A 114,031-nucleotide genomic window follows, 5' to 3' on the forward strand; every position below is an offset into this window, starting at 1 on the left:
ACTTCTGGATTGACGATGATGGCGGCATTTTTCCAGAGTTTACGGCCTATGAAGAGGGTGGCTGTTTGACTCACCGCTATTGGTTCCACACTATCGGCCAGGCTATTGATGCCACGGTAGGCCGACTTAAAGCCGGAGTGTTTCTGTCCGATGACGGTGGTCTGAAAATGAAGAGACCAACCACTTATTTTTTTTGTAGTGTCCTTGATTGTTTGGGCATTTCCTGGCTGAATAGAAATGAGTAATAAAAGAAAAATTGCTAAAATCCTGCTGTGAATGCTCATAACACATGGTTTGTAATGCTTTGGGGAAACCCAAGCATTCCGTCCTTAAATTACATGTTTTTGATCTAATAACGTGAACGTATATATCATCTTACTATACAAAAAAATGGACCCGGATAATTCCGGGTCCCTGCTGCAGGTTGTTGTGAATCCCTGCATTAGATCACAGCTTTTGTTGTTTAAGACATCGATTTATAGTACTGGTTAAAGAAAGTGATGCGTATGATGTCGTTATTTATGTTGATTTAGTTTTTGCAGCAGGATGGCATGTTGCCGATCAGCCATCTGGAATGTGCGTACATAGTTTCTGAGTTTACTATTGCCATAATTTAATGGGTCTGGCAAACGAACAGGTTTATCTACTGTGTCGCAAAGGAAGGAGCCATCGGTGCCGAGGCGTACCTGTGCTGCGCCGTGGCAGCCCTGGCATCCGCCAATGCTGAGTAGTTTATTGTGTGCCAGGATATTATTTCCTTTATTAAAAGGTGAATCAATACTACTGCCATGAAAGCTGGCTAGTGTGGTATCTGATTCTACTACATAGTTTGCCAGATAGAAATTAGGAGAAGTAGTATCTGTATTGGGTTTTCCTTGCACACCTACCAGGCGGTAATATTGCCATACAGAATTGGGATTCAGTTTTTTTAATTGCTGATGCACATACTCTGTAGAAGCGTCTGAAATAGGGGCAATCGTGTGCTGGCGCTTGTAGTCTCTAATCAATGGGCCTACTTCAATGCCATTAGTATCCAGTTCCACATAACCCATATGACTATTTTTTACATCCACCTGCTCAAAGGTGGCAAATACGAAGTTTGGATAGTCCACAGTTTTATGGATAATATGCATCGCAATTAATGCATAGGTTTTATTCACAGCCCTGCGCTTGCCGTTAGCGGTGGTTTCATAAGTTAAAACTGTTCGGGTTAAGTATCTTACAGAACTTTCCTGAGGTGTTAATTGCCGCCATGCGGTTTTTACTTCTATGGCGCCTTCAATACTGGAGGTTTTATTATCACCACATGGCAGACAGAAGACACCGGAATCTGGCAAGAGGTTGCAATTACCTTTAGCACCTTTGTAGTAGGCGGTATCAGTGGCTATATTATTGCTCGTTCTATTGGTGGCTTTATACAGTGAATCTTTTTTGGGATAGTATTTCTTAATATACTCAAATTCGTCCCTGTTGGCTTTAGCCTGGTAGAGCACCTGGTATTGTTTGTTATACATATCTACTTGCGCATATACGTTACAGGAGCCTATTTCATTATTTTCATCGAGGTTGTCAAAGAGATTTGTCTGGGTGCCGGGGGCGGCTTCAATTGGCTCGCTATATTGATAATAAGGTACAGTATCAAATTTATTCATAATATCGTTCCAGCGTCTCAGTTCTACACGGTGGGCGTAGGTTTCCCATACCAGCAGGCTTGGTGCGGGAGAGGAGTCCAGATGGTAATCCCAGCTACGGTCTGGAATACCACGTTTATAGCCAGGAACGGAGTAATTGGATTTCCAGTTAAGTGCAAAGAATTCATTCCAGGCAAAGCTGATCAGCTCTTCTTCGCTGGCATTAGGGCCGGAGAGGTCTTTGGGGGGGTAAGGTAAAAAGGTGATGTTGAAATTATAGGCAGCTTTAGCAGTGGGCTTGGCAGCTGCCGCATTAGCTTTGGTATTGATCCACCTGATACCAAAAAAGGTTGCTCCCAGTACCAGTAGGAAAATAATGGACGTGAGGATTTTTTTCATTTTTCTTAGTGATTATGGTGAGGAAATAAAGACAGAGTCCCGGTTATTTTAGGTCAGAATTTTGGCCCGGATGCGGCTTAAGGTTTCCATATTAATACAGAGGTAAGAGGCGATGAGGCTCAATGGTACCCGTTGAATAATTTCCGGATGAAATTGTAAAAGGAATTTATATCTATCTGTAGCTTCCCGCTTTCGGAGGTTAAAGGCTCTCTCTTCACTAAGCATGTAATAATGTTCCAATAGCCTGGTATAGACATGTAGAAAACAGGGGTGTTTTGCCAGTAATGCGTTTAGGTGGCTATGAGATAAGGCGACGCCTACACAGTTTTCGATGGCGGTAATGGATTCTTTAGAGGGTATTTGCCGGAAGAAGCTTTCTACAGCTATCACAAATTCATTTTCTTTCATGAACCACGTGGTAGCGGTGTATCTGGATTCTTCATAGCTACTGTACAGCAGTCCTTCATGCAGGAACAATGCCTTTTTACATATGGTGCCAGCGGCAAGCCATGGTGTTTTTTTAGGAACGTGAACGGGCTCCAGGTATCCTGATAGGTCGGCAAAGAAATCTTCTGTCATCGGATGGATGGTAGAAAATATAGCCATCATTTTACGGGGTAACTCCATAAGCAAATAGACAGGTGTATCCGGGTAATGTCTACGCCGGCTGTTAACAATAGTTGATGATCAGCTGATTACTGGTCAGGAGCTTTATGCATGGCGAAATGCTGTTTTATTGGCCGATTTTGAGTGTGTAGTTAGGATTGCTTCCTGTTTGGTTATTCGAAACAAATAAACGATAGATATACGAAAATGGTTTTGACTTAAGTCAAATAATTATCTAGTAGAAATGATTTTAAAGAAATATTGGAGGTTGGGGTTGCTTTGATTTATTAATATAAAAATATAGGCTTGCCCGTTATAATATGATGAGAGGGGTTATGAAAAATGATCGGTAGTATTAATATCTTCTATTCAAAACAAAATTACATCAGATGAGATAACGGCAACGGCTATATGTATTTAAATGTTGTAAATAATGGCTGACAACAAATAAGACTTTTCATAAACACATTGAATGAAAGTCCGGGCCAGGTTCCGGACTTTTCTTTTCCTGGTTACTTCAACTCGAAGGCCTTTTCGAAGGCGGTTACATTTTTACCATCTTCACTTCTATCTAATACGGCGAATACTACCGATTTAAAGCAGCGGCCATACTTGGCGCCAGGCTTCAGGAAGGACGCAAAATAAGCAGCGACATCGTTAGGGTCGTTGCGGAATACGCCGCACCCCCAGGCTCCCAACAGCAGATGTTCCATACCATGATGCAGCATTAATCCCAATACTTTATCTGTTCGGGCCATCATCACGGCTGGGGCATCTTCCAGTTCATAAGGACGGTTGTTACGGATAGCACCAGCATTTACCGCCGGACTTGTAACAATAGACATGTTGTAGGGCTTTGCCAACAGGTTACCATTGTCGTCGCGGAACATCACTACTTCCGGGCTCCAGATCATCATGTCGGAATAAAGCAGGGTAGGCTGACTCCTGTTGTGCTCATACATGGCAAAGTTGGCCGTGAGCGAGCCATACAGGCTAGAGGAAAGTGCCAGACTTTCTTCCTGTGCCACTGCACCACCCAAGAAGCCACCACCAGGGTTTTTAGCGGATGCAAAATTGAGGCAACCAATTTTTTCGTTTTTCAAAGCCAGTCGGCTGCCGGCTTCCAGCACCGTATTGTTTACTACAGCAATCGTAGTGTCATAGTCCAACGTAGCAATTTTTGCTTCAAGATTTATGAGCAGCTCGTCTAATGTTGCAGGCTTGTAGAGATAACTGTTTTGAATAGAATAGGTAATCTGTTTTTTCACATCAACGGTGGTATCGCTTACCTGGTAAGTACCTTGCTCGATGATCTTCAACGTTTCCTTCGCTTTTTCAACTCTTGTTGACTTTTTCATAAGAGGATTAATTGGGTTAATAAACTAATTTTTCGGGCGCAAAGATATAAGAATATTTTTAATAGTGAATTAAGTCTACACAAACTTTTCTAAGTCGGAATCAAATGTATAGGTATTCATACCTGAATAATACCAGGTTTGATTAGCCTAAAAATTAATTCTCTGCAAACCCTTGTGATATGACCTGCCATGAAGTTATACCGCTGTACCCTGCGATAAATTTGTGAAGAACCCTCATCGGATTAACCTGACTGTATCATCTCTCTAACAAATAATATACTATGACAAAACTTTACTATCTCCCTAAATTATTTTTATTGCTGTTATTACTAATGCCGGCCATGGCTAAGGCGCAGGTGTATGCCACCACGCAAACCAATGGGGTTACTGGCTTATGTCTGCTTTGTGGCGTCAGTAATCCAAATAATGCTGTCAATAACAGTAACCTTACCGATTATTCAACACTCAACATCACCGCAGGTTTGCTAGGGGTAAGCGTTTACCAAACGCTCATCTTTCCAACAGCAGGAGGCCCCTGCGATTCACTGGTATTAACACTAGGTAGCAGCGATGCCGTATTATCCGCAAATATATTTGGTGGTGTAACGGTACAAACCTTTAATGGCAATACGCCCAATAACGATGCGCATGTGGTTGACAGTAGCAGTATCAGGCTACTGCAAAATAATACCCTGGCACAGGTGGTCCTGCATCCGGGTCAGAACTTTGACAGGGTGAAGGTTACTTTAAGTAGCGGTATATTGGGGCTATTAAATTCATTGAATATCTATTATGCTTACCGTAATGCCGGACAGCCAGCGGCGCCTGTATTTAATACTCCTTCAGGATTTGTATGCGGTCAGCAAACGCTGTCGATTCAGAACTATGCCGCTAATACGCGTTATGATGTGCATACTGTTTACAAGGATCTTTTCGGTAATCCGTTAAAGGATACAGCATTTTCATTAATGAATACACCGTATGTTCCGGTACAACCATATTTTAATTTCTCTTATACCCAAACAGATATTTATATCACTGCTGTGAATCCTTTCACCGGCTGCAAATCTGATAGTATACACGGTATTCTCTTTTTTGGGGGTGCGGGTGCAAAAGCACAAACAGATGCAGATACTGTTGTTACCTGCAAAGGGCAGCCAGTAACATTACATGGTTATCTTGCTAATAATACCCAGGCTAATATCAGGTGGTACAATGCTGCTACTGGCGGTAGTTTGTTATACACTGGCAACTATTATACAGTGAGTCCGGATACAACGACCACCTATTATGTAACCACAGGTTTTGTGTGCGAATATCCTGTACGTGTGCCCGTTACCGTTATTGTAAATAAATTACCTGCACCGGTCTTCTCGTTGCCCACTAGTGTCCTGTGCGGCGATATCCTGGTGCCTGTACAAAACTATCAGGCTGGTATTAGCTACAAGGTCAGGGTAATATATAATGAAGATTTTGGCCCCGTAACGGATACCAGTTATGTCATCAGTAACAGCGCTAATGTTCCGGTAAAAGATCTGATTGGATACAGGATTACCAATGCTATCATTACATTACAGGCTACCAATGCAGCAGGGTGCTTGTCTGACAGTGTATCCGGGTCATTGTATTTTGGCGGTCATGCAGCCTATCCATCTACAGATACTGATAGTGTGGCTGTTTGCCTGGGAGATAGTACCACCCTACATGCCTTTATTCCTGGAACGACGACTCCGCAGGTACGTTGGTATGATGCCGCTACTGGCGGCAATTTGCTGGCTACTGGCAACTATTATACTGTGTCGCCTGCAGCAACCAGGATCTACTATGTTACTTCCGCTTTTGCTTGTGAATACCCGCTTAGAAGGCCTGTGCGGGTGCAGGTAAATAATTGTATTGCTAAAACAATGGGTACAGCAACGAATGTGCGTGACGGTCGGACCATGCAAATAGAGGAACTCCAATTGTATCCTAATCCAAGCGCAGGTATGGTGCGTGTCAATAACCTGAAAGATCCTGCCGGCGCGCAGCTCAGTATATTTGATGGAGGCGGCAACCTGTTACGGACATTCAACCTGAGGAATAGTACATTCACGCTGACAGAGCGGCCGGGCATCTATCTGATCAAAATTCAGACAAGAGATGGCGTTGTATATACCGGAAAAATAATATTGCAATAAAACTGTAGAAGTCCGTTGCTACTATGTAGTGGCGGACTTTTATATTAAACAGTCAAGGCTGCACGAAATCCTCTGGCGCTATAATAAGAGCTGGCGCCATTGTGGTAGATGAATACATGATTGTAACGCCGATCGCAGAAGAGTGCGCCGCCAAGCTTTCTGATTGCCGCCGGTGTCTGTATCCAGCTGGAGGTTTTCTGATCGTAAATGCCGGTTTCCTGCAGGAGTTTATATTGTTCTTCGGTCAGTAATGATACATTCATTTCAGCTGCCATAGCTATGGCGCTGGAGTTGGGGCGAGCGGTTTTCCTCGCCATGCGGGCTTCTTCATCGAAGCAGGTATTTCTGCGTCCATCCGGACTTTCAGGGGAACAGTCCATAAACGTGTATGTATCATTTTTTTTATCGTAACTAATCACATCAGGTTCGCCGCCGCTTTGCTCCATTTGATGCAGCGACCAGCATTTCTCTGGCGCAGCTTTCAGCTTTTTTTCTATCGCTTCCCAACTTAATCCCTGATGCCGAGACATATGCTTCTCAAACCGATGCTGCAATGTTTGCATCAAAGCTTTTTCTTCTGTGGGGGTAAGTAGGTGCTTATTGCCAGTAGTATTTTTCATGAACTATATTTAATGACGATGATTTACAGGTCGCGTATTGCCACCTGGATATAGTAAAGGTAAAAATAAGAAGCAATAGAAGGTTAAGTATGTTTTTGTAGCGCATCCGTTACTGCTGCCAGTAATACGGATTTAGAAACTGGTTTTTTTAGAAAGCAGGAAGCGCCCAGGCCTAGCCCTTTTTCTTCTTCCAACTTGCTTTCATACCCGGTGAGTAAAATGACAGGGATATTGAATTGATTGCTGGATAAGTATCCCAGCAGTTGATATCCGTCGAAGTTAGGCATGGAGATATCTGATACGATGAGATCGAAGTGCGTCTGACCGATTTTCATGAGTGCAACGATGCCGTCAGCCGCGACCTCAACTTCGTAGCCATCATCTTTTAAAATGCGTGTAATAAGATGTTGCTGTAATGCTTCATCTTCCACCAGTAATATTTTTGCTTTTGATGGAGTGGTCGTCTGTGCATTTTTTTCGTTGGTGGGTTGCAGTTGCCGTAGCAATTCATCTAAGGACACGGTAGCATAAGTAGAAGCGGTATCAGACATGGCATAGGGTATCACCAGTTCGTTGCCATTCACTATTGCGCCACAGGAATATACGACGTTAGGAACGTAGCCTTCCCGCTCACTTTCATTAGGAATGATGAGCGGTTCACTCAAAGCGCCGATTACAATAGTAGGATCGTTGATATCCAGCAGGAGTGCACCCAGGCAATATCGCCGCATGGTACCTACGCCGTGCGTGATTACCAACCATCCTTGCGGTGTTTCTATTGGAGAGCCGCAATTGCCTATCTGTATGAATTCCCAGGGATATACCGGTTGCTGGATCATTTGCGCATTACCAAAAACATTCAGGTGATCGGAGTACATAATGTAGTTGTTGACACCATCCACGCGGGCCAGCATTGCATAGCGGCCATTGATCTTTCGGGGGAAGAGGGCCATACCCTTATTCTGCACATTTTTTCCGTGAATAGGAATAATACTGAAGCGATAGAAATCCCGGGTTTGTATGAGTCGGGGTGAAATATCTCTGCCATCATAAGCCGTATAGGTCGCATAATAATTTACCAGTCCATCATCTCCCGTAAATCTTACAAATCGCGCATCTTCAATACCATTGCGTTCTTCCGCGGTTATGGGGAAGATAACGCGATCGGATATACTGGTATCTAAAGAAAAATGAATTTCATAATAAGTATCACCAAAGGAGCGCGCTTCTTCCAGCATTTTCTTGTCTTCAGCCTCTAAGCCTTCACCAGTAAGGCTTTCCGTAATAGCAGTGTTTAATTCATAATAGTCGAATTCATTGTTGAGTTTTCTGACCATATGATCTATGACATGCTGATTCAGATTTCTTTCCTGCAATTGCATAACCAGGTCATTCTTTTCATATACATAATGTTTGATGATCTCTGCTTCTTCTACCAGGCGGGTGGCTTGCAGGATTTCGAGGTTATTATCTTCATCAAGGATACCGCCTCTGAATACGATGGAAGAAACGTGTCCTTCACCGGTGGCGCGGAAGCTGATGATAACGCGCTTCTGGCCTAACCGTAGGCCTGATTGGTCAGGGTCTTCCATAATAGAAGGGTTGAAAAACGCAGCAGATTCGATAGAGTATTCAGAAGTGAAATAAGCGCCTATCAGTAGCTGTTTGTTTTCAGAAAGGGCCAGCATATCAATGATCCTGTTGCTGAGTAGCTGGCTTGCCCGTTCAAAATGTTTTTTATAAATCTTAGAGATGTTGCGATGACGGCCGGCAAAATCGCGAAGCGTTTGATTGAGTACAAGTGAGGCAGCCTGTTCCGGCATAGCTTTCACTTTCTCGAGGATGGAAATGATCCTGGATTCCGGTGATGGATAAAAAAAGCGTGTGATAACACGTTTGGGGTCGCTTACAAATAGGATGGACTTCCTGTTGACTTTTATGCTCATATCCTTCAATGTTAAATGAGTAACAATGCAGCGCTTTTAAAGGTTTAAGCAATGCTACAAGGATAGAATGCGTATATTTAATGAGAAATAATCAATTTCGGCTAATGGACCACAATGCACGTATAGCCGCTTCCTGGGAAGCCAATGCTGATAACTGGATTGCCACTATTGATCATGCAGAAATAGACAGCAGGAACCTTGTTACCAATGAGGCGATCCTACAGGCCGTTATAGCGGCGGGGCTGAAGTCTGTCATTGATATCGGCTGCGGCGAAGGGTGGCTTACACGTGCCATGCAGGAAGCGGGGATGAATGCCTATGGCGTGGATGCCGTGCCGGCTTTGATTGACAATGCTATTCATAAAGGAGGAGCGCATTATGCTGTTGCTACTTTTAGGGAACTGGGTGAAGGCAAATTATACCTGCCCGTCAAAACGGCTGCAGCGGTGATCAACTTTGCTTTGTTGGATGAAATGGACAGCGCTTTTTTGCTGCAACGCATACACTTGTTATTACAGCCTAATGCTAAAATATTTATTCAAACCTTGCATCCGCTGACGATGGCAATGCAGGGGGACTATACCAGCGGCTGGAAAGAAGGTAGCTGGGATGGACTTAAGAGAGAGTTTAAATTGCCTTATGAATGGTATTTCCGTACATTGGCAGATTGGACAAATTTATTTCATGCCTCCGGATTGAGGCTCAATAAGGTTTTGGAACCATTGCATCCGGTCACTAAAGTACCAGCCTCTATTATTTTTCAGTTGGAATGTTGATCTGCTCCAAAAAAGTATATCCGTATACGTTATAATTATTTCTGGACAATTTTGCTGACATGACTGGCATCTGTTAACCCAAACTCCAGTGCAATCTGTTTTAGGCTGTATCTGCCGGCAGACAATCTTTGTTTGATAAGGATATTCCTGTATTGTTGGATATACTGGCTAAGTGTTGTGCCGGTATTTCTTTTAAAGTAGGGGCCAATATATTCTGCGGACATATTAAACTGATTGGCAAGTGCCGTAGCTTTTAAGAGATCCGGGTCGTAGATGTTTTTATGAAGATAACAGTAAATCGCCTGCATATCGCGGCTGCGATTACCAGTGGCTTTCAGTTCCGGCATATTTCTCTTCAACAGTTGAGCGAGGGAAAGTATTTGCATGCGTAATAATTCCTGATTGGCCAGCAGCGAAGTTTTCATACTACTAATTACATCGAATAGGAGCTCGGTGGTTTTACCATCGGTGGCAGATAGCAGAAATCCTGCCTGATGGGTTTCGCGGCTTTTCAGCAGGTATTCAAGGTCTTGTATGGGTAGGCTGGCGCCTTCATACATATAAGCGTCTGTGAATTTCAGGTAGATGAAGCGTGTAGGCGTGGTGATATTGAAATAGTGGGCATCTTCAGGACCGAGGAGATAGATATTGCCGGATTGATATGGCGCTGTGATATCGTTGATAGTATGTGTTCCTGTGCCATGCTTGATAAATATCAGCTCGTAATGATTGTGGTTATGGACTGGATGTTTCCATACTGCCATCTCAAAATCGCTCACTTTAACCGGTTCAAACTGTTTATATCGTTCCATATCGGAAATTTACAACATTTTATCAGAATTATACAATAGTGCTGGTTGCAGGTGGCTGATCTTTGTGTTACAAAATCGATAAAAAATGGACACAAAGAGAAATACAGCATTGGTAGTAGGCGCTAATGGCGTAATAGGCACAAATCTGATCAATTATCTGGAGCAGCTGGGCAACTGGGATATCATTGGCTTATCGAGGCGTGGGGGGCCTGATAATGGGCAAACCCGTTATGTAGGAGTGGATTTGCTGGACGCTGAAGATACCCGTAAGCAGTTGGCTGCTTTAACAACGGTAACGCATGTATTTTATGCAGCTTATCAGGATAGGGGCAGTTGGGCGGAACTGGTAGCGCCTAATGTGGCTATGTTGGTGAATGTGGTGAATGCCATAGAGCCTGTGGCGCCCAACTTACAACATGTGAGTCTGATGCAGGGATACAAAGTATATGGTGCGCACCTGGGGCCATTTAAAACGCCTGCCAGAGAAACAGATGGAGGGATGCATATGCCACCGGAGTTTAATGTAGACCAGCAAAAGTTCCTGGAAGAAAAGCAGCGTGGCAAGCAATGGACCTGGTCTGCGATACGCCCTTCGGTGGTAGGAGGTACGGCGGTAGGCAACCCAATGAACCTTGCCATGGTGATAGCGGTATATGCTACTATTTCTAAAAAATTGGGTATTCCTTTACGTTTTCCTGGCAAGCCTGGTGCATATGATAAGCTGATGGAAATGACAGATGCAGGGTTGCTGGCTAAGGCCACGGTATGGGCGGCTACTAGTCCGCAGGGGGCCAATCAGGCTTTTAATATTAATAACGGAGATTTATTCAGGTGGAATGATATGTGGCCTAAGATCGCCAGGTATTTTGATATGGAGGTAGCGGCGCCGTTACCGATGCCATTGCAAACTGTGATGGCAGACAAGGAGGAGCTGTGGAAGGCGATACAGGAAGAGAAAGGCTTAGACCCGTATAGTTATAGGGAGTTGTCTTCATGGGGCTTTGGTGATTTCGTATTCTCCTGGGATTATGACTTTTTTGCAGATGGTAGTAAAGCGCGACGAATGGGCTTTCATGAGTATGTGGATACGGAGCAGATGTTTTATGATTTATTTGATGAGTTACGTAAGAAGAAGATTATTCCTTGAGTTGCGTAAATATAGCAGGGTGGCTAGTCTCACGCTTTTCCGTGATTTCTTTCAATGGTAATTATTGTATGGCAGATATCAGGTAATTTCGGTGACAGACATTCAATTTTCACCCTAAAAATTATGAATTATGAAACCTGCAAAATCAAAAAAAATGCAACTTGGTGTGATTAAAATTGCGCCACTTAATCAAAATGGCGCTGTTGCGCAGGCATTAAGCAATTCTAGCTGCAGTCGTGTTTGTATGACTATCTGTTCTTTCCACTGCACTGATACTTTATAATCATTAGCAGAAAAAAATATAACGCGTCTCTACTAAGTGGAGACGCGTTATATTTTTTGTGTGCAGGCGAATTTCTCAGAAGCTCAGATCCGTCAGTAACCGGTGAGCAAAGGCGCATTTAATCAGCATGGCTGTATTTCTTGCGTTTAGCTTACCCATGAGGTTACGCCGATGACTATCGACAGTATCGGAGCTGATAAACAGTTTAGCTGCGATTTCGAGGTTTGTGTGACCATCAGCGATCAGTGACAATACTTCTTTTTCCCTTTTGGTGATGTGCAGCGAAGATTTCAGGTTTTTCGCGTGAGCTTCCAGCTCTGGGGAGAGAAATATTTTCCCTTGCAAAACTGTGCGTACGGCGATGATGAGTTCCTGTTTATCGGCGTTTTTGATCAGGCAGCCGCTGGCGCTGTTTTCCATCATTCGTTCAATGTTGTTGTCATGCTTGCTGTAACTAAGTGCAAGGATGCAAACGGAAGGGTACAACTGTTTAATGCGATGGCATAATTCAGCAGCATCCATATCGGGTAATGCTGTATCAAGCATGACCAGGTCTACGGAGTTGCGGGCAAGAAAGTCCAGGCATGATCTGGCGGTTCTTGCTTCTCCACTGATGTCTATACCGGCTTCCAGGTGCAACAATGCTCTCAGTCCTTCCAGGATCATTGGATGATCATCTACGATAAAAAGACGAGCCATGGTTTTTCTTGTTTGCTGTGAAGGCGGGCTTGCGAATTTGTGGCATAGCCTTGTCGGGTTATCTTAAAATAGGTTTCATGTGCCAATATCTAAGATAGAGAAAAAATATTTTAGCGCAATAACATTACACCATGAGCATTGCTTCCGCCCATCCTGGCCTTATTTCCGGGTTTACGAAACTGATGAGTGACAGTCCTATGCCGCTGATACCTTCCAGCATATTGTAACTGGCCTGAAACTCAGGGTGCTGATAATATTTATATCCGGCAGCGCCATCGCTCCATTTGCTATGGCCGATGGTATGCTGATGCCAGGTATCAGCGTTGGCCAGCAATACGGGATCTTTTTGCAGTATGGCGGCTTGCTGTAGAATTATTGCAATACCTGCGCTGCCATGGCATAAGCAGGCGTCGTGAACGATTCCATTTTCTTGGTTACGATGGGCAGCAATATTATTAAAGATCTCATAAGCGTATGTTGTCCATTCGGGTTTTTGCATTCGGGCGCCGGCATCTTTTAGGCTTACCGCGATGCCCAGATCGCCGTAGCACCAGCCCAGGCGGCTGTTTACATCTCCTGCGGTGATAGCCTGATCATCCACCAATACGGGGAATAGTGAATGGCCGGCTTCCCTGTCTTTATTCCGGGCACTCATCAGCCAGTTGATGGCGTTGGTGACCATAGGCGCGATCATATCGCGGGCAATGCCATTTTCGTATATCCTTGCCAGTATGGAGATAATGGCGGGGTTGCCATGTGCCAGGCCGAGGTTATATAAATTACGATGCTGATTATCTTCTGAGGTGGCAGTGGTGGAAAAGAAATCTTTCCAGGCGATGCCTTGTGGCAGCTGATGCGCTTGTGTGTGGAGCGATAGCACCAGTTTTTCCAGCTGGCGTTTTGCGTTGGGGTCAGGCAATCTTTTGAGGAAATATAACGCTGCTCCGAGTCCTTGGTGCAGGAAATCAATATGTTGCTGATTCATGTCGGCATCCATGAATTCGGAGAGGGCAATATCTATTTCGGCGAAGGTTTCGTCGAGGTCTGCCTGTTCAATATAGCCGCATTCGGCCAGGTGAAGGAGCTGCCAGGAGATGCCAGAGAGGCCGTTGCAATGGGAGCCGTCCAGCGACATGCTGCTGATTGCCTCCAGGCTGCGTTGGATGATGTCGTAGGTTTTATCCAGGTAAGCTTCCTGCCCGGTGAGCTGATAATAGTAGGCATAGAACAAGGCAGCGCCACTATATCCGCCCAGAAGTCCGGGATACTCCGCTGTGGAGGAAAATTCATCCAGTTCTTTACTGATACGTTCCAATATCTCTGCTGCCATTCTTTTATTCTCCATATAAAAATATTTTCGAGGAAACAAAAAGGCAAAACATGTACCTGTTTTGTACATGTTTTGCCAACAGATTAGTAATGAATATAGATGGCAAAGCCATTAGCTGCAATTGGTCCGGTTAGAACCTGCAGGAGTCAATGCTGCAAATAGGAGCACCCATACTGGTGTTGGCTGCCCTACAAACGGTAGAACAAAGGATAGTACAAGTACCAGCAGTTGCTTTTGCATCAGCATTGGTGGCATTCATGCTTGCTACCTTAATTCTTCCGAGTTGCATTTTTTTCTGAGACTGTTTTTTCATAAAACGCGATTGATTATATGAAAGAAAAGAAGATCTCTGCTTAGTGTCTGCAAGAATCAACGCTACAGATAGGCGCACCTTGACTCAGGCAAGCGATTTTCCAGGAAGCAGACAGTAAATTTTCACCTGCATCTACCGCAGGTCTTTTACCCATTTCTGCTACTTTGATTTTACCTAAGTTCAATTTTTTAACTACAGCTTTTTTCATAAAACAGGTCTGTTTTTTGTGTGATCAGAAATTAGAAATTGCAGGTTGCTTTAGTGTTTGCTGGTGTACATTTTGCAAAAAGGCTGCAACCAGTGTAGGTAGGAGCTTTTGCATCGCCAGAAAGGCTGTTGTCCAGTTTAGCAACTTTGATTTTGTTCAGCGTCAGCTTTTTTTCTGTTGTTTTTCTCATAACCGATTTTTGTGAAGATTAATAAATGAATATCGTGGATAGGTTTATTTCAAGTTTATTTCGAGGATAATTTTTAAAGTTGTGCTTACAGGTTTTTTTATCGTTGTTTCATAAAAGTAGTAACAAACTGAATTGCAGTTTATCACGGAAAAACGTGATTTTTTGATAGATGTTTAAACGTATAATATCACGGTTTTACGTGATGTTCCGCTAGTACATTAACATTTAACTTCAATTACTTTCAAAAAATAACCATGATCTGTGCAGAAAATTTTTTCGCGGTACGTACACCATTACTACCGGCCGACTTTATCCTTCGTTTAGAACATCTTACTCCGGAAACATTACCTGCCGCCATGAAGGAAATATTCCAGGACCCGCTCATGCAGGATGCCATCTATATCGCATCCCCAGAGCTTTTTCAGGAAATGCAACGCTGGCTGAACGGAGAAGTTTTTGCTGAAAAAGAAGAAGCCAAACTTAGTACCGCCTTATATCGATACATATTGCGAATGAGTTCGCGATGTACGCCATATGGATTGTTTGCAGGCTGTGCCACTGGTATCGCTAACGACTATACGAAAATCAGCTTGTCGGCCCCACAGCAACACCGCCGTCATTGCCGGCTGGATATGAACTATGTCGCCGAACTCGCTGCCAGCATAGTAGCGATCCCGGAAGTCAAAGAGCAATTATTATTCTATCCTAACAACTCCTTATATAAGTCGGGCAACAGGTACCGCTACGCGGCCTATTCCATCAAGAATAAATTCAGGAACTATTTCCTGACGGCGGTCAACAGCAGCGATTACCTCGAAGCCATGCTGGAACTAGCAGCCAACGGCGCTACCCTCGAGGCCATACGACAATCGGTAGTCAGTGAAGAAAATGATATCACCTGGTACGATGCCGCCGCATTTACGGATGAACTCATCGCCAACCAGCTGCTGGTGAGTGAATTGGAAGCCACCGTTACAGGAGAAGAATTTTTCCACAGACTGCTGCGCAGACTGGAACATATTCCTGCTGCTGCAGGCATATTACCGCAATTGCATGCGATCGCATCGCAGTTACAAACTCCAGGCCTGCCTGCCTATCTTGAAATCAGCAGACTGGTAAAAGAATTATTGCCAGGTACCAGTAGCAAAGACCTTTTACAAACCGATTTATTCCTACATACAGAACAGGCGCAGCTCTCCGCTACAGTACTCTCTGAACTGAGCAGGCAGTCGGCCGAACTATTACAACTCGCTAAACCTGGTGTCAGCGAAGACCTGGAGAAATTCATCACGGCCTTTTCTTCCAGGTATGAGGAGCAAGAGGTGCCACTCAACCTTGCACTGGACACCGAAGCAGGTATTGGTTATGGTGCACAGGGTAACGGTGCCGATCATACGCCGTTGCTGGACGACCTGGTACTGCCTGGAGGAGCCAGCGGAGGAGAGACTATACAACGCTCTAAAATGCTGGAGTTTCAGATCCGGCAACTGCGGGAAAGTGCCAGCCATGGCTGGCAGGAAATAAAGCTGACTGCAGAAGACCTGGCAACACTGACGGAGAAAAGCGATACGCCTTTTCCTGGTAGTTTATACCTGATGGGGAAAGTGATGGCAGCCAGCAGTGAAGCCATTGACGCTGGCGATTATACATTTGATATGAGCGGTATCAGCGGTCCTTCGGCTGCTAATCTGCTGGGGCGCTTCTGCCATGGCGATACAGACCTGGCTATGAAAGTACAGGCCGCCCTGCGCAGAGAAGAAGCGCTGGAACCTGATGCAATCTATGCGGAGATTGTACATCTGCCGGAATCACGTACTGGAAATATCCTTATGCGACCGAGACTTCGTGACTATGAAATCGTTTACCTCGCTGCCAGCGAGGCGCCTAAGGAAATGCAAATCCATATTGATGACCTGATGGTAAGCATCAGAGGTGGAAAAGTAAGATTACGCTCCAAACGCCTTAATAAATGGATCATTCCCCGCTTAAGCACTGCGCATAATTACCGTAACGGCCTTGGTATTTATAAGTTCCTCTGTGAGCTGCAACACCAGGACTACCGACCAGGATTCTCCTGGCAGTGGCTGGTGCCGGATGATTGGACAAGGCTGCCAAGAGTAAGCTATGGCAAAATCATTCTTAATAAGAACACCTGGAGCTGGCGCAAGGATAAATCTACGTTTAACCGCGACCGTTATATGGATGAAATTAAAGCATTCCGCGAGCGCTGGGAGCTGCCGCGCTTTGTGGTATTGGTGGAAGGTGATAATGAGCTGCTACTGGACCTCGATAATGCGGCCTCCTGTATGCTGCTGGGCAAATCCATGGAAAAGCAAGACAGGCTTATGCTGCAAGAATACTTGCAGACACCTGATCAATGCTGGGTGACCGGAGATGCCGGTAAATATACGAATGAAGTCATCATACCATTATTCAATGATGCTGGCAAAGTGGCACTACCGCCGTTGCAAGCAGAACAGGACATGGTTCAGCGTGCATTCGTTACCGGTAGTGAATGGTTGTATGTAAAACTTTACTGTGGTACGCGTACCGCTGAAGATATGCTGAAAGAAATCGTGTTGCCACTGGTAACCGAATTGCAGGAAGAAGCCATCATCGACAAATGGTTCTTTATACGATATACTGATCCGGATCATCACCTGCGCATGCGTTTCCATCATGCTGGCAGAAAGGGATTCTGGGCGGTAGTACTGGAACGACTATACGAAAAGGTGAATGAATCCGGGAATGCGGCACTCATCAGTCGTATTCAAACGGACACGTATACACGTGAGCTGGAAAGGTATGGTAATACTACGATGGAATTCAGTGAGACTGTATTTCATATCGACAGTGACTTTGTATTAGGCGTAATTGATTTGCTGGATGAAGAAGCAGGAGAGGACTATCGCTGGCTCATGGGCGTTGCGGGTACCGATCAGCTGCTGGATATTTTTGGATTCAGTCTGAAAGAAAAAGCTCATTATATGCAACAGTTGCAGCAGGGATTTTTCAAGGAATTTAAGGGAGATAAAGACCTGATGCAATTGCTGAATGATAAGTTCAGAAAAGAGCGGGGTGTCATTGTTCCTGTGCTGAGCGGAGCGTTGCCGGAGGAGGTACAGCCGTTGTTTATGCAACGTAGCAGCCGTTTGCAGGAGGCTATTGCCAGTAGCGGTAATATCGATAAATATCAGTTGCTGAGCAGCTATATCCATATGTTTCTGAACAGGATCTTGCTGGCGGGACAAAGGAGGCATGAGCTGGTTATTTATCATTTCCTGGACAGGCATTACCAGTCGGCATTGGCGAGGGCTAATAAGCAGCAGCCGGCGACCAATTAAAGGAAAACCAGTGGATCATCTCCCCTAAAAAACAGATGAGTACTAACAATTGAGCTTTATCTTTCGTTAATATGTAATAATGGTAGAAGAACCGGTATTTTGTATACAGGTATATTCTGTTACAATGCTGACCTTTGTTCTGCGTTGTTGATGAACATAACGCAATCGAAAATGCAGGCAACTGCACCTGATTATTTACATATTAAACCTCGTAAGAAAATGAAAAGCAGAATACTTGGAAAAAGCGGGCTGGAAGTTTCCGCACTGGGCCTGGGATGCATGGGGCTAACCTTTGCTTATGGTGCATCGATGGATAAACAGGAAGCTATTCAACTATTACATGATGCCTATAATTCCGGCATTACTTTTTTTGATACTGCGGAAGCCTACGGACCTTATGATAATGAAGAACTGCTGGGAGAAGCCTTTTCAGGGATGAGAGATAAAGTCGTGATAGCTACAAAATTTGGTTTTAAAGATGGGAAGCCGCCATTGGGTGTAGATAGTAGACCTGAAAATATCAGAGCAGTAACAGAGGCTTCATTGAAACGCCTTAAAACAGATTATATCGACTTACTTTATCAACACCGTGTAGATCCTGCTGTACCTATTGAAGACGTGGCAGGCACTGTACAGCAGTTGATTAAAGAAGGCAAGGTGCGCCACTGGGGCATGTCTGAAGCGGGTGTAAGCAATATTCGCAAAGCACATGCGATACAGCCTTTGGCGGCATTGCAGAGCGAGTACTCTTTATGGTGGAGAGAGCCGGAAGCTGAAATCCTTCCGGTATTGGAAGAACTGGGAATTGGATTTGTACCTTTTAGCCCGCTGGGCAGAGGCTTTCTGACAGGGGCGATCAATGAAAATACCAAGTTTGATGCAAATGATTTCCGTAATACGCTGCCACGGTTTTCCGAAGAAAACAGGAAAGCGAACCAGGTTTTTGTAGACTTTCTAAAATCAACAGCAGCGAATAAAGGAGTGACACCTGCCCAGATAGCTTTAGCATGGCTGCTGGCGCAAAAGCCATGGATCGTTCCTATCCCTGGAACTACCAAACTGTCGCGCCTACACGAAAATATCGCGGCGGTGAACCTCGAACTATCTGTTGCTGATCTGGCAAGTATTGATGCTGCCGCCGCTAAGATTGCCATCGCAGGTGCAAGGTATCCGGAAAGTATGCAGAAAATGACGCAGCGTTAATCTTTTTTATTTACGGTAACGTATATACATTTTGGAACTGGCAGGGAGTGAAAGACTTCCTGCCTTCTTCATTATAGATAGTAATCATTACTGTAAAATTTAGAAAGATGAAACCATTTTGTTACCTCAGCCTGGCATTATTGCTGGCAAACCTCACCGTGACAGTAGCCCAACAAAAAACTACAACGATTACGACAGTAGAACAGCTGGAAAGGGCATTCTCCAAACAAATGCGCATTCCACGTATTATGGAGGACTCCTGTGCAGGGCCGTTTTACACCACCGCTAAATTTCAGTACAGGAACGGCGAGATGAGTGATTCCGTGATCCTGACTGGTAATGTAAGGCCAGAATTGCAAGTGGAGATAAATAAGCTGGTTGCTATTTTCAGGAATAGTGATCTGAAACAGATATTTCCAGCTGCTTCACAGCAAAATGATTTTGATATTTATCTTCCTTTTATCACTCATTTTGAAATAAAAACCTGTGAGGGGCGTATCAGTACGGAACAAAAAATGTCCCTGTTAGCAAGGGACATTAAAGCGTTAAGGAGTAAATTTCCATATTATACCTTAGAAGGAATGGAGATTATTTGTTATACCCCAATAAGATGCGGTTGGCATTTATCTCCCATCAATTCAGCATCCGATAAGCATTAGGCGTGCTTCCTACACGTTGCTTGAATAAGCGCGTAAAGTGCTGTGGATACCTAAATCCTAATTCATAAGCTACCTGACTTACCGATTTGTCTAAATCGAAAATGCGTTCTTTTGCCAGTTCGATCACTTTCGACTGTATATATTCCTGTGCAGAAACGCCCGTTTCTTTTTTGATCAGATCACCGAAATAGTTGGCTGAGAAATGCAGCTCTCTGGCGCACCATGCAACCGTTGGTAATCCAATATTGGAAGGCTTGTCGGAGTTGAAGTAATCTATCAGTAGGCCTTCGAATTTTTCCAATATGCCACGGTTGCTATTGTCGCGGGTAATGAACTGACGATCGTAAAACCGTATGCAATAATTTAGGAATAATTCTATGTTTGAAACGATCAATTTTTTACTGTGTTTGTCGATGGCATGCTGAAGTTCGTACTGTATCTTCTGGAAGCAGTCCAGCACGATTTGTCTTTCCTGTTCGGAGAGGTGCAGGGCTTCGTTTACATCGTAGGAGAAGAAAGAATAATCCTGGATATGCTTACCTAAGGAGGTGCCGTTTAGTAATTCAGGATGAAAAAACAGTGCCCATCCTTTGGCTTCAAAGGCTTTCACTTTGGGCTGTACAGTCAATACTTGTCCAGGGCCGATAAATACGAGGGTACCTTCCTGGTAGTCGTACATATTGCGGCCATATTTCAGTTCTCCACATTTTAATTCTTTCAGATAGATGCCATATAACCCGAAATTAAAAGGCTTTGCCGGCATCTGCTTCGCTTTGGACAAATCGATCACACTTACTAAAGGGTGTAAAGTGGGTACGCCCCGCATATCGTTGTATTGGGATACACTGTCCAATTTTACAATCTCTTCCATGGGAAATGCTTAATACTGCTAATTTACCTTTAAAAGGTGACATGCAGGTTGGTATTGCGTCTTATCAGTAATAAAGGTAGATAAATCTGTAACTGGTATACAAGACCTACTGTTGATCATCTTTATAAACTTAATATCTTTTTCAATTGTTACCCAATTGATTGTGGGTGATCATCCGGCGTTATCCGTGCTAATCATCTAACTAAAAGACAGGAAAAATGGTAAGAGGAGCAGTAATTGGTATACCTGAGGTGTCAATAGATATGCTCATTTTTGCAGGGAATTTAATTCTGGAATGATAAAAAGTGTACTCGTTATGGGCGCAAACGGAAGGTTGGTAGTAGAACAACCGGAGTGCTATAAAAATGAAAATCTGGGCATCAGCAAACCCTGAAAATAATATTATCATGGAAACATATACTGATAAAGGCGTGCCAGGCCCTGAAGAATGGTTTACGGGTCGTGTATGGGTGAATATGGCCGTTAAGCCAGAAGAAGGCTACAACATGAATATAGGCATGGTTACCTTTGAGCCAGGGGCCAGAACTAACTGGCATAGCCATACTTCCGGGCAAATTCTGATCGTTACAGAAGGCCATGGCTATTACCAGGAAAAAGGTAAGCCGGTACAGTTAATCGTACAAGGAGATGTAGTGAAAATTCCTAAGGGTATTGACCATTGGCATGGAGCTTCTCATCACCAGGCAATGCGACATATCGCCATCATCTCTGATTACAGCAAAGATAAAACCACTTGGCTCCAGGCAGTTACTGAAGAAGAATACAACGCCTTTAAACATACCTCTCCGCCAACGCCGGATCATTTGTCTGAAAAGGCAAAAGAAAATCATAACATGTTATGGGCAGGTTACAGGTCGCAAACAGCCATCACTGATCCTGAACTGAAACAATTATTTGGCAACTTCGCTTTTGATGAGGTATTACAGCATGATTCCATGGATGTAAGAACAAGGCTACTCGTCATTATGGCGGCCACTATCGGTTGTCAGGCTGTTACTGAATTTCGAATGTTCGTGCATGCTGCGCTCAATAATGAAATCAAACCGCTGGAAATAAGAGAGGTGGTCTACCAGGCAGTTCCCTACGTAGGACTGGCTAAGGTGATCGATTTCCTGCATGCTGCCAATGATATCTTTCAGCAGAAAAAAATCTCCCTGCCTTTGGAAAACCTTGGTGTTACTACACCAGAGACGAGATTCGAAAAAGGCCTCGCGATACAAAAGGCCATCTTCGGTACTAATATTGAAAACATGTACAAGAACTCGCCTAAAGATCTTTTACATATTCAGCAATTACTTTCGGCCAACTGCTTCGGCGATTATGTTACCAGGAAAGGTCTGGATGTTAAAATCAGGGAGATGCTGACCTTATCTTTTCTGATTGGACTAGGAGGCACAGAAACGCAGATCAAAGGGCATATACAAGGCAATGCCAACGTTGGCAATGATAGAAAATCATTAATCAGTTTGATGACACAACTGTTGCCTTATGTTGGTTATCCGCGTACACTCAATGCTATCGCATGTTTGAACGAAGTGTTGCCACCAAAAGAGAAGGAAGCGTAATAGTACGTATAAATGGCTGGTTGCTCCTGTTAGGAGATTAATTGGAGAAATAGCCAAGTCCATCGAATATTCTGATACAAAATTTATTAGGGGCTTAATTTGTGTATCTTAATAAAGATAAAATTACTCCTATGTCTGCATTTCAGGATTCCAACAATAAGCTAACCACTTTATTTCGCGTGCTGCTATTTTATATCAGCAGTACCGTAATATTTATAGGTAGTAGTATCCTGGTAAAACTTTTGCCGCCGCGTATGGCGAACTATCTATCGCTATTCCTCTCAGCAGTATTGACTTTGCTATTAGTGCATCTTTTTGCGAAATGGGAAAATATACGCCTTACAAATACTGGTGTTGTCCCTGGAAATAAATCTATCCTTAGGTTTCTTGCAGGTATTGGGATAGGATTGATGTTGCCATTGATACAAGCCTTGATTCTTGTAGGATACGGGCATCTTACACTGGTGCGCATAAACGATATATCTGGAACGCAAATGCTTGCAGCCGGGCTCCTATACTTGCTGGTGGCCACAAGAGAAGAGTTGGTATTTCGTTCCTATGCGTTGCGGCGTTTAAATCAGCAGTTAGGCAGTTCAGTGGCAGTTGCAATCATCACTGTCATTTTTATTGCAGAACATATTATTGCAGGGATGCCCTGGCTGGTTGCTATAATAGGCTCCGGACTGGGTGCAGTACTTTTTGGTATTGCCGCTTTGAAGACGAAAGGACTCGCGTTACCGTTAGGACTACACGCTGCCTGGAATTTCGGGCAATGGAGCCTGGGTTTCAAGGGTGAGCCTGGAATATGGAAAGCGCTTACTGCGTCGGGTTATGAGCAGCAAATGCAGCAAGTAGGACTGGGGGCTTTTGTAGTGGCCATGCTGTCGGGAATTTTACTGGTACTGATTTTATATAGGAAGATGCCTGTACAGGAAACAAATTGATAGAATCAGCGCTGATAATTACCTTTGGCCTTGTTATATTTCTATTCACTGCACCAAAATTTCCCAAAGATGAGAATTGCGATTTTAGATGATTATCAGAACGCTGTGAAAGAGCTGGATTGCTTTAAGATGCTTGCCGGACAAGACGTACAGGTATTTAATACTTCTGAAAAGGATCCTGTATTGCTGGCAGAGAAATTACAGGATGTTGAAATACTGGTACTTATCAGAGAACGAACTGCCGTGCGGGAAGCACTGCTAAGTCGTTTGCCCAATTTAAAACTGATTAGTCAAACGGGGAAGATCTCCAACCACCTGGACCTGGCTGCGTGTACAGCGCATAAGGTAGCAGTGGCGGAAGGTATCGGCTCGCCGGTGGCGCCCGCAGAGTTAACCTGGGCGTTGATCATGAATGCAGTACGAAAAATACCTGCAGCCATACACGATTTCAGGCAAGGGCTATGGCAAACTAATATTGGCTCCACTATTCAGGGCAAGATAATAGGCATCTGGGGCTATGGAAAGATAGGGAAGATGATTGCCGGATATGCCAAAGCTTTTGGCGCAAGGGTATTGATATGGGGTAGTGAAAAATCGAGGCAGCAAGCCTTGGCAGATGGCTTTGAGCAGGCAGACAGCAAGGAACTTTTTTTTCGTATAGCCGATGTGGTTAGTTTGCACTTGCGACTAAATAAAGATACCGCGGGTATTGTGGAGGAGGCAGACCTGTTGCAGATGAAATCTTCTGCGGTGCTGGTGAATACGAGCCGCGCGGAGTTGATCGCTCCTGGTGCCCTACTGAAAAGCTTAGAAGCAGGCCATCCTGGCTTTGCTGCTGTGGATGTTTATGAAGAGGAGCCTATCTATGATACAAATTATCCGCTGTTACAGCTACCCAATGTAATCTGTACGCCGCATATTGGTTATGTGGAACACGACAGCTATGAATTGTATTTCAGTAAAGCGTTTGAAAACGTGATAAACTATATACAGGGGAATCCTACCAATATAGCGAATCGAGAAGTGTTAGGATAAAATATTGGAGATGGGATGCGATAGTAATGTCGCATCCCATCATTATTATAGAAATTCAATATATCCCTCTGTTCCGTGTAGGCGTATACGTTGGCCGTCTTTAATCAGTTTAGTGGCGTTTTCCACGCCAACAATAGCCGGGAGGCCATACTCACGGGCAATAACAGCGCCATGTGTCATTAGTCCGCCTACTTCTGTAATCAGCCCTTTAATGCCTACAAATACCGGTGTCCAGCTGGGGTCTGTGAATGTGGTGATCAGGATATCACCCTCTTCAGGGTTAGCTTCTTCCAGGTTTAAAATCACGCGTGCCCGGCCTTCTACCATACCTGCCGACACAGGTAATCCAATGAGCGCATTTTCAGGAAGATTTTCACGTTTATACTTTCCCGTTATAATTTCACCGTCGGAGGTCATGACGCGGGGAGGACTCAGCAGCTCATAATGGTGGAAGTCTTGCCTCCGCTGTGCTATCAGACTGGCATCTACATATTGTGCACGGACAACTTCCCGGAGTTCTTCAAAAGACAAAAAGTAAATGTCTGTGATATCCTGTATAACCCCATGGTGCAATAGCTGAGCAGCTTCCTTAAGCAGCGCTTCTTTATAAATAAAATATCGGTTGACAATAGCATATTTAGGATACTCGCGGTAGCCCACAAGATCGCGTACAAGCGTGGCCATACGCTTAGTAGCTGTAACCTTTTCTTCCGCATCGGGCAGCTGCCGTAATTTCTCCAATATTTCCTGCTCCTTGTTAAAGGCTTCTTTTGTGCCCTGATCATATTTTCTGGCGCTTTCGCCGGCAGCGAAGTGCTTGATATTACTCAGTATCAGCGGAATCAGTGTGGAAGGCTTTTCATTCCACCGTGGTTTGGTGATATCTATTTCCCCGACACCTCGCATGCCATATCGCTGGAGAAAATTGCTGATGGCCTCTTTGACTACTTCGCCGCCTTCAATGGCAGGAAGCTCGTCCAGGAAATTCTCTCCGCGTGCTTGCTGAAGATAATGGATAACTGCAGGGTAGGGGCGGATGCTGTCTGCAACATCCAACAGTGCCAGGCCCATTGCCGAAGTAATATTATTGGGCGCAGATTGGGCAAGGGTATCCGAGACATTCTTTTCGCCCAGCCATTCGTAGATGTTATCGTTGATCCAGGTGGAGGCGTTCATGCCGGTAAGTATGACACCCAGACTCTCCTGGTCCATCATATCTTCTCGCATTACTTTTACATCTTGTAAGATAAAATCGAAAAGTTCCAACCCTGAATAGCCAGAGATGTTTTCTCTTAATTCCTGGATGCTTTGCTGACTATTAGTGATCAATTTTTCTACCACTTCGGGGCCATAGTCGTGCAGCTGCTGATAATCTACAGCAGGGGTGTTGCCGCTGCTTACTTCCCCGTCTATGGCCTTGATGAAGCCTGGTTTTTCGAGGATGGTAAACAAGGCATCTTTGATCAATGGATCAAATTTTCCGAGTGTGTTGATGATCACATTTCTTCGGGCCGGAGATGCCAGGTCTGCGGCGAGATCTACAAACAACCTGCCAGCAGCGATGTACATGGGTCTACCGGTGGTCATGAGGAAAAAGGAAAGTCCCAGCGGCTTCATGGCGTCGGTCATCATCTGGTTGTGGCCTACAGAAACATAAACATGGTTTTGCTGGTCGTTGACAACAGGGATGGGAAACAGCGTGGTAATGGGCCTGCTTTGCAGGATATAAAATTTACCATTGGCAAGGCACCACTCAATATCCTGTGGCTGACCGAAGTGAGCTTCAATTATTCTCCCGAGTTTTTCGAGCTGCAATACGGCGTCGTCGGAGAGCGATGCTTGTTGCTGTTGATCTGAAGGGATATCGGCAGTGGTGGTGCCACCGCTGCTATCTGCGTGGATAGCTAATTTTTTTGTCGCTATTTGTTTACTGATGATGGCGCCGTTGCTAACCCTGAAATTGTCTGCGGTGACGATACCTGATACCAGTGCTTCTCCGAGTCCGAAACCTGCGTCGATAGAAAGGATTTTTCTGTTGGACGTGATGGGATCTGCGGTGAAGAGTATACCTGCAACATCTGCCGGTATCATCTGTTGGATAACAACGGCGATGCTTACTTTTTGATGATCAAATTTATTTTGTATGCGGTAGATGATGGCGCGGTCGGTATAGAGAGATGCCCAGCATTTGCTGATATATTGTAGTAAGCTGGTTTGGCCGATGATGTTGAGATAGGTGTCCTGTTGCCCTGCAAATGAGGCGGATGGCAGGTCTTCGGCAGTGGCACTGGAACGTACTGCGAAGGCAGTATTATCAGCGAAGGCATGGAGCTGTGAAGCTATTGCCGTAATTATTTCCTGCGGGATAGTGGCGGAGATAATAGCGGCGCGAATTTGGGCACTGATGGCAGGGATATTTTTTTTATCATTGGTGTTGAGTGTCGACAGTGTTTCCAGAAGCTGCCTGATGAGGGTGTTATCCTCAATAATTCTTTTAAAAGCAGCGGTGGTGATACAAAATCCTGGTGGTACGTGGATGCCATCCAGGCGGCTAAGTTCACCGAGGTTAGCGCCTTTACCGCCTACCAGCGTGATCATCGATTTGTCTATATCCTGGAAGCTGCGTGTATAGTTATTGGAGCTTATCATGATGGCCTGCTTTTATAGTTTACTATTGAGTTTTTCGGTGGCAGTATTCATGGAGGCGATGGCTTGGGAGAAGTAGTTTGCCAGTACTCGTTGCTCCTTTTCAGAGAAGGAGGAGAGCAAAGCAATGGTATTGTGCCTGAAGTCGCGGTACAGCGGTTCCAACAGGGCCATGATCCTTTTGTTGTCTGGTACGATGATTACTTTTCGGCGATCATCTTCGGCGAACTTCCTTTTCACCAGTTTCTTCTTTTCGAACCGGTCTATTAGTCCGGTGATGGCGCCGGTGGTGAGTCCACTGAGGGTGGCTAGTTCGCCAGCTGTCAGGGGCCCTCTTTCCAGCAGGAAGCCCAGGTATTTATGATCGGTGCCGGACAGGCCGGCTTTCCGGGCTACGGCTTCGTGTAGCTGTAGCGATGTATACGCGTAGTGTTGGCTGAGTTTACGGATTTCTCTGGTGGCTGCTGATTCCATTTATATCTTATTTACTAAATATCTTAGATACTAAGATAATATTTATATGGGAATCAAGAAAATTATGTATGGCGTAAATGATCAGGAATAGATAGGATCTTTAAATGTCTACAGGTGACCTATAATATCTTATCATTTAGGTTAAATAAAAATCCGGGAAGCGTTACCAGCTGGTAACGCTTCCCGGTCCATCAAACCTTCTCATTCCAGAGATAATAACCTATTAGTAGCTTAGATAGGATTCCTCCACCTCTTCGGAATTATCGCTACCATGCGTTTTTACGATCTTGTTGTAGATGCCAAACAGGAGCAATGGGGCGGCCCATTGGCCTACAAACAGACCCGTATGTTTTTTGCCCATGCACTGCAAAAAGAAGGCGGTACTCATCGTTGCAAAGGCTGCCCATAGAAAAGTATCTGAAGGTAGCCTTGCGGTCTGATGCTCAATCTTTTTGGTAACTTCTCCCTCAGGAAATATGTTCTCTGTATTGCTTTCCATAATTTTCTGCATTAAGTATGAAAAATTGGGACAGGCCCCTTCCTTTATCTTCCACCTAAAATGTGCCAGTATATTCCGGGTTTTATCTCCCTAAATTCCTATAAACAGGGGAAATGTCCGGCTAATATGATGGTTGCATGATGAAAAAAATCCACAGTCACTATTAGGTCGCACTTTTGTTCAGTTGGTTTAGGGGCAGGGCCAATGATCATTTGTTCAGATGTATTTCCTGTATCAGTTAATGGTGGCTTTATGCTTGCGTTTGTGCAATATCAAGCTACCACTTAGGGAGCGCTGGCATATAAGTTCATCCTGGCGTAGGAGTTGTGGGTGTTGATAAGAAGAAGTAGAAAGGATATTTATCACATTGGCATCTTTCTAAAACTGGTATTGGGTATGAAACATTTTGCTGGTTATTTATATAACCAAATACGCTACAGCTATGGTAGTACAAAAGGTAATAAAGACGAAGGCTAAGCTTCCGGCCAAAAGTAAAAAGACCACTGCCAAACTTCCGGCAGCGAAAGCATCTGTGGCAAAACAATCCGTTAAGCTGCGGCCTGCTGGCAATAAGTTGAAAACTATACTACAGCATGCGCCTAAGCAAGCCTTTTATACTCACCTGGAACCAATGCTGGCCACACTAGTCAACAAATCTTTCGATGATAAAGACTGGATATATGAAATAAAGTGGGATGGCTACAGAGGCATTTCTTTTATGAACAAAGGAGTGGTGGAAATTAAAAGTCGAAATGACAAATCCTTTAATGACAAGTATTATCCGGTATTTGCTGCGTTGAAAGACTGGCACATCAATGCTATCGTAGATGGAGAAATTGTAGTAGCAGATGACAAAGGCCGCTCTGACTTTGGATCTTTACAAAACTGGCGCAGCGAAGCCGATGGTACCTTGATGTATTATCTCTTTGATATTGTTTGGTATGATGGACATGACCTGCGAAACCTGCCATTAGTAGAGCGCAAGGCGCTTCTAAAAGAACTGGTACCTAAAAATTCGCTCATAAAATTGAGCGAAGCATTTGATATCTCCGGCACCGAATTTCTGGCAAGTGCAAAGCAATTGGGATTGGAAGGTATTATGGCCAAGCAAAAGGATAGCAAATACATGCCTGGCGATCGTTCCAGGGCATGGGTAAAAATCAAGGCCAATAAGCGTCAGGAAGTAGTGATTGGTGGCTATACGATGAATGAAGGCAGTAGCAAGCCTTTCAGCTCCTTGCTGGTAGGAGTGTTCGAAAAAGGGAAATTTATCTACACAGGAAAAATAGGTACAGGCTTTAGTGTAAAGCAGCAGGAACAAATGCTGCGACAATTTAAACCGTTGATCATTTCTTCAACAGCTTTTTCCAGAGAGCCCAATGTCAATAACCCCAGCCGCTTCCGGCCTGACCCGCCAAAGGCCACGCCTACCTGGTTGCAGCCAAAGCTAATTTGTGAGGTAAGCTATACGGAAATGACCAGCGATGGTGTCATGCGGCATCCTTCCTTTGAAGGAATGCGGGAAGATAAGGCTGCAAAGGAAGTAGGCTTTGAAAAAGCAGTGGCGACAGAGAAGATCCTGGCAGGAAAGAAACAATCCTTTATCACTCCCCCAATAACGGGTAGTCGTAAAACCTTGCTGAACCCTAAAGATGAAACGCAGGTACGTAGCATTGGTGGGCATGAACTTAAATTTACCAACCTAAGTAAAATATTCTGGCCCAAAGAAAAATTTACCAAAAGAGATCTTATCAATTATTACTATCAGGTAGCGCCTTATATACTACCTTATCTGAAAGACAGGCCACAGTCGCTGAACCGCTATCCTAACGGTATTGACGCACCAGGTTTTTATCAAAAGAATGTGATGGGCAAAGTGCCTGATTGGATGGATACCTATGCCTTTCATAGTGATACGGACCTTCGTGATAAGGAATTTTTGCTGGGAAATAATGAAGGTACTTTGTTGTTTATGGCTGGTATGGCATGCATAGAAATGAATCCCTGGAATAGCACCACCAAGAATCCCGACCATCCTACATGGTGTATCATCGATTTGGATCCTGGCAGTAAAAGTACTTTTGAACAGGTGATAGAAGCCGCGCAGGTGACAAAAGAAGTGCTGGATGGCCTGGGCGTGCCCTCTTATCCTAAAACAAGTGGTTCTACCGGCATGCATATTTATATTCCGCTAGGTGCAAAATATTCGTATATCCATTCCCGGGAGTTCGGGCGTGCGATCGTAACACTGGTACATCGGCAGCTGCCTGGATTTACAAGTATTGAGCGTACTGTTAATGACCGTAAAGGAAAACTCTACCTGGACTTCCTGCAAAACCGCCCACATGCGACAGTTGCTGCACCTTATTCCGTAAGACCCAAGCCTGGAGCTACTGTATCTACGCCATTGCACTGGAAGGAAGTAAAGAAAGGCTTGAGCATTGCCGACTTCAACATCGCCAATGTGTTGCCGCGACTAAAGAAAGAAGGTGATCTTTTTAAGCCGGTATTAGGTAAGGGGATAGATCTTGCTAAGATAATACGTGAGTATGAATTACCTGGTGGGGCTATTCCGGGATGATTGCTTCAAACAATCCGTCAGTGGTTGGTGTTCTGTATTTCATCCGTGCAAAAAAACGCATGTGAAAATTGTTATGTCTGATACCATCAACTTCAAATACAGGCTGGAAGCCGCTACTCCTCGTACTGGAAACGGAGGAATAACCAGAGGCGTTTCCGTCAACGAATTTCCTATCTCTAAAAATATTGCCGGCGTAAGTATGTGGCTGGAACCTGGCGCCATGCGTGAATTGCATTGGCACGCCAATGCCGCTGAATGGGCATATGTTCTCAAGGGAAAGATGCGTACCACTGTGGTGGATCCACAGGGTAATACACATATAGATCTTTTTTCCGCCGGAGATGTCTGGTATTTTCCTCGTGGATATGGGCATGTACTGCAATGTGTGGGAGAAGAGCAATGCCATTTTATTTTAATTTTTGATAATGGTAATTTTTCAGAAGACCATACCTTCAGCATCACAGATTTTATTAGCTGCGTGCCACCGGAGATTGCGGCGCAGAACCTGGGTATCACCACCAGCGAAGTAGCCATGCTGCCGAGGAAAGAAGTCTACTTTGCTCAGGGGCAGGTGCCAAGCATCAGGTCGGGACTGGCGTTTCCGGTGAATGCGCCCAGCCTGGTGTCGGCACATCGTTATCCATTGAGTGCACAGCAGCCAAGACTGGTGCCAGGCGGCGGCATACAAAGAGTAGTGACACAGGCAGAATTTCCGATTGCAGCCACGATTACCGGAACATTGTTTGAGATTGAACCCGGCGGATTGCGGGAAATGCATTGGCATCCGAATGCAGACGAATGGCAGTATATCATCCAGGGGAGGGCTGAAATAGGATTGTTCCTGGCGCAGCATAATTTTGCGAAAGATAATTTCGAAGCAGGTGATGTGGGCTATATTCCCATGGGCGCAGGACATTATATCAAAAATACGGGAGAGGAAGATCTGGTGATATTAATTGCGTTTAATAGTGGCCGTTATGAAGCAATAGACCTGAGCTCCTGGCTAAGTGGCAACCCTGACGACTTGCTGGAAGGCAATTTTGGAGTGCCGGCAGATATTATTGATAAGTTCCCCAGAAAAGACAGATTTCTGATTCCCTAGCAGCTGCAAAAAAAATGATTTAACTTAGTCGTAGTAGTTATGATTAAGATGCAAATATCAGAGATCAATACCCAGATTCCGACATATACATTAGAACCGGATGAAATCATAGGTAACCCAAATTTCAGAGTTTTTAATTTTGTAGGTCATATTCCCCGGAAAGAATTGTATGTACCGCACCGTAACAACTATTATCTGATGGCTTTCATTCGAAAAGGAGGCGCTAAGAAATGGATAGATATGGCGCCATATTTGACCCGGGACAATACCTTTTACTTCACAAGTCCTAGTCAGATACTCTTGAAAGAAGAGGCCAGGGCATTAGATAGCACTGGTATTACTTTCACAGAAGAGTTTTTGAGCTTTCAGGAGAATGCCGCACTGAGTCAGTTGCCCATTATTCGCAATCCTTACAGTGTGCATGAATTGCGATTGTCGCCCGCCGATATAGATTTTATGGAAGATATGCTGGCAAAGATTAATGCGGAATATATACAAGGTGGCCCGTGGCGGCAAAGAATGTTGACAGCTTACATCACTGTTTTACTGACATATTTGAGTCGTTTATATGTAGAGCAGTATAGCGCAGATCAGACTACGCCGGACAAGCTTTTGCTGAAGCGATTCAGGGCTAAAATCAATGAATCATTCCGGGAGCTGCACGAGGTAGGGGATTATGCTACCCAATTGCATATTTCTGCCGGGCATTTAAGTGAAGTTGTGAAAGAACATAGCGGAAAGCCTGCCATCAAGCATATGCATGAGCGTATAACGCTAGAAGCGCGACGAATGCTTTTCCATAGTCATCAAACCTCTAAGGAGATTGCTTTTGACTTAGGTTTTACAGATGCATCCTACTTTAACCGCTTCTTTAAAAGGGAGACAGGAATGACGCCTGCGGAGTACCGGAGCGCCTCCCGTGAAATGTACCATTAATACCGTTGGATGTGTTCTTCTCTTAGGCATTGCGGGATGTAGTTTTGTGCTGTCAAATAAAATCATATGAAAACAGTACTTATAACAGGAGCAAATAGGAGTATCGGTTTTGAGACGGCCAGGCAATTAATACAGCAAGGTTATTTTGTATACCTGGGCGCAAGAAGTCTGGAAAAAGGCCAGGAGGCTGTGCATCAGCTGCAGGCTGAAGGTTTATATAATGTAGAAGCTATTGCTATTGATGTAGATAATATCGATTCTATCAAATCCGCCCGTGAAACGCTGGGTAAGAAAATATTCCAACTCGATGTATTGATCAACAATGCTGGTATCCTGGGAGGTATGAACCAATCGCCTATAGATAGTGACATTCAGGTGTTCAAAGATGTTTTTGAGACCAATGTTTTTGGTGTCATCACCATGACGCAGGTATTCATGAATCTCCTGAAAGCCGCGGCAGCGCCAAGGATTGTGAACGTTACCTCCGGACTGAGCTCTCTTACTTTGCACAGCGATCCTAGCTGGAAATATTACCAGGTGAAGCCAGCAGCTTATGCCTCCTCTAAAGCTGCACTCAATGCCTTTACGATTACGCTCGCTTATCATCTTCAGGATACTGCATTTAAAGTAAATGCAGTAGATCCTGGATATACGGCCACCGACTTTAACCATCACAGAGGTTATGGCACCGTTGCTGATGCCGCAGCAAGAATAGTGAAAGCGGCCACCTTGGGACCGGATGGCCCAACAGGTCAGTTTTTTAGCGATGATAATGCACCGGAAACCGGTATCAGTCCATGGTAATTAGAAACGACAATAAAAAGTAATGGAAGGCTACCCACTGGTAGCCTTTTTTAATGCTGTAAAACTTTACTATTAGTAAACCATCTGTCGAGTGCCATTTGCAGTTCCGTGATATCTGGCTGCTGATCGGTGGCCCATGCTACAATTCCGTCAGGGCGTATCAGTAAGGCATTAATACCCAAACTAATTTCTGGTGTGGCAGAGATGTATTTCAGGTGTTGAGGATATGCCGCTGCAATGGTTTTCAGCGCAGCATTCTGATGGAAATCCAGGAGTATGCCGGAGCCATCATGCATCATCGAGCCAATGGTATGGCCATCTTTAAATGCAAAGTTTGGCACGCTGTAACCTGTCAATGGGTGTTGCCCGCCTAAATCATAGTGCGTGAAAATGCCCCATACACGGCCTGCTGCATAGGTAGCACCATCGCGGGTGTTGAGCAGCTCGCGCATCATGGCGTTGAGTGCACGGCTATGCGGATCAGGGTGCATGATAGCCACTTGTGCACGTGACCAGTCAAGGACTTTTTCACCGATGGGATAACGCTCGGTGAAATAGCTATCCAGCAGGCCTTCTGGCGCATTGTTATGAATGGTGGCAGCCAGTTTCCAACCGAGGTTTATGGCATCGCCGAGGCCGAGGTTAAGGCCCTGGCCTCCTAATGGAGAGTGGATATGGGCAGCATCCCCGGCGAGTAAGACCCGGTTGTTGCGATAGGCTGTAGCTTGCCGCGCACGATCCGTCCAGGTGGTGGCGGTATGCATTATATTAATGGTTATATCGGTGCCGGATATACGACGTAATACACTTTGGAGATGTTTCAGTGTTAATGGTTCACCTGCACCATGAAAGGCGCCGCCATCGAAGTCCTGTATAACGATATAACCTGGCTGAGACTGAAGATAGAGACCGTGTGGCGTGGCTACGCGGCCAGGACGCAGCTTTTCAGGATCTGCAAATTCTACTTTGGCCGTATAGCCGGTAAATGCAGGCTCAGTGCCGGCGAAGTCGAAGCCGCCGTTTTTGCGTACCACACTGCGACTGCCGTCAGCGCCTACCAGCCATCCACTGGTGTAGGTATGATCGTTTGTAAACACTGTTACGTTGTCGGCGGTTTGCTCAAACCCGGTAACAGCCTGGTCTCGCAGGATGGTAACGCCAAGGGATACTGCACGTTGGAGCAATACATTTTCCAGCTCCTGCATTTCAGATATCAAGGCTGTTGGAGTAGAGCTGGGCAGCTGAAATTTATATTGTGTGTGATCAATATTACTAAGGAGTAGTGGTATGCCCGCGAAATGTCCTGCCTGTGGTGCTGGCGGAGGATTCTTAGGCTGACTATGCGGATGTTTGAGTTGCTTATGGATTTGCAACTCTTCCAGCATACCACGGCGGTAGAGCGATTCAATGCTCAGTGAGTTGAGGCCGCGCATACCAAAAGGAAGTTGCTTTAAAGCTGATGTTGGGGAAGGATTTTTTTCTAATACGAGTACGGAACATTTGGCCAGGGCCAGCTCACAGGCGAGAAAGAGTCCTACGGGGCCTGCGCCCGAAATGATGACGTCGTATGGTGGATGATGTGTGAATGTATGCATGGTTGAATTGTATCTTTTATGATGGTACAAAATTCAGCAATGCAAATGGCCCAGGCTTGTAAAAACGCGACAAAATCTCTCAAGGCTTTTGTTGTGCTTTATGCTTACGCGCAAAGGCTGCCGGGGTAGTGCCGCTATAACGTTTAAATTCCCTGCTAAGATGGGCCTGGTCGGTATAACCCAGTTCAGCGGCGAGTCCTGCGAGGTTAGTGTCAGGGAATAGCCATAGTTGATTACGGACCTGCTCAAAGCGCATCAAACCGGATACATCTTTGACAGTATGTCCGGAAGACTGCTTAAATTTCCTTTCCAGCGTACGTACCGTAGCATTGGCTGCTGCGGCCACTTCACTGACCGATAGCGTGCCTTTCGCCTCTGTCATAGCGGCTCCCGCTTTGAATAGTGTCATGTCGATGGCGAGCAAGGACGTGGCGCTTTGGAAATAGTTGCGGAGAATGGCTACAGCGGCTTCTGGCTGCCCGGCAGTAATATACTCTTGAAGTTCCGATTGTAGTGCTGCCATTGGGTGGGTGATATACTGGAGGCCATTTTTGCCGGTAGGTAATCCCAGCATATCAAAGACAGTCCATGGATAGCATCGGATTCCTAATATCTCTATGCGGTTTTTGGCACTTAAATAAATGGGCTGATTCAGTAATCCCATAATATATGGAGATGGCAATGGTAATAGAAATCCGTCAGGGCCGATGCTGGAAAGGCTGCCGAATTGGAATATGATTTCAATATAGCCATCTGGTAAGATCTCATAACTTGTTTCCTGATCCGGGTAATCTCTTCTCTCATACCAAAAGCATTTAATGGTATCTTTTAATGCTTCTGGTGATTCAAACTCCTGGTGTGTATGGAAAAGCAGCATGTTCGTAAAACTTTTGATCAGGAAATGGGACTGTAACGTTAACGCATATACTATTACGCGATGCGCTCCTGTTTTTGTGCCATTGAATTTTTCTTAAAAGCCGTAGGACTTACGCCTGCATACTTTTTGAAGAGCCGGTTTAAATGACTGGCATCGCTGAACCCGAACTCATATACTATTTCATTCATCTTCATATCGGTAAACTGCAGTCTGGTTTCTATCAATTTAATTTTATAGCTGATGATATAGTCTTGCAAACTCTTACCAGTATGTTGTTTGAAATATTCGCTGATATAGGTGGGAGAGATGTTGAACCGTTGTGCGATCCTGTCGGTTTTCAGCTGCTCAGGATCATAGATATGCTGGTGTACGTCGGCCAGCAGTTCCAAAGCAATGTTCGACTTAGGCGCGCCTGCATTACAGGTGCCTAATGATAGCATGTTTCTGGCAGCGATGGTGATAATGGTGTTGATCAATTGTTTTACAACATCTACCTGTTGTGGATACTGATTCACATGTTCTCGTATCAGTGCTTCTACCAGGGCTCTTACCAATGGTTTGTCTGTGATATTATCCAGAATGCAACCGGGCAGATGATCATAATTATGAAAGATAAATTCCAGTTTCTGTATCCATTCTTTGGGTTGTGTTTTTAAATAACTGGTATTAAATCTCAGGAAGAAAAAGCGGGTCTTTTCTTCTATCTCAAAACCATGGGTGTCTTGTGGGAAGATGAGAAACAGTTTATCCTTGCTATAGGGGAGTCTATGTTTATTAATGATTTGTGTGCCATTGCCTTCCAATACAAATACCATCTCGAAAAATGTTTTCCGATGTTCCCGGGCTTCGTATTCGCTGGTTTCCAGGAGGTCCAGCTCAAAAGGCTGATGCAGATTCCTTATTTCCATACCTGCAAAAGTACAAATCATTCCATTGATTGTACAACATTTACTTGTACAATCCAGCCAATTTTGTAGTACTCAAATAGAAAAACAATGAACACTACAAGTTATCTGTTATTAAGACTTGCCATTGGAGCAAGCATGTTTGGCCATGGTTTGGTAAGACTCCCGAAGCTGGCATTATTCAGTGGGTGGATGACCGGGCAATTCGAAAAGTCCATGTTGCCAGTGGCATTGGTAAAGCCTTTCAGTTATACGTTGCCTATTGCCGAGTTTTTAGTAGGTCTGTTGCTGATTGCTGGATTGTTTACCAGGCAGGCGTCTATTCTGGGTGGTATTGTCATGCTGAGCTTATTGTTTGGCAGCACAATGATAGAGCAGTGGGACTGGCTGACAGGGCAGCTGATACATCTGGCGTTTTTCGCGATACTGTTGCAGTTTAATGCTTCCAATTCCTGTGCGTTGGATAATTTATTTAATAAATAGCTTTTATGGAGACAAGAAGGGATTTTCTCAAACAGAGCAGTATCATGGGTTTAGCGGGTATGATGGCGCCATTGGCAGGATTCGCGGCAGCACCGCAAAACACAACGAAGGAGCGTAGCAAATGGGCAGATGGCTCCAGATTGGTGGTATCAATATCTATGCAGTTTGAAGCGGGAGGGCAGCCGGATAATGCGGAAAGTCCTTTTCCACAGAATATGCAGCAGGGATATATTGATTTGCCTGGAGCGACGTGGTTCCAGTATGGTTATAAGGAAGGCATTCCGCGCATGTTGGATAACTGGGATAAGTACGGTGTTAAGGTGACTTCGCATATGGTAGGAGCAGCGGTATTAAAGAACCCTGCACTGGCAAAGGAAATTGTGGAGAGAGGTCATGAGGCGGCGGCCCATGGCATGAACTGGAGCACGCAGTATACGATGCCCTATACCGAAGAAAAGAAATTCATCCAGGATGGCGTAGATGCTATCAAACAAGTAACAGGCGTACGTGCAGTGGGGTATAATGCAAACTGGTTGCGCCGGGGCGAAAACACGTTGAAAATATTGCAAGAACTAGGCTTCACTTATCACATCGATGATCTTAGTCGTGATGAGCCTTTCATAACACAGGTTAATAATAAAGATTTTGTGGTGGTGCCTTATACGCTGCGTTGCAATGACATTGCATTGATAGAAGGAAAGCACTTTTCTGTAGATCAGTTTTTTAACCAGGTGAAATGGGAATTTGATCAGTTGTATGCAGAGAGTGAATACAGACGCCGGCAGTTATCTATTAGTTTTCATGACCGCATTGGTGGTACGCCGCAAATGGTAAAAGCTACCAGTGAATTGTTGAAATATATTCAAACGCATAAAGGTGTTTCTTTTAAAAGGAAGGATGAAATTGCGGCACTGGCGCTGACCGATAAGTCGACTGTAAGAGAATAGTTGTTGATAGGATGGAAACCCATGTTGCTAAAGCGTTTACATGGGTTTTCTTTTCTTTTGACATGATACTATAAAAATTATAGTTGCAAAACTATCTTTAGCATCCTACATTTGCTTGAAGACAGATAAAAAAGCAACTTATGAAAACAGAATGTATAGGCGATCACGTTAGGTTGAAAGGCAAAGCATATCCATGCACTGTGAGTTTAACCATGGACTTGGTAGGTGGTAAATGGAAGGCTGTTATCCTATATCATCTGAAGGATGGCGAGAAGCGATATAATGAGTTGCGTAAGGAGATGCCCGATATTACAGAGATGACTTTAAGTTTGCAACTGAAGCAACTGGAAAAGGATGCGCTTATCACGAGGAAGGTATATGGCAAAAAGCCACCGATCAAAGTGGTGTATGATTTAACGTCATTTGGTAAAACCTTTGTACCGGTGCTGGAAGCCATCACAGCATGGGGAAACCAAACGGTGCAAGCGTATGGCGAGTTTGTGAATGGTTAATTAATAAATATTTGTTGTCAAATGATCATAAAGAAACAGCTGCCTGCACTATTTCGTATAGCCGTTTAAGGTACTATCAATCCAATTGATGATTTGTATTTGTTGAGCTGTTGTGAGGCGTGCTTCCGGATGTAGCAGCCGGTAGGAGGGCAGCGGCATATTTGATGACAGGATTTGTTCTTTCATACGCTTCAACTTATTATGTTTGCGTTTAGCCGAATATTTCCCAAATTCATTAAAATTCAGATCTGCTTTTCCATTCTTGATATGCGCAGCCATGAACCAGCCTACAGGCTGAATGTTGGTATACCAGGGATATTGGGTGTTGTTGCTATGGCAGTCGTAGCATGCCGCCTGCAAAAGCTGTTGTACTTCCGCAGGAATCGTATAGGCCTGACTGATATCATCTGTTGTAATTGAGGCGGATGCTATGTTTTTAGTCGGGCGAAAGAATTGCAAAGCAATAAAAGCCAGTGATAGTACCAGGAAGACAATCTTGATTTTACGCATAATATCTTTATTATAGAGGGTGTTTCAAAAGTAGTTTCAGGTTGAAATTGTAAATAAAGTATTTATCATCAATAAGAGAGTCATTAAAATTCTCTTGTCTGTATTGGATTTCGCAGAGAAACTACTTTTGAGATGCCCTCATCTTACCAAAATAATTATTTGATTATTTCTTTTACAGCGCCACAACCAGCCATCTTCTGACCAAAATATGGGTTCTTTACTTCCTGTGTTTCGCTTAACCACATAGCGCCTTTGTTATCATCATACATCGGACAATGATCGTGGTACAGTGGCTGTCCTGCGCCGAAAGCCTTCACCAGAGCATACATATCCTCACTCATTTGTGCAAAGTGTTCACGTTGGTGCGCGATATTGCCATTGTTTTTACCGATATGTTCGGCGTGTTCGCGAAGATCATCTTCATTTTCAGCGTATAACTTTTGTTGCTCAGCCGTCATGGCAGATTTATTGATGCTGGCTAGTACGCCTGCCATTGCCTCGCCGCTCTTTGCTGCACCGGCGGTATTATCTTCCGTCAAATTATTTTTAAGCTGCAGGTATTGTGCTGCCAATGCCTTGAAGGAGGCGGCCACTGCTGGATCAACGTTGGTAAACGAAGGTTTGATTTCTGCCACTGATTCGTCTTTTGCTGCCGCATGATCATGGCCTGCATGTTCATCGTGTGAAGCAAGTGTATCATGTGATTCATGCGAAGCATTACTGCTGTTGTTGTTGCAAGCGGTAAAGGTAAGGGCGGCGATGGCTAAAGCACCCAAAAGCATTCTTTTCATGTTTGTTTTTTTAGAGATTATTTATTGATGAAGTGTTCTTCGATAGTTTCCTGTATCGATCCACAGGTAAGCATTTTAGCGCCGAAATAAGGATTCTGAATAGTTTTGTCTACGCTCAGCCACACGGCTCCTTTGTCATTCATGGCCATAGGGCAGAAGCCAACATAGAGCTTGCCCTGCTGTAGTCCTGATTGACGGATCAGCACCAGCAGATCATTACTCAATGCTGCATAGGCAATTCTTTGTTGTTCTATATCAGCAGTTGCAATCAATCTGGCTGCGTGTGTACTGATCCTTTCTCCATTATTCATTTTATCTGCAACTGCTATGATGGCATTGGCCGCAAAGCGTGCTTCCCTGGCATTGTCTGTCACCAGGGCATGCGTTAACTGCGTGTATTGCTGGTATAAGGCATTCAGCTTATCATCTTTTAATGACAGCCCTGGACTGCTTTCGCTACTGCTTGCAGTGGTTTTTGTTGTTGCTGCTTTTTCCTTACTTTTTATTTGACTGCATGCGCTGAGCAACAGTAGTAGCAATATTGGTAGGCTTATTATTTTTATGAATCCTGTCATATATTTTATTTTAGGGAGATGAGATAGTTATCTGCTCACATGGCAGCCATGCCCGCCATTGGATCTGCTCCTTTTTTTAGTATATATTCTGAGTAGAGTAAATAAGCGCCGGTGACAACAACGTTATCTCCAGTATTGAGGCCGGCAGTGATTTCTACGGCATCGAAACTTTCCATGCCTGTGTGAACCATGCGGGGTTCAAACTTTCCAGGTGCTTTGGCAATCCATACATGCGCGCCTTTGCCATCTCTGATAACTGCGTTCACCGGCAGACTAATCACCTCACCCTTACTTTTAACAGGCAATGAAACGGTAACCTGCTGACCTGGCTGCCAGCGGCTATCAGTGTTGCTGATGGTACCGCGTATTTGTGTGAGCTGGCTGCCAGACTGTAAAGCAGGGTTGATGAATTGAATAGTCATCGTTTGCGGTTCATTTTCCCATCCTGCCACTGTTACGCTAACGTTTTGGCCTATACGAATAGCAGCTGCTTCCGCAGGGTATACATCTGCTTCTACCCACAGCTGGTTATATCCTTCCAGGCGCATCACTGCGCCGCCTTCCGCTACATATTGTCCTTCTGCTGTAGTAAGTTCGGATACAATACCGCTGATCGTTGCCGGATAAGTGATATAAGGATTTACTTTGTTGGACTGGAGCAATTGATTTATTTGCGCATCGCTCTGATCATACAAGGCCAGCTTTTGTCTTGCACCTTTCTCTATTTGCTGGAACCTGGCATCGTCGGGGAATTGCCTCAATTGCGCGGCCACCAGGAGGTATTCTTGTTGCAATGTGGCTAACTGTTCTGAGTATATTTTATACAAGGGCTGTCCTTTGCTGACCTTCACGCCAGTTTCTTTTACATACAGCACTTCTATGCGGCCAGCCACCCGACTGGATATTACGGCTGTTTTCTCAGGATCTGTTGCCAGTCGCCCATTGAGTTGTTTGAAGTTTGATAATGCGCCGGTGCCAACAATCATGGTGGTAATATTGGCCAGTGCTATCTGACTTTCACCAAGTGTGAGCAGGGCTTCTTTATTGTTTTTATCGAAAGGAACGAGGTCCATGGCGCAGATAGGGCAGGCTCCAGGTTTATCCTGTACTATTTGCGGGTGCATGGGGCAGGTAAATGTTTGTTTTGCTTCGGCAGTAGTTTCCTTTTTAGTATCGTCCTTGCAGGCAGCGAGGAACAATGTCGGCGCAATGGCCACCATCGCAACTGTTTTTAAGAAATTTTTTCTTTCCATATCCTATGCATGCATTTAATTAGTTGTCTTAATAAAACTTTCACTGTCTACGAGGTAATAAGCATTGGAGGCCACTTCCCAGCTGCCGATATTGCTAAGTACCTGTACCACATCTTTTAGGTGCGCGCCTGTTTCCACTTCTACTGGCACATAAGCGGTTTTGTCTTTGCGGAATACTACCGACTTGTTTCCCATCTGCAGGACTGCTTTTTTAGGCAGCCACCATCCTCGAGTATATACCACAGGAATATTGGCCGTTAATAGCTGTCCTACCTGTAAATGATCAGTGGGGAGGTAAACGCGTGCAATGGAAAAGTTTACTCCATTTTTAAACACCGGTTCTATCAGGCCTATGCTACCGGATTCCATGGCAGTTTCATCTGCTGTTGGGAAGAAGAGTATTTTCTGTCCCTTGCTGATAACGGCAGCTGTCTGTGCGGGAAAGGCAAATTCTGCGATCAGTGTTTTGGCCTGGTAGATAGTAAAAAGAGATTGGCCTGCATTTACGTACTGCCCTTCCCGTAGTAATACCGGTGTGCTGGAAGGTGCTGTTGGAGTGGGCGTTGCAGCAGCCGAAGCACCACTTACCATGCCTCCCATCCCATCTGCGCTGGCAGTGGCAGATGATGGCATCGCTGCCGGGGCCTGGGTGGTGGCAGCGGATCTTTCTAAGATATAACCGTCAGCAGGACTATATACCGGCACACGGTACAGGATATTTCCCGTTTTGATAACTGCTGCTACCTGCGCCGGAGCCATGCCCAGCAAGATTAAGCGCTGTTTGGCGGCGCCAAGCATTTCGCCATTGCTACGCGCTACGTATAGTAGTTCACGTTGTGCGGCGGCGAGGTCGGGAGAATATACTTCCATGATCAGCTGCCCCTTTTTGACTGGCTGAAAATTATATTTTATGAGGAGGCGCTCTACGCGGCCACCAACTCTGCTGGCGATGTTGGTCTGGTTGCGGGTATCATAAGTAACCACGCCATCTACTTCCGTTGTATGCACGCGCGTGCCGCTGTCAGCCTTAATAGCCGGCACCTCAGAGATGATCCGTGTATTCACCGCTGCGGTAAGGCTGGTGACGCTACTATCAGGGATCTGTTCCTGGTGCGTAGGAGCGTGACTGTTATGGTCTGCCTGGCTGTTGCAGGCTGTCAGCCCAAATGTGCTGACAGACAGTCCCAGTATTATTTTAACGATATAATTGTTTCTCATAATCCACTATCATTTCATAGAGTTTCAGTTTTTCATCCAGCACGTTAGACTGCATCATGGTGAGAGCTTCCCATGAATCGATCACATTGGAGAGTGCCAGTTTATTTTCCTGATAAGTCAGGAAATTGGCGTCCAGTGTTTGTTGTAAAGCGGGGATGATTTTTTCTTCCATGGCGACTATACGTTTTTGCATAGATTGTATTTCGTATTGCATACCGTATAGCATGCCTTGTGTTTCCTGTAGCATGGCAGCTTTCTCCTTTTCCATGGCTTGCACATTATACTGCATGGCTTTGATCTCCGATTTATACATCTTCGACGACCATGGCGCAATGGGGATGCTAATCATGCCCATGGCACTGTAAGCCTTTGGCATCATACGATCCAGCGGATACATGTGGTCGAAACGGATTCTGAAGTCAGGCTTCTTTTCGCGCTTCATGCTTTCTATGTTCAGCTGCATTGAGCGGATGCTTTCATCCATTTTTACAACATCTTTTCTTGCAGTGGCAAGAGAAGCAGTATCATAGGAAGCAGCTAGCTGGAATACTGGCTGATAGGTGGTGTCGATTTCGAATGCCTGATTACCAGGAGCGTTCATCAGGCTATTGAGCCATGATCGGGCTTTAGCGATGTTGCCTTCCTGCATCCGAATCATATTGTGATTGTCTTCAATTTTTGCATTGGCTTTGTATACGCCACTCAGCTGCGATTGATTATAAGGGAAACGTACTTCTTCAATCTTCTTCATGGTCATCATGATCTTCTCATTTTCCCTCAATACATTTATCCTTTGTTGGGCAATCAACCAATTGTAATAGAGACGTTTGGCCTGAGCCTTCAGGTCATTGAGTGTAATGGCCCGTGTAGCTCGTTCCACATTTCCTTGAGAAGCGATGTATTGCTTTCGGGCATTGAGTTTGGCAGGATTGGGGATGTCTTGCTCCAGTTGCAGCATGAGGCTACCTTTATCTCTGTCTTCCATTACCTTTTGTCCGGGGTAGGGCGTCATGAAAGTTCCCACGCCTACCATTGGCGCCATCCAGGCGGTGGCGGCATCGGCACTGTATTTATAGCTTTCTGCTTTGAGCTCGTATGATTGCAGCAGTATATTGTTTCTGTCTACACGTTGTAAGATGCTGTCCAGTGGCAACACAGGAGGCTGTTGGGCCAGCAGCGCCGATGGCAGGAATATCAGCAGCAGTAAGAGTTTAGTGATGTACCTCATGAATTTCCAATTTTCCATGCTTACGTAATTCATATTCTTTCGTCATTAAAAATATCAGTGGTGTTACCAGTAAAATATGTGTGGAAGAGGTAAGTACGCCACCGATCATGGGCAATACAATAGGCTTCATTACATCTGTGCCAACGCCATTAGCCCATAGCACGGGCACTAGTCCGAACAGTGAAACGCATACAGTCATCAGCTTGGGACGCAGGCGTTTTGCGGCTCCGAAAATCACGGCATTGCGCAGGTCTTCACGGGTAATGGTTGCCGCACTATTGCCTTTTTCCTTTACCAGCTGCTGCATGGCATCGTTGAGGTATATTACCATAACGATCCCTGTTTCTACGGCGATACCAAATAGTGCGATAAAGCCTACAGCTACGGCTACGGAGAGGTTGACACCCCAGAAATAGATCATATATGCGCCGCCTATCAATGCGAAAGGAACGGTGATCAGGCTGAGAAAGGCTTCTCTGATCGAGTGGAAGGCAAAGTATAGTGAGAAGAAAATGATGATTAACACTACCGGTGCAATCCAGAGCAATGTTTGCTGGCCACGGATCAAATTTTCGTATTGTCCGCTCCACTCCAGGTAATAGCCTTGCGGCAGGATGCCTTTTGCCTGGTTCATCTTGGCAATAGCTTCACTAACGGTACTTCCCAGGTCTCTGCCACGAACGTTGAATAATACGGCGCCGCGTAGCATGGCATTTTCAGAGGTGATCATTGGAGGGCCGTCAACAAACTTCACATCTGCCACGGACGACAACGGCACTTCGCCAAAGGAGGCGGACATGATAGGGATGCGTTTGATCTGTTCTACACTGTTGCGATAATCTTGTGCGAGGCGTACACTGATAGAGAATCGCTGGCGGCCTTCAATGGTATTGCCGATAGGAGCGCCGCCCAGTGCCGTTTCTACGGTTTGGTTCACTTCATCTACGTTTAGCCCATACCGTGCTAAATCCTGGCGGCGTACGTCTATATTGAGGTATTTGCCGCCGGTAACAGGTTCCACGTATAGGTCGGCGATGCCAGTGGTACCTTCCAGCGCATGTTTCACACGTTCGGATACAGCGGCTATCGTATCCAGGTTCTGACCATATACTTTAACGCCAACGTCTGTACGAATACCGGTAGCCAGCATATTGATACGGTTGATGATGGGCTGTGTCCAGCCATTTACCACACCTGGTATCTGTAACTTCGCATCCAGTTCATTGATGATGTCTTTCTTTGTTTTGCCTTTGCGCCATTGCTGCTTAGGCTTCAGGATGATGATGGTTTCGATCATGCTGATAGGAGAGTTATCAGTGGCGGTACTGGCGCGGCCAGCCTTTCCCAGCACTTTATCTACTTCAGGAACAGACATGATGATTTTGTCCTGTACCTGCAAGATCCTTTTTGCTTCAGCATTAGAAACGTCCGGTAAGGTGACCGGCATAAAGAGTATGCTTTGTTCATCAAGTGGCGGCATAAATTCGCTACCCAGACTTTTCAGCAATGGTATAGTGATGACCAGTGCGATGACGTTAATGGCGATCGTTGTTTTGCGCCATTTGAGGACACCTTTGATGATCGGTTCATAGATCTTTTCCAGGGCACGGTTGATAGGATTGGCGCTGTCGGGTCTGAACTTCCCTTTCATGAAAAAGGATATCAGTACAGGCGCCAGTGTGATTACCAGGAACGCATCTACGATCATGATAAATGTTTTCGTATAGGCGAGTGGGTGAAAGAGCTTTCCTTCCTGACCTGTCAGCATAAACACTGGCAGGAAAGAGGTAATGATGATGATGGTAGCAAAGAATACCCCGCGGGATACTTGTTTGCTGGACTGTTCTATCACTTTGAGCCGCTCTTCTTCTGTGATCCAGTCGGGTGATTTCTTAAATATTTTTTTCAGCCAGTTCATAGTCGTTGTTATTTTTTTTGCTGTTCCTGCCAGTGGGCATACCTTTCTGCGAGATTTTTGTAGGCATTTTCACTCATGATGATGCCATTGTCTACGATCACACCTATAGCTAGTGCAATACCCGTTAAAGACATGATGTTGGAAGATATCCCGAAGGCATTGAGCAGGATGAAACTTGCTGCCAGCGTAATAGGAATTTGTATGATGATGCTGAGTGCGCTGCGCCAGTGGAAGAGAAAGATGATGACTACCAGAGAAACTACGATCATTTCTTCTATCAGCGTATGTTGTATGGAGTCTACTGATTCTTTGATCAGTTCACCGCGGTCGTAGACGATATCAAACTTAACCCCTGCAGGCATGCCTTTGGCGACTTCCTTCATACGGGTTTTTACGTTGTCGATGACCTTTGCCGCATTTTCTCCGTAGCGCATTACTACGATGCCGCCTACACGTTCTCCTTTGCCGTTCTGGTCAAAGATGCCCAGCCTTGTTTCGCCGGTCATCTGCACGGAGGCAACATCTGCAATACGGATAGGGATACTGTTCTGTGTCTTCACCGGTATATTTTCTATCTCTGCTATTGATTTTAAATAACCAGATGTTTTGATGATATAACCGATATCGCTCAGCTCAAATTTTCGTCCGCCGGATTCATTATTATTTGTACGAATGGCATTGATTACTTCTGCCACAGAGAGGCGGTAGTACAGTAGTTTGTTTGGGTCTACGGTGACCTGGTATTGTTTCTGAAAGCCGCCAAAGGAGGCGATTTCACTGACACCTTCTACATTCTGCAATGCGAATTTTATGTACCAGTCCTGCAGCGCTCTTTGCTCTCCGAGGTCCATGTCTGGCGCATCGAGTGTATACCAGAGAATATGGCCAACGCCGGTGCCATCGGGCCCCAGTTGCGGCGTGACGCCGGCAGGCAAGGTGCGTGAAACTGTGCTTAATCGCTCCAGCACTCTTTCCCGAGCCCAATAAATGTCTACATCATCATTGAAGATGACATAGATGAAGCTCATACCAAACATGGAGGAGCCGCGTACATACTTAATTTTAGGCAATCCTTGTAAGTTGGTGACTAGCGGATAGGTAACCTGGTCTTCTATTAGCTGAGGGCCGCGGCCCATCCACTCTGTGAATACGATGACCTGGTTTTCTGATAAATCCGGGATGGCATCTATAGGATTTTTTTTCACGGCAAATATGCCCCAGGCAAATAATGCCGTCGCCATTACCAGCACTATAAACCGGTTGCGCAATGACCACTCGATAATGCGATGTATCATAACTGTTATTTTCTAGGTCTGCGATGCGATGGCTCGACATGCAGATGATAGTGATTCCTGAAGTAATATTATTGGATAGTTCCTGCCTGGGTTATTGATAGTAACGATCGTGTAGGCGTAGCATAGGCCATTACAGCCGCAAAAGCGCTTGTTCGATGTGAATGCCAATAAATTTTTTTGCTGGGAATTGAATTACACGAAGTGTAAACCGGCGGCTAATGATCAAATAAGATAGCAGGAAATTGGCCGGTGAAGGAAGTATGTCAGACGCGATAGGTACAGTGGAGAATATGTACGGGCACTTTACTATACGCAGGTGGTGCATGCCCCACAGGATAGGCTACCACCAAGGAAATTAGATGTGCGGGCCGTTGCTCCAGGCTGTACGTAGGTACTGCGATAACAGCCATTTGGGCGATGTCAATAGTTGTATTGACTACCTGATGATCTTTATTTACCTGTAGTGTTTTGTGGGTGTCTTTGCAACAAGGCTTTTCACATTTCATATGTGCATTACTGTTACACTTGCTGCATTTATTTACTTTTTCTTTATGCCAAAGATTTACATTAATTAGCTTTCCCATGCAGTAATGCATGTGGAGCGTGGCACCAGAGGAGGTGCCGATGTATAATAGTGCTAATATTAACGCGAATACTTTTTTCATAATATGGGGCTAAGGTAGCACTATTACAAAATGGCGTGTTACATAATTATGATCGTGTTTTATATAATTTTGGGAACAGGGAGAAATTATCGATGTACGAACTTGACTTTCAGCGCGCCGCGGCCGTATTTCTCTTTATAATCTTTCGGAGTCATATCTACATGCCTTTTGAATACTTTTCTGAAGAAACTGATATCTTCATAGCCGGATTTTGAGGCTACCTGGTCTATGCTAAAATTTTTTTCTTCCAGCATTTTCTTGGCATTTTCTATTCGGATGCGTTGCAGATATTCCAGTGGACTGTTTCCAGTGGCTTTCTCAAAATGTCGTATCAGCGTTCGGGTGCTCACATTGCCCACGGCTGCGAGATCTTTCATAGTGATACTTCGCGCGTAATAACGCTCCATATGTTCCTGTACAGATGATATCATATCATCTCCATGTTGCTTTTGAAACTGGAAGATGGCAAAAGAAGTTTGCGGTTGTTGGTGCATATTGATCATCAGGATCTTGGACGCAGTAATGGCGACTTCATGTCCGCAGAATTTTTCTATCAGGTAGATAATAAATGTGGTGAAGCTGAAAGCGCCGCCGCAGCTGGATATCTGTCCCTGGTCTACAATTACTTTATCATCTTCCAAAATCACCTGCGGATAATGTTGGCGGAACATGTCTGCAAACATCCAGTTAGTAGTAGCTTTTTTACCATCTAATAAGCCGGTGGCTGCCAGCAGGAAGCTGCCGACGCAAATACTTGCCAGTTCTGTGCCTCGCTGGTACTGTATTTTCAACCACTCAATCAGGCGCTGCTCCTGTTGTATTACCAGTGCGATCTTATTGGAAAGCATGGCTGGCACAATGATCAGGTCGTAATGATCTTTTGCGGTGATGGGGAGTGGATCTTTTTCTCCAAAAGCTGTTTTCCAGAATTCGCCTTTTTTCTCTTGTATAAATTCAACAGAAAAAGTCACCTCCAGCGGCTGGCCCTTTACGATGGGGTAGGTGCGCGTTAAAGCCATGAAGATGTCAGCGGGGCCGGTAACACTTGTAGAGACGGCATTTGTATAGTTTAAAACACCAATTTTCATTTTTCAGGGTTTATAATACAAGGTACCACTTTTTGGCATTATTGCCCCTAAAAATGTCAATTCTGCCATCTGAGTGGCAAGTTATCGGGTTGTAATTTTGGATAGAAATAATTACTGATAATGGAAACGATGAATAGTTTAAAAACAACGCAGGAAGTAGCTGCGCGCTTTCATGAACTGGCACAGCAGGAAAAATGGTTTGATATCCAGGACGAGTTCTTTGGTCAAGCGGTGCAGAGCATTGAGCCTACAGGTTCTGCCTATTTCGACTATGCAGTTGGGAAGACGCTGGTACGTAAGAAAGGTGAGGACTTTGTAAAGAAAATTACAGCGGTACATCGCACTTATACCTCTGCACCTATCGTAACAGATAATCATTTTGCAGTTGTGAGGGAAGTTGATATCACCCAGGAAGATTATGGACGTATACAGATTCACCAGATTATGTTGTATGAAGTAAGAAACGGAGAGATTGTTAAAGAACAGTTTTTCTACTAGACATTATGTTTTGCGCAAACGATTTCATTACTGAAATCGTTTGCGTTTATCCGTTAATGTATAGTTATCGCGTAGGGAGTATTGTGTTTTGCGTTATATTATTTTTTGATATCTCCATCAGTTTTTTTACTTGCGAGATGATCCCCTTTGTGTCATATCCATACAGCTGGTGAAGCTCTTGTTGGGTGCCCTGCACCGCAAAGGTATCAGGCAAACCAAGACGCTTAAGTGTAGCCTGGTAGCCATGTTCCACCATAAACTCCATTACGGCAGTGCCTACACCACCACTGATGCAGCCATCTTCTACTGTTATAACAAGCGAAAATTTTCTGAAAACCTCATGCAGCAAGGCTTCGTCTAATGGTTTGAAAAACCGCAGATCATAGTGGGCAATTTGCAGCTGCTCAGCTTCCAGTTGCTGGCAGGCATCGGTAACATACTCACCTACTGGCCCTAACGAAAGAATGGCAATATCTTTCCCCGACCTTATCTTCCTCCCTTTGCCTATTGGTAGCTGTTTATAGCTCACGCTAAGTTGTGTGGCCATACCGGCCCCTTTAGGATAACGAATGGCAAAAGGCCCGTTGCCAACGCTGGCCTGCGCGGTATATAACAGCTGTCTGAAATCTTCCAGGTCCATAGGGGAAGCACCGGTAATGCCAGGAATGCATCGCAGGTAGGCAATGTCAAATGCGCCATGGTGTGTAGGCCCATCCTGGCCCACTACACCGGCGCGGTCTATACAAAAAATCACATTCAGTTTTTGTAGCGCCACATCATGCACCAGCTGGTCATATCCACGCTGCAAGAAGGTGGAATAAATCGTGCAGAAAGGTAGCAGGCCATCAGCGGCGAGTCCTGCGCAAAACGTGACGGCATGTTGTTCGGTAATACCTACATCGAAAACACGTTCCGGCATTTCCTGTTTCATGCGCGTCAGTGCGCTCCCTGATAGCATTGCAGGTGTTACTGCTATGATCTTTTTATTTGATTTCGCCAGATCTATAAGGGTATTGCCGAAAATCGCCTGAAAGGTAATCTCCGGAAGGGCATTCGTATTTTTTTCTCCGATAGCGCCTGTAAGCTTATCAAAAGTTTTAGGCGCATGCCATTGGGCTTTGTCACTCATGGCAGGCGCAAACCCTTGTCCCTTGTTGGTTACACAATGCAGCAGTTTAGGGCCGGGGATATGTTTAAGTTTCTCCAACACATTAATCAGCTTTGGCAGATCGTGACCGTCTACCGGTCCGAAATAGCGGATGTTCAAGGCTTCGAAGAGATTGCTATAACGTAGCAGGCCTCCTTTGATCACTCTTTGGAGTTTTCGGGCGATGTCCACTGACCAGCTGTCTGCCTGCGCTGTTGGTGACAGCAGCTTCTTTACCTGTTGCTTTAATGCGTTGTAATGCTTACCGGTAGTAAGTGCGGTAAGATAATGCTGTAAGGCGCCGGTATTTGCATCGATAGACATATTATTATCATTGAGAATTACCAGCATGTTGGGCTGTTCAAAGCCGGCATTATTTAACGCTTCAAATGCCTGGCCTGCTGTCATGGCGCCATCGCCGATAACTGCGATATGCTGGCGGGTATGGTTGCTGCTGTATTTGGCCGCACAGGCCATGCCCAGGATGGCTGAAACAGACGTAGATGAATGCCCGGTACCGAAGGTGTCAAATTCACTTTCTTCTCTGCAGGGAAAGCCGCTGATACCGCCCAGCAGCCTGTTAGAGTAAAAACGATTACGCCTTCCCGTTAGTAGCTTATGTGGATATGCCTGGTGGCCTACATCCCATACCAGCTTATCTTCTGGCGTGTTAAATACATAATGCAGTGCCACCGTAAGTTCTACAACGCCCATGCTGGAACTGAAATGTCCGCCGTTGACGGCCACATGATCGATCAAGAAAGTCCTTAGCTCCTCACAGATACCCGGTAACGATGATATAGGCAGCTGTCGTAGGGCTGCTGGGGTGTCAATATTAAAATTGGTGGCCATTCCCTTTTATTTTTCTCAAATTTAAATCGCTTAAATTTGTAGTACAGGTACAGTTTGTGTAAAAATTGCCAGTACAGATATGAAGGTCTATAAATTTGAAGCCTTTACCAGCGCTATTGAGAAGAATATCAGGGAAGGCATTTTCAAGCCCGGACATAAGCTACCTTCCGTCCGGGAGCTGAAGGCGCAATATGAAACGAGCATCAGCACCATTCAGCAAGGGTACGACTACCTCGTGGCTACAGGCCTTGTAGAAAGTGTGCCCAAATCCGGTTATTATGTGGCAAACAGGCCGGACATCTCCCGGAAAAAGGAAAAAACAAATCGCAAGCCTATAGTTAGGGATGCCGTATTCAAACATCATCTGGAACTGATCACTTCCATGATGGCAGGTCGCAAGTATGCCGAATTTAATGTAGCGGCGCCCGGCGACCTGCTCATGCCGCAGAAGCTCATACTACGCACTATGCAGCAGGTGATCCGTGAAGAAGGCGCCGGGTTACTACGTTATTATCCTTCCAACGGCTCCACAAAATTAAAGTCACAGATCATTAAGAAAGCGGCGGCCTACCAGACGATGCTTCATCCTGATGAATTGCTGATAACTGACGGCGCATTACAAGCACTGTACATCGCCTTATCCGCAGTATGTAATGCCGGAGATGTAATAGCAGTTGAGAGCCCCTGTGTTTTTTCTGCACTGGAAGTGATAAGAGTGCTGCAACTCCGGGTGATAGAAATTCCGGTAGATCCTTTGACGGGCTTTGATATCGCCTTTCTGAAAAAAGCTTGTCGCCATAATACCATCAAAGCAATCGTAGTAACACCTAACTTTCATAACCCTACGGGTATCCTACTAACAGATGAACAAAAGCAGGACTTGTTAGCAGTTGGTCATCTACATAATATAGCCATTATAGAAAATGATATTTATGGAGATCTTTTTTTTCACGGTCACCGGCCTACGAATATTAAAAGCTTTGACGATAGTGGACTGGTATTGACCTATACTTCCTATGCAAAAACGATGGCGCCCGGCATCCGGCTAGGGTGGCTGGCTGCCGGCAAATACACTCAGCGTGCGGAGCAGATAAAATTTTCATTAGGTAGTAGTGTATCGCCAATTTACCAGGAAGTGATGCAGCGTCTGCTGGCAGGAAATAGTTATGACAGGCATGTTCGTAGTTTTAGAATGCAGCTGGCAAAGCATGCACACTTTACCATCCATCTTTTATCAGCACATTTTCCCAAGAACACGATGATGCTTACGCCTGCGGGCGGATATAATATTTGGGTGAAAATGCCTGAAAGTACAGATATGGCGGACTTCTACAGACAATGCGAAAAGATCGGGGTACGGTTTACGCCAGGTTATACATTTTCTTTTTCCGGGGCTTTTGAAAAATATTTTAGGATCGTATTTGCGGACAAGTTTACTACTAAAAGAGTGGCCGCTATTCGCATGGCTGGAAAGCTTGCCAGGTAGCAACTGTACTGCTTATTCTTTAGGATTGTGTACTGCCGGTACTACTATATTGCGGTGTACCTTGCGATTATAATCACGATAGGCTATGAACATCATCACCAAATTTACAGTGGTAACCCAACAGGGTATGGGCGCGCTTTTGATGCTGACCAGAGAACTGGCGAAGGAGAAGTTTGCTGCATTACTTAAACCAAAAGTATTAGACAATTATATCTCCGGAAAATTTAATGAGCAGACATTAACAGCAGAAGTCAATAATATTTCCAATCAATGGCTGATAGTATATGTAAATGATGAACCGGCAGGCTATGCACGGCTTACCTCCAAGGGACAAAGACCACAGCGCCTGGAGGGCAAGAGAGCCGTTCGCATCGCGGATTTCGGGGTGCTGAGCAAATATCCTGACGATGCTGTGAAAGATTCCTTGCTGGAAAAGTGTTTAGCTGTCAGCAAGCAATATGAAAGCATCTGGATAACAGAGTATGCAGAAAACCCACTGATACCGCTTTTTGAAACTAAAGGTTTTGTGAAGGAAACGGACGCTGGGCAGCTGGAAGAATTACCACTGGCTGCAGTCTGTTTGATTGCATAAATAATGCGGGGCCGCAGGAGTTTACGACTGCTTGCGGACCCGCGTATTGCTTAAGGTTGCTGTAGTTTATCGAGGACGGGATGATCCAGTGATGACAGCGTATTATTTTCAGGTGTCAGCAGTTCGAGTACTGCTACGGTATTTTTTCCTTTCTTCAGCCAGGCGGCAGGCACGTATAATGTTTGCTGTGGGCCTATCTTCCAGTATCTGCCGAGGTTATGACCATTGATCCATACCAGGCCTTTTCCCCAGCCCGACATATCCAGGTAGGTATCCGCGGTTTGATTTAGTGTAAAGCTGCCAGATTTAATCACTGGGGCTTCCTTGGAGGAAGTATTGTTTTTTGCTACCGGCATTTCACTAAATGGCAGTTTATACTGGAGCCAGTGTTGCAAAGGTTTACCATTCAGCAATACGTTGTCAGTAATGCCTTTATTATTTTTAAGGAGATAGCTTCCAAAGTTGATCCTGCCAAGATTTTCCACCAGTATATCCAATGTTACATTGCCTTTGGGAAGGTCCAGCGTGGCACTATCCTGGCTGAGGCGGCGGTCTAACACCGCACTGCGTTTGCCATTCACAAAGATGATGGCATAGTCACGGAGTTCCTGGAGTTGCAAGGTTGCTTTGTAACCTCCTTGTAAGGTGGTCCTATACAATACAAATCCGTATGCTTGCTTTAGCTTTTCAAACGTCAACGGCCCTACGCTTTGAACCGGTGCGGGTAGCTGGCTGAATACCGGGCTGCTACGTGTAAACGTTACCGTTGGCAGTGCGGCGGCAGGTTTGGACGCTGGAACAGGGGGGAGGGTAATGCCTGCAGGCAGGTGCCTGCTGATGATCTCACGGAATTTCATGAATTTAGGCGTGGCATTACCTGCTTCATCGAGGGGAGCGTCGTAATCATAGCTGCTGACCTGTGGTGCGTAATCACGGTCGCCGCTATAGTTAGCGCCATTCATAAAACCTCGGGTGGTGCCACCATGAAACATATACATATTGATGGAAATTCCGGCAGCGAGTACACGTTCCAATCGCTGTTCAAATTTTTCGCTGGGAACGGTATGGTGTGGCTGGCCCCAGGAGTCGAACCAGGCAGGGTACCATTCTGCGATATAAAAAGGGCCTTTTCCATTATGGTTGGCACGAACCAGCGCTTTGATCTTTTCGGGATCGTCCATACCATTTACAGCAGGTAGTAAACCAGGAAGGTGTCCTTTTTCCACATCGGAGGAAGGATCGCAGGTGTAGAGGAGTCCGTCGAAGCCGGCATCTGTAAAGAGTTTTCTGTTTTCCTCGAGATAGGTTTTGTCGGAACCATAGGAGCCATATTCATTCTCGATTTGTACGAGGAGGATATTCCCACCATGGTTGATCTGGAGTGCAGCAGTTTGTTTGCCTACAGCATGAATATATTTGTTATAGGCCGCAAGAAACTGTGGCTCCATACTTCTGACTTGCAGTCCTGGTATGTTTTGTAACCAGTAGGGATATCCGCCGAATTCCCATTCTGCGCAGCCATAGGGGCTAGGGCGTAGTATTACCCAAAGGCCTTCTTCCCGCGCCAGTTTTACAAAGGCCGCTACGTCGTTATTGCCTGAGAAGTCGTACTGTCCTTTTTCTGGCTCGTGCATATTCCAGAAAACATAAGTAGCGATTGTATTAAGACCCATAGCCTTGGCCATTTTCAGCCTGTCGGCCCAGCACTCTCTGGGAATGCGCTGGTAGTGCATTTCGCCGGAGATCATCTGGAAAGGTTTGCCATCCAGCAAAAACGTGGAATCGCCCAATTCAAAAGTATGCTGGGCCTGGGACATAAACCCCGCCAGCAGCATACTACATAGAAGCAGCATCTTTTTCATTGTTCAAAAGTATATCTGAAACAATATTAGGAAGTAATTGTATTTTGTACGTTTATTTTTGACGACTGGTAATGCAATTGATTGCGAAGCAAGCCGTGTAAAAAATAAACGGTCTTTCCTGTTGTTCTTATCAACTTTTGAAATGTTTGTTACGGCTGTAAGAAAATATGTATTTTCCATATAGAATTATCCTTTCCATACTATTGCTAACGCCGGCAAATCGCTTGTATGAAAACTATCTTCTTATTTGTATTTACCAGTATACTTTCTATCAGTGTATATTCGCAGGGGATCACGGACACGGCTATATTAAAACCTTCATTGGAAAGGGCCACGGCGGCCATCAGGAAAGCTTTTGAGCAAGGTGATGCCGCATTGGTGGCACAATTGCATAGTCCTGATGTAATCAAATACTTTGGTGACAACCATGTAATCGTGGGCAGAGACGCGGTAGAAAAAGGAGCGAGAGACTGGTTTCAAAGCGCTAAAGTGGAGTTTATTGAAAATACCGTAGAGAATACGGCCTTTGTGGGGGATATCGCCATCCAGACCGTAATCTTCGCAATTAAGACCACACCAAAGGGTGGTGGAGCAGCTACTATCGCGAGGGGGCGTTCTATGGTGATTTATGTGCAGAACAGGCATAGCCCTACCGGCTGGCTTACCTTGAGAGAAATCGCCCAGGAGGCGCCACCACAATAAAAAATGACAGCATGTGAATGCTGTCATTTTTTATTGATAGAAATTAGTGTTGGTTAGTTCCAGTTGTCGATTTTAACATCGTCAGGGAACGGATGGCCTTTACCGGTTTCGATCAAGGACTTCACGCTCAGGAGGAAAACGGCCCATTTGGTGCTGCAATGGTGCATGAATTCAACCGGCTCTTTCCAGTTCAGGTTTTTGAATAGCACAATTACATAGTCGCCATCTTGTTTCAGTTCGAAACGGAAGGTGGTGCCTATCCATTCTGCAGGGCCGGCAACGCCTTCCCATTCTACCAGGTTAGGAGCATCCAGTGTTACTACTTTCATGTCGATGCCGGCTTCCCCAAACTTGAAGGCGATGGTATTGCCTACTTTGTCGCCTTCTCCGGTGACGTCCGTCGTCCACCAGGATGCAAGGCCCTCTCTTGTGGTCAATGCGCGGTATACCGCCTCAATGTCTGTAGTCTTAATGCCAACTCTTTGTAGGATATTTGCCATAACTGTTGTTTTTTCAAAATTACTTCCTTCTTTATAATATCAGGCAGGGCTATCTGGACAAAAACAGGTGTTGATCGGGACAATTATTATTAATTCCCAAATTCAACAACCGATAAAAGGAATAGTTTAATTTTTCAGATTCCGATTGAGCAATTATTCCCCAAAAAAATACACCCAATATTTCTTGAAGTAGTGCAAGGATTTGGTGTATGTTATTTCCAGAAACTATTTTATATCAAATTGCTGAACAGGACTTTGGTAAGAATTCTTTTCGAAGAAACACAACTTACTATAGCCATTGATTTCGTTATATTCATAATATGCTTTCACATGTCTGGCTGCTTCATCAAAGCCATAGAGCGCGGTGAAAGGGTTATTAGGAAACACGGCATTTTCTTTTTTGTCGAAAAAAACAACGTAGTGGAATGCACCACCTTCACCGCTAAAGTTTTTTTTCTTGTCGGTGCAGAAGCTTTTCAGCGTGTCCAGATTAATAGGCTGTGCAGAAGTATATAATTGCATGGTATTATCTTTCTGTGCGAAACCTTTTATTTCCTTTTTCTCTTCAAGAAAAGTATACGGATAAGTTCTGGCTGGTTCGCTTGGGCCGCTGGAACCACAGGCTGCTAACATACAGCTAAAAAACGCTGGTATAGCGTATTTCATTGCTTTCATAGGTGTAATTTTTGGTGTACGAAAATAATTCCTTTTAGGATGGGAGACAATTCTACTTGTGGTCAACTTATCAGGATAGGGGTGTTTCTGAAGATTGGATGTGATGTGTTAAAGAGAAGTGATATGGCGGAAAATGTAGATATGCATTATATTTATTGCTTCAATAAATTCGACTGGAAAGCAAGTGCTAATTATGAATAATAAATCTATCATCAAAGAAAAACTTAATTCCTATCTAAAAGCAAATATAGATAAGGAACTAAATACATACCCAGGCCCTATTGAAGCTGAAATGTCCTACCCTAACCTAGATCCAAATAGGGGATACAGAACCTGGCTACCCGTTAATAGTGAAGTATCAGATGAAGACGTAAAAGAATTGGAAAGCCTTATTGGTTATCGATTGCCAGAAGACTATATCATATTTCTAAGGCATAAACACTTTTATGAATTATATATAGCAGAAGCTTCATTTTGTAAGCATCCTATTAATAAATGGATGACACATCTCAATGATATGATCTTTAAGGGCTGGCCTGCTTATTTTCTAATTGAAAAAGGATTTATTCCATTTGCTGATTGGAGTGATTGGGGAGCGCTTTGTTTTGATACTAATAGAAACCAAACCAATTTTAACTATCCTATTGTATTATGGGATCATGATTCTCCTGATGGAGTCATAGATGTGGCTGAGAACTTTCTGGAACTCCTCGTCAGATTAGAGAAAGAAAATGATGAAATGTGGAATAGTGATGAAATATAGTAGAGATACATTACAGTGGAGATTATAATGAAGCATTCTATGCTCTATGAATATTTTATAAAAACATTTATTTACATAGAATGCTTGCCGTTATTTAAACTAATCCACTTTTATGTATCGTTCGTAAAAATCGTACAGCAATTGTATATTATCAGAACATAGGATTGGCATAGCTTCCGCTAGTTTATCCTCCTGCCAGTTCCACCACTTTATTTCAAGTAACATGCTGATTTCGGGATCACTAAAACGTTTTTTGATGATTTTTGCGGGATTGCCACCAACGATGGCGTAAGGTTCCACATCCTTAGTAACCAGGGCTCTGCTGCCTATTACGGCGCCGTCGCCAATTTTTATCCCTGGCATAATCATGGCTTCGCCACCAATCCATACATCGTTGCCGATGATGGTATCACCCGAAGGCTTATACGCATCTGTGCTTTTATGGAAGCTGGCTACTTCAGACATGTAATAAAATGGAAAGCTGGAAATCCAATCATAACGATGACCTTGATTACCCGCCATAATGAAACTGGCGCCGGTGCCAATAGAACAGAAAGCGCCTATAATCAGCTTATCCACGTCATTGCGGTCTGGTAGCAGGTATCTGGCACAATCATCAAAAGAATGACCATGGTAATAACCAGAATAATAGGAGTATTTGCCAGCGATGATATTGGTATTGGTGATATGGTCTTTTATGATTTTTCCTTTAAAAGGGGAGTCGAAGAAATTAGACATTTTAGCATTTTTATTTTAGACAATAAAATAACAGGACACAAGTGAGTATGTGTCTGGCAATCGGTTATATGTTTGTCTGGTAAGCTAATATGCGAATTCCATGTTGCGAAAGTAATTAAAAGATATGATCTGGCAATGGTGATATTCATCAGCTATCCTGATCATCTTGGTACAATTGTACGTAGTTTATCCTAGCATTTTCTCCCTTTTGAATATTAGAAATCCCTGTTTTACGTGATTGCCTTGTTATTGTTCTTATGCTAAATTTAATAGAACCTTAATCTGTATAACATGAAAAAGAAAATCACTCCCAAACTGAAGCTGACAAAAATCAAAGTTAGTGCGCTGGCGCCTAGAGAAAAGGCCCTGTCATTGGTGACCACGCAGTTTGTAAGCTGTGGGGCTACGTATTGGGTATGCTAGTGATAGCAAATTAATCTATTGTTCGGTAACCCGCTCTAAAGGCGGGTTATTTTTTGGGACGGACATCTGTTGCTATAAAAAAACTAAAATAAATCCTACTTTAGTATGCAATTGATCCCCCTATGATATTATATAAAGAAGCCCTGCGCCACGCGGGCACTACCACCACCAAAGAAACTTTCTTCAATAGTCAAAAGAAGACAATCGCTATACTGGATACCTTCCGGGATCACACCGTCAACAGTCATAGTGGTGAATTGAGCGTTTATGATTATTCTGGCGATAGTTATCTGCTCAGAAAATACAAGGAGACAACGGAAACGTATAAACGTTTCAAAAAAGAAGGACCAGCTGTGCTGGCTCTCCCAGACTGGCAGCAGGTAAAGGAAACACACTACAAGAAAGAATGTAAGTATGATAAGGGCCTGCTGTTGGAAGAGCTCACGCATAATATTGCCCATGATGAACAGCAAAGCGTCAGCTATCAATATGATAAAGGATTAAAGATTGTTGAAAAGAGGGTACTGGCAGATGGTACAAAGATCACCATCAATTATGTAAATGACAGCAATGGCCACCTATTGTCTAAGTCCACTTTCAAAAATGATGTTGTTACTGATCTGATAAATTACAGTTATCAGGAAAACGGGCTACTTTCATTGGAGCAGACTTTTCATCTGCATAACGGCCAGCGGTTTTTAGCAGCTGAGAAACAGTATGCTTACAATGCTGAAAATAGGCTGGAAAAAACAGCTTACTATGGCAGGTATAACGGTCAGCTATACTTGTATAAAACAGAAGAAGAAATCAGGAAAGATAATAAGCTTACCAAAAAATCTGCCGGTATATCCTCACTCGATATCGCTATTGGATACTACGATCTGGCGGCCCTGCACCGCTATTTCAAAGATAATAATATGGAAGGCTATATACCTTATTACGATAAAGACTTTGCGGCAAAAGGTCTGTTCACCACGTTTAATTATACCGTGGAACAGCTGGACCAGCAAGGAAATCCTGTTGAAACCCATGTGATGAATCCGGAAAAACCGGAGCTGGTATTAACCAGGGTTACGTATCGCAACGAATACAATGAAGCGGATTTGATGGAGTTTGTGATCACCTATATATTGAATGATAAGAGCCAGTTGGAAGAAAACAGCATCAGGAAGTTTTATTATAAAGAAGATTAGACGGTATCGGGAAAAAGCTATCCCCGTTGACTTTAATGTGTATTAAAGTCGACGGGGATTTTTTCATTTACAGATTGGGTATCTTCCGAAATGTCAACTTCCGGTTGATCTTGTGACAGCTTAAAATCTAACAGCAAGCGGTTAATTTTAGTCAGCGTATTAAAGTCAATTTGAAAATCTGTATTGTTTTTCCAATAGCCTCGCAGCGCAAAAACGTGTCCCGATGCAGGATCCGTATAAAAATGGTACTGTGGTCCAAGTCCAAGTGGGTATGCCACTGTATTGCCTTTTGCCCAGGTGATGATGAAGGTGGTGTCGGGGCCGATGTTAATGCGGGCAGATTTGATACCTAGCCTGTTTGGTGCAAACCTTATTTCTTTATTAAAAAAATTACCGGATGGCTGGCTGGTATAATCGGGTGCAGCAATGCTTGTGTGATGAGCTGCCTGCTGGGTGCGGGCGAGGAGTGTGTCGAGCGCCTGTGCCGTATTTCCGGCCTGTGAAAAGAACGCAGGGCCTAACAGATCGCTGATGCCGTTTTTTTCATCCCAATTGTAACCGCCGCCAGTGGCCACAATGATGACCTTATGCCGACGATCAACATATAATCGCTGGCCTCCTCTTCCTACCAAATTAAAGGCGTGGTCGTTGTCAATCCAGAAGCCATAGCCATAGCCCTTCTCGCCTGAAAATGGTACCTGGTTTCCGGTGGCTTTATTGATATAGGCTTCAGAAATTACCTGGAGATGGTTCCATCTGCCTTTATTCACTAGCAGCAGTCCTACTTTCGCTACATCATAGGGCGTGAGTGCAAGGTCGCCCCAGCCGTGGTTGATGCCCTGGCTGTTCTTCTCCCAATAGACGTTCGAGATTCCTAGTGGCTGAAAAAGGTATTTATCTGCAAACTGCCCTGGCGACAATTTAGTAGCACGGTAAAGGATTTCAGCTAGTAGCTGGTAGTTGCAGCTACAGTAAGAAAACGTTTTGCCCGGTTCCGTGATGCTTGGAATATTAAAAATATAGGCTGGCCAGTTAGGGGATTGGTATAATCCAACAAATAATGAATCTTCATTAGAAAACCCACAAGCCAAGCCAGAAGTCATGGTGAGCAGGTTTTTAATGGTCATTGTTTGGAAGTTCTTACTATATGTTTTTATTTCAGGGAAATATTTTCTTACCAGTTGATTTTCGTCAGGAATAAAATGATGGTCGATCGCAATGCCAACGAGTAAGGACGTCATGGATTTTGTACAGGAGGCCATATCATGCCTTAGGCCTGCACGAAAAGGATAGAAGTAAGCATCGAGGATGATCTTCTGATTGCTGATGAGCAACAGGCTATGCAGGTTCACTTCTTTGGACTGTACATAGGGAAAGATCTTTGCCAGGGCTGCCGCAGAAATGTTCTCTTCAGCTGGTGTAGCAGTGGTAAAGGGATCAATATTTTCCTTTTGTTGTGAAAATGCCTGGCCTGTAAATATAGCCAGTATAATGATCGTTAATACAATCTTGTTCAGTGGTCCGTACATACAATTAAATAATTGAGGCTATAAAAGTATTTCATGAATTTTCTGGTATAAGATCATTTTGACGAATTGCAGGTTTTGTTTGACGAAATGTAATTACTTAAAAGTCCTATATTTGACGTCTACCTCCGATACCTATATCTATATACTATTTTAGACGCCCACAGATGATTCAAGAAAGTAAGCTAAAAGTAATTTCCTATAAAGATTTAAAGCATCAGTTACCCGCTGGCAACAAACTGGCAGCCCTATACGAAAAGGCTAAAAATCCATCAAAGTTCGACGCGTTGCTTTTTCCTGTGCATGAAGGTGATATTGAAACTGATAGTTTAAACTTGCTGGATGAGATCTATTGGGGTACATATTATAAATATGTACATGAACAGGAGGATCTCGTTTTATCTCAACCGATAGTATTGGGAAATGTACGGGTCAAAGTATTGAGTTTTTTTGAAGGGATGGTAACAGGAGATGTCCTGACCCGTAATATGTGGACGCGTTATCCAGATCAAAATGATGGATTGGCGCAGGTTGGAGGTAATTTAACGGTAACAGAAGTTTTATTTATGGAAGGGAAGGGCATTAAGAAAAGTACATGTCTGGCAGTGGCTGGAGATGCTGCTATCCATACTCTTATCAATGCCTCCACTGCAGAAATCAAGGCTGGCAAGTTATCTGTTCAAAAGGAGTTTTTATTTCCTTTTACCTATACTACCGCTGACAAAGGTAAGCATGCTCTTAAGGGAACAGATTGGAGCAATCACGCTGCAGCTGAACTCTCGGCCTATTTCAATCCGGCACTGTTGGACATGGAATACCTCCATGATAACGTGAACTTTTTTTTTAGGGTAGGCACGCACTTATCCAGGGAGTATCATGCGTACCTCGTTAAATAGTAGTAATTATCTGCCTGTATCAATGGGGGAGCTGGAAAAAGAGTGCATGGTCATGCCTGCAATCCCCCTTGCACATTTACCATTCATGTAAAGTTTTCAAGTTTTTTGGGTTTATGCTTTCGATTGCAAAGCCGTTTTTATATTTTGGGTGGAGCAACCAATAAACCACGCGATGAATTACAATAATTCCAGAAGGAGCTTCTTGAAACAGGCGGCCCTGGCCACACTGGCGACGGCTACTCCGGGACTGCTGCTGGCCGCAGCGAAGCCATATACCCGTAGGATCGGGCCAAACGGAAAAGTAAATATTGCCTTCATAGGTATAGGCAACAGGGGAGGAGAAATTGCCCAGGCGCTCTACAAGACAGGTTTAGCGAATGTTGTTGCGCTTTGCGACGTAGATATGGGCGCACCGCACACCCTGGACGTAATGAAAATGTTCCCGGATGTACCTCGTTTCCAGGATTTCCGTCAGCTGTTCGATAAAATGGGTAATCAGATAGATGCTGTATCTATTGGCGTGCCCGACTTCTCACATTTCCCTATCACGATGATGGCGATTGGTCTTGGTAAACACGTATACGTAGAAAAGCCAATGGCCCGCACTTTCAACGAAGTAGAACTGATGATGAAGGCTGCCCGCAAGCATCCTAAAGTGGTGACCCAAATGGGCAACCAGGGGCATTCTGAGGCTAATTACTTCCAGTTCAAGGCCTGGACAGAAGCTGGTATTATTAAAGATGTAACTGCCATCACCGCGCATATGAACTCGCCGCGCCGCTGGCATGGCTGGAATCCGAATATCACCGCGTTCCCGCCTGCAGAACAGGCGCCTGCCACCCTCGACTGGAATATCTGGCAGATGGCAACGCAAGGACACTCCTATAATAAAGATTTCGTAAATGGACAGTGGCGCTGCTGGTTCGATTTTGGGATGGGCGCATTGGGCGACTGGGGCGCGCATATCATTGATACTGCACACCAGTTTCTGGACCTGGGCCTACCTTACGAAGTTGATCCTATAAAGCTCACTGGTCATAATAACTTTTTCTATCCAATGTCTTCCACACTGGCATTTAAATTCCCTAAGCGTGGAAATATGCCAGCACTGGATATCACCTGGTACGACGGCGTAGACAACCTGCCCCCAATCCCTGCCGGCTATGGCGTATCAGGACTGGATCCTAATATTCCGCCGCCAAGTAACGGCCCTATCGCACCTTCCAAACTGAATCCAGGTAAGATTATCTATAGTAAGGAACTTACATTTAAAGGAGGCTCTCATGGTAGTACACTCTCTATCATCCCGGAAGAGAAAGCGAAAGAAATGGCAGGTAAACTGCCGGTAGTGCCGGAAAGTCCATCGAACCACTTTAAGAACTTCCTGCTGGCTTGTAAAGGAGAAGAGCAAACACGTTCTCCGTTTGCAATTGCAGGTCCGTTAAGTCAGGTTTTCTGCCTGGGAGTACTGGCGCAGTGGACAGGAGAAAAATTACAGTTCGATCGTGAGAAAAAGATCATTACGAATAATAAACATGCAAATGAATTGCTGGTAGGTCCTCCGCCACGGAAGGGCTGGGAGCAGTACTATAAAGTTTAAGGAAAAGGGGCCGATGGCCCCTTTTTTTGTATCAAAAGTTTTTACATTTGATACCTTACTTTTATCCCTATACGAAGAATTCTATGAAAGCAGGCTTCGAATTATTTAAGACACGCAGATATGATGCCGGCCTTGACATTGCAGCATTAGAGGCACAATATAATATTGAGCTACCGTCACTATACAAGTTATTTGTATCTACTTTTCACCTGGAGGATTACCCACCAAGCACTGAAAAATACTTTGTGCCCGGCGAGGAGAGGCACCACTATGCGGGAGATATTGCTTACATGCCATTATACGATGATATGGAAAACAGGTTACACCTGACCCTTAATACTTTGGCATATTCGTTATCAGCGCATAAAAGTATCATCAACGAAGTAGAGTGGCAGGAATATGGTTTTTTCAGAATCGGGGAAATTGGTATGGGAGGAGGTCTCTATGTAGGTACCCGGGCAGAAAACAGAGATCGTATCTTTCGTATACGTTGGGATTGGCCGCAGGATTATGATGATATCTGCGATAACATATTTGAGCTGGTACGCGGCCTTATACTGATATATGACCCTAATGATCCACCATTACATCTTAACAGCTATGATCAGCTATATAAAAACTGGGGTGATGATCATTGGCAGGCAAGGATGACATAAGTTGGGACTATAATAAATGTTCTTGATAGAATTGCGTGTAGCCGTTGGGTTTATAGGTTTTAGTGGAGAATAAAAACATTTGCCTCAAAAGCCTTTTGGCACGCAATGCTTTTCGATTAATTGTTCTACATCTTTTCCGTACATCGCTGTATAACCAAGCTTAATAGCGTGATGAAGATCTTCACAGGCCCAGCCAGGCTTTTTCATGGCCAGGTATACCAAAGCCCTGTTCCGGTAAGCGTAGGCGTTTTCCGGGTCTAGCGATAAAGATCGTTGGATATCTTGCAACGCGCTTTTCAAATCTTTCAGCTGATATTTAGCATGTCCCATGTTATTATAGGCGATTGCATTATTAGGATCTATTTCAAGTACTTTGATGTATTGTTTGATGGCTCCTTTATAATCACCCAGGCTCATAAGATGAAATCCTAAATCTCCGACAGTAAGAATTTCATTTGGGGCCAGGCGAACAGCTTTTTCGTAGTAGTAAGTAGCTTCGTTGTTTTTACCTAATTTTCTAAGTACAGAACCCATTGCCACCATGGAAGTAACGTCCGTAGAATCGAATTCAAGTATCATTTTATAGTCTGTATAAGCTTCCGGGAGATTGCCACTAATCATATGCGCCATTCCTCTGTTGGCGATGATAGCATATTTGGCAGAATCACTATTTACATACTTTATGGCTGTGTTGTAATCCGCTATACTCTCCTCATACTTTTGTGACCTGCAATAGGCAAACGCACGATGGAAATAGATCATAGGGTCGGCTGGCGTTAGCTTCAGCCCCGCTTTATAGTTTAGCAACGCGGAATCTACCTCACCCAAAGCCAGGAAAATTTCGCCTTTCAGGTCAAAAAGTTTTGCGCTGACCATATTACTTGTCAATAGTTGATTCGCCAGCGATAATGCCTCGTTGTACTTTCCGGCATCATACATTTCTATGGCCTGATCGAATTTTGAAAGAGGAGGATTCCCGTTTTGCTGCGCGTACGTGGATAGTGCTGTTATCAGCAGTATACCAAGGATAAATGATTTCATAGATAGAAAATATACTTGTGCTAATATAGGGTTTTTATAACTCAATACTTTACCAGTATTAGTGTTGAGAAGTATGGTGAAATGTATTTCGAAAGGTATTGCTACCAAGATAAGTTTGTTATGCCATTTTTATTAAGAATGAATAAAGGTTTGATCAAATTAAATGAACGAATTTCGATTTGAATAAATCCATAGATCATGTCAAATTATCTAAACGAGATTTTAACATTAGCTAGAGCCGTATTTGAATTTGCGGGAAAGATTTTGGGCAGGCATACACAGACAAGCCCATATTGGGATGAGTTTATTGCTTTTGAGAATACGAGTGATAGGATTAAATCAAAAATGGGTTTTACCGCATCTGAAGAAGACCTTACTGCGCTGCAAGTTTTTAAGAGAGCGAATAATTTTCGAAGGAAAGATATTAAGTACCTGTACAAACGCGGATACTTACAAGTAATAAATGGTGAAGTAAAAATCAACTACAATGAGCAGGATATTAAACGTGCAAATAGGGCGGAGTGGTTATGTTTAGTAGTGATGTATTTGTGGCTTACTTATGCATTATGGTTGCTACTGATCCATAATGCAACAACGGAGGAACCGAAGGTGAATTGCATTTTGACAATCATTGGTACTATAACAATTTCAATTTTTCTTAGAATGTTTCATATTCAACAGATAAGGCCAGCAAGACAGTCCAAATGGCTTAAATTTAAACGTAAAGATCAATAACAGATTGCTACGTTATGTCGCTAAAAGAAATTGGTTATTGTGGGCAGATCTTCTATCCCCATTTTGTATTGTTGACACAGTAAACGAAAACTGACAAATCTGCCTCTTTTTTGACGCAATTACACCGTATTTATTTTGTAGGTAAGCGGTAAGTTTGGGCCCTAAAATAATTGTAATAACTATGGCACTGATCAATCCACAGATTAACTTCAACGGCAATGCCGAAGAAGCATTTACCTTTTACAAATCAGTATTTGGCGGAGAGTTCACAAAAGTCATTCGTTTCAAAGACATTGCCGGTCCTGATTTTCCAGTATCGGAAAAAGAAGAAAATAAGATTTTACACATTGCCTTACCTATCGGTAAGATGAATAGGTTGATAGCCAACGATGTCCCGGAAATTATGGGCAGAACAAATGAAAACGAGAACAGAAGTAAAATTGTAGTAAGTACCGACAGTAAGGAAGAAGCGGATAAATTGTTTATTGGACTTTCTGCAGGAGGGCAAATTGAAGGACCTATTGGTGATAGTCCATGGGGTTCTTATTTTGGTTGTTTTAGAGATAAATACGGCATCGAATGGATTGTGGAATATGACCCGGAGTCATAATAGACAAATGAACGCTTAACATTCCCTTCAAAAAAGCGGGGCTCACAGAAGTAACGGGACTGTAATAGTCCTGGTGTCTCGCTTTATTTCCTATGTCGGTATTTCAACTGCTTTACAAAAGCGTATTATTGCATTCCTCTCGAAACCCTTTCCATAACTGGTTATTTTTACAATTGCTTTCCCCAACAACCAACCCATTCACGATTATTTTTAGTACCAAAAACAAGAAAACTTGGAAGTTATCCAATTATTTATATAGCTTTACAGGCTTATATTTATGAAATAACATTATCCCCGTACCAATTATTTTACCTACATATGCCTGACCTACCTTACTTAGGAGAAATATGCATTGTATCCTTCAATTTTGCCCCGAAGGGCTGGGCTTTGTGCAATGGACAACTATTACCAATAAATCAGAATCAGGCGCTATTCTCTATTCTCGGCACTACTTATGGTGGTAATGGTCAAACAAATTTTGCATTACCGAATTTTCAATGCAGAATACCCTTGCATCAGGGGAATGGCCATTTTCTGGGAGAGCTTTCGGGTAGTTTCACAAATACCTTAACATCATCCCAATTACCAAGTCACGGTCATCCGGTTACAGGCACTATTACACTACCTGTTGCGAGTACAGCTACTGCTGCATCCCCTGTGGGAGCCTTGCCTGCACCAGCACCGGCGGCCACACCTCATTACAGTGCTGTCAAAGATGAGCAAATGATGACCTTTTCGCCGACAGATCTTGCAGGAGCAGATATCATCAGTTCTGCTACTGGAGGCAACGCTTTACGAGCAACGTTGCCTTACAATAATATGATGCCAACACTTGCGCTTACATACATTATCGCACTGCAAGGCGTATATCCAAGCCAAACCTGATTAAATTATTTTTTTTATGGCAACTACTCCATTCGTGGCAGAAATCATGCTATTTGCCGGTAATTTTGTTCCAAAAGGCTGGGCAGCATGCGATGGGCAACTACTACCCATTTCTGCTAACACTGCCTTATTTTCTCTTTTAGGTACAACCTATGGAGGTAATGGTACCAGCAATTTCGGGCTTCCTAATTTGCAGGGCCGCACTATGATAGGTGCGGGTCAGAGCCAGACAGGCTCTATATTCGATTTAGGTCAGATCGGTGGAACCGAAAATATAACCTTAACGCCTTCCCAAATTCCCTACCATGCGCACGATGTAAAATATACACCGTTAAGTTTACCTGCCGGTGGTGCTGCAAATACAAGCAGCCCGGTAGATGGCATGCTGGGAACGGCCACCGGTGTGAATGTGTATGGTACCGACCAAAATTCGAATACCATGCCGGTGGTATCTAACTTGATGCTGGATACAACTGGACAGAACGCGGCAATTAATAATTTACAACCAGGCGTGACCGTTATGTGCTGTATCGCAATGCAGGGCGTATTTCCAGCAAGAGGATAATATAAATTAAAACTACAAACCACCAGTAATGGCTCAACCTTTCATAGGAGAGATCAGAATATTTGCGGGGAATTTTGCTCCCGCCGGTTGGCAATTTTGTGCAGGACAGTTACTGCCTATTTCGGAGTATGAACCATTGTTTCAGGTCATTGGTACCTACTATGGCGGTGACGGAGAGGCTACGTTTGGATTACCCAACCTCCAGGGTGTTGCTGCTATGCATGCAGGCACCTTAAATGCTCTGACATTTAGCCTTGCAGAACGAACAGGCGCTGAAACTGTCACACTAGTCAACGCTCAGATGCCCTCTCACCAACATAAGCTAAATGGATCTGTTTTCATTCCGGCCTATGGTGAAAATCCTGCATCGCAAAAGCTACCTGATAATAATTATCCTGCCATTATTCCAGGACAACAACAGTATACCAACAGCCCTGCTACTGGTTATACGGGTAACCTGAACGTGGCGCCCCAGGTTACAATTGGCACCAATACTACAATGCTGACAGTTGATGGTAGCGGAGGCTCGCAGCCTTTCGAAATTATGCAACCATACGTGGCTATTAATTTCATTATTTCTTTGTTTGGTATTTTCCCTTCTCAAACGTAAATATCACTCAGCACTTTGATTATAGCTCTACATAAAACAGCATGAAAACAGGAATATTATTACCCCGATCGACATTTCATCCGGTATTACAGTATGATCTGCTCGCGGGTTGCCAAACTTACCTGAAATCCTGTAATGCGGAAATTGAGATAGTAACTGCAAATATTGGTTTCGGCACCGACACTTCAACGGTGCAGCAACATGCGGAGCAGCTATTGCTGGAACAAGGCGTAGATGTACTGATTGCATATGCAGATCAGGAGACTATGCTCCAGGTAGCCAACCTTGCCCGTGCTGCCAATAAACTCCTTATCATGGTTCATCCGGGCGCACGTTATCTGCACCCATGGGAGCCCCATCCCAATACTATTTCCCATACCTTACATCATCAACTCTGTTGCAAATACACAGGAGCCTTTGCTGCGCAGCAAACAAAAGCGGCAGCATTTACCAGTTCCTTCTTTGATGCAGGGTTTCCGATAAGCCATAGCCTCATGGAAGGCTATACCAGGGCAGAAGGAATGATACAGTATAACTATATATCAAAGTATAAAATTGCAGAATTTGATATCAGCCCGCTGATCGATTTTCTGCATAATAACCCCTCTGTATCCTCCTTACTATCACTGTTTAACGGAGATCTTGCCCACCATTTCCTGAAATTGTTATCGGAGTCAAAGATACCTGGTCTGAATATCTATGCAGGACCATTCATGCTGGATGATGCTCTTCCTGCTGCATATGGTGCATTGAATTTACCGTTTAGCCTTCAGGGTTATACTCCCTGGGCAGCGGGCATAGACCTTCCTGCGAATAAGTTATTCCTGGAAACCTGCCGAAAAGAGATCAATAGAAATATCAACAGCTTTACCATGCTGGGGTGGACTACCGGACAATTACTGGAATTTATCCTGCGGAATGCGAGTGCGCATCAATTTAATCCTGGGGCTGTTATAAGTAGCCTGGAAATGATGCATATTGATTCTCCGCGAGGAGCTTTACAATTCGATAAAGACACACATCATACACTGGCGCCTATTTGGTTTGCCAATACAGACCAACATCTTCATGTAAATGTAGAAAATGCCATAGACGATATTTTACCGTCATGGAATCAATTAGTAGAAGAAGTTAAAGGCGTTGTCACCGCGCACTGGCTGAATTCCTATCCTTGTGCTTAGGCACCTGGAGATAATCATAGCAATCTGATCGAACAACCGATCATTTTTTATCCCAAAGACTTTCAATGATCGTATGAAGCGCTCTATACCAAAGTTTATTCTTACCTTATTTATGCTTTGCCTTGCTGTTACCACCAAGGCACAATTGGCAGCCGGAGACCTAGTATTTACCGGCTTCAATATTTTTGATGATAACGTAAACGGGAGTACGCAGAATGATGTATTCTCCTTTGTGATGCTGAAAAAATGTCCGGCCAATACTACCATCTATTTCACTGACCTGGGGCTTTACAATGGCAGCAGTTTCCAGAATCTTAACTGTGGCACAGGCAATGGCGCCCAATCAGATGGTATAATAAAATGGGTATCTCCCAATTATGACCTCCCACCAGGTAAACAGATAGTGATAAAGTCTAAATACAGCCCAAGTGCTACTATTGGTACTGTTACTGCTGTTACTGCCACCAAACTAAAGGCATCCACCTATGTAAGTCTGGGTTTGGCTGGTGATCAGTTATTTGCGTATTTGAGCTCCAATGGAGACCCATCCGCCAGCCTGCAATTACTGGCAGGTGTCAACATAAACAAGAAGACCTGGGAAACCAGTTTTGATCCCTGTATGCTGACTTCCTCCAAATCAGCGAAGCCAACGGAAACGGCTACACTAAAATTTCCCAGCATATATGCTGTCAATGGGAGATATAATTGTTTAAAAGTGGTAGGCAGTTCCGCGGGTTTGAGAACTTTACTTACAGATTCTACAAACTGGAATAAAGATTACACGCAATCTACCAGCTTTCCTGCCTCCTTTAACCTCAGTACCACCGCACCCTGCGACCTTGTGGTAGTGAACCCGGATGCTAATGGCATTGTGTATGTAGATATAAATACGACAACACCCGGAGATGGCAGCTCCTGGGCTGCACCTGTAAAAGAACTACGTGATGCATTGACAGTAGCTAATGAAAGCGGTAGCCCGATTAAACAGATCTGGGTAGCTAAAGGAACCTACCTGACAGGTGCTAGCGGAGCAATGTGCATAATTCCAACTGGTGTAAGCATTTACGGCGGATTTAAAACTGGTGGAGATGCTACACTCGCTGCCAGACAACCTTCCCGGAATCCGGTAATCCTGAGTGGAGACGTCGGCAACGACGATACAAAACTGAATGGCATTACACTGAACGCTACGGACATTGGCGGAACCCCCAATACAAACACCTGGTTAGGAGTACCTGCCTATGCAACCAATATACAACTCGACAATCTCATATTTACTGGTGCTGCCTTGAACGCCATTAACATACTGTCTTACGCCAATGTAACGGTAACCAATACACGTTTTATGGGTAATGGCAGTGGCATAGTTGTGTCCCCATCAGCATCACTTATCACTAAGAATACCGCATTTTATGGCAACGGAACGGCCATACAGTCTGATGGAACCTTGAACCTACAGAATATTACCATCGCAGGTAACAACAATGGTCTGATAACTTCCAACACTAATGTCACCGCAACCAACTGTATTATCAGTAATAATAAGTTGGCTAATACCATCAATAACAACTTTACGATTAAGTATACGCTGATAGATAATATTTTATATACACCAGCCGGACAAGAACCTGCTGTCACTGTTAAATTTGTTAATATAACTACCGGTGATCTTCGACTCGATAGCAGTAGCCGAATCATCAATAGGGGAGATCCTGCCACAAATACTACCGGCATTAATGTAGGTAATATGGATCTCGCTGACTCTGTAAGGATTAATAATAGTATCATTGACCTGGGAGCCTATGAATACCAGGCCCAGAAGCCAACGATTGCATTTGCGGCATTGGGACTTACCTATGGCGATAAGGTACAACTGCATGTCACCACCAATAGCGATGGGGTTGTGTTGTATACAAGTGATAATCCCGCTGTCACCGTCATTTCAGGTGATTCCCTCTTTGCGAAAGGTACTGGCTCGATTTCAGTACATGCACAAACGTTAGCGTCAAGAGCTTACCTTCCTTCGGATATGGTTTCAGCAAACGTTGTCATAAATCCTAAAGATTTGCAGGTACATGCCCGCGATACTACAAGGGAATACAATACTGCCAACCCAGTTACTCCAAATATTGAATGGTCCGGATTCGCATTCAATGACAACCCTGCAATATTCAGCCAGCAGCCAACAGTCACCTATGGCGCTACTGCCGCTAGTCCTGTAGGCACATACCCAATAACGCTCAATATTGCGGGTGTTGGTAATAGCAATTACACGTTGCATCCTTTTAATGGGGTACTTACGGTTGCTAAAGCAAATCAGGTTATCACCGCGCCGGCAGGATTAATCAAAAAATATGGCGATGCTCCATTTGATCCAGGTGCTACCATCAGCAGTGGACAAGCCATCACGTATACACTCGTGAGTGGGCCAGGTGCTATCAGTGGAAACCAGCTTACAATAATTGGTGCAGGTACCATTAAAGTTACCGCCAGCCAGCCAGGTGGTTCTAACTACAATGCTGCGGCAGATGTAACCTTCGATATCATCGTTAATAAAGCAGAAGCCATTATCACTGCCAATAATGCGTCCCGCAATTATGGTGATGCTAATCCTTCGTTCACTTATAGCCTGGGAAGCCTCGTTAATGCAGGCGACCTTAGCATGATCACCGGCAGCCCAGTATTAGCGACTGCAGCGACCAACACATCCGCTCCAGGAGCCTACGATATCACCGTGGCGCCAGGAACGCTGGCATCGGATAACTACACGTTCAGATTAGTAAAAGGTACGCTCACGATCAGCAAAGCAAATCAGACGATTACATTTAACAGTCTTACTAATAAAACTTATGGAGATGCTGCCTTTGATCTCTCCGCCACGGCCAGCAGCCTGCTTCCGGTGACTTATACAGTGAGCGGTCCTGCTACGATCAGCGGTAAGACACTCACTATTACTGGCGCCGGAACAGTAACGGTAACGGCTATACAAAATGGAGATGTTAATTATCTTGCAGCTACCAATGTACAGCAAAGCTTTACGGTGGCCAAGGCAGCACTCACAGTTACCGCCGATGATAAGCAGGGATTATTTAATCAGGCGATACCAGCTTTGACTTATCAGGTTACAGGATTTGTAAATGGTGAAACAGCAGCCGTAATTACAGGTAACGCGGTACTTGCAACAACAGCTATCAATGGTAGCCCCGTAGGCGTTTACCCGATTACTACAGATGTAAGTGGTATGAACGCTGCTAACTATACTATTAGCGGCGCAAACGGTCAGTTAACCATTGTAATAGCCACACAGGTGATCAGCTTTAATCCACCTGCCAGCAAGACTTATGGTGATGCGTCATTTGCATTGAGTGCTTCCAGCACCAGCGGCTTAACAACCTCTATTACTTTGGTAAGCGGCCCGGCAACACTCAACGGTAACATGCTGACCATTACAGGGGCAGGTAATATTGTGGTAGAAGCAAGTCAGGCAGGTAATGCGAATTATGATGCTGCAACAACAGTATCTAAAACCATTACGGTGCAAAAAGCTATACTAACAGTAAAGGCTAATGATTTTAGTCGTGCTTATGGCGAGGCTAACCCAATTTTTGATGCCGCTATAACTGGCTGGGTAAATGGCGACCTTCCTGCTGTTGTCAGCGGTACGCCTGCGCTATCTACTATCGCCACGACCACTTCTAATACAGGCGCTTATGATATCGATATTACTTCCGGATCTTTAAGTGCAGCCAATTATGATTTCATCCTGATAAAAGGTACGCTCACGATTGGTAAAGCGAATCAGACGATTACATTTAATAATCTTACAAATAAAACATATGGAGATGCTGCCTTCGATATCTCCGCTACTGCCAGCAGCCTGCTTCCGGTAACTTATACAGTGAGCGGTCCTGCTGTGATCAGCGGTAAGACACTCACTATTACTGGCGCCGGTAATATAACGGTAACGGCTATACAAAACGGCGATGGTAATTATCTTACAGCCACCAATATGCAGCAAAGCTTTACCGTGGCAAAGGCATCGTTAACAGTTACCGCCGATGATAAGCAGGTATTGTATAATCAGGCAATACCAACTTTGACTTATCAGATTACAGGCTATGTAAATGGTGAAACGGCAGCTGTAATTATAGGTAGTGCGGTAGTTGCAACAACAGCTACCAATGGTAGTACTGTGGGTGTTTACCCGATAACTACAGATGTCAGCGCTATGAGTGCTCCTAACTATACTATTAGTGCAGTAAACGGTCAGTTAACCATTGGGAAATCTACACAGGTGATCACCTTTACTCCACCTGCCAGCAAGATTTATGGTGATGCGCCATTTGCATTGAGTGCTTCCAGCACCAGTGGCTTACCGACCACCATTACTTTGGTAAGCGGCCCGGCAATACTCAACGGTAACATGCTGACCATTACAGGAGCAGGTAATGTTATTGTAGAAGCAAGTCAGGCAGGTAATGCGAATTATGAGGCTGCAACAACAGTATCTAAAACCATTACGGTGCAAAAAGCTACGCTAACGGTAAAGGCTAATGATTTTAGTCGTGCTTATGGCGAGGCTAACCCAATATTTGATGCCGCTATAACTGGCTGGGTAAATGGCGACCTTCCTGCTGTTGTCAGCGGTACGCCTGCGCTATCTACTATCGCCACGACCACTTCAAACACAGGCGCTTATGATATCGATATTACTTCCGGATCTTTAAGTGCAGCTAATTATGATTTCATCCTGATAAAAGGTACGCTCACGATTGGTAAAGCGAATCAGACGATTACATTTAATAATCTTACAAATAAAACATATGGAGATGCTGCCTTCGATCTCTCCGCTACTGCCAACAGCCTGCTTCCGGTAACCTATACAGTGAGCGGTCCTGCTACGATCAGCGGTAAGACACTCACCATTACTGGGGCAGGAGTTGTAACGGTAACGGCTATACAAAATGGAGATGGCAATTATCTTGCAGCCACCAATGTGCAGCAAAGCTTTACAGTGGCCAGGGCAACGTTAACTGTTACCGCCGATGATAAGCAGGTATTGTATAATCAGGCGATACCAGCTTTGACTTACCAGATTACAGGCTATGTAAATGGAGAAACCGCAGCTGTAATTACAGGTAGTGCGGGAGTTGCAACAACAGCTTCCAACGGTAGTACTGTAGGCGTTTACCCGATTACCACAGATGTAAGTGGTATGAGTGCCGCTAACTATACTATTATCGGGGTAAACGGTCAGTTAACCATCAGTCGGAATAGTCAGCAGATCACCTTTACGCAGCCTGCTGATAAAACCTATGGCGACGCGCCATTTGCACTTAGCGCTTCCAGTAACAGTGGCTTACAGGTAAGCTTCAGTGTTGTTAGCGGGCCGGCTACTATTTCCGGAAATACGGTGACGATCACTGGCGCGGGTACTGTAGTGATTGCAGCAAACCAGGTTGGTAACAACGACTATGACCCGGCAACCGGCATAAATAAGTCATTCCTGGTAAACAAGGCAGCCGTAACGGTTACCGCACATATAGCAGAGAAAGTATACGACGGACAGCCATATAGTGGTGGAAATGGAGTGGACTATCTTGGACTGGTAAACAATGATCAGCCAGTGGTATTAGGTACTGTAAGTTACGGTGGTAGCTCACAGGGAGCCATCAACACAGGCAGTTATGATATCAATCCGCAGGTACCTGGTAATGACAATTACACGGTAACATATACTGCATCTCAATTAACTATTAAAAAGGCTAAGCAGACAATCACCTTCACTACCATTGGTGATAAAAATGAAGGAGATCCTCAGTTTACGATTAGTGCAACCGCTTCCTCAGGATTGCCAGTAAATATTAACAGCGATAATGCAACGGTTATCATTGTTTCGGGGAATACCGGCACGGTAGGAAGTGCTGGTACAGCCACTATCACCGTTACGCAACAAGGGGATAATAACTATGAAGCAGCAACGCCAGTAACACAAACGATTACTGTCACTGCTTATCCGGTACCTGAAATTACCGCCGATGGCCAATTGCAGTTCTGTGATAAATCCAGTCTGTTGCTGAAAGCATCTCCTGCGCCGGCTTATGCATGGTATAAGGATGGTGTAAAAATAAATGGTGCTTCTTCAGCAACCTATCAGGCGACCAGCTCAGGTATGTACCTGGTGCATGCCATCTATCCTGGACAGGAAAAAGCTTCTATACCGGTGTCAGTAACCGTATATCCGTTACCGGTAGTGGATATTCAGGCATCATCTGCCACCATTATCAGTAAAGGTGCTACCATTACGCTGATGGCAAGTGGTGGTGATACCTATACCTGGAAGCCAGCAGAAGGCCTTAGCAACACAACAGGAGCCGTTACCAATGCCCGTCCAACACAGAACATGACATACACTGTTACTGTCGGTACCAGCCAGGGATGTTTTGCAGAAGGAGCTATTAATATTGAAGTAAAAGATGATTATAAACTGGAAGCATCTAACATCCTTACGCCTAATGGTGATGGAAAGAATGACTACTGGATTGTGAAGAATATTGATCTCTATCCGGATAACGAAGTAAAAATCTTTGACCGTGCAGGCAGAATGGTGTTCCAGCAACGCAGCTATATGAATAAATGGAATGGTAATATGCTTGCTGAAGGTACCTATTACTATATCATCACATTCGGTGCTGGTAAACCTACCTTTAAAGGTTTCATCACCATCATTCATGACTGATAATGGAGTAGACAATAACGACTAAATAAAAAATGGCGCTGTTACAGAACAGCGCCATTTTTTTTATAATGAAATAAAAATATTAAGCCAGGTGAAGGCGGGACAAGATAGTTTGTTTTTGCCTTTCTTCATTGAAGTTTATAACCAATGAGCCTTTTACATTACCATTTGCGCCTGTGTGTCCCAGCAGTACTTCTTTGTCAGCGGCATTTCTGAGTACCTGGATATTCGGATCGACGCCATGGTGATGTCCACCCACAATAAAGTCAATATCTGTTGATGTTTCGGCAAGGTTCATGTTACATGCTTTATCACCATTTGGATCAAATCCCAGGTGGGAAAGGCAGATAACCGTATGGCAACCTTGTTGTTTCAGGCGTTTGGCTACTTTATTGGCAGATTCGATGGCAGGTAAAACTGTAACGCCGTCGATGTTATTCAACGTTGGTCCTACGCCGGTAATTCCAATTTTAAGTCCGCCTTTGTAAACAATAATTTCCTGCTTTACTTTTTTAATTAGTTGTGCATCAGTAAATCTATAATTACAATTCACCAATTGGAAATTCATGGCAGAGATCAGAGAAGCAAGAGCGGCTTGTCCAGCTGCCAGTTCCCGGTTTCCGATAGTAGCGGCATGATACCCGGCTTTATTCATAGCAGCAATAGTAGCCAGGTTCCTGGTGCTATTATTACTTCCATCGGTAAAGTCGCCGGCATCTACGAGGAGATCCCGGGTTGGGGTAGGGGCGCTAAATACATTACCATGCATATCATTGGTATAATGTACATGTAGTAACGCATCATCGCCTGAAAGCCTGATTACATGCGGATGGTCAGATGCCATGGCTCGGAAAGGAGATTTGAATAGCAGTAAGCCTGCTGCTAGAGAGGTGTTTCGGAGAAAACTACGACGTGTGTTCATAAGTGATAGGGAATACATGATAAAGATACGCGCAAAACATGGGAGGGCAAAGCTTTTGTGGATAAATTTGAGAAGATATAATTGGGGAAGAGAGGGAAGGAGACGATAGCCATCATCCACCCAGCTGATAACAAGAATTTTTTTATGGTAGAATTATAAAAGTATGTACCTTAACCGGCCTTAGTTTATACAGTTGGCCCTTATAACCGGCTTACCAAAGAGCTCATAATTTTATCATTCTTACTTTCAATCTTTTTTATGGTTGCATTTAGTCAGGAAAACAATTCCGAAAAAGGTTTAATTAAAATATCCGTCATGTATCCTTATGCCGAAGGCAAAACCTTCAATATGGAGTATTATGAAACAAGACATATGCCAATGGTGGCGAATATTTTAGGGTCGAATCTTGTTAGATTTACTATCGAAAAAGGACTTCCCGAGGGGAATCCCGATCAGCCACTGGCTTTTATTGCCATCGGAACTTATTACGTGAAAAATTTAAGCGAATACCAGGCGGCTATCACTCCAAACAGAGATGCTATTCGTGCAGATTTTGTAAACTATACTGATAGTATGCCGATCATTTTTGTAAGTGAAGTCGTAGTATAAAGTACGGCGGCATATGTATAGTTATTCCTGGTTTATCTATTGTATTCTTCATATTCATTTGTATGATTTACCTTAAACTGGTAAAAACAAAAAAGCCGTTCCATATTAGAAACGGCTTTTTTGTTTTTATATAATTTGGCTAATCCTAGCCTTTTTTATATCCTATATTATCAATTACTGATAACCTAAGAAAATATCTATTACAGACAAATTGATTAATCGTTGTTATGTGTTAGATGAAAATCATTACCGCGTTTATTGATGATAATGTTACGTTGCGGCAGAAAATCATAAGCACGTTGCACCGTATTGGGACTTATTTCCAGCACATCGCCCAAGTCATGGGTACTGATTACCTTCTCTGGCGGCTTACATTTTTACAGGCTTTACTAAATTTTCAGACAATAGAATAATGCAAAAGGCTGCGGCACAAATTTATGTTGAAGCCTTTTGGATGCTGTGATCCCGGAGGAATTATATTAAGCACTGTTACTTTTATTTCTTGCTTTTTAATCGGGTAAACAACTGTTTCTGCGATCCATCCTTATTTATTTTATACAAATTCCACTCATCAGTACCAATAGTCTCCAGATGAAAAGAGTTAGCTGGGTCCGCCATTGCGGCTTTCACCCAGCGAGGGAATGCATTAGCGGCTCTCGCCCTTTCCCAGGTGTTGATGACATTAAAGATAGCGTCCTTTTGCGGGCAGCTTTCCACGTCTTTTTGATTTAGGTAAAGACTATACGTAGTTCCCAGTCCTACGGAGATGGCCTGTATATGCTCATATTCGGCAGCTGTAGATGATGATGTAACAGGAAAATTTCCCCCCATACCTACGGGGAAATAATTGGCATAGGTAACGTCCCGCAGATCTTTACCCTGGCTGGTGGTGCTTCCCCATTCTCTTGTTGTAGCATCATAAAGATTTTTCCCTCCACCAACATTCCAGATACTCTGATAATGCCAGGAGCCTTCTGATAAAGTGGCTCCCGTAAAACGAATGGAAGGAAGTCCTAGCTCAGTCGCTCTTTCAAACATTTTGCGAAAAAAACGCTTAGCCGAATAATACCCGTGGCCATTATTAAATAAAAATTCTTGTCCATCGAAATCATAATACCCCAGCCCATTGATAGCACAAACATCTGCATAATACCTGGCTATTTCATTTTGCAGTGCCATATTGGGAATAATACCATCATAGCCATAGTTGACCGTTACCTGTAGCTTATAAACAGTATCTCCAGCTGCATGGGAAGTGGGATGTGTATTCCAATAGCCCCGTTGCACCTGCAGGAGTCGGAATGGCGCCTCCTTAGAAACTCCCAGATAATGTATCAGCTCCTTACCGATTTTAACCATGTTAAGATTAGGACAATGGCCTTCCCAACTGGCAATTTCTTCCAGGTATCTCGGATCGTTAATCACAATATTTGTGTCACCCGGCTGGATCTCTACTGTCAGCAAGCGTTTTTGTTGATAACATAAACTATCAGATGGTACAGGACTTGCATCCAGGGTACCAGGAGCCAATGCATTGGTTATAGTAGTTCGTCCTATAATAATACCATGCTTTGCTGCTAGTTCCGAGAACGTCTTATGTGACAAATTCCCGGATGTCATATGAATGGGTTTCGTCTCAAAATTCCTTCCATCGATATATCCATTATTTGCGCGGTCTGGCCTTAAAAAGCCCTGATCATACAGACTAATGGCCTTAAACCCCAACCTGGAAGCATAAGAAATAATGCTATCATTCAAATTACCGCTGGTAATGGCATCTGGTACAAAGGCCGTAGGATCTTTTACCCATTTACCATTAATAGTAGGGTAAGGCAATTTTTCGGACAGCACAATATTTTGTACTACATCCATCAATGCAGTACTATCGGGACTTCCCCACAAGGCAATGGAAGAACCGATATAATCTACACCAGATAAGGGCTCTACTGAAATATGATTAGGAGTATTGGCGGCCATATGTGGTATCAGAGAATAATTTACTTCGCGTGCAATGGTTCTGTCGCGTGATTGATACGTTATTGAGATCCTTCCTTTACCATCCACCTCTGCAGCATTGCCATACATGATACGATAGTATGGCTCTTTATGTCCATAAAACGCGACATCACTGATTCCATCCCCTCCAAGCGAAAATACTTGTCCCTCATGCAATGTGGCTGGCAAAGGATACCTAGCGGAATCAGGTGAATGAATAATATATTGAAATGGTGCAGCATCCGCCACTGTTTCAGCAGTACCCCCAAGTGTATTATCATTTAATGCCAGCATGCCAATGGCATAGTTAACAGCAGCACTGGTATCACGGCTCGCACCAATAATTTCACCTAATAGATTGGTAATATTGGTATGATAAGATCCCCATTGAATAACATCCACACCATTTCTTGGTGCCAGTGATTGCAAGGTGAATTTTAAATATTTTTTCTTTGGGGAGATAATCACCTTAGCCACGGATCCATTATCATAACGCAGTTGAATCGATTTATCTGCTTTGTTGTAAGTGGCTGTCACTGGCAGATAATATGTTTTCTTCTGACTATTATACAAACTCAGTACAGGTGAAGGCTTATCAACAGGACTAAACTCTCTGGCCGGAATTACCGTAGTATTTTTCATACTGGTAATCCATCCCTTATCATTGATATGTACTTTGAAATAGGCAGTACTGAAATCAGATTGAGCCCATAGGGTAATGGAAAAAAATAACCCTAAAAATAAGGCAATGACTTTTTTTACAGACATCATGGAATACATTGTTCACCACTGCCAATGATAATATTGGCAATATCCAAATATAACTGCTTTCCTGTAGGATTATCGGTAATATTTTGACTTATTCAGACTATTTCTTGATATATAAATGAATTCAACCTGCATGTCTGGCAATGTTGAATGTGTGGATATTCGATTTACGATAGGGGGGAAAATACCATTACTAGATGATATCAACCTGTCAATTATTGCAACTACGTTTAAGCAAGTACGATTTTTTAAAACTTATTGATCACTGAGTAGTCCTTATAAAAGGATGCTTAGAATATCAAGATCCAACAAAAGGAACTCGACTAAAAAACAAAACCCCCGTCTCTATAGTTTAGATACGGGGTGTAAGATTTCTTCTTCCATCTCGCTGGGACTATCTCAAAGGCTGTTGTAGCGACACCTTTCACGGATTTTAAAGCTAGTGTATCCGAATTTGTATACTTCTGGATTAGCTTACTTTGTACCGGATTGAAAACTTATATTCAATTTTAAACGTCAATTATCATTTTTACATTAAAAAATGTTATTGGTGAGTTAACCTTCATTTATTCACATAACAAAGACTTTTCCTGGACAACGACTCATTAATTTTCAGCTGTAAAGACTACGATTGCTTTCAAAATGGAAAACATTTAAAATGACCAACAAAGCTTATAGAGAATGGCTGGTGGATATAAAAAACAAGGTAAAACAAGCTCAATTAAAGGCAGTTTCCAATTTCAATATAGTTTTAATAGAACTTTATTGGGAACTAGGAAAGGAAATTGTCTCCAAACAAACTGAATACAAATGGGGAGAAAATTTTCTGGAACAACTGTCTATCGATCTTAAAAAAAGTTTCCCACAGATCAATGGATTCTCTCGCAGAAATTTGTATACAATCAGACAATGGTATGTTTTCTTTTCTCATCAATTTGAATTTGTGCCACAGCCTGTGGCACAATTGCCATGGTCGTACCAACGACTGTTAATTTCTAAAGTTAAAGACCTTGAAATAGTAGTTTTATATGCCAAAGCCACCCACAAAAATGGTTGGTCCAGGAATCAATTAGAAATTAATATTAAACATAATTATCATTTAAGACAAGGAAAGGCTGATCACAATTTCGAATCAACTCTTCCTAAACCACAGTCTGATCTGGCAGCAGAGACTATTAAAGATCCATACCATTTTGATTTTCTCGGATTAGAAGAGAATGCGCAGGAGCGGGAGATTGAACTTGCCCTAACTCAGAAGATTACCTACTTTATGCTGGAGCTGGGAAAGGGTTTTGCTTTTGTTGGCCGTCAATATAAATTAGAAATCAGTGATTCAGACTATTTCCTGGGTTTGTTATTTTATCATCTGCACCTCCGTTGTTTCGTAGTCATAGAATTAAAGGCAGGAAAATTTCTACCTGAATATGCAGGCAAGTTGAACTTTTATCTTTCTGCGGTAGATAGTAAATTAAAGCACATAACGGATAGCCCATCCATCGGAATAATCTTATGCCGATTAAAAGATAAAATAGAAGTGGAATATGCTCTTCGCGATTTAAATAAACCTATTGGCATTAGTTCTTTTGAGTTATCCGAAATAATTCCTGATGACCTTAAAACTCAACTTCCCACAATTGAAGAAATGGAAAAAGAATTATTGGACGAGTAAAACATTTTTCCTTATTTGAAACCAAGTAACATTCTTTACTGATAAGCCTTTACCAGAAAAAAGAATACACTAAAAGGTAAAACTGTTTTGTGTAACCTTTCAGATTCGTTTAGTATGATTCGCCTTTTAATAGAGAAAACAAAAAAGCCGCTTAAATCCTGTGATTCAAGCGGCCTTAATAACCTTTGATATTCTTGTCTGTGATCCCGCTGGGACTCGAACCCAGGGCCCATACATTAAAAGTGTATTGCTCTACCAACTGAGCTACGGAATCAAACAATGATGTTTGTGTTTCATTGTGTTGGGACGCAAAGATAGGGAAAACTATTTCATAATCAACTTTTTATGTAAGTTTTTTTGAAATTTTGTTTGAATCCACGGGCTATGCTTGGCTTTTTTGTACATGATAGCCTTTGTCAGCATAAGGCGTCAACTCCATCATAACAAGGGTTTCCAGCGTTTTTAACGCCGCTTTTATGTCCGCCTGAGGATCTGAAGGGACTTTCAGAATTTCTACTATTTCATACGCAAATCCTGCCTCACCATAGGTATTCCAGTCCTGCTGTAATGCTGTATTAGCATGGTTGCCACTCATCAATTGTACCCGCAGACTATTCCATGCACGGTCAACATCCATGCTGCTGCCTATAAATAATTTGTTGTTGTGAATATTACGCAGCTGGTACACGCCTTTGCGGAATTCCATTTCCTTGAATTGCTGCTTTAACTCTTTCTTTGAACTCATCATGCCTATTTTAACTGCTGATCAATAAAATGTTTTGCTTTGTGAAGGAAGTCTTCATATGTAGCAGGGTAGCGACGATTAAGGTATAGCGCGAGTATACCGGTAGTTCCCGCCAGCAAGGCCTCCTTACGGAAAGCCGCCTCTTTGCCGGAGATAATACCCTGTGCTACCAACTGCTGCCAGTCGGCCGTAGTCAAGTCTTCTAATAAGCTTACCACCAGCTGCGTAGTGTCGCCGCTGCCGCTGATATCACTCAACTTCTCATTAAAAAATAATTCATAGATACCCGGATACTGAATGAAGTACTCCATATACGCCAGGGTAACGGCTTTCAGGTGCCTGGCGCCCAAGGTCTGCTTCTGCGCTCGCTCCTGTGCATAGGCAATGCATTCCGCCCGAAAGTCATGCACACAAAGAAATACCAGGTCTTTGGCATCTTTAAAATAATTATATAATGAAGCAAACGAATAACCCGCCCTGTCCGCAATATTGCGCACACTCACACTTTTCAGCCCCTCGCTCTTTAAAATCTCCTTGGTGGCGGCAATGAAATAACCGCGCACGCGCTGCTCCTGTAATTCTTTTTTTCCTGCCATTCTGCAAATATATTGAACAGTGTTCAAAATTTGAAATATTGTTCAAAAATGCTCCAGACAACCATTCAGCCACCTACCTATACCATTAAACCAAAATGTTTGTATAAATACCACAGGTTGATTATTTTGTCCCAATCAACTATATGCACGCTAAGTATGGAAACAGGAACAATGTCTGCTGCCGGACTGAATAAGAAAGGATTGCAGCCTAAACAACATTATGAGGTACTGGACGGACTCCGTGGAATTGCCGCTATCGTAGTAGTATTATACCACTTCATGGAGATGTTTATCTCTGATTATAGTAAAAACTTCGCCGGACATGGCTTTCTGGCAGTTGACTTCTTTTTCTGTCTCAGTGGCTTTGTCATTGCGTATGCCTATGATAGCCGTATCGCCACTATGGGTCTGAAAGAATTCTTCATCGCAAGGATCATTCGCCTGCACCCACTGGTGCTGCTAGGTACTATACTAGGACTGCTCGCATTCCTGTTCGACCCCTTCCTGGCCGTGCCCGCAGGATATAACGCGGGAAGAATCATCGTGATATTCATCGCTTCTGCACTGCTAATACCTTTTCCTGTAATGGCAGAAAGGTCTTTCAATCAATTTGGTTTGAACGCGCCGGCATGGTCACTGTTCTGGGAATATGTAGCGAACATCGTTTATGCAACCTTGCTCTATCGCCTGAATAAACATATCTTACTGATACTCGCCATTATCTCCGCTGCGGCGCTATGCTATGTAGGTTACTCCGCCGGAAACCTCATGGGAGGCTGGGGCAAAGATACCTGGTGGCATGGTGGCGTAAGAGTCGCATATTCCTTCCTGGCTGGTATGCTGGTATACAGATATCAGTTTATCATCAAAAATAAAATTGGCTTTGTGGGCATATCCATTCTCTTACTCTGTGGATTGCTACTGCCTTCTTTTAAATTAAATGCACTGGCAGAATTGCTAGTCATCATCTTTTACTTCCCGCTGATCGTTGCATTAGGCGCAGGATGCCTGCCAGGGACCTATGCCGCAAGGGCTTGCAACATCTCAGGGAAAATATCTTACCCGCTGTATATGACTCATTATGCAGCATTGTTTATATTCTTGAATTATTATAACCTGTATAAACCTGATACAACACAACTTGTAATTATTATTAGCTGCGCCATTCCTGCTTTAACGGCATTTGCTTTCCTTGTGATGAAATTTTACGATGAACCTGTCAGAAAATACCTGACAGCGTTATGGAAACGCAGTAGATAAGAACAATAAAAAATGTTGTGCCGGAAGAAAAAACAATTAAGCCGGCACAACAATTGATCTATTGAGATTTATATATCTGTTTTGTTACCTCAACATTGCAGTAGAAAAGTTGTTAACCAGATGCAAGCAATTTTCACTGTAATGTCTTAAGATTAGGATCATAAATAAAATAACCATGGCAAAGGAGAAAACCACGAAAAAAGACAATCCGGAAAATGAAAATCCTCCCACACCCATTACACCGTATGTAAATAACGAATCACTTTGGGATGCTATCCTGGATCAGCATGAAGACTATCCGGAAGAGGATGAAGATGAACCAATGAACGACGCCGACAAAGAAGGGAAAGCTTAGTTTTTATTGTTGGTCATCTTCCTATATGCGAATTCCAGTATTGACGCCTGCTGTATGTAGCGCGAACCATGCTTTTATGGATCATGCATAATTTGTAAGCTAGCTGCTTAGTGAGATTTTATTAAACAAAGATTTGTTATTTTAGAGATTGTTGTCGCAATGACAACCAATATTGTTTTGCCAATATTGTAGATCTCCCATAACCAAAATCTGAACAGTTTATGAGAATACACACCCTGCTGGTGGCTATATTATGGTATGCGTCCCTATCTGCTCAAGCACAATCAAAAGACACCACTGAGAGATACAGCGGAGGACGAAGCATTATTGCCGATATCAGTAAGATATTGGGTCCTGCCGGTATTCAGGAGGATTTTCAGGCGGAAATAGGTGGATTACGTCAATGGGTATACGTTCGCGGACAAGATACTGCAAATCCCATCATACTGTTTGTACACGGTGGCCCTGCTTCTCCGTTAGCACCAGTAATGTGGACTTTCCAACGGCCGGTAGAAGAGTATTTCACCATGGTAAACTATGACCAGCGTGCCGCAGGTAAAACCTTTCTGGCAAATGATACAGTCGGTTTAGGTAATACGATTCATATCTCCAGTTATATTGATGATGCTATTGCCCTGACAGAAATACTATTGAAGAAATATCATAAACGCAAGGTGATACTGATGGGGCATAGCTGGGGTACCGTAGTGGCGATGGGCGCTGCGCTGAAAAGGCCGGATTTGTACTATGCCTACATCGGTGTAGGACAAGCCATCAATGTGATGGACAATGAAGCGGTAAGCTTTGAGTTTGGATTGGCAGAGGCGAGGAGGAGAAACGACACCACTGCCATCCGCGAACTGGAATCTATTGCACCATATCCGGGCAATAAGCCTGTAACCAGGGAACGAATCATTATTGCCCGGAAGTGGCCGCAAACCTATGGCGGACTTGGTGCTTACAGGGATGTGCCTTTGTATTTTTTCCGCGCGCCTTATTTATCGCCGGAATATAGCAGGGCAGAAGTACGTGGCATCGATGAAGGAAATATTTTTACGCTGTCGAGGATACTACCAGAATTTTTGAAGGTAGATTATAAGCAGGTGACAAACTTTCCTATACCGGTGCTGATGTTCATGGGACGTCATGATTATACCACACCATCTGCGCCTACAGCCGCCTGGTTGGAAAAAGTGAAGGCTCCTTATAAAAAAGGGATCTGGTTTGAAAATAGCAGCCATCTGCTTCCTATGGAAGAACCAGGAAAGTTTTTATTATCACTGGTAGAATATGTTCGTCCATTAGCAAAATGAAATAGGGGAGAATAAGCGCCAGAAGATGTTTGCCAATACTCCTAAAGTTGTATTATTGTGTACAAATGCAATAGCTTAAATGAAAAGAAAAATTACTGATTCAAGAGAACTCTTTCAAGGAATTTTTGATATTGTAAGGACCATTCCCGAAGGCCGTGTGAGCAGCTACGGCGCTGTTGCAAAAGCTATGGGATTGAAAGCCGGTGCCCGCATGGTAGGACGTGCCATGGGCTATGTAGATGGCGTAAAACCTGCCGTACCGGTACAGCGGGTAGTCAATAGTATTGGGCTGCTAAGCGGTGATGATGGTACTCGCGCAAAAAAACTGGAAGCAGAAGGAATTAAGGTGAAAAATGGGAAAGTAGTCGACTTTAGAAAACTCTTCTGGGACCCAATAAATGATATGGAATTATGACGTCTTAATGGAAGGCATTAAAAAGGGTGTACTACTTTACGCAGTACACCCTTTTATATTTTCGGCAAATATTATCTTACCATAGGCAGATATTTCGCCCTGTTTTCTATTATTATCCAAAGGTTAATCACCGCCAGCACAGCGGCCATTGGTAAGCCACTTGGCATCTGATAGATAGCCGTAAGTACGATACCCACCATGATAGGCAGAATGATGATAGCGCCCAATGCTCTTGTTTTTGGAATAATGCAAAGCAAGCCGCCAACAATTTCAAATATACCAATCAACGGCATCAGCCAGCCGATAGTCATGTACGCGCCAAATACTTTTAACATACTTTCAGGCATGTCTTTAGGTGGCGGCATGTAATTAAAGAATTTGTTGAGTCCAGCATTGATGAACATTAATCCAAACAAGAGACTGACAATAAATAGGATTGTTTTTTTCATATTTTTTTGGATGCAAAAAGGTGATGGAGATTTTTAAAAGTCTACGAAAATAAATAAAATAAATCAGCCTGTTTATTTTTTCCATCGCCAGACCTTCCTTTGAGTCCCATTGTAATGATTGTTCGGCTGTTCGATGCTTTCTCCTTCTCCTGGCAAACGCAGCATACCATATACTTTACGTAGTACGCGCTGACATATTTTGGGCAAATATTATCTTACCATTGGAAGATACTTTGCTCTGTTTTCAATAATAACCCAAAGATTAATCAGTGCAAGGACTATAACCGTTGGTAATACGGATGGCAGCTGATTGATAGCGGAGAGTATGATGCCCACCATAATAGGTACCATAATGATTGCGCCTAATGCCTTTGTTTTCGGAATGATAAAAAGTATACCACCAATGATTTCGAAAGCACCTACCAGCGGCATTAACCAGCCAATTGTCATGAAAGCGGCCATTACTTTCATCATACTTTCCGTCATGCCTTTCGGCGGAGGTAAGTGATGGAAAAATTTGTTGAGACCTATGTTGATAAACATTAATCCGAACAAAAGACGTACAATAAACAGCATTATTTTTTTCATATCAATTAAGTGCAAAGTGTGATAGCGTCTGATAGGACGCTGGAAATAATTGAAATAATTATGTGCTTTATTTTTCTGCCAGTATTTGGTCCAGGTTTTCCATAGCCATAGCCAACCCTTCCTTGAAGCCCATCTTAATGATTGTTTCCAATTGCGCGAGATCTTCATAAGTAATGACGAAATCCACCATGGTGTGTTCGCCTTTTGGCAGGAAAGTTACGACCCAATGCGCTTCTGGCAGTTGTTTGTTAATGTGTCCGGCATCATCTGTAAAAGAATACAGGGCGGTGAATGATTGCTGTGGCGTTATGCTGGAGTAAGCAGCAATAGACCAATGTTCTTCTCCTTGCGGACTAATCATGGCATACAACCAGATGCCACCCTCGCGGAAGTCCATACTTTTTGTTCTGGCTTTCCAGGGTTTTGGCGCCCACCACTGGTCTAGCATATCTCCTTTCGTATAGGCGTTCCATACTAAAGGTACTTCCGCAGCAAATTCACGTTGGATGTTGATCATTTTTTTCTCTTTATTCACAGAGAAATCAAAGGCTAAATTCGGGTTCATATGTTTAGATTTTTTATTGTTAACAGTACCTGGTCGAGTTCATTAAATCGGCCTTGCCAGATGATTCTAAACTGTTCCAGCCATAATTCTATTTCCTTCATTTTTGTTCCGTTAAGTACGTAGATTATTTCTCTGCCTGCCTGTTGCTGCAGCAACAGCTGACATTCCGTTAGTATGCGCAAATGCCTGGATACCGCTTGTCTGCTGATCGCAAAATGCGCTGCAATCGCAGTGGGTGTCATTGGCCGTGATGCTATCAGCAGGATAATTGCCCTCCTGGTGGGGTCTGCAATTGCCTGGAAAACATCCCGTCTCATAGAAACAAGGTTTTATTCGCAACCTTTCAGTTGCAAATATACGCAACTAATCGGTTGCGCAAAATTTATTTTAGAAAAAGCAATGCTCATCAGAGAATCAAGGTTATAGATAGAATTTAACTATTATTGTATCTCTTTAATACTGGAAATGTCCGGTTGACTTAACCCATATTGTATGTTGAATCATGTAAAAAAAGCTATAGGAACCGTAGCTGCCTTATCTTTCTGTATGACCATGTTTGCACAGGACCCTGGAAAAGCCAAAGATTATTTGCATATACCAGGCCCCGTGAAGATGCAGAATGCCTCGTATAACCTGGTATGGTCATCTCACCCTGCTGAAAATTATTATAAGCAGGAATATCTCACCCAGGGCGATCATGTGGAGAAATTTAAGAAGATGGTGTCGATAGATGTACTAACGGGAACGGCTACTCCGCGGGACCTTGCTGCTGCCAAGGTAGAGGAACTGAAAAAACTCAAAGTCAGCAACCCAATTGTCAATTACGAAGTATATGAGAAAGACGGGGAGATCCTACTGGATTTTCTATTAAGCGCGAATACGCCTGATGGGAAAAAAGTGAGTATCCTGGAACGGAATGTATATCGGTATATTGCTTTAAAAAATAATAGCAAACCTGGTGTGTTGCTATTATCTGTGGCTGAAAGAGCCTACGATGATAATATCGAGCAATACCTGAAAAGCCTGAAAGGCAACAGGAACGCCCTATTAGAAGCAGTAGGGAATTACCCGATTCCTGCTGTAAGTCTTGATAAATAATTAATTTTTAGTGGCAGCATCCATACCACCGGATGCTGCCCTCTTGTTAGCCTTTAGCTTTAATCTCCCCCTTCATATTCTTCGTAATATAATCGTCCAATTTATTTGCATCAGCAGCTTTTACCAATGCTTGCAGTAATGCTGTATGGGTGATGGCAATTCCTTTTTTATAGACTTCCACAACGGCTTGTAGGCCTGCTTTTGCGGGTGCAACAAAAGATTTATCTTCTTTATTGCTGATACAATAATTACCATAATTGGCAGCGTATATCATCAACAGGTTTGGATTATCGGTAAATAAGTCTACGGTATGTTTATCCACCGGAAATGTAACGGTAGGAGAGCCCATTAGCCATGACAGAATAAATGCGCTGGATTTTTGTCTTACGTCCGGTTGTTTGTCAAGATCAGTGTCAGTAAGCCAGTCTGTCACTTGTTGAAAAAGCAATTCGGATTTTGCGTAGTCCTCTTTTACTTTTAGCTCTGGGTACTGTAGGTTGTCTTGCTGTGCGAATAAGGTGTTGGTACTTAATAAAACGGCGAATAAGGCGCCTAACAGATATTTCATGTATGCTACTGAATTTCACGCAAGATAACGGATACTATGGTCCTGAATTGTTAAAGTTGGGTAGAAATTGTCGAGTACGCAATCCCCCCTGTAATAGTCGCAATCTACCACCCTGTAACTTCTTCCTGTAGGCTACATTTGTTAGGGATTAATCATCCATGCAAATCATTTACTTTAACTAGCTACAATTATGAAAACAACCCGCGATGCGGCTACCAGAACAGCGTTATTTCATCGCATTCAGATGCTGGATGCTAATGCAGTAGCGAAATGGGGAAAGATGGATGTAAAGCAAATGCTGCATCATTGTATCCTTTGGGAAGAAATGGCTTTAGGCCGAATCAAAACAAAACGCTCCTTCATGGGCAGGATCTTTGGCAGGTTTGTACTGCGCAACATATTAAAAGATGATACGCGCCTGACCCGTAATACACCCACCAGCCCTGAAATCAAAATCGATGTGGTGCCATCGACGGACTTCTCTTCCCAAAAGCAGCATTGGATAGCCGTCATCGAAGAAAATGCAGTGAATACTGATACAGGCTTTACGCATCCTTTCTTCGGAAAACTGACAAGAGACCAGGTCTGCCAGATGTCATATAAACATACCGATCATCACCTGCGGCAATTTAACGGTTAAGACTGTACAATATTTATGATGCTCTTTTCAGCTGTGAGACCCCTTCTTTATAATCAGTAATGTGGAAGTCGGGAAAGCGCAGCTGAAATTTCGTTGAATCAAAATAATTATCGGTAGTATACCGCGGCAGTAGTTCTTGTAATTCTTTTAACTGTTTACTAAACACGGCGCCAGTATTTACCAGCCATTTTGGAATGATGCTATAAGGCAATGGTCTGCCATAGATTTCTTCGGCGAGTTTTATCAGGCTCTTATAGGTAATAGGTTGGGTGCAGGGGAGATGCCAGGTTTGATTAAAAGCCGCGGGTGTATTGCCTATCAGGGCGGTGGCACGCGCCGCGTCCGGCGTCCATATGAGTGAACGATTGGTATCATCTCTCAACATAACACGCAACGTTTTATGCGTCCGGATTTTATCGAAGATCAATGTGTTGGTGATACTCTGCGTTTTGCCTGGCCCATAAAATTCAGGAGCCCGGCAGATGACGCCATTTACATTGCCTGCTGCTATCTGATGCAGCAGCATGTTTGCGATCTGCGCTCTTACGCGCCCTTTTCTTCCTACTGGTTCAAACGGTATATCCTCTGTCTGAATACGATTATCCTGAGGATACATATACGTATTATCGAAGAACACCAACTTGACCTGGTATTTTTGACAGGCAGTAATTACATGCTTCATCATCACCGGAAACTGTTGTTCCCATAGCTTAGTGTCCATTGGTAAGCCAACGGTCAGGTAGGCGATTTCGCTGCCCTGCACTGCGTTGTCTGTTTGAGCAGCATCCAGAAGGTTAGCACGAAACAGTGTATCCGTATCATTTACCTTATGCGGATTTCTGCTTACCAGTCTGATGTCATCACTGAAATTCGCTTTCAGCGCTTTAGCCAGCTCAATGGCAATCTGTCCGCTGGAACCGAGGATTGTCTGCATAATTATGTTTTTTGGGGAGATGAGCAACGATTGATGTTGCGAAAAAACAGCAGTATAAAAATAACAAAAAAAGATGTCTCGTTTGGTTATAGAGACATCCTTTTTTGTTATAACGTTTATGGTTAATCGTTTAATCCTTTGCCGTCGAGAATGGCGCCAATGGATTTTTCTACTCTGGCTTCACGGGTTTTGGATGTTTTTGGCTGCCCGAAGAAGAAGAGATAAGCGCGTTGACGGCCAGGGGTAAGGGCTTCAAAGGCGCGCCTTAGCTCGGCATCTTTATCCAGGTATTGCTGAAACTCTTCCGGAACATCATAGTCTTCCGTCTTTTTCATCGCCACTTTCAATCCGGCTTTTTCAATATCTTTCGCTTCCTGGATGTAGGCTTTCAGCGTTTTTTTCAGCTGCTGTATTTCTTTGGCATTGGTAAAACGTGCCTGTCGGCCAGCCTGTACATTTTTTGACTGCTGAATAAGTATCCCTTCAGGATCTTTCATCAGTGCGCCCTTGAAGAACAACAGCGCACAGTATTCTTTGAAGCCGTGTATGAGTACTACGTTACCATCTTCATACGTATAGCAGGGACAGCCCCATTTGAGCTCTTCGGTTAGTTTACATTCCAGCACGATTTTGCGGAGAAGTACATATTCCTCCTGCCATTGGGTAGCTTCATCAAAGAAGAAATCAACCTTAGGATTCATAGCGCAGTATTTTTAGGCAGTTACGACAATCTTTCTGTTTGCTGGTCTTAAAAACCACGAAATTAAAGTTAATGCTAATATCAATAAGCAGGGATAAATTTTACTGAAGCCTTCGTGTAAGGTAAGGTGGGAGTAGAGTGCGCCAGTGCAAAGAAAAAACAAGCCTGCATAAGCCCATTCTTTTACTAATGGAAAGCGCGGAATCAGAATAGCTATTACGGCCAATATTTTCCAAATACCGAGTAACTGCAACACATATACGGGGTATCCCAGTTCCGTCATGAAATCGTTTTCGGCTTTCATGCCACTAAGTTGTACATATGCTGTGGAAACGAGGCCGAGTGCCAGCCATAGGGTTGCTATCCAGTAGATGATTTTTCCTGTTTTTGTGTTGTTCATGAGATTATTTTTTTATTTGGCGAACGATGGATTCAAGACGGTCGTGAGCGAAGTTGATACCTTTGCTGAAAGGAAGTTTCAGGTTTTGATCTCTGCGATCATTATTTTCATAGATGACATGCATCACCAGTTTGCTGGTATCTTCTCCAGTGCTTTCAAAGCGGAGGAATTCGAGCGTAGGGCCGAAAGGAGCATTCTCCATTTCAAATGTCCTCACAATCTGTTCGTTTTCTATGATCGCGTGGATTACGCCATTGGCACGGAATACCGCGGTACCATGCTGGTCTTTGGTTTCAAACTGATAGCTGCCATGTTGTTTGTTTTCCAGCTTTAATACATTTGTGCCCATCCATTGCCCTACGATATCTGCTTCTGTGTAGGCTTTGAACAGTAATTCTACCGGCAGTTCAAATTCCCGGGTAATGAACAGGTCCTGGCGGCCTTCCGCTGCGGTGACTTTGGTTTTCAGTTCCATAGTATACTATTTTTTGGGTTTGTAATTTTTCATGATAGACTCCAGTTTGTTGAACCTGTTGTCCCAGAATTGACGGAAATGCTCGAGGAATTCAGCTATTGCTTTCATTTTATTAGGATTTAAATGATAGTAGATCTCCCTGCCATTTTGCTCCTGCTTCAGCAGCTCACATTCGGTGAGTATCTGCAGGTGCTTTGATACGGTAGGCCTGGCCGTGTCGAAATTGGCCGCTATGGCCCCCGCCGTCATCGCCTGTGCAGCTACCAATAACAGTATCGCCCTCCTTGTAGGGTCAGCTATTGCCTGAAATACATCTCTTCTTAAATTCATTGTGTAGCTATTTGACTACAAATATATATGTAGTCATTTGACTACGCAAATTTATTTTTGAAAAAATGGAGAATATGACTGGAAACACCCTGTGGTATTGAATGAAAATTTTTTACGGCAGTAAAATTGAGGAATATGGGTTATCTGTCAGCAACTAAAACTATATCTCCCGCCATTACATCTGCATATAATTATATACTATTTTTGAAGAAGAACAATGTTTGTAAACACAATCGGAAGGACATGCTTCATCAAGACAAACAAATTTTCATAGTAGGCTATGGCGCCATTGGTAAAGCGCTGGCGGTATTTCTACAACGTAGAGGCGCTAACGTTAAACTGGTCAGGGGGCGTTTACAGGAAGGTGCTACTATACAGCAACAGCTGGAAGTGCAATTGCCCGATGGGTCCCAGGTAGATGCAGGGATTGAAATATTACCACTGAATGCACTGCAAGGCCAGCAAGGCGTGCTGGTACTCACCACCAAATCTTTTGGTAACGCAACATTGGCAGCTACCTTACAAAGTATAGGTGTAAATATGCCACTAGTGATTTTGCAGAACGGATTGAATGTGGAACAACCATTCCTTCAGCCCGGCTTTGAGAACGTTTATAGATGTGTATTGTTTGCTACCAGCCAGAACATGGACGAGCAACGAGTAAGATTTAAGCCGGTAGCGGTTTCACAGGTTGGGGTAGTTAAAGGTGAGCCAGGCTTACTCCAGGAAATTGTTGTCCTGATCAACACTGATGATTTTCCTTTCAGTGCTACAACTGATATACAGCCCATCACCTGGAAAAAAGCGATTGCCAACAGTGTGTTTAATTCTGTTTGTCCGTTGTTGCAAGCAGACAATGGCATCTTCCACCGGAACGCTGCTGCGATGCAAATAGCTGCTGAAATAATCCGGGAATGTGTGCTGGTCGCAGCTGCTAAAGGCATTCCACTGCAAGCTGCGGATATTGAAAATACACTATTACAAATCAGTAAATCTTCTGATGGACAGCTGATCAGCACTTTGCAGGATCTCAATAATGGCAGGCCGACAGAAATTGATACTTTGAATATTGCCATCGCGGCAATGGCTGCGGAGCTTAATATGTTGGAAAAAGTGCCACGAACGGCTATGTTGGGGCAGTTGATTAAAATTAAAGAATCGCTCACTAAATAAAATAGCACCTCTGTATAATAGAGGCGCTACTATTTTCTATTGATATTAATTAGCTGGATTCAGCTGATTGAATATTGGCTCCAGCACTTCTTGTCCGGCAACACTGGCTTTTGTAGTGAAACCGAAAGTAAGCGCTTTCTTGCCTTCCGCTAACTGTTCAAAAATAGCCGTAATGAATTCGCTGACTGCTGGTGCATGATCATGCAGCCCTTTACCGCCCAGGTCTGTATTCAAGGCTGGTGGTATAATCTCAATGACTTCAATATTCCTGCTTTTCAGTAGGTATTGGAGTGATACGGTGAGCGAGTGTAAAAATGCCTTGGTGGCCGAATACACCGGTACTTTCGTATATGGTAAAAAGGAGAGGCCGGAGGTAACGTTCATGATAGTACGTAGCGCCGGTAATTCCATCAACAAGGTGGTGAGGTGTATAGGTGCTTCTATATTGATAGCGATTTCCTGTTTGGCTTTCTGGTAGAATGCCGGGTCCGCTGGCGACATCCAGTTTTGAATGCCGGCATTATTTATTAGCACGTTAAGATCGCTATGTTGCGTTGCTATCCAATCTTTCAGTTCCTGGCGTTGACTTTCATCTCCTACATCGCATTTACGGGTAATGAGTGCTGGGAGTTTAGCAGCAGCTTCATCCAGGGCTTCCTGGCGTCGGCCACAAATGATTACTGTATTGCCTTCCTGGATGAAACGTTCGGCCATGGCTAATCCTATGCCACTGCCTCCACCTGTGATCAGAATTTTGTTGTTGCTGAGGTTCATTGCAATTTATTTTAAGCAAAGGTCGGTGGCTGTAGGCAATTTTGAATTGTAAACATCAATCAGATTGTTGTAAAATTCACACGATGGGTTATTCAAGGAAGAAGACCTTCGGTATCACCGAAGGTCTTCTTCCTTGAATACAATTGATATAACGGTAACGACTACATGATAAGCAACCTGTTGATAGTCCTGGAGAAGCCCTGTTCTACGGAGTTGAGTCTTCTTCCATGGGCAAATGTCCAGTTATCCATAATCAGGATGGTGCCCGGATTGAAAGGTACTTCGATGAGATTATCTATTACGAGTTGTTCCCATTTATTGAATTCTTGCCAGTCTTTGGTAATGGTGTCGGAACGCAGGCGGTAGAACACATCTCCATTGAGATAATTTACCAGCTTGCCCACGAGGGTACCGCTGCTTCTGTTGGAAGGGTGAAAGATATCCAGGCTACGATCTGTCAGGTTGAGTTTTTCTTCTTCCGTCAGTTTTTCAAATGCGCCGTGGATGTCAGAAACATGCATATGATTGTTCTCAAAGCCACTGGATTCGCGGCAATAGAGAATGAGATATTTAGGAGGTATGCGCCAGTATGATTTATCGTTGTGGAGGGGTACGTTTTTAGAGCCTACAGACGCGCTGGTACGTATTTCTGTGATATGATCATTACCTCTGCCGATAGGAATTACTTCGCCAAAATAGTAGGCAACTGAAAGTAGTGTATCTGCAGAAATATCTCCAATATTGGCCACAGCATATCCTTGTTTGGCGAGTGGTTCAGAGATCAGGTTCAGGATCTCAGCTTCGTCTGCTGCGAAGGTAGAGAGGTCTTTACTTAACGTCGTAACTTGCATGATCGAAAGTATTATTGTGAATTAAATTTTTTTCCATGAGATCTTTGTAGGTAGGCAGGTTGTTGAAGTTAAAAGTGACGCCAGCTTTAACTACTTCGGAATATCTTATGAAATCGAATGCATGTGCAGGGGGCAGGAAGGTCGGCGGTGGCATGATGAAATTACCTATCTCACTATAGAGACGGCCAAACCAGGTTTGGTCCGCAAATTTAGGATGGTAGTGTCTTTCGGTGTCAGCGCCTTCCAGTCCGGAGTTATCATTACTTAATCGGAGTGGGTGTTCTGCTGCGATGTAATCATCGGCGATAATTTGTTCTACGATCAGCTCCTGGTTTTTGCGCAGGGCTTCATCGGTAAATTTGAATGACATGAGATAGGGAACTGCAAGGCCGCCAACTTCTCTGTACTCATGTAAAAATTCAAATCTTTTTTCGATCTCTCTTTTTGTGTCGATAGCGGAAATGGATACACGAATTTCTGCTTTGTTGGCAGCGAGTTTGCGCATCACTTCTTCTGTAGGGTGCGTGAAAATTTTGGTGATGATAACCAGTCTGATATTATGTTCCATCAGGATATCAGTGATGGAGGCCAATAGCTCCCATGCTTTATGAGAGAGGGAAACATCCGACACCCATCCCTGGCGTAACCATTTCTGATCAGCGGGTAACTGTTCAATAGATTGCCTGAATAGCTTTTCGTCGAAATTGTTGATGTGGCGGGAACCAAAATCATGACCTTTGTTGATCCAATATTCTGCTGCGGAGCAGTTGCCATAGCAGATACTCTTGATAGGCAGACATCCCGAATAAATATCAGTCATGAGATAGTCGAAAGGCAGACCAGCACTCTTTCCGCATAGAATGTTGTATACAGGCATAGTGGCTAACTCCTTTTCATTTACTGACTTAAGGGACGGTCTTTGGAAGACAAGGGCGCTGCTATCGTCAAATTCCATAAGACGATTCATAAGATAATTTTTATGTGTGAATAATACGGGTTACAAGACGTTACAGGTGATTGTATAACGGGATTTATAAATGATGAATGATGATTTTAACGGGTCAAAAAATAAGGCTACAATGATCGCTACGGGTTAATCCTTTCTACATAAACTAATGTAATCAAATAAAATTGCAGTGATGTTATTTCCTGTGTTAACTCTATATTATCTCCAGCCGGAGTACAGGACTACGCAATCGTTTCGATGTCATTTAATATGCTGGTACAGATGATTATCAACGCATAATAAATCATCTGCCTGCAATTTAATAGCAGTGGTATTTTTATTTATCCAGAGGATAAGTACAGATTATTATTTCTTAATAAAAAATTTATAGTAAGATATGCGATCAATAAATTACATTTAAATACAGATACGATTATTTTGTACCAGTAGAAAAAATTATATCATCATCCACCTGTTTTAAGACAGTTATAACCCATGAACAATACGACCAGATTCACTAACAGGGCAGAGAACTACGCACGTTATCGCCCGGGCTATCCCGCCGGAATATTACCTTATCTGACCAGCCGTATACAGCTGAATGCCGGCCATACTATCGCTGATATAGGCGCTGGTACTGGTATTTCTTCTTTATTATTTCTTAAAAACGGACATACCGTTTATGGCGTAGAGCCAAACGATGCAATGCGTGCAAAAGCAGAGTTCTTGCTACATCAATACGATGGCTTTCATCCGGTGAAAGGCGCTGCGGAACATACCAACCTGCCCGATAATAGTGTGGATATTGTCTTAGCCGGACAATCCTTTCATTGGTTTAATCAGCAGGAATCCAAATTGGAGTTTCAGCGTATCGCTAAAAAGGATGCCTATATTATTTTGATGTGGAATGTTAGGGAGCTAAGTACCGGCTTTGCGAAGGCATATGAAAAGCTGCTGGCAACTTTTGGTACCGACTATTCTGATGATGGCCGCGACGTGGCAGCTGAGAAGAAAACGACTGCTTTCTTTGCTCCTTGTCCTTTTGAGAAAGTGGTGTTTTCCAGCACGGAAGTCCTGGATTATGAAACGCTGAAAGGCCGCCTCTTATCTACGTCTTTTGTTCCTGCTGAAGATGACGTAAAAAGTATTCCTATGTTGCAGCTGCTTGACAGTATCTTCGAAGAATACCAGCAGGAGGGGAAGGTGAGTTTCGATTATACGACAACGTTATATATTGCAAAAGCACATTGCTAAGCTTGTTCATAAATAAAAACGGCGTCTCTATTCAATAGAGACGCCGTTTTTATTTATGCGCCAGTGTTATACCGCCACATTTTTATGCCTGATCGTGAGTAATACCACGGTGGTGATGATACAGAGGCTGCCGATCCAGTCGATGGCCGTAAAAGAGGTGTTTAGCCATAATACTGCCAGAATGGTTGCCGACAGTGGTTCTGCGGTGGCGAGCAGACTTGATTTCTGACCGCCGATTATTTTAACGGCCGACATATACGCATAGAAGGGTACTACGGTTCCGAGTATGAGCAGATATATAGCGCCGATAGCAGTTTGCATGTCCCAGATACCAGATACACGCCAAGGTGCATGTACAAAGCTGAAGGCGATACCGCCGCAGAGCATGCCCCATCCGGTAACGGCGGCGGCGTTGTATTTTTTTAACAGCTCCGCAGGCTGTAATGTATAGATGGCCAGCGCGATCGCGGAGGCGAATCCCAGCAGCAGCGCTGTTACAGAAATAGATAAGGTATGGAAATTACCATGTGTTACCAGCAGAAAAGTGCCTACTACTGCGAGCAATATCTCCAGCAGTTCCACCGCCTTAGGCATGGCTTTCTTTTTCATGGCGAGGTATACCACGATCATTACCGGGCCGGTATATTGTAATACAGTGGCCGTGGCTGCGTTGGAGTACCCAACGGCTGCAAAGTAGGTGTACTGTACCGCCAGCATTCCCGTAATACTAAAGACCAGTAGTTGTATAGCACTGGTCTTATCTTTCCAGATTTCAAAAATGGGTGCTTTTTCTACTGTTCTGGCAAAGAGGAGCAGGCAGGTGCCTGCAATGAGCAGCCTGACAGTAATGAGCCATTCTACGTTGATTCCCTTGTTCTGGAGCAGGAACTGTCCTACGTTTCCTGAAACGCCCCACAATGAAGCCCCTGCTATCGCTAATAGGATTCCTTTCAGACTTTTGTTTTCCATGTGCTGTTGTGACTTTAATCCTGAACTGCAAAATTATCAGATACAGCTGAATTATTTATTGTTGTGGGAGTGCTTTAACAATTTTAAGCTGCAAGTGGATAATTTTTGATTTTCTAGCGGAGGCGCCTGCGGCGCTTTTTTGTTTGTTTCACGCAAAGCAGCAAAGACCTAGAAATGTTATTATTAAGTAAGCAGCAAAGTATTATGTTTTGTTGTTTTTAAATAACAAACATAATACTTTGCTGCTTTGCCCCTTATGCTGCTTTGCGTGAAACAAATTACCCGCCGATCAGGCGCGCAATCAAAAACGCGCAGCTGGCAGCGATAGTACCGATAACGGCTACACGGATACCACCAGTGAGTGGGTTCAGGCCAGTGAAGCGGCTCTTCACATAACCAAAGCTAAACAAGCAGATAATAGTGATGATGGCTGATATCTTCAACCCTTCGATGCCGTTGCTAACGAAGAAGTAGGGCATGAGGGGGATTAGTCCGCCTATAATATAAGACAGCCCAATATTCAGCGCACTTTTAGTAGCACGTTTTGGGTCAGGCTTTTCGAGGCCCAGCTCATACTTCATCATGAAGTCGGCCCAGCGGTCTTTGTCTGTAATCAGCTCCGCGGCTGCTTTTTCTTGAAGCTCACGGCTAAGCCCTAATTCTGCAAAGAAGGTTTCCACTTCTTCCCGTTCCCTGTCTGGCACGGTTTCTATCTCTTCATATTCTCTTTTTAACTCGCTGTTGTAATGGTCTTGCTCCGTTTTACCGGCAAGGTAACCACCGAGTCCCATGGCAATGGAGCCAGCAGCAATTTCTGCGAGGCCGGCGATCACTATGAGGTTTACATCCTTCACGGTGCCGCTGAGGCCCGCCGCCAACGCAAAAGGAACGGTAAGTCCGTCAGACATGCCAATTACAATATCTCGAAGCAATTCTGAGCCAGTGAAGTGTTCTTCCTGGTGGTGGTGAGCCATAGCATTATCAGTTTAAAATCTTAGATCGGAGAATAACGGGCCTAAAAGTAATTATAATTTCTTGCGATCTGTGGCGTCGGCAGAAAATAAAGGAAATGTGGGCATTACGATTATCGTGGCTACCAATGCAAAGTTGCTTGGGCTGATTTCTATCTCGAAAGAGAAAATATTTTGCAACAGCTGTAGAAGTGCCATGAACGCATATTTCATCTATCTTTATCATTCAGCTAAATACAGATGAAGAAACTGATGGCCTTATCGGGGCATTGCTTATTGGAAATCTCTTCGGGAGAAAAGAACCCTTTCCCAAGATCTAAACGATTACCGGAATACCTGGTATTATTGGTCCATGAAGGCAGCGGAGCCTGGCAGGCGGATTTCGCGACCTGTCACTTCGAAGGCCCCGCCATATTATTTGCAACGCCGCTACAAGCGGTACAAATAAAAAGCAGTGGCCCAATTTCCTGGTCGCTGATACAGTTCCACAGCGATTTCTATTGCATAGAAGCCCATCACGACGAAGTAGCCTGTAATGGCCTGCTGTTTAATAATATTTATAAAGATCCCGCCATAAATCTTACCACTGTTTTCCATAGTTCTTTTAAACAGATATTTGATCAGATGGCAGCGGAGTTTGACAACAAAACACCTTCAGACATCGTATTACGCGCCTATCTGCAACTGGTGCTGGCAAAAAGCAGCACCCATAAAATCAGAGAAGAAAAGGAGGTCGCTTCTGCAGGCCGCAAAGATGCTAAAATGGAAGCTTTCCGTAAGTTGCTGGATAAACACTTCCTCCAACTGCACAAGCCCGCTGAATACGCTGATTTACTAGCCATGACACCCAATGCACTCAGCAAGAAATCTATCGGCTACTTTGGCAAAACACCTTCCCAGCTGATACAGGAACGTATTATTTTAGAAGCAAAGAAACTCTTACACCTGACGCAGCTCAGCATCAAAGAAATTGCCTTCCGGCTTGAATTCTCCGATGAATATTATTTCAGCCGCTACTTCAAAAAGGCCGTGAAGGAATCCCCACAATCTTTCCGTAAAAAAGTAGGTATCTCAGAGGTGGCATATTCGTCCATGTAATGTCCATATCCGTCCATTTTACAAGGAAGGAAGGGGTAGTACTTTTGTATCAGACTAAAAGTTCTGTATATGAAAATGCTGATTATATGGTTAGCGGGCCTTCAGCCCAGGTTTATCAACTTCATGCGGGTGGCTATCTTCATTGTAATGGCCTGGATAGGCGGCCTGAAAGCCTTCCACTACGAAGCAGATGGTATCGTTCCTTTTGTGGCCAATAGCCCGGTGATGTCTTTCTTCTATCATCACCCCAACGACTATACGCAATATAAAAACCCTGAAGGCAAAGAAGTCGCTAAAAATATCGAATGGCATAAAACCAATGGTACCTATGCATTTTCCTGGTTCCTGGGGATTGTAATTGTATCTATTGGTACACTGGTACTGCTGGGCATCTGGCTACCCCGTATAGGTATCCTAGGCGGCCTGCTTACGTTTATCATGGCGCTGGTAACGCTTTCATTTCTGATTACCACACCGGAGGTTTATGTGCCAGACCTTGGCGGCGATTTTCCAACGCAGGCGCATGGATTCCCATACCTGGCAGGTTCTGGCCGGATGGTGCTGAAAGATATTATGATGATGGCTGGCGCCTTGATTTGTGCTTCTGATAATGCAAAGAAGTTGTTGTTGAAATAAAAGGTTTAGTTGTTATGAAACACCTGCCATCGTGCAGGTGTTTTTTTATGTAGATAGATAAGATTTTTTATCCCCTGGTGCAGATAATTGATTTTTTATTGCAGAATCTGCGTTAATTTCAATGGTATGAAAAACCGAACCTTTACTATACCAGGATCTTGCATGGTATTGGCCTTGTGTATACTCAGCGCTTGTGGTAATCATCCAACTGAAACCAAACAGCAGTTACCCGGCACCTCATTGCCAGCGCAGCCCGATAGCATCACCCCAAAAGAAAAAAGCAATACAGACACCAGCACAGATGAAAAACAATTTCGTATAGTCCTGAAAGAATTCCAGCAGGCAGTAAAAACCAACAATCCGGATACCATCCGTAAATACCTGCGTTTCCCTTTGCAAACTGCTATGCAATGGACCAACGACGATGTGAAAGCGGGCATAGTAGATAAGCCCGGCGGACTTGTAAGTCTGCAGGAGTTCAAACAGTATTACCCCAGCATCTTCCACCAGGATGTTCGCCACCTTATTCCCAACGCCGGAGAGGATAATTTACAGGAAATTGATCAGGATACACCGGAGGATTATTACAAAACGCTGCGCCGTGTCACAGATAAAAACTCACATCTCTACGAAGTATATGAGCAGTACCCTGAAAAAAATAACCATGCAGAAACCTTTTTTGCTTTTGTTTTTGGAAAAATTGATGGCGAATATAAAGTGATTGCGTATTACGCAAAGTGGCCTGTCAAAGACTAGAAACAGGCCATTGTAGCATTAGTCTTTTTTTACTTGAACTTGCCGGAACAGTGTATACCTCTCCGTTAGTAGTTGCAGAAAAGTATTGCTTTGCGTTTCATTGAGCAGTATACTACGTTCTAAAGCCTCCACTTCATCCATACTGCTGTTATTGTACAACGCTGCATATTGTGCTTCCAGTCCTGCCGCCTGTATAAAAAGATGTTTGATATACATCGGTAGTTTTTCTCCGGAAGGCAAACTCATCGCCTGGTTGCGGGCAATTTTATACAGAAACGAAATCAGCATATCATCCTCAATAAGCTGCGTGGTCCAGATGCGGTTCTTGAGATGCTTAGCCGTAAATTGCTGTATGGCAGTGGTATCCATGGTTAGTGACAAATCACACAAGGAAAGTTGATGGCTTATTTATTTTTTTTCTTTAAATTAAATATGAAATTACCCCGTTATGAATCCTGATGCCATCAAGCGCTCCTATTGGTCCAAATTAATTGCGACTGTTTTTGTAGCCATCGCCATTGTAAATAGTTATTCCTCGGTTGTGTTTTTCAGGCTGTCATTAATACCTGGCTTCACCTTAAACAGTACGATCTATAAATACCTATTTCCTTTATTGCTGCTGGTAGGGATCGTTTTTGCTGTTGCTTTTCCCATTTACTGGCAATGGAAAGAAAAGACGAAAAACACACTTATGGACCAGTATTATACGTGGTTTATTGCAATCATCCGATATTGGTTGGCGTTAGAGATAAGTGGTTATGGCTTCGGGAAAATTTTTCATAATCAATTTGGGGAGTCGTTTGTAAGAAACGATAGTATTGTGAGTCATTTGTCGGGGTACGGACTTACCTGGAATTATTTTGGGTATTCTTATCTCTTCAGTTGTGCGGTAGCCATCATTCAAATAGGAGGGTCGATCCTATTGCTATTCCGACGTACTACTTTACTGGCGGTAGTATTACTGTTGCCTGTCCTGATAAATATAGTGTTGATAGATCTATGTTATGATATCCCTTTGGCAGCAACAAGGAATGCGATCTTTTTTACTGCCGCCTTGCTTTACTTGCTGGTATTGCATTGGCATGTTTTACTGCCAATTGTTGCTACCTCTTTCTTAAAACCTTTGTCCGCTGGAGTGGGTATCAAGACCATGGTACGAGTCTTGATCATTGGCAGCAGTCTGGCTTTTGCCATTTATGTTGCGAATTTTGTGACGAATAAGCAACAGATAGCTGGAAAATGGGAAGTAATGCAGGCTACAAAGAATGAGCAGCAAATCCCGGCCGCTGCATGGCTGACAGATAGTACCAGCTGGAAAAACATCTATATAGAAAATTACAGACGGATTACCTGTTCTCCAAATCCTTATGTAGTGGAAGAAAAGAGAGCGCAGAACGGGGAATATTTTCTTAATTCAAGGAAGGATACGATCAAGCTCTTAATATTCCATCGTAAGGAACCTATTTTTGCCGCAGTAAACTATATCGACAATGATCATATGGAATGGAGATACAGTGATGGAATGGATAAGATACTGTTAAAGCTCACAAGAGCATCAAAATAATTTATTACCGCTTGCTTTTATCCGCACTTTGGCGTAGCCAACCTGCATCAGCAGAATTTCCTTGACAGGAGAACCTCTCCTGACAATAAATCTGCCAGTTGCATCCGCTTGAATAGTAACAATACTACCATCCATTCGAGTAATTTTAATAGCGGCGAAATATACGGGGTCGCCATACTCAAGATCTTTCACCTTGCCTTCTACTGTTGTACTGTCTATATCTTTTAAGTCCAGCGACATGACCATATTTATCACGCAGTCATTAGGGCGTATGCTGCTGCGGTCTTTACGATGTACAATTAATTCATTCAGATTCTTGCCATTATATGTCAGCTCAGGGAAGTGGATTTTCTGTGCCTGACCGCTAAGTGGTTGCAGCAGGATCAAAGCTATAACAGGTAAGTGTTTCAGGTGCCTTATCATGATATAGGTTTTGTATGGAAATTACGATAGAAATTATTTTGTGAGCAAATGAATTCTTCAACAAATTGACTTGCAGATAGTATAAAGTATAGGCAACTTATCCAGATAATGATTTTCCATCTCTACTAAGTAAAGATGGAAAATCATTATTATTTATCTGCCGACAACAATAGCGAAGGTTACTTCTTTACCAGGCAGGCATTGGTGATCATCGCAGGCCATGAATTCCACTTTGCCTTTTACTTTGGTGGTACCTTTTCCTTTCAGGGTAACGGTCTGTACAAAGTCTGCATGATTTTCATAATACTTCATTTCTGTCTTATAATTCTTGTCGAATGTTTTTTGGAGTTTTCCATTTTCCTTCACTTTTCCTACCAGTTTTACCAGTGGGTTGTTTGTCAAGGTGAATGTAGTGGGTATAGGGCCTTCGCCACAATCCTGGGCATATACGTGCCATCCTGCTTCCATGTTGGCCTTCATGTGAAGTTCGTAGGTATTGGCATTAATTTTTTTTGCAGAGAAATCCCATTTTACTGGGTCAAGGATTTGTGCATTGGCGATGAAAGGCAGTACAAACAGTGTTAGTACGGCGATAACTTTTTTCATAACTGTTTTTTATGGTTGGTGATGTAATGCCAATATAATAAACGTAATTGATGCAACATAAAAGTGAGTGCCTGCTGAATGGCGAAGGGTAGGTATAAAAAACAGAAACCTGCGCCCGTAGCAGGTTTCTGTTATATTGGTTCAATAAAAAAGCAGATATTAGTTAGCAGCAACGTAGCGCTGGAAGTTGTCCAGGATAGCTTGCCATCCTGCCTTTTGCATTTCCACCGGGTTTTCAGTTTCCGGATCGAAGGCAATATTTATGTCGGTTTGACTACCGTTAGGATGAAACGCTACTGTTACTTGTCTGCCATCAGCCATGGAGTAGGTGAACGCTTTACCGTCAATTACTTCATCATAGATGGCTTCAAATTCGAATCCGAAGCTGCCGTCTTTCGCTTCCATTCTGGCTGCGTATTTTCCGCCGGTTTTCAGATCATTAGAAGCGGAAGGGCAATGCCAGGAAGGATCTGCAAAGTTCCATTTAGTAATGTGTTCCGGTTGATTATAGTAATCCCAGGTTTTTTTAGCATCTGCATTAACCGTGGTGGAGATATTGATTTTGTTACTCATGATAGCGATATATAGATATGATTAGCGAATGATTTATTTTTTGGTGAGTTTTTCCAGGAGCAGGTCGAGTTTCTCCAGAGTGGCGGTCAGACCGGCTTCCATGCCCATCTGAACAACCTGTTCCAGGTCGGCCAGGGATTTATAGGAAACAATGATTTCTACTACTGCATGTTCACCTTTGTCGCGGAAGGATACATGCCATTCTGCACGTGGCAGCGCTTCGTTGATGTCGCCGGCTTCGTTGCTAAAAGCATCAGAAGATGTATAGTAATCTACAGGTTTGATAGTATGATATTCGGTGTATCCCCAGTATTCGGTGCCGTTAGGTTCTATCATAGCATAGTGCCAGTGGCCACCTTCGCTGAAGTTCATGGATTTGGTTTTGGTGGTCAGTGGGGCAGGGGCAAACCATTGATCCAACAGCTCCGATTTAGTGTAGCAATCCCACACCAATTGTCTGCCGGCCATGAACTCACGTCTGATGGTGAGCTTATTATTTTTCTTGTCTGGGATGAAGTCGAACATTAGACTACTTTTCATTCGGATTCTTTTTTATTGTTGCTAAAAGTTGATCGAGTTGTAGGAATCGGCTTTCCCAAATTTTCCGGAATTGTTCCAGCCATTTATCTATTTCTTTCATTTTGTCTACTTCAAGTAGATAATATATCTCCCTTCCTTGCTGCTCCTGTTTTACCAGTTCGCATTCGGTCAATATTTTCAGGTGCTTCGAAATAGCCTGGCGCGACGTATCAAAATGCTCAGCGATGGCATTAGGGGTCATAGCTTGCAAGGCTATCAAGGCTATGATAGCACGTCTTGTGGGGTCAGCGATCGCCTGAAATATGTCTCTCCTCATTACGCTCCTTATTTTCTTGTTGTCACCAAATATGAAACCATTTGATTGCAAATATATGCGCAACCAATCAGTTTCGCAAATTTATTTTTAAAAATCTTGTAAAAAGGAAATATAGGAAGAGGATCACCTTTACGGTTATACGTAAATGGCATCTATGTAAAAAAACATAAGGATCAGCACGAGATAGCGCTGATCCTTTTATTAGCGTTGTATGGCAACTTAGGGCCGCAATTGCAAAACCTTTATGCATAAGGGTATCAGGCCAAAAGAGATGGCTATGAAAATGGCGACACGTATATAGTTCAGCGTTTGCCAGCGGGCCGTCCGGGCGGCAAGGTTATCACTTGCTGCAGGCATGGTTGCTATTTGTTGAAAGTCGATGATGTTAGGGGCAAAATAGGCCAGGGTCCATACTCTTACGGCAACATGGGCCGTAAATAAAATCAGGAGCCAGTTGCGTACCAATGCTATTTTCCAGCAAAAAATGATGGCAAGCAGGAAGGTTACTTCATGAACAGCATGGAAAACGATCCAGAAATTCTTCAGGCTGGCGCCGTGGCCATCCAGCAATAGCTTGAAGTTGTGTGGTGCATCGTTTGTCCATCTGGGTACAAAAACCAATGTCTCAAATACCTGAGCGCCATTCATCAGGAAGTAGGTGAGGGTAGTGATAAATAGCCATATTTCAGCCCTGGTGAGATAACCTGTTGTTACATTATCTATCATGATTGCATTTTTATTAGTATCGAAATCGTAATATTTTATTTAAATAAATATCGAATCCGATGTAAAAATAACTGATAAATTGATAAATCAAACTTTTTCCTTGCTTTATAGCTATATTTATGACGAATCCGATACAATTATGAGTGAACTGGTGAAATTAATAACAGCCTGGGAGGCATATACAAAGAAGCATACTGCGGCATCCGCCGTAGAATTTTGTATGTATTTTTTAGCGAAAGAAAACAACAGTCAGCTATTCAGCGGTATTACGCCGCCGGATCTGGATACGGTGTTTGCCAAGTTGATAGGCCGATTGGGAGCTATGCAAACAGCTTATTCAAAGATGGCGCTGGCGGAGCTTCCTGGCTTTGAGCTGGAATGGTTTTATTTTCTGAATACCATCTATCAATTAAAAGAAGTTAATAAATCGCAGGTGATACAATACAACTTCACCGAACAAACGACCGGCATTGATATGCTCAACAAATTGAAAAAACTGGGCTATATCGCGGAAAGACCCGACCCTAATGATAAACGGGCCAGGCTGGTATCGCTGACAAAAGCTGGTGAAAAAATTCTGGCGAAAGTATATCCGCTTTTATATAAACCTACGATGTTGTTATATGATGGTATTGAATCTAAAGACAAGCAAGTCATCATCAATATTCTGAAAGACACAGAAACGCAGCACCAGGAGCTTTTCTCCAATGCTAAAAACAAATCCATCGATGAGCTGCTGACTGCCACACTGGGAGAGGAAAAGCTGGCGCGACTCACAAAGGAACAGCAGCAACGCGTAGATAAATATGCGCAGGCCAAACAGCATAAGAAGGAAAAATAATACGGAGCGCTGAAAGTAAGCAGTAATCAGGTGTTTTTCTGAATTGTATCCGGTAATTAGCCATGGTAGCTATTATAAAAATATTTGGTTTATACTGTAAACTACATTTATATTTGTAAGCAAATGCTAAAAGCTAATTAATGGAAGCGAATGAAATGAGGCTTGATGCGGAGCAAAGTCTCCGTATCATCACCGATACCATCTCCAAAACGAGGAATAATATAAAGGCAATGAGCGCCTGCTTCTTGCTTTGGGGCTGGCTGATTGCTGCTGCCAGTATATTCTTTTATATACTGCATCAATATACAGGTACAGCCTTTTATTTCCTGCCATTCCCGGTGTTTGTGGCGATGGGGGTTATATGGACAATACTATATTTCAGACGTATGCATTCGGGTACTGAAACCTGGTTGAATTGGTTCTTGAAACAATTGTGGCTAACGATTGGCATTTGTTTCCTGGTAGTAGTAGCGATTAGTTTACTGATGAAACAATTACCCTTTACACATACGATGCTGCTGGGAGGCATTGGTACACTGGTATCCGGACTGGTGATGCGTTATAAGCCATTAATTGCCGGAGGAATATTATTTTTGCTGCTGGCTGTTGGCAGTGTACTCGTCAGCGATGCCTATAAACCCTTGTTGCAGGGAATTGCCGTAATCGGTGGTTACCTCGTACCAGGATATTTACTTAAGTATTCAAAAACAGCATAAAGGAAATGTACAATGGCTTAGATCCGGTTCTGAACACACCAGTGCGCCTGGCGATCGTATCGGTATTAGTGAAAGTGAAACAGGCAGATTTTAATTACCTCATGGAAGTAACCCAAACTACCCAGGGAAATTTGAGTCAGCAAATCAAAAAACTGAGTGAGGTAAAGTATATCGAAGTCATTAAAACCTTTAAAGGCAATTACCCGCAAACCCTTTGTAAGCTCACCGATAAAGGCAATAAAGCTTTTGAAAAGTATGTAGAGGATATCAAAAAGTACCTTCATCTATAGTTCAATTTTTTTTGTCTTTTTAGTTTATGGTATAAACTAGATTAGTAAGTTAATGTTTTTTCACTTTAAACCCTTTATATGTCTTCAGCTTCTGTATATGCGCCCTTCGACAAGCATCGGGGACCGCATCCGGGCATCCTTGCTATCGTGCATGTATCCTTATTTGCGGGCAGTTTGCTCTTACTCGGAATACTCACCGCCGGCAAAGGATTTCCTAATCCATTCGTTCCATTAGTAGAAGCACAGCAACGCCTGCAAACCTTCACGGCAGTCACCCGAATCAATGCGTTGATGCAGTTTGGCGCTGCAGTGCCACTGGGCTTATTTACCGCCGCAGTAACAAGCAGATTAAGTTTCCTGGGCGTTAATGTTACCGGTGTTAGTATTGCGTTATTCGGCGGGATAGGCGCTTCGCTGCTAATGATGCTGTCCAGTTTATGTACCTGGGTATTATGTCAGGCTGGCGTGATAGATAATCTCTCCACCATGCATGCCGTCCAGTTACTAGGCTTTGCAACAGGCGGTGTTGCGCACGTTGTGGCGTTGGGGTTATTAATGGCAGGCATCGCGGTACCGAGTCTGTTTGGTGGCTACACACCCAAATGGGTAGCATGGCTGGGCCTTGTGCTGGCAGCGATCGCGGAACTATCTACCCTGAGCCTGATATTCGCACCGCTCATGATACTCTTGCCTATTGCACGTTTCGGTTCATATATATGGTTAATAGCCACTGGTTTCACCCTTACAAAAAACAGGTCATAAATTCTCTTTCATGAAAGACAAGGTAATTCTTATCACCGGCGCTACCTCCGGATTAGGTGCGGCCACCGCCAGGAGTTTTGCAGCACTTGGGGCAAAGATCGTTTTCTGCGGCCGCAGAATAAAAGAAGGCGAGGCAGTACAAGCAGATATCCGCGCTAATGGCGGAGAGGCCACCTTTATACAGGCGGATGTCACGGAAGAAAAGCAGGTAGCTGATATGGTGGATGCCACCATTAAGCAATACGGCCGCCTGGATGCGGCATTCAACAATGCCGGTGCCAACCTGTATTTTGGGCCAGTGGCTACCACCACCGCCGAACAATTTAACAATACCATCAATGTCAATCTTACGGGTACTTTTTATGCGATGAAATATGAATTACAGGCAATGAAAGCTACTGGAGGCAGCATCGTCAATACCGCCAGCACTGCGGGCGTAAAAGGTGTTGGAAAAGGTATTGCGGCTTATGTAGCGGCCAAACATGGTGTCATCGGATTAACCAAAGCAGCAGCCCTGGAATATGCTTCCAGCCAGGTAAGAGTTAATGCGGTGGTGATTAGTGCGCTGGCCACTGAGCAATGGTTGTCGGATGTCAGCAAAACACCGGGCATGCTGGAAAAGATCGCGGCAGCCATGCCTTTAGGCAGAGTATCCACCGTAGATGATATCATTCCTTTCATTGGCTTCCTGATAGCAGATAATTCCAAGATGATTACCGGCGCTGCGCTGGCAATTGATGGTGGGATATCGGCAGGGTAGCCCCAACCCGTGCTGTTGATTATGTGTAAACCAAATAGCGGCATCTGATGGAGGATGTCGCTATTTTTTTTGATTCAACTACTCCTTAATTTTCTTCTATTCAAGGCGATACAACATCTTCGCAGGAACCGGGAAATCCTCTTCAGCTCCTGGTTTCAAATATAATGGTTGTGGGCCATCACTTCCCTTGGTATGCAAATATTCTACACGCAGTGCATAAAAACCTTCATTCAGCGGTACCATATAGGATTCACCAATACCAGGAATAATATGATCACCTAAAATAAGTTTGCCATTCAGCAAACACCTGAAATTCTTACCACCCATCTCAAAAATATAATATCCTGGCTGCGGAATTTTGATGTAGCCTTGCATCGCCAACACATACCCCGTTTCCACAGGAAATTTAGATAAATCAAAGGTATCACTCGCCACGCCGTAGTGCTTAGGCGTTAGCTTTCCAACAGCAGGCATAGTAGTCCAATCACCTTCATAGTAGTTGTATGCAAGACCGCCGGGTTTCATGTTTTTGGTAATAGCAACCGGCTGTATCACTTGACCAGCCTCAAATTCCGCGCTATCTTCCTTTTTATATTCCGGCCGTGCAGAAAAAGAGGTAAGCTTGAGCAGCGTATTTTTATCTAATGAAATTCTTGTCTTTTCTCCCGTTAAAGAAGGAGAGGAGAATGTTGGTGCAGTACCATCAGTGGTATATCGTATATACGGACTATCAGCCAGATTATAACAGATAAGATCAAAAGGTTTATCCTTTACAATCAGCCCCCGTTGCGGTTTTATAACGATACGCCTGGAAGTGATATAACCTCCTTTCGAGGCGTAGAAGCCACCATAAGAAAATTTCAGGCCGTCCCAGAGTCCTTTAAATTGTGTAGAGTAGTGCGTTTCATTAGGATAGAGCTGTCGCGCCCAAACTAGTCCGGGTAATTTATTTGCTGCTAACACAGAATCCATAGCCGCAACACCCATATAATGAAAAGGGCTGCCATCACGGCCTGCCAGCCATAATGTATGTTGCTGCTGACCAAATTTTGCCAACAGCTGATCTGCAGATTTTGGTACATAAAAGTTATCCCACCATAAACTTGGCTCCACCGCTATGTAGGAAGTGAAGAGGTCGGGTTCTTTGAGAAAGGAATATACTACAAACAAACCACTGAGTGATCCGCCATAAAGGGTATGACCACTATCTTTCACAGGATAACGGTGTTGTATATACGGTAATAATTCAAGTTTCAGAAACCCAAGAAACTTATCCGCGCCACCAGTTTCACCATAGGTGTGTGTAGGCGTGAAATCCCTGTCGCGCATATCTACCCCATTCTTTATGGTGTTTGATATTCCTACCAGTATCAAATTGGGAATGAAACCTTCTGAAGATAAAAAGTTATACTCCATACGCGCAAAGGTTGCAACGCCTTCCAGGCAATAAAGCACCTCATATTTTTCGTACTTGGCAGGATCAAACCCTTTAGGTAAAACGATTTCTATTTTTCTTTGTTCCCGTAAGATGATAGAGTAGATGGAATCCTTTACGGATGGCTGGTCCTGGGCTAAAAG

At 43.7% G+C, this 114,031-nt stretch carries 118 protein-coding genes and 1 tRNA gene (2 of these 119 running past the window's edge); 54 read left to right on the top strand and 65 right to left on the bottom strand.

The genetic code is table 11. From position 1 onward, the window contains the following. From ACE38W_RS15250 to ACE38W_RS15265, 4 genes are all read right to left on the bottom strand, one after another. Positions 1-284: the start of a carbohydrate porin gene (locus ACE38W_RS15250; RefSeq protein WP_375832105.1), read on the bottom strand. Its footprint begins 1,072 nt before the window's first position; only the first 284 of its 1,356 coding nucleotides appear in the window; it begins with the start codon at positions 282-284; its stop codon lies beyond the left edge, outside the window. Positions 285-515: 231 nt separating this feature from the next. Further along, a complete protein-coding gene (locus tag ACE38W_RS15255) occupies positions 516-2,030 on the bottom strand; it encodes a hypothetical protein (protein WP_375832106.1) in 1,515 nt (504 codons plus the stop codon). A 48-nt stretch (positions 2,031-2,078) separates the two neighbouring features. After that, the gene (locus ACE38W_RS15260; protein WP_375832107.1) at positions 2,079-2,639 is read right to left on the bottom strand and encodes a Crp/Fnr family transcriptional regulator; all 561 of its coding nucleotides are present in this window, start codon (positions 2,637-2,639) and stop codon (positions 2,079-2,081) included. Between the two features lie 509 nt (positions 2,640-3,148). Further along, complete coding sequence (locus ACE38W_RS15265; protein WP_375832108.1) at positions 3,149-3,994, bottom strand: TIGR02452 family protein; 846 nt, start codon at positions 3,992-3,994, stop codon at positions 3,149-3,151. A 281-nt stretch (positions 3,995-4,275) separates the two neighbouring features. Between ACE38W_RS15265 and ACE38W_RS15270 the strand changes: the two genes are divergently transcribed. Beyond that, positions 4,276-6,171, top strand: a complete 1,896-nt coding sequence (locus tag ACE38W_RS15270) for a T9SS type A sorting domain-containing protein (protein WP_375832109.1) — start codon at positions 4,276-4,278, stop codon at positions 6,169-6,171. A gap of 44 nt (positions 6,172-6,215) precedes the next feature. On the opposite strand, the gene ACE38W_RS15275 is transcribed toward ACE38W_RS15270, so the two are convergent. Together ACE38W_RS15275 and ACE38W_RS15280 are read right to left on the bottom strand one after the other, a co-directional pair. Next, complete coding sequence (locus ACE38W_RS15275; RefSeq protein ID WP_375832110.1) at positions 6,216-6,791, bottom strand: DUF4256 domain-containing protein; 576 nt, start codon at positions 6,789-6,791, stop codon at positions 6,216-6,218. Between the two features lie 83 nt (positions 6,792-6,874). Next, on the bottom strand, positions 6,875-8,737 hold the full coding sequence (locus ACE38W_RS15280; RefSeq protein WP_375832111.1) for a response regulator: 1,863 nt from the start codon (positions 8,735-8,737) through the stop codon (positions 6,875-6,877). A gap of 104 nt (positions 8,738-8,841) precedes the next feature. Between ACE38W_RS15280 and ACE38W_RS15285 the strand changes: the two genes are divergently transcribed. Then, entirely contained in the window at positions 8,842-9,513 is a 672-nt protein-coding gene (locus ACE38W_RS15285; RefSeq protein WP_375832112.1) for a class I SAM-dependent methyltransferase, read from the top strand. Positions 9,514-9,548: 35 nt separating this feature from the next. On the opposite strand, the gene ACE38W_RS15290 is transcribed toward ACE38W_RS15285, so the two are convergent. Next, the gene (locus tag ACE38W_RS15290; RefSeq protein WP_375832113.1) at positions 9,549-10,325 is read right to left on the bottom strand and encodes an AraC family transcriptional regulator; all 777 of its coding nucleotides are present in this window, start codon (positions 10,323-10,325) and stop codon (positions 9,549-9,551) included. Positions 10,326-10,410: 85 nt separating this feature from the next. On the opposite strand from ACE38W_RS15290, the gene ACE38W_RS15295 reads away from it, so the two are divergent. Both ACE38W_RS15295 and ACE38W_RS15300 read left to right on the top strand, forming a co-directional pair. Next, positions 10,411-11,472: an SDR family oxidoreductase gene (locus tag ACE38W_RS15295; protein ID WP_375832114.1), complete on the top strand. Its 1,062-nt coding sequence runs from the start codon at positions 10,411-10,413 to the stop codon at positions 11,470-11,472. 130 nt (positions 11,473-11,602) lie between these two features. Next, the gene (locus ACE38W_RS15300; protein WP_375832115.1) at positions 11,603-11,755 is read left to right on the top strand and encodes a hypothetical protein; all 153 of its coding nucleotides are present in this window, start codon (positions 11,603-11,605) and stop codon (positions 11,753-11,755) included. A 75-nt stretch (positions 11,756-11,830) separates the two neighbouring features. Here ACE38W_RS15300 and ACE38W_RS15305 read toward each other — a convergent pair whose 3' ends face one another. From ACE38W_RS15305 to ACE38W_RS15325, 5 genes are all read right to left on the bottom strand, one after another. Further along, complete coding sequence (locus ACE38W_RS15305; protein WP_375832116.1) at positions 11,831-12,454, bottom strand: response regulator; 624 nt, start codon at positions 12,452-12,454, stop codon at positions 11,831-11,833. A 124-nt stretch (positions 12,455-12,578) separates the two neighbouring features. Then, positions 12,579-13,799 carry a lanthionine synthetase C family protein gene (locus tag ACE38W_RS15310; RefSeq protein ID WP_375832117.1) on the bottom strand — a complete coding sequence of 407 codons (1,221 nt, stop codon included), beginning with the start codon at positions 13,797-13,799 and terminating at the stop codon, positions 12,579-12,581. Positions 13,800-13,914: 115 nt separating this feature from the next. After that, the gene (locus ACE38W_RS15315; protein ID WP_375832118.1) at positions 13,915-14,097 is read right to left on the bottom strand and encodes a hypothetical protein; all 183 of its coding nucleotides are present in this window, start codon (positions 14,095-14,097) and stop codon (positions 13,915-13,917) included. 40 nt (positions 14,098-14,137) lie between these two features. Further along, positions 14,138-14,305 (bottom strand): hypothetical protein, encoded by a 168-nt coding sequence (locus ACE38W_RS15320; RefSeq protein WP_375832119.1) that lies wholly within the window; start codon positions 14,303-14,305, stop codon positions 14,138-14,140. 31 nt (positions 14,306-14,336) lie between these two features. Continuing rightward, on the bottom strand, positions 14,337-14,495 hold the full coding sequence (locus ACE38W_RS15325; protein ID WP_375832120.1) for a hypothetical protein: 159 nt from the start codon (positions 14,493-14,495) through the stop codon (positions 14,337-14,339). Between the two features lie 254 nt (positions 14,496-14,749). On the opposite strand from ACE38W_RS15325, the gene ACE38W_RS15330 reads away from it, so the two are divergent. The 3 genes from ACE38W_RS15330 (at position 14,750) to ACE38W_RS15340 (ending at position 19,701) form a co-directional block, all read left to right on the top strand. Further along, the gene (locus tag ACE38W_RS15330; protein ID WP_375832121.1) at positions 14,750-17,839 is read left to right on the top strand and encodes a lantibiotic dehydratase; all 3,090 of its coding nucleotides are present in this window, start codon (positions 14,750-14,752) and stop codon (positions 17,837-17,839) included. A 219-nt stretch (positions 17,840-18,058) separates the two neighbouring features. Continuing rightward, the gene (locus ACE38W_RS15335) at positions 18,059-19,042 is read left to right on the top strand and encodes an aldo/keto reductase (protein ID WP_375832122.1); all 984 of its coding nucleotides are present in this window, start codon (positions 18,059-18,061) and stop codon (positions 19,040-19,042) included. Positions 19,043-19,149: 107 nt separating this feature from the next. Continuing rightward, positions 19,150-19,701: a hypothetical protein gene (locus ACE38W_RS15340; protein WP_375832123.1), complete on the top strand. Its 552-nt coding sequence runs from the start codon at positions 19,150-19,152 to the stop codon at positions 19,699-19,701. On the opposite strand, the gene ACE38W_RS15345 is transcribed toward ACE38W_RS15340, so the two are convergent. Continuing rightward, positions 19,676-20,572, bottom strand: a complete 897-nt coding sequence (locus ACE38W_RS15345; protein WP_375832124.1) for a helix-turn-helix domain-containing protein — start codon at positions 20,570-20,572, stop codon at positions 19,676-19,678. The genes ACE38W_RS15340 and ACE38W_RS15345 overlap by 26 nt on opposite strands. 407 nt (positions 20,573-20,979) lie before the next feature. Between ACE38W_RS15345 and ACE38W_RS15350 the strand changes: the two genes are divergently transcribed. The 3 genes from ACE38W_RS15350 (at position 20,980) to ACE38W_RS15360 (ending at position 24,137) form a co-directional block, all read left to right on the top strand. Beyond that, positions 20,980-22,158, top strand: coding sequence for a carboxymuconolactone decarboxylase family protein (locus ACE38W_RS15350; protein ID WP_375832125.1), 1,179 nt, complete (start codon positions 20,980-20,982; stop codon positions 22,156-22,158). A 131-nt stretch (positions 22,159-22,289) separates the two neighbouring features. Continuing rightward, on the top strand, positions 22,290-23,102 hold the full coding sequence (locus tag ACE38W_RS15355; RefSeq protein WP_375832126.1) for a CPBP family intramembrane glutamic endopeptidase: 813 nt from the start codon (positions 22,290-22,292) through the stop codon (positions 23,100-23,102). A gap of 69 nt (positions 23,103-23,171) precedes the next feature. Next, positions 23,172-24,137, top strand: a complete 966-nt coding sequence (locus ACE38W_RS15360) for a D-2-hydroxyacid dehydrogenase family protein (protein ID WP_375832127.1) — start codon at positions 23,172-23,174, stop codon at positions 24,135-24,137. A 45-nt stretch (positions 24,138-24,182) separates the two neighbouring features. Here the strand turns inward: ACE38W_RS15360 and ppsA are convergent, their stop codons facing one another. The 3 genes from ppsA to ACE38W_RS15375 form a co-directional block, all read right to left on the bottom strand. Then, on the bottom strand, positions 24,183-26,786 hold the full coding sequence (gene ppsA / locus ACE38W_RS15365; RefSeq protein ID WP_375832128.1) for a phosphoenolpyruvate synthase: 2,604 nt from the start codon (positions 26,784-26,786) through the stop codon (positions 24,183-24,185). A gap of 12 nt (positions 26,787-26,798) precedes the next feature. After that, on the bottom strand, positions 26,799-27,257 hold the full coding sequence (locus ACE38W_RS15370; protein WP_375832129.1) for a MarR family winged helix-turn-helix transcriptional regulator: 459 nt from the start codon (positions 27,255-27,257) through the stop codon (positions 26,799-26,801). A gap of 223 nt (positions 27,258-27,480) precedes the next feature. Then, positions 27,481-27,756, bottom strand: coding sequence for a hypothetical protein (locus ACE38W_RS15375; RefSeq protein ID WP_375832130.1), 276 nt, complete (start codon positions 27,754-27,756; stop codon positions 27,481-27,483). 442 nt (positions 27,757-28,198) lie between these two features. On the opposite strand from ACE38W_RS15375, the gene ligD reads away from it, so the two are divergent. From ligD to ACE38W_RS15395, 4 genes are all read left to right on the top strand, one after another. Beyond that, the gene (ligD, locus tag ACE38W_RS15380) at positions 28,199-30,337 is read left to right on the top strand and encodes a DNA ligase D (protein WP_375832131.1); all 2,139 of its coding nucleotides are present in this window, start codon (positions 28,199-28,201) and stop codon (positions 30,335-30,337) included. Between the two features lie 61 nt (positions 30,338-30,398). Next, the gene (locus ACE38W_RS15385) at positions 30,399-31,439 is read left to right on the top strand and encodes a cupin domain-containing protein (protein WP_375832132.1); all 1,041 of its coding nucleotides are present in this window, start codon (positions 30,399-30,401) and stop codon (positions 31,437-31,439) included. Between the two features lie 39 nt (positions 31,440-31,478). Further along, positions 31,479-32,375: a helix-turn-helix domain-containing protein gene (locus tag ACE38W_RS15390; protein ID WP_375832133.1), complete on the top strand. Its 897-nt coding sequence runs from the start codon at positions 31,479-31,481 to the stop codon at positions 32,373-32,375. A gap of 66 nt (positions 32,376-32,441) precedes the next feature. Continuing rightward, entirely contained in the window at positions 32,442-33,179 is a 738-nt protein-coding gene (locus ACE38W_RS15395; RefSeq protein WP_375832134.1) for an SDR family oxidoreductase, read from the top strand. A 50-nt stretch (positions 33,180-33,229) separates the two neighbouring features. On the opposite strand, the gene ACE38W_RS15400 is transcribed toward ACE38W_RS15395, so the two are convergent. From ACE38W_RS15400 to ACE38W_RS15410, 3 genes are all read right to left on the bottom strand, one after another. Beyond that, positions 33,230-34,774: an FAD-dependent monooxygenase gene (locus ACE38W_RS15400; protein WP_375832135.1), complete on the bottom strand. Its 1,545-nt coding sequence runs from the start codon at positions 34,772-34,774 to the stop codon at positions 33,230-33,232. A 79-nt stretch (positions 34,775-34,853) separates the two neighbouring features. Beyond that, positions 34,854-35,651: a helix-turn-helix domain-containing protein gene (locus ACE38W_RS15405; RefSeq protein ID WP_375832136.1), complete on the bottom strand. Its 798-nt coding sequence runs from the start codon at positions 35,649-35,651 to the stop codon at positions 34,854-34,856. 53 nt (positions 35,652-35,704) lie between these two features. Then, positions 35,705-36,559 (bottom strand): AraC family transcriptional regulator, encoded by an 855-nt coding sequence (locus tag ACE38W_RS15410; protein WP_375832137.1) that lies wholly within the window; start codon positions 36,557-36,559, stop codon positions 35,705-35,707. Between the two features lie 87 nt (positions 36,560-36,646). Between ACE38W_RS15410 and ACE38W_RS15415 the strand changes: the two genes are divergently transcribed. The 3 genes from ACE38W_RS15415 to ACE38W_RS15425 all read left to right on the top strand — a co-directional run bounded on the left by ACE38W_RS15415 (position 36,647) and on the right by ACE38W_RS15425 (position 38,498). Next, positions 36,647-37,039: a DoxX family protein gene (locus ACE38W_RS15415; protein ID WP_375832138.1), complete on the top strand. Its 393-nt coding sequence runs from the start codon at positions 36,647-36,649 to the stop codon at positions 37,037-37,039. Between the two features lie 5 nt (positions 37,040-37,044). Continuing rightward, complete coding sequence (locus ACE38W_RS15420) at positions 37,045-37,986, top strand: polysaccharide deacetylase family protein (RefSeq protein ID WP_375832139.1); 942 nt, start codon at positions 37,045-37,047, stop codon at positions 37,984-37,986. 140 nt (positions 37,987-38,126) lie between these two features. Then, positions 38,127-38,498, top strand: coding sequence for a winged helix-turn-helix transcriptional regulator (locus ACE38W_RS15425; protein WP_375832140.1), 372 nt, complete (start codon positions 38,127-38,129; stop codon positions 38,496-38,498). A 48-nt stretch (positions 38,499-38,546) separates the two neighbouring features. Here the strand turns inward: ACE38W_RS15425 and ACE38W_RS15430 are convergent, their stop codons facing one another. The 10 genes from ACE38W_RS15430 to ACE38W_RS15475 all read right to left on the bottom strand — a co-directional run bounded on the left by ACE38W_RS15430 (position 38,547) and on the right by ACE38W_RS15475 (position 49,039). Beyond that, on the bottom strand, positions 38,547-39,008 hold the full coding sequence (locus tag ACE38W_RS15430) for a heme-binding domain-containing protein (protein ID WP_375832141.1): 462 nt from the start codon (positions 39,006-39,008) through the stop codon (positions 38,547-38,549). Positions 39,009-39,163: 155 nt separating this feature from the next. Beyond that, the gene (locus tag ACE38W_RS15435) at positions 39,164-39,799 is read right to left on the bottom strand and encodes a DUF3347 domain-containing protein (RefSeq protein ID WP_375832142.1); all 636 of its coding nucleotides are present in this window, start codon (positions 39,797-39,799) and stop codon (positions 39,164-39,166) included. Positions 39,800-39,816: 17 nt separating this feature from the next. Continuing rightward, positions 39,817-40,374 (bottom strand): DUF3347 domain-containing protein, encoded by a 558-nt coding sequence (locus tag ACE38W_RS15440; RefSeq protein WP_375832143.1) that lies wholly within the window; start codon positions 40,372-40,374, stop codon positions 39,817-39,819. Positions 40,375-40,409: 35 nt separating this feature from the next. Further along, complete coding sequence (locus ACE38W_RS15445; protein WP_375832144.1) at positions 40,410-41,627, bottom strand: efflux RND transporter periplasmic adaptor subunit; 1,218 nt, start codon at positions 41,625-41,627, stop codon at positions 40,410-40,412. Positions 41,628-41,642: 15 nt separating this feature from the next. Next, on the bottom strand, positions 41,643-42,845 hold the full coding sequence (locus ACE38W_RS15450; protein WP_375832145.1) for an efflux RND transporter periplasmic adaptor subunit: 1,203 nt from the start codon (positions 42,843-42,845) through the stop codon (positions 41,643-41,645). Then, positions 42,823-44,073, bottom strand: a complete 1,251-nt coding sequence (locus tag ACE38W_RS15455) for a TolC family protein (protein ID WP_375832146.1) — start codon at positions 44,071-44,073, stop codon at positions 42,823-42,825. Before ACE38W_RS15455 ends, ACE38W_RS15450 begins: the two co-directional genes overlap by 23 nt. Further along, a complete protein-coding gene (locus tag ACE38W_RS15460; RefSeq protein WP_375832147.1) occupies positions 44,057-45,991 on the bottom strand; it encodes an efflux RND transporter permease subunit in 1,935 nt (644 codons plus the stop codon). The genes ACE38W_RS15455 and ACE38W_RS15460 overlap by 17 nt, the downstream gene beginning before the upstream one ends. An 8-nt stretch (positions 45,992-45,999) precedes the next feature. Beyond that, complete coding sequence (locus ACE38W_RS15465) at positions 46,000-47,286, bottom strand: efflux RND transporter permease subunit (RefSeq protein ID WP_375832148.1); 1,287 nt, start codon at positions 47,284-47,286, stop codon at positions 46,000-46,002. 263 nt (positions 47,287-47,549) lie between these two features. Then, positions 47,550-47,951, bottom strand: a complete 402-nt coding sequence (locus ACE38W_RS15470) for a hypothetical protein (RefSeq protein ID WP_375832149.1) — start codon at positions 47,949-47,951, stop codon at positions 47,550-47,552. Between the two features lie 86 nt (positions 47,952-48,037). Continuing rightward, a complete protein-coding gene (locus ACE38W_RS15475) occupies positions 48,038-49,039 on the bottom strand; it encodes a GlxA family transcriptional regulator (RefSeq protein WP_375832150.1) in 1,002 nt (333 codons plus the stop codon). A 120-nt stretch (positions 49,040-49,159) separates the two neighbouring features. Between ACE38W_RS15475 and ACE38W_RS15480 the strand changes: the two genes are divergently transcribed. Continuing rightward, positions 49,160-49,537 (top strand): SnoaL-like domain-containing protein, encoded by a 378-nt coding sequence (locus tag ACE38W_RS15480; RefSeq protein WP_375832151.1) that lies wholly within the window; start codon positions 49,160-49,162, stop codon positions 49,535-49,537. Positions 49,538-49,601: 64 nt separating this feature from the next. Here the strand turns inward: ACE38W_RS15480 and dxs are convergent, their stop codons facing one another. Further along, the gene (gene dxs / locus ACE38W_RS15485; RefSeq protein WP_375832152.1) at positions 49,602-51,536 is read right to left on the bottom strand and encodes a 1-deoxy-D-xylulose-5-phosphate synthase; all 1,935 of its coding nucleotides are present in this window, start codon (positions 51,534-51,536) and stop codon (positions 49,602-49,604) included. A 79-nt stretch (positions 51,537-51,615) separates the two neighbouring features. Between dxs and ACE38W_RS15490 the strand changes: the two genes are divergently transcribed. Then, positions 51,616-53,022: a PLP-dependent aminotransferase family protein gene (locus ACE38W_RS15490; protein WP_375832153.1), complete on the top strand. Its 1,407-nt coding sequence runs from the start codon at positions 51,616-51,618 to the stop codon at positions 53,020-53,022. An 85-nt stretch (positions 53,023-53,107) separates the two neighbouring features. Beyond that, on the top strand, positions 53,108-53,614 hold the full coding sequence (locus ACE38W_RS15495) for an N-acetyltransferase (RefSeq protein WP_375832154.1): 507 nt from the start codon (positions 53,108-53,110) through the stop codon (positions 53,612-53,614). A gap of 50 nt (positions 53,615-53,664) precedes the next feature. Here the strand turns inward: ACE38W_RS15495 and ACE38W_RS15500 are convergent, their stop codons facing one another. Then, positions 53,665-55,476, bottom strand: a complete 1,812-nt coding sequence (locus ACE38W_RS15500; protein ID WP_375832155.1) for a glycoside hydrolase family 35 protein — start codon at positions 55,474-55,476, stop codon at positions 53,665-53,667. Positions 55,477-55,704: 228 nt separating this feature from the next. Between ACE38W_RS15500 and ACE38W_RS15505 the strand changes: the two genes are divergently transcribed. Continuing rightward, complete coding sequence (locus ACE38W_RS15505) at positions 55,705-56,178, top strand: YybH family protein (RefSeq protein WP_375832156.1); 474 nt, start codon at positions 55,705-55,707, stop codon at positions 56,176-56,178. Positions 56,179-56,231: 53 nt separating this feature from the next. Here the strand turns inward: ACE38W_RS15505 and ACE38W_RS15510 are convergent, their stop codons facing one another. Together ACE38W_RS15510 and ACE38W_RS15515 are read right to left on the bottom strand one after the other, a co-directional pair. Further along, the gene (locus ACE38W_RS15510) at positions 56,232-56,678 is read right to left on the bottom strand and encodes an SRPBCC domain-containing protein (RefSeq protein WP_375832157.1); all 447 of its coding nucleotides are present in this window, start codon (positions 56,676-56,678) and stop codon (positions 56,232-56,234) included. 225 nt (positions 56,679-56,903) lie between these two features. Next, positions 56,904-57,353 (bottom strand): hypothetical protein, encoded by a 450-nt coding sequence (locus ACE38W_RS15515; protein ID WP_375832158.1) that lies wholly within the window; start codon positions 57,351-57,353, stop codon positions 56,904-56,906. Between the two features lie 39 nt (positions 57,354-57,392). On the opposite strand from ACE38W_RS15515, the gene ACE38W_RS15520 reads away from it, so the two are divergent. Both ACE38W_RS15520 and ACE38W_RS15525 read left to right on the top strand, forming a co-directional pair. Continuing rightward, positions 57,393-57,554 (top strand): hypothetical protein, encoded by a 162-nt coding sequence (locus ACE38W_RS15520; protein WP_375832159.1) that lies wholly within the window; start codon positions 57,393-57,395, stop codon positions 57,552-57,554. Then, positions 57,547-58,116, top strand: coding sequence for an SMI1/KNR4 family protein (locus ACE38W_RS15525; protein ID WP_375832160.1), 570 nt, complete (start codon positions 57,547-57,549; stop codon positions 58,114-58,116). The genes ACE38W_RS15520 and ACE38W_RS15525 overlap by 8 nt, the downstream gene beginning before the upstream one ends. A gap of 99 nt (positions 58,117-58,215) precedes the next feature. Here the strand turns inward: ACE38W_RS15525 and catB are convergent, their stop codons facing one another. Beyond that, the gene (gene catB, locus ACE38W_RS15530) at positions 58,216-58,854 is read right to left on the bottom strand and encodes a type B chloramphenicol O-acetyltransferase (RefSeq protein WP_375832161.1); all 639 of its coding nucleotides are present in this window, start codon (positions 58,852-58,854) and stop codon (positions 58,216-58,218) included. 291 nt (positions 58,855-59,145) lie between these two features. On the opposite strand from catB, the gene ACE38W_RS15535 reads away from it, so the two are divergent. Together ACE38W_RS15535 and ACE38W_RS15540 are read left to right on the top strand one after the other, a co-directional pair. Next, positions 59,146-59,277 (top strand): hypothetical protein, encoded by a 132-nt coding sequence (locus ACE38W_RS15535; protein ID WP_375832162.1) that lies wholly within the window; start codon positions 59,146-59,148, stop codon positions 59,275-59,277. A 122-nt stretch (positions 59,278-59,399) separates the two neighbouring features. Next, a complete protein-coding gene (locus ACE38W_RS15540; RefSeq protein WP_375832163.1) occupies positions 59,400-60,470 on the top strand; it encodes a hypothetical protein in 1,071 nt (356 codons plus the stop codon). 32 nt (positions 60,471-60,502) lie between these two features. On the opposite strand, the gene ACE38W_RS15545 is transcribed toward ACE38W_RS15540, so the two are convergent. Beyond that, positions 60,503-61,999 (bottom strand): serine hydrolase domain-containing protein, encoded by a 1,497-nt coding sequence (locus tag ACE38W_RS15545; RefSeq protein WP_375832164.1) that lies wholly within the window; start codon positions 61,997-61,999, stop codon positions 60,503-60,505. A gap of 164 nt (positions 62,000-62,163) precedes the next feature. On the opposite strand from ACE38W_RS15545, the gene ACE38W_RS15550 reads away from it, so the two are divergent. The 3 genes from ACE38W_RS15550 to ACE38W_RS15560 all read left to right on the top strand — a co-directional run bounded on the left by ACE38W_RS15550 (position 62,164) and on the right by ACE38W_RS15560 (position 65,148). Next, entirely contained in the window at positions 62,164-62,892 is a 729-nt protein-coding gene (locus ACE38W_RS15550) for a hypothetical protein (RefSeq protein WP_375832165.1), read from the top strand. A 172-nt stretch (positions 62,893-63,064) separates the two neighbouring features. Beyond that, positions 63,065-64,492: a Gfo/Idh/MocA family protein gene (locus ACE38W_RS15555; protein ID WP_375832166.1), complete on the top strand. Its 1,428-nt coding sequence runs from the start codon at positions 63,065-63,067 to the stop codon at positions 64,490-64,492. A gap of 83 nt (positions 64,493-64,575) precedes the next feature. Next, entirely contained in the window at positions 64,576-65,148 is a 573-nt protein-coding gene (locus ACE38W_RS15560) for a hypothetical protein (RefSeq protein WP_375832167.1), read from the top strand. 84 nt (positions 65,149-65,232) lie between these two features. Here the strand turns inward: ACE38W_RS15560 and ACE38W_RS15565 are convergent, their stop codons facing one another. Next, positions 65,233-66,189, bottom strand: coding sequence for a tetratricopeptide repeat protein (locus tag ACE38W_RS15565; RefSeq protein WP_375832168.1), 957 nt, complete (start codon positions 66,187-66,189; stop codon positions 65,233-65,235). A gap of 198 nt (positions 66,190-66,387) precedes the next feature. Between ACE38W_RS15565 and ACE38W_RS15570 the strand changes: the two genes are divergently transcribed. The 7 genes from ACE38W_RS15570 (at position 66,388) to ACE38W_RS15600 (ending at position 77,514) form a co-directional block, all read left to right on the top strand. Continuing rightward, positions 66,388-66,924, top strand: coding sequence for a hypothetical protein (locus ACE38W_RS15570; RefSeq protein ID WP_375832169.1), 537 nt, complete (start codon positions 66,388-66,390; stop codon positions 66,922-66,924). A gap of 181 nt (positions 66,925-67,105) precedes the next feature. Beyond that, a complete protein-coding gene (locus tag ACE38W_RS15575) occupies positions 67,106-67,534 on the top strand; it encodes a VOC family protein (protein ID WP_375832170.1) in 429 nt (142 codons plus the stop codon). A gap of 318 nt (positions 67,535-67,852) precedes the next feature. After that, positions 67,853-68,419: a phage tail protein gene (locus ACE38W_RS15580; RefSeq protein WP_375832171.1), complete on the top strand. Its 567-nt coding sequence runs from the start codon at positions 67,853-67,855 to the stop codon at positions 68,417-68,419. Positions 68,420-68,435: 16 nt separating this feature from the next. Then, positions 68,436-68,984, top strand: coding sequence for a phage tail protein (locus ACE38W_RS15585; protein WP_375832172.1), 549 nt, complete (start codon positions 68,436-68,438; stop codon positions 68,982-68,984). A 28-nt stretch (positions 68,985-69,012) separates the two neighbouring features. After that, a complete protein-coding gene (locus tag ACE38W_RS15590; protein ID WP_375832173.1) occupies positions 69,013-69,594 on the top strand; it encodes a phage tail protein in 582 nt (193 codons plus the stop codon). 41 nt (positions 69,595-69,635) lie between these two features. Further along, positions 69,636-70,775 (top strand): ABC transporter substrate-binding protein, encoded by a 1,140-nt coding sequence (locus ACE38W_RS15595; protein WP_375832174.1) that lies wholly within the window; start codon positions 69,636-69,638, stop codon positions 70,773-70,775. Positions 70,776-70,848: 73 nt separating this feature from the next. After that, positions 70,849-77,514, top strand: coding sequence for an MBG domain-containing protein (locus ACE38W_RS15600; RefSeq protein ID WP_375832175.1), 6,666 nt, complete (start codon positions 70,849-70,851; stop codon positions 77,512-77,514). An 82-nt stretch (positions 77,515-77,596) separates the two neighbouring features. Here ACE38W_RS15600 and ACE38W_RS15605 read toward each other — a convergent pair whose 3' ends face one another. Further along, complete coding sequence (locus ACE38W_RS15605) at positions 77,597-78,436, bottom strand: metallophosphoesterase (protein ID WP_375832176.1); 840 nt, start codon at positions 78,434-78,436, stop codon at positions 77,597-77,599. A gap of 258 nt (positions 78,437-78,694) precedes the next feature. On the opposite strand from ACE38W_RS15605, the gene ACE38W_RS15610 reads away from it, so the two are divergent. Beyond that, entirely contained in the window at positions 78,695-79,045 is a 351-nt protein-coding gene (locus ACE38W_RS15610; RefSeq protein ID WP_375832177.1) for an EthD family reductase, read from the top strand. A gap of 495 nt (positions 79,046-79,540) precedes the next feature. Here ACE38W_RS15610 and ACE38W_RS15615 read toward each other — a convergent pair whose 3' ends face one another. Continuing rightward, positions 79,541-81,811 carry a hypothetical protein gene (locus ACE38W_RS15615; RefSeq protein WP_375832178.1) on the bottom strand — a complete coding sequence of 757 codons (2,271 nt, stop codon included), beginning with the start codon at positions 81,809-81,811 and terminating at the stop codon, positions 79,541-79,543. 655 nt (positions 81,812-82,466) lie between these two features. Between ACE38W_RS15615 and ACE38W_RS15620 the strand changes: the two genes are divergently transcribed. Further along, positions 82,467-83,477 (top strand): YhcG family protein, encoded by a 1,011-nt coding sequence (locus ACE38W_RS15620; protein WP_375832179.1) that lies wholly within the window; start codon positions 82,467-82,469, stop codon positions 83,475-83,477. 201 nt (positions 83,478-83,678) lie between these two features. Here the strand turns inward: ACE38W_RS15620 and ACE38W_RS15625 are convergent. The 3 genes from ACE38W_RS15625 to ACE38W_RS15635 all read right to left on the bottom strand — a co-directional run bounded on the left by ACE38W_RS15625 (position 83,679) and on the right by ACE38W_RS15635 (position 84,818). Continuing rightward, positions 83,679-83,751: transfer RNA gene (locus tag ACE38W_RS15625), tRNA-Lys, on the bottom strand. A gap of 108 nt (positions 83,752-83,859) precedes the next feature. Beyond that, positions 83,860-84,222, bottom strand: a complete 363-nt coding sequence (locus ACE38W_RS15630; RefSeq protein WP_375832180.1) for a GIY-YIG nuclease family protein — start codon at positions 84,220-84,222, stop codon at positions 83,860-83,862. 5 nt (positions 84,223-84,227) lie between these two features. Continuing rightward, a complete protein-coding gene (locus ACE38W_RS15635; protein WP_375832181.1) occupies positions 84,228-84,818 on the bottom strand; it encodes a TetR/AcrR family transcriptional regulator in 591 nt (196 codons plus the stop codon). A 156-nt stretch (positions 84,819-84,974) separates the two neighbouring features. On the opposite strand from ACE38W_RS15635, the gene ACE38W_RS15640 reads away from it, so the two are divergent. The 4 genes from ACE38W_RS15640 (at position 84,975) to ACE38W_RS15655 (ending at position 88,161) form a co-directional block, all read left to right on the top strand. Further along, entirely contained in the window at positions 84,975-86,078 is a 1,104-nt protein-coding gene (locus ACE38W_RS15640) for an acyltransferase family protein (protein WP_375832182.1), read from the top strand. A gap of 175 nt (positions 86,079-86,253) precedes the next feature. Beyond that, complete coding sequence (locus tag ACE38W_RS15645; RefSeq protein WP_375832183.1) at positions 86,254-86,433, top strand: hypothetical protein; 180 nt, start codon at positions 86,254-86,256, stop codon at positions 86,431-86,433. A gap of 221 nt (positions 86,434-86,654) precedes the next feature. After that, positions 86,655-87,746 (top strand): alpha/beta fold hydrolase, encoded by a 1,092-nt coding sequence (locus tag ACE38W_RS15650; protein ID WP_375832184.1) that lies wholly within the window; start codon positions 86,655-86,657, stop codon positions 87,744-87,746. A 79-nt stretch (positions 87,747-87,825) separates the two neighbouring features. Continuing rightward, positions 87,826-88,161: an MGMT family protein gene (locus tag ACE38W_RS15655; RefSeq protein ID WP_375832185.1), complete on the top strand. Its 336-nt coding sequence runs from the start codon at positions 87,826-87,828 to the stop codon at positions 88,159-88,161. A gap of 71 nt (positions 88,162-88,232) precedes the next feature. Here ACE38W_RS15655 and ACE38W_RS15660 read toward each other — a convergent pair whose 3' ends face one another. The 4 genes from ACE38W_RS15660 to ACE38W_RS15675 form a co-directional block, all read right to left on the bottom strand. After that, entirely contained in the window at positions 88,233-88,610 is a 378-nt protein-coding gene (locus ACE38W_RS15660; RefSeq protein WP_375832186.1) for a DoxX family protein, read from the bottom strand. Between the two features lie 210 nt (positions 88,611-88,820). Next, positions 88,821-89,198: a DoxX family protein gene (locus ACE38W_RS15665; RefSeq protein ID WP_375832187.1), complete on the bottom strand. Its 378-nt coding sequence runs from the start codon at positions 89,196-89,198 to the stop codon at positions 88,821-88,823. Positions 89,199-89,265: 67 nt separating this feature from the next. Beyond that, positions 89,266-89,763 carry an SRPBCC domain-containing protein gene (locus ACE38W_RS15670; protein WP_375832188.1) on the bottom strand — a complete coding sequence of 166 codons (498 nt, stop codon included), beginning with the start codon at positions 89,761-89,763 and terminating at the stop codon, positions 89,266-89,268. After that, positions 89,760-90,080, bottom strand: coding sequence for an ArsR/SmtB family transcription factor (locus tag ACE38W_RS15675; RefSeq protein WP_375832189.1), 321 nt, complete (start codon positions 90,078-90,080; stop codon positions 89,760-89,762). The genes ACE38W_RS15670 and ACE38W_RS15675 overlap by 4 nt, the downstream gene beginning before the upstream one ends. A gap of 175 nt (positions 90,081-90,255) precedes the next feature. On the opposite strand from ACE38W_RS15675, the gene ACE38W_RS15680 reads away from it, so the two are divergent. Then, positions 90,256-90,861: a hypothetical protein gene (locus ACE38W_RS15680; RefSeq protein WP_375832190.1), complete on the top strand. Its 606-nt coding sequence runs from the start codon at positions 90,256-90,258 to the stop codon at positions 90,859-90,861. A 46-nt stretch (positions 90,862-90,907) separates the two neighbouring features. Here ACE38W_RS15680 and ACE38W_RS15685 read toward each other — a convergent pair whose 3' ends face one another. Continuing rightward, complete coding sequence (locus ACE38W_RS15685) at positions 90,908-91,429, bottom strand: hypothetical protein (protein ID WP_375832191.1); 522 nt, start codon at positions 91,427-91,429, stop codon at positions 90,908-90,910. A gap of 190 nt (positions 91,430-91,619) precedes the next feature. Here ACE38W_RS15685 and ACE38W_RS15690 point away from each other — a divergent pair, with 190 nt between their 5' ends. Next, the gene (locus ACE38W_RS15690) at positions 91,620-92,069 is read left to right on the top strand and encodes a DUF1569 domain-containing protein (protein WP_375832192.1); all 450 of its coding nucleotides are present in this window, start codon (positions 91,620-91,622) and stop codon (positions 92,067-92,069) included. Positions 92,070-92,082: 13 nt separating this feature from the next. On the opposite strand, the gene ACE38W_RS15695 is transcribed toward ACE38W_RS15690, so the two are convergent. The 5 genes from ACE38W_RS15695 to ACE38W_RS15715 form a co-directional block, all read right to left on the bottom strand. Further along, positions 92,083-93,003, bottom strand: a complete 921-nt coding sequence (locus tag ACE38W_RS15695) for an NAD-dependent epimerase/dehydratase family protein (RefSeq protein WP_375832193.1) — start codon at positions 93,001-93,003, stop codon at positions 92,083-92,085. 122 nt (positions 93,004-93,125) lie between these two features. Further along, positions 93,126-93,704, bottom strand: coding sequence for a YdeI family protein (locus ACE38W_RS15700; protein ID WP_375832194.1), 579 nt, complete (start codon positions 93,702-93,704; stop codon positions 93,126-93,128). 12 nt (positions 93,705-93,716) lie between these two features. Next, a complete protein-coding gene (locus ACE38W_RS15705) occupies positions 93,717-94,103 on the bottom strand; it encodes a DoxX family protein (protein WP_375832195.1) in 387 nt (128 codons plus the stop codon). 4 nt (positions 94,104-94,107) lie between these two features. After that, positions 94,108-94,578, bottom strand: coding sequence for an SRPBCC domain-containing protein (locus ACE38W_RS15710; protein ID WP_375832196.1), 471 nt, complete (start codon positions 94,576-94,578; stop codon positions 94,108-94,110). 6 nt (positions 94,579-94,584) lie between these two features. Next, positions 94,585-94,908 (bottom strand): ArsR/SmtB family transcription factor, encoded by a 324-nt coding sequence (locus ACE38W_RS15715; protein WP_375832197.1) that lies wholly within the window; start codon positions 94,906-94,908, stop codon positions 94,585-94,587. A 243-nt stretch (positions 94,909-95,151) separates the two neighbouring features. Here ACE38W_RS15715 and ACE38W_RS15720 point away from each other — a divergent pair, with 243 nt between their 5' ends. After that, positions 95,152-96,081, top strand: a complete 930-nt coding sequence (locus ACE38W_RS15720) for a ketopantoate reductase family protein (RefSeq protein WP_375832198.1) — start codon at positions 95,152-95,154, stop codon at positions 96,079-96,081. Positions 96,082-96,126: 45 nt separating this feature from the next. Here the strand turns inward: ACE38W_RS15720 and ACE38W_RS15725 are convergent, their stop codons facing one another. The 3 genes from ACE38W_RS15725 to ACE38W_RS15735 form a co-directional block, all read right to left on the bottom strand. Further along, complete coding sequence (locus tag ACE38W_RS15725) at positions 96,127-96,855, bottom strand: SDR family oxidoreductase (RefSeq protein WP_375832199.1); 729 nt, start codon at positions 96,853-96,855, stop codon at positions 96,127-96,129. A 161-nt stretch (positions 96,856-97,016) separates the two neighbouring features. Then, positions 97,017-97,706 carry a TauD/TfdA family dioxygenase gene (locus ACE38W_RS15730; protein WP_375832200.1) on the bottom strand — a complete coding sequence of 230 codons (690 nt, stop codon included), beginning with the start codon at positions 97,704-97,706 and terminating at the stop codon, positions 97,017-97,019. Beyond that, complete coding sequence (locus ACE38W_RS15735; RefSeq protein ID WP_375832201.1) at positions 97,684-98,673, bottom strand: hypothetical protein; 990 nt, start codon at positions 98,671-98,673, stop codon at positions 97,684-97,686. Before ACE38W_RS15735 ends, ACE38W_RS15730 begins: the two co-directional genes overlap by 23 nt. 474 nt (positions 98,674-99,147) lie before the next feature. On the opposite strand from ACE38W_RS15735, the gene ACE38W_RS15740 reads away from it, so the two are divergent. Beyond that, positions 99,148-99,906: a class I SAM-dependent methyltransferase gene (locus ACE38W_RS15740; protein ID WP_375832202.1), complete on the top strand. Its 759-nt coding sequence runs from the start codon at positions 99,148-99,150 to the stop codon at positions 99,904-99,906. Positions 99,907-99,972: 66 nt separating this feature from the next. Here ACE38W_RS15740 and ACE38W_RS15745 read toward each other — a convergent pair whose 3' ends face one another. From ACE38W_RS15745 to ACE38W_RS15755, 3 genes are all read right to left on the bottom strand, one after another. Continuing rightward, on the bottom strand, positions 99,973-100,875 hold the full coding sequence (locus ACE38W_RS15745; RefSeq protein ID WP_375832203.1) for a DMT family transporter: 903 nt from the start codon (positions 100,873-100,875) through the stop codon (positions 99,973-99,975). Positions 100,876-101,153: 278 nt separating this feature from the next. Further along, positions 101,154-101,849 (bottom strand): VIT1/CCC1 transporter family protein, encoded by a 696-nt coding sequence (locus ACE38W_RS15750; protein ID WP_375832204.1) that lies wholly within the window; start codon positions 101,847-101,849, stop codon positions 101,154-101,156. 51 nt (positions 101,850-101,900) lie between these two features. Further along, positions 101,901-102,044, bottom strand: a complete 144-nt coding sequence (locus ACE38W_RS15755; RefSeq protein ID WP_375832205.1) for a hypothetical protein — start codon at positions 102,042-102,044, stop codon at positions 101,901-101,903. A 42-nt stretch (positions 102,045-102,086) separates the two neighbouring features. Between ACE38W_RS15755 and ACE38W_RS15760 the strand changes: the two genes are divergently transcribed. The 3 genes from ACE38W_RS15760 (at position 102,087) to ACE38W_RS15770 (ending at position 104,336) form a co-directional block, all read left to right on the top strand. Continuing rightward, positions 102,087-102,944 (top strand): helix-turn-helix domain-containing protein, encoded by an 858-nt coding sequence (locus tag ACE38W_RS15760; protein ID WP_375832206.1) that lies wholly within the window; start codon positions 102,087-102,089, stop codon positions 102,942-102,944. A gap of 69 nt (positions 102,945-103,013) precedes the next feature. After that, complete coding sequence (locus ACE38W_RS15765) at positions 103,014-103,580, top strand: DUF417 family protein (RefSeq protein WP_375832207.1); 567 nt, start codon at positions 103,014-103,016, stop codon at positions 103,578-103,580. Between the two features lie 126 nt (positions 103,581-103,706). Then, the gene (locus ACE38W_RS15770; protein WP_375832208.1) at positions 103,707-104,336 is read left to right on the top strand and encodes a hypothetical protein; all 630 of its coding nucleotides are present in this window, start codon (positions 103,707-103,709) and stop codon (positions 104,334-104,336) included. Positions 104,337-104,354: 18 nt separating this feature from the next. Here the strand turns inward: ACE38W_RS15770 and ACE38W_RS15775 are convergent, their stop codons facing one another. Continuing rightward, positions 104,355-104,705: a hypothetical protein gene (locus ACE38W_RS15775; protein ID WP_375832209.1), complete on the bottom strand. Its 351-nt coding sequence runs from the start codon at positions 104,703-104,705 to the stop codon at positions 104,355-104,357. Between the two features lie 79 nt (positions 104,706-104,784). Here ACE38W_RS15775 and ACE38W_RS15780 point away from each other — a divergent pair, with 79 nt between their 5' ends. Further along, the gene (locus ACE38W_RS15780; RefSeq protein WP_375832210.1) at positions 104,785-105,900 is read left to right on the top strand and encodes a hypothetical protein; all 1,116 of its coding nucleotides are present in this window, start codon (positions 104,785-104,787) and stop codon (positions 105,898-105,900) included. Here the strand turns inward: ACE38W_RS15780 and ACE38W_RS15785 are convergent. From ACE38W_RS15785 to ACE38W_RS15810, 6 genes are all read right to left on the bottom strand, one after another. Beyond that, complete coding sequence (locus ACE38W_RS15785) at positions 105,892-106,323, bottom strand: hypothetical protein (protein WP_375832211.1); 432 nt, start codon at positions 106,321-106,323, stop codon at positions 105,892-105,894. The genes ACE38W_RS15780 and ACE38W_RS15785 overlap by 9 nt on opposite strands. A 153-nt stretch (positions 106,324-106,476) precedes the next feature. Further along, positions 106,477-106,929 (bottom strand): protein-disulfide reductase DsbD domain-containing protein, encoded by a 453-nt coding sequence (locus tag ACE38W_RS15790; protein ID WP_375832212.1) that lies wholly within the window; start codon positions 106,927-106,929, stop codon positions 106,477-106,479. A 159-nt stretch (positions 106,930-107,088) separates the two neighbouring features. After that, positions 107,089-107,502, bottom strand: a complete 414-nt coding sequence (locus ACE38W_RS15795) for an SRPBCC family protein (protein WP_375832213.1) — start codon at positions 107,500-107,502, stop codon at positions 107,089-107,091. A gap of 33 nt (positions 107,503-107,535) precedes the next feature. Beyond that, positions 107,536-108,042, bottom strand: coding sequence for an SRPBCC domain-containing protein (locus ACE38W_RS15800; protein ID WP_375832214.1), 507 nt, complete (start codon positions 108,040-108,042; stop codon positions 107,536-107,538). Then, positions 108,032-108,358: an ArsR/SmtB family transcription factor gene (locus ACE38W_RS15805; protein ID WP_375832215.1), complete on the bottom strand. Its 327-nt coding sequence runs from the start codon at positions 108,356-108,358 to the stop codon at positions 108,032-108,034. The genes ACE38W_RS15800 and ACE38W_RS15805 overlap by 11 nt, the downstream gene beginning before the upstream one ends. Positions 108,359-108,577: 219 nt before the next feature. Next, the gene (locus ACE38W_RS15810) at positions 108,578-109,084 is read right to left on the bottom strand and encodes a transposase (RefSeq protein WP_375832216.1); all 507 of its coding nucleotides are present in this window, start codon (positions 109,082-109,084) and stop codon (positions 108,578-108,580) included. Positions 109,085-109,223: 139 nt separating this feature from the next. On the opposite strand from ACE38W_RS15810, the gene ACE38W_RS15815 reads away from it, so the two are divergent. From ACE38W_RS15815 to ACE38W_RS15835, 5 genes are all read left to right on the top strand, one after another. Then, complete coding sequence (locus ACE38W_RS15815; RefSeq protein WP_375832217.1) at positions 109,224-109,925, top strand: MarR family winged helix-turn-helix transcriptional regulator; 702 nt, start codon at positions 109,224-109,226, stop codon at positions 109,923-109,925. Between the two features lie 140 nt (positions 109,926-110,065). After that, on the top strand, positions 110,066-110,641 hold the full coding sequence (locus ACE38W_RS15820; protein ID WP_375832218.1) for a hypothetical protein: 576 nt from the start codon (positions 110,066-110,068) through the stop codon (positions 110,639-110,641). A 5-nt stretch (positions 110,642-110,646) separates the two neighbouring features. After that, positions 110,647-110,931 carry a winged helix-turn-helix domain-containing protein gene (locus tag ACE38W_RS15825; RefSeq protein ID WP_375832219.1) on the top strand — a complete coding sequence of 95 codons (285 nt, stop codon included), beginning with the start codon at positions 110,647-110,649 and terminating at the stop codon, positions 110,929-110,931. A 78-nt stretch (positions 110,932-111,009) separates the two neighbouring features. After that, complete coding sequence (locus ACE38W_RS15830; protein WP_375832220.1) at positions 111,010-111,693, top strand: hypothetical protein; 684 nt, start codon at positions 111,010-111,012, stop codon at positions 111,691-111,693. A gap of 10 nt (positions 111,694-111,703) precedes the next feature. Further along, a complete protein-coding gene (locus tag ACE38W_RS15835) occupies positions 111,704-112,453 on the top strand; it encodes an SDR family NAD(P)-dependent oxidoreductase (RefSeq protein ID WP_375832221.1) in 750 nt (249 codons plus the stop codon). 96 nt (positions 112,454-112,549) lie between these two features. On the opposite strand, the gene ACE38W_RS15840 is transcribed toward ACE38W_RS15835, so the two are convergent. Then, on the bottom strand, positions 112,550-114,031 hold the 3' portion of the coding sequence (locus ACE38W_RS15840; RefSeq protein ID WP_375832222.1) for an alpha/beta hydrolase-fold protein. The gene runs 72 nt beyond the window's last position; 1,482 of the gene's 1,554 nt are visible here — the last part of the coding sequence; its start codon lies beyond the right edge, outside the window; the stop codon is at positions 112,550-112,552.

Source organism: Chitinophaga sp. Hz27, assembly GCF_042263525.1.
In the GTDB taxonomy this organism is placed as follows: Bacteria; Bacteroidota; Bacteroidia; order Chitinophagales; family Chitinophagaceae; genus Chitinophaga.

Excerpts from the sequence above, each read along its gene's own strand:
- ACE38W_RS15255 (WP_375832106.1), bottom strand. The coding sequence starts at position 2,030 with ATGAAAAAAATCCTCACGTCCATTATTTTCCTACTGGTACTGGGAGCA.
- ACE38W_RS15260 (WP_375832107.1), bottom strand. The coding sequence starts at position 2,639 with ATGATGGCTATATTTTCTACCATCCATCCGATGACAGAAGATTTCTTT.
- ACE38W_RS15265 (WP_375832108.1), bottom strand. The coding sequence starts at position 3,994 with ATGAAAAAGTCAACAAGAGTTGAAAAAGCGAAGGAAACGTTGAAGATC.
- ACE38W_RS15270 (WP_375832109.1), top strand. The coding sequence starts at position 4,276 with ATGACAAAACTTTACTATCTCCCTAAATTATTTTTATTGCTGTTATTA.
- ACE38W_RS15275 (WP_375832110.1), bottom strand. The coding sequence starts at position 6,791 with ATGAAAAATACTACTGGCAATAAGCACCTACTTACCCCCACAGAAGAA.
- ACE38W_RS15280 (WP_375832111.1), bottom strand. The coding sequence starts at position 8,737 with ATGAGCATAAAAGTCAACAGGAAGTCCATCCTATTTGTAAGCGACCCC.
- ACE38W_RS15285 (WP_375832112.1), top strand. The coding sequence starts at position 8,842 with ATGGACCACAATGCACGTATAGCCGCTTCCTGGGAAGCCAATGCTGAT.
- ACE38W_RS15290 (WP_375832113.1), bottom strand. The coding sequence starts at position 10,325 with ATGGAACGATATAAACAGTTTGAACCGGTTAAAGTGAGCGATTTTGAG.
- ACE38W_RS15295 (WP_375832114.1), top strand. The coding sequence starts at position 10,411 with ATGGACACAAAGAGAAATACAGCATTGGTAGTAGGCGCTAATGGCGTA.
- ACE38W_RS15300 (WP_375832115.1), top strand. The coding sequence starts at position 11,603 with ATGAAACCTGCAAAATCAAAAAAAATGCAACTTGGTGTGATTAAAATT.
- ACE38W_RS15305 (WP_375832116.1), bottom strand. The coding sequence starts at position 12,454 with ATGGCTCGTCTTTTTATCGTAGATGATCATCCAATGATCCTGGAAGGA.
- ACE38W_RS15310 (WP_375832117.1), bottom strand. The coding sequence starts at position 13,799 with ATGGAGAATAAAAGAATGGCAGCAGAGATATTGGAACGTATCAGTAAA.
- ACE38W_RS15315 (WP_375832118.1), bottom strand. The coding sequence starts at position 14,097 with ATGAAAAAACAGTCTCAGAAAAAAATGCAACTCGGAAGAATTAAGGTA.
- ACE38W_RS15320 (WP_375832119.1), bottom strand. The coding sequence starts at position 14,305 with ATGAAAAAAGCTGTAGTTAAAAAATTGAACTTAGGTAAAATCAAAGTA.
- ACE38W_RS15325 (WP_375832120.1), bottom strand. The coding sequence starts at position 14,495 with ATGAGAAAAACAACAGAAAAAAAGCTGACGCTGAACAAAATCAAAGTT.
- ACE38W_RS15330 (WP_375832121.1), top strand. The coding sequence starts at position 14,750 with ATGATCTGTGCAGAAAATTTTTTCGCGGTACGTACACCATTACTACCG.
- ACE38W_RS15335 (WP_375832122.1), top strand. The coding sequence starts at position 18,059 with ATGAAAAGCAGAATACTTGGAAAAAGCGGGCTGGAAGTTTCCGCACTG.
- ACE38W_RS15340 (WP_375832123.1), top strand. The coding sequence starts at position 19,150 with ATGAAACCATTTTGTTACCTCAGCCTGGCATTATTGCTGGCAAACCTC.
- ACE38W_RS15345 (WP_375832124.1), bottom strand. The coding sequence starts at position 20,572 with ATGGAAGAGATTGTAAAATTGGACAGTGTATCCCAATACAACGATATG.
- ACE38W_RS15350 (WP_375832125.1), top strand. The coding sequence starts at position 20,980 with ATGGAAACATATACTGATAAAGGCGTGCCAGGCCCTGAAGAATGGTTT.
- ACE38W_RS15355 (WP_375832126.1), top strand. The coding sequence starts at position 22,290 with ATGTCTGCATTTCAGGATTCCAACAATAAGCTAACCACTTTATTTCGC.
- ACE38W_RS15360 (WP_375832127.1), top strand. The coding sequence starts at position 23,172 with ATGAGAATTGCGATTTTAGATGATTATCAGAACGCTGTGAAAGAGCTG.
- ppsA (WP_375832128.1), bottom strand. The coding sequence starts at position 26,786 with ATGATAAGCTCCAATAACTATACACGCAGCTTCCAGGATATAGACAAA.
- ACE38W_RS15370 (WP_375832129.1), bottom strand. The coding sequence starts at position 27,257 with ATGGAATCAGCAGCCACCAGAGAAATCCGTAAACTCAGCCAACACTAC.
- ACE38W_RS15375 (WP_375832130.1), bottom strand. The coding sequence starts at position 27,756 with ATGGAAAGCAATACAGAGAACATATTTCCTGAGGGAGAAGTTACCAAA.
- ligD (WP_375832131.1), top strand. The coding sequence starts at position 28,199 with ATGGTAGTACAAAAGGTAATAAAGACGAAGGCTAAGCTTCCGGCCAAA.
- ACE38W_RS15390 (WP_375832133.1), top strand. The coding sequence starts at position 31,479 with ATGATTAAGATGCAAATATCAGAGATCAATACCCAGATTCCGACATAT.
- ACE38W_RS15395 (WP_375832134.1), top strand. The coding sequence starts at position 32,442 with ATGAAAACAGTACTTATAACAGGAGCAAATAGGAGTATCGGTTTTGAG.
- ACE38W_RS15400 (WP_375832135.1), bottom strand. The coding sequence starts at position 34,774 with ATGCATACATTCACACATCATCCACCATACGACGTCATCATTTCGGGC.
- ACE38W_RS15405 (WP_375832136.1), bottom strand. The coding sequence starts at position 35,651 with ATGCTGCTTTTCCATACACACCAGGAGTTTGAATCACCAGAAGCATTA.
- ACE38W_RS15410 (WP_375832137.1), bottom strand. The coding sequence starts at position 36,559 with ATGGAAATAAGGAATCTGCATCAGCCTTTTGAGCTGGACCTCCTGGAA.
- ACE38W_RS15415 (WP_375832138.1), top strand. The coding sequence starts at position 36,647 with ATGAACACTACAAGTTATCTGTTATTAAGACTTGCCATTGGAGCAAGC.
- ACE38W_RS15420 (WP_375832139.1), top strand. The coding sequence starts at position 37,045 with ATGGAGACAAGAAGGGATTTTCTCAAACAGAGCAGTATCATGGGTTTA.
- ACE38W_RS15425 (WP_375832140.1), top strand. The coding sequence starts at position 38,127 with ATGAAAACAGAATGTATAGGCGATCACGTTAGGTTGAAAGGCAAAGCA.
- ACE38W_RS15430 (WP_375832141.1), bottom strand. The coding sequence starts at position 39,008 with ATGCGTAAAATCAAGATTGTCTTCCTGGTACTATCACTGGCTTTTATT.
- ACE38W_RS15435 (WP_375832142.1), bottom strand. The coding sequence starts at position 39,799 with ATGAAAAGAATGCTTTTGGGTGCTTTAGCCATCGCCGCCCTTACCTTT.
- ACE38W_RS15440 (WP_375832143.1), bottom strand. The coding sequence starts at position 40,374 with ATGACAGGATTCATAAAAATAATAAGCCTACCAATATTGCTACTACTG.
- ACE38W_RS15445 (WP_375832144.1), bottom strand. The coding sequence starts at position 41,627 with ATGGAAAGAAAAAATTTCTTAAAAACAGTTGCGATGGTGGCCATTGCG.
- ACE38W_RS15450 (WP_375832145.1), bottom strand. The coding sequence starts at position 42,845 with ATGAGAAACAATTATATCGTTAAAATAATACTGGGACTGTCTGTCAGC.
- ACE38W_RS15455 (WP_375832146.1), bottom strand. The coding sequence starts at position 44,073 with ATGAGGTACATCACTAAACTCTTACTGCTGCTGATATTCCTGCCATCG.
- ACE38W_RS15460 (WP_375832147.1), bottom strand. The coding sequence starts at position 45,991 with ATGAACTGGCTGAAAAAAATATTTAAGAAATCACCCGACTGGATCACA.
- ACE38W_RS15465 (WP_375832148.1), bottom strand. The coding sequence starts at position 47,286 with ATGATACATCGCATTATCGAGTGGTCATTGCGCAACCGGTTTATAGTG.
- ACE38W_RS15470 (WP_375832149.1), bottom strand. The coding sequence starts at position 47,951 with ATGAAAAAAGTATTCGCGTTAATATTAGCACTATTATACATCGGCACC.
- ACE38W_RS15475 (WP_375832150.1), bottom strand. The coding sequence starts at position 49,039 with ATGAAAATTGGTGTTTTAAACTATACAAATGCCGTCTCTACAAGTGTT.
- ACE38W_RS15480 (WP_375832151.1), top strand. The coding sequence starts at position 49,160 with ATGGAAACGATGAATAGTTTAAAAACAACGCAGGAAGTAGCTGCGCGC.
- dxs (WP_375832152.1), bottom strand. The coding sequence starts at position 51,536 with ATGGCCACCAATTTTAATATTGACACCCCAGCAGCCCTACGACAGCTG.
- ACE38W_RS15490 (WP_375832153.1), top strand. The coding sequence starts at position 51,616 with ATGAAGGTCTATAAATTTGAAGCCTTTACCAGCGCTATTGAGAAGAAT.
- ACE38W_RS15495 (WP_375832154.1), top strand. The coding sequence starts at position 53,108 with ATGAACATCATCACCAAATTTACAGTGGTAACCCAACAGGGTATGGGC.
- ACE38W_RS15500 (WP_375832155.1), bottom strand. The coding sequence starts at position 55,476 with ATGAAAAAGATGCTGCTTCTATGTAGTATGCTGCTGGCGGGGTTTATG.
- ACE38W_RS15505 (WP_375832156.1), top strand. The coding sequence starts at position 55,705 with ATGAAAACTATCTTCTTATTTGTATTTACCAGTATACTTTCTATCAGT.
- ACE38W_RS15510 (WP_375832157.1), bottom strand. The coding sequence starts at position 56,678 with ATGGCAAATATCCTACAAAGAGTTGGCATTAAGACTACAGACATTGAG.
- ACE38W_RS15515 (WP_375832158.1), bottom strand. The coding sequence starts at position 57,353 with ATGAAAGCAATGAAATACGCTATACCAGCGTTTTTTAGCTGTATGTTA.
- ACE38W_RS15520 (WP_375832159.1), top strand. The coding sequence starts at position 57,393 with ATGGGAGACAATTCTACTTGTGGTCAACTTATCAGGATAGGGGTGTTT.
- ACE38W_RS15525 (WP_375832160.1), top strand. The coding sequence starts at position 57,547 with ATGAATAATAAATCTATCATCAAAGAAAAACTTAATTCCTATCTAAAA.
- catB (WP_375832161.1), bottom strand. The coding sequence starts at position 58,854 with ATGTCTAATTTCTTCGACTCCCCTTTTAAAGGAAAAATCATAAAAGAC.
- ACE38W_RS15535 (WP_375832162.1), top strand. The coding sequence starts at position 59,146 with ATGAAAAAGAAAATCACTCCCAAACTGAAGCTGACAAAAATCAAAGTT.
- ACE38W_RS15540 (WP_375832163.1), top strand. The coding sequence starts at position 59,400 with ATGATATTATATAAAGAAGCCCTGCGCCACGCGGGCACTACCACCACC.
- ACE38W_RS15545 (WP_375832164.1), bottom strand. The coding sequence starts at position 61,999 with ATGTACGGACCACTGAACAAGATTGTATTAACGATCATTATACTGGCT.
- ACE38W_RS15550 (WP_375832165.1), top strand. The coding sequence starts at position 62,164 with ATGATTCAAGAAAGTAAGCTAAAAGTAATTTCCTATAAAGATTTAAAG.
- ACE38W_RS15555 (WP_375832166.1), top strand. The coding sequence starts at position 63,065 with ATGAATTACAATAATTCCAGAAGGAGCTTCTTGAAACAGGCGGCCCTG.
- ACE38W_RS15560 (WP_375832167.1), top strand. The coding sequence starts at position 64,576 with ATGAAAGCAGGCTTCGAATTATTTAAGACACGCAGATATGATGCCGGC.
- ACE38W_RS15565 (WP_375832168.1), bottom strand. The coding sequence starts at position 66,189 with ATGAAATCATTTATCCTTGGTATACTGCTGATAACAGCACTATCCACG.
- ACE38W_RS15570 (WP_375832169.1), top strand. The coding sequence starts at position 66,388 with ATGTCAAATTATCTAAACGAGATTTTAACATTAGCTAGAGCCGTATTT.
- ACE38W_RS15575 (WP_375832170.1), top strand. The coding sequence starts at position 67,106 with ATGGCACTGATCAATCCACAGATTAACTTCAACGGCAATGCCGAAGAA.
- ACE38W_RS15580 (WP_375832171.1), top strand. The coding sequence starts at position 67,853 with ATGCCTGACCTACCTTACTTAGGAGAAATATGCATTGTATCCTTCAAT.
- ACE38W_RS15585 (WP_375832172.1), top strand. The coding sequence starts at position 68,436 with ATGGCAACTACTCCATTCGTGGCAGAAATCATGCTATTTGCCGGTAAT.
- ACE38W_RS15590 (WP_375832173.1), top strand. The coding sequence starts at position 69,013 with ATGGCTCAACCTTTCATAGGAGAGATCAGAATATTTGCGGGGAATTTT.
- ACE38W_RS15595 (WP_375832174.1), top strand. The coding sequence starts at position 69,636 with ATGAAAACAGGAATATTATTACCCCGATCGACATTTCATCCGGTATTA.
- ACE38W_RS15600 (WP_375832175.1), top strand. The coding sequence starts at position 70,849 with ATGAAGCGCTCTATACCAAAGTTTATTCTTACCTTATTTATGCTTTGC.
- ACE38W_RS15605 (WP_375832176.1), bottom strand. The coding sequence starts at position 78,436 with ATGAACACACGTCGTAGTTTTCTCCGAAACACCTCTCTAGCAGCAGGC.
- ACE38W_RS15610 (WP_375832177.1), top strand. The coding sequence starts at position 78,695 with ATGGTTGCATTTAGTCAGGAAAACAATTCCGAAAAAGGTTTAATTAAA.
- ACE38W_RS15615 (WP_375832178.1), bottom strand. The coding sequence starts at position 81,811 with ATGATGTCTGTAAAAAAAGTCATTGCCTTATTTTTAGGGTTATTTTTT.
- ACE38W_RS15620 (WP_375832179.1), top strand. The coding sequence starts at position 82,467 with ATGACCAACAAAGCTTATAGAGAATGGCTGGTGGATATAAAAAACAAG.
- ACE38W_RS15630 (WP_375832180.1), bottom strand. The coding sequence starts at position 84,222 with ATGAGTTCAAAGAAAGAGTTAAAGCAGCAATTCAAGGAAATGGAATTC.
- ACE38W_RS15635 (WP_375832181.1), bottom strand. The coding sequence starts at position 84,818 with ATGGCAGGAAAAAAAGAATTACAGGAGCAGCGCGTGCGCGGTTATTTC.
- ACE38W_RS15640 (WP_375832182.1), top strand. The coding sequence starts at position 84,975 with ATGGAAACAGGAACAATGTCTGCTGCCGGACTGAATAAGAAAGGATTG.
- ACE38W_RS15645 (WP_375832183.1), top strand. The coding sequence starts at position 86,254 with ATGGCAAAGGAGAAAACCACGAAAAAAGACAATCCGGAAAATGAAAAT.
- ACE38W_RS15650 (WP_375832184.1), top strand. The coding sequence starts at position 86,655 with ATGAGAATACACACCCTGCTGGTGGCTATATTATGGTATGCGTCCCTA.
- ACE38W_RS15655 (WP_375832185.1), top strand. The coding sequence starts at position 87,826 with ATGAAAAGAAAAATTACTGATTCAAGAGAACTCTTTCAAGGAATTTTT.
- ACE38W_RS15660 (WP_375832186.1), bottom strand. The coding sequence starts at position 88,610 with ATGAAAAAAACAATCCTATTTATTGTCAGTCTCTTGTTTGGATTAATG.
- ACE38W_RS15665 (WP_375832187.1), bottom strand. The coding sequence starts at position 89,198 with ATGAAAAAAATAATGCTGTTTATTGTACGTCTTTTGTTCGGATTAATG.
- ACE38W_RS15670 (WP_375832188.1), bottom strand. The coding sequence starts at position 89,763 with ATGAACCCGAATTTAGCCTTTGATTTCTCTGTGAATAAAGAGAAAAAA.
- ACE38W_RS15675 (WP_375832189.1), bottom strand. The coding sequence starts at position 90,080 with ATGAGACGGGATGTTTTCCAGGCAATTGCAGACCCCACCAGGAGGGCA.
- ACE38W_RS15680 (WP_375832190.1), top strand. The coding sequence starts at position 90,256 with ATGTTGAATCATGTAAAAAAAGCTATAGGAACCGTAGCTGCCTTATCT.
- ACE38W_RS15685 (WP_375832191.1), bottom strand. The coding sequence starts at position 91,429 with ATGAAATATCTGTTAGGCGCCTTATTCGCCGTTTTATTAAGTACCAAC.
- ACE38W_RS15690 (WP_375832192.1), top strand. The coding sequence starts at position 91,620 with ATGAAAACAACCCGCGATGCGGCTACCAGAACAGCGTTATTTCATCGC.
- ACE38W_RS15695 (WP_375832193.1), bottom strand. The coding sequence starts at position 93,003 with ATGCAGACAATCCTCGGTTCCAGCGGACAGATTGCCATTGAGCTGGCT.
- ACE38W_RS15700 (WP_375832194.1), bottom strand. The coding sequence starts at position 93,704 with ATGAATCCTAAGGTTGATTTCTTCTTTGATGAAGCTACCCAATGGCAG.
- ACE38W_RS15705 (WP_375832195.1), bottom strand. The coding sequence starts at position 94,103 with ATGAACAACACAAAAACAGGAAAAATCATCTACTGGATAGCAACCCTA.
- ACE38W_RS15710 (WP_375832196.1), bottom strand. The coding sequence starts at position 94,578 with ATGGAACTGAAAACCAAAGTCACCGCAGCGGAAGGCCGCCAGGACCTG.
- ACE38W_RS15715 (WP_375832197.1), bottom strand. The coding sequence starts at position 94,908 with ATGAATTTAAGAAGAGATGTATTTCAGGCAATAGCTGACCCTACAAGG.
- ACE38W_RS15720 (WP_375832198.1), top strand. The coding sequence starts at position 95,152 with ATGCTTCATCAAGACAAACAAATTTTCATAGTAGGCTATGGCGCCATT.
- ACE38W_RS15725 (WP_375832199.1), bottom strand. The coding sequence starts at position 96,855 with ATGAACCTCAGCAACAACAAAATTCTGATCACAGGTGGAGGCAGTGGC.
- ACE38W_RS15730 (WP_375832200.1), bottom strand. The coding sequence starts at position 97,706 with ATGCAAGTTACGACGTTAAGTAAAGACCTCTCTACCTTCGCAGCAGAC.
- ACE38W_RS15735 (WP_375832201.1), bottom strand. The coding sequence starts at position 98,673 with ATGAATCGTCTTATGGAATTTGACGATAGCAGCGCCCTTGTCTTCCAA.
- ACE38W_RS15740 (WP_375832202.1), top strand. The coding sequence starts at position 99,148 with ATGAACAATACGACCAGATTCACTAACAGGGCAGAGAACTACGCACGT.
- ACE38W_RS15745 (WP_375832203.1), bottom strand. The coding sequence starts at position 100,875 with ATGGAAAACAAAAGTCTGAAAGGAATCCTATTAGCGATAGCAGGGGCT.
- ACE38W_RS15750 (WP_375832204.1), bottom strand. The coding sequence starts at position 101,849 with ATGGCTCACCACCACCAGGAAGAACACTTCACTGGCTCAGAATTGCTT.
- ACE38W_RS15755 (WP_375832205.1), bottom strand. The coding sequence starts at position 102,044 with ATGGCACTTCTACAGCTGTTGCAAAATATTTTCTCTTTCGAGATAGAA.
- ACE38W_RS15760 (WP_375832206.1), top strand. The coding sequence starts at position 102,087 with ATGAAGAAACTGATGGCCTTATCGGGGCATTGCTTATTGGAAATCTCT.
- ACE38W_RS15765 (WP_375832207.1), top strand. The coding sequence starts at position 103,014 with ATGAAAATGCTGATTATATGGTTAGCGGGCCTTCAGCCCAGGTTTATC.
- ACE38W_RS15770 (WP_375832208.1), top strand. The coding sequence starts at position 103,707 with ATGAAAAACCGAACCTTTACTATACCAGGATCTTGCATGGTATTGGCC.
- ACE38W_RS15775 (WP_375832209.1), bottom strand. The coding sequence starts at position 104,705 with ATGGATACCACTGCCATACAGCAATTTACGGCTAAGCATCTCAAGAAC.
- ACE38W_RS15780 (WP_375832210.1), top strand. The coding sequence starts at position 104,785 with ATGAATCCTGATGCCATCAAGCGCTCCTATTGGTCCAAATTAATTGCG.
- ACE38W_RS15785 (WP_375832211.1), bottom strand. The coding sequence starts at position 106,323 with ATGATAAGGCACCTGAAACACTTACCTGTTATAGCTTTGATCCTGCTG.
- ACE38W_RS15790 (WP_375832212.1), bottom strand. The coding sequence starts at position 106,929 with ATGAAAAAAGTTATCGCCGTACTAACACTGTTTGTACTGCCTTTCATC.
- ACE38W_RS15795 (WP_375832213.1), bottom strand. The coding sequence starts at position 107,502 with ATGAGTAACAAAATCAATATCTCCACCACGGTTAATGCAGATGCTAAA.
- ACE38W_RS15800 (WP_375832214.1), bottom strand. The coding sequence starts at position 108,042 with ATGAAAAGTAGTCTAATGTTCGACTTCATCCCAGACAAGAAAAATAAT.
- ACE38W_RS15805 (WP_375832215.1), bottom strand. The coding sequence starts at position 108,358 with ATGAGGAGAGACATATTTCAGGCGATCGCTGACCCCACAAGACGTGCT.
- ACE38W_RS15810 (WP_375832216.1), bottom strand. The coding sequence starts at position 109,084 with ATGATAGATAATGTAACAACAGGTTATCTCACCAGGGCTGAAATATGG.
- ACE38W_RS15815 (WP_375832217.1), top strand. The coding sequence starts at position 109,224 with ATGAGTGAACTGGTGAAATTAATAACAGCCTGGGAGGCATATACAAAG.
- ACE38W_RS15820 (WP_375832218.1), top strand. The coding sequence starts at position 110,066 with ATGGAAGCGAATGAAATGAGGCTTGATGCGGAGCAAAGTCTCCGTATC.
- ACE38W_RS15825 (WP_375832219.1), top strand. The coding sequence starts at position 110,647 with ATGTACAATGGCTTAGATCCGGTTCTGAACACACCAGTGCGCCTGGCG.
- ACE38W_RS15830 (WP_375832220.1), top strand. The coding sequence starts at position 111,010 with ATGTCTTCAGCTTCTGTATATGCGCCCTTCGACAAGCATCGGGGACCG.
- ACE38W_RS15835 (WP_375832221.1), top strand. The coding sequence starts at position 111,704 with ATGAAAGACAAGGTAATTCTTATCACCGGCGCTACCTCCGGATTAGGT.